115 protein-coding genes, 1 tRNA gene and 1 pseudogene (2 of these 117 cut by a window edge) are annotated in these 113607 nt (G+C 70.2%); 84 read left to right on the top strand and 33 right to left on the bottom strand.

Going from position 1 to position 113607, the window contains the following annotated elements:
- Positions 1-460: the 5' portion of an ATPase BagA gene (bagA, locus tag D4739_RS07165; protein WP_476638908.1), read on the bottom strand. It extends 632 nt beyond the left edge of the window; 460 of the gene's 1092 nt are visible here — the first part of the coding sequence; its start codon is at positions 458-460; its stop codon lies off the left edge, out of view.
- 10 nt (positions 461-470) lie between these two features.
- Between bagA and D4739_RS07170 the strand changes: the two genes are divergently transcribed.
- From D4739_RS07170 to D4739_RS07200, 7 genes are all read left to right on the top strand, one after another.
- Positions 471-926: a carboxymuconolactone decarboxylase family protein gene (locus D4739_RS07170; protein WP_120061776.1), complete on the top strand. Its 456-nt coding sequence runs from the start codon at positions 471-473 to the stop codon at positions 924-926.
- Positions 927-955: 29 nt separating this feature from the next.
- On the top strand, positions 956-1111 hold the full coding sequence (locus D4739_RS07175) for a Sp36 family protein (RefSeq protein ID WP_120059925.1): 156 nt from the start codon (positions 956-958) through the stop codon (positions 1109-1111).
- A gap of 3 nt (positions 1112-1114) precedes the next feature.
- Positions 1115-1579 carry a RidA family protein gene (locus D4739_RS07180; RefSeq protein ID WP_120059926.1) on the top strand — a complete coding sequence of 155 codons (465 nt, stop codon included), beginning with the start codon at positions 1115-1117 and terminating at the stop codon, positions 1577-1579.
- 14 nt (positions 1580-1593) lie between these two features.
- Entirely contained in the window at positions 1594-2478 is an 885-nt protein-coding gene (locus D4739_RS07185; protein WP_182920339.1) for an NUDIX hydrolase, read from the top strand.
- Positions 2475-3251, top strand: a complete 777-nt coding sequence (locus D4739_RS07190) for an MBL fold metallo-hydrolase (RefSeq protein WP_338016262.1) — start codon at positions 2475-2477, stop codon at positions 3249-3251. The genes D4739_RS07185 and D4739_RS07190 overlap by 4 nt, the downstream gene beginning before the upstream one ends.
- Positions 3252-3344: 93 nt before the next feature.
- On the top strand, positions 3345-4547 hold the full coding sequence (nhaA, locus tag D4739_RS07195) for a Na+/H+ antiporter NhaA (RefSeq protein ID WP_238473553.1): 1203 nt from the start codon (positions 3345-3347) through the stop codon (positions 4545-4547).
- A 43-nt stretch (positions 4548-4590) separates the two neighbouring features.
- On the top strand, positions 4591-5013 hold the full coding sequence (locus D4739_RS07200) for a phage holin family protein (protein WP_120059927.1): 423 nt from the start codon (positions 4591-4593) through the stop codon (positions 5011-5013).
- 261 nt (positions 5014-5274) lie between these two features.
- Here the strand turns inward: D4739_RS07200 and D4739_RS07205 are convergent, their stop codons facing one another.
- Genes D4739_RS07205 through nth form a run of 4 tightly spaced genes read right to left on the bottom strand, consistent with a single transcriptional unit; the run spans position 5275 to position 8598 of the window.
- A complete protein-coding gene (locus D4739_RS07205) occupies positions 5275-6450 on the bottom strand; it encodes a MarP family serine protease (RefSeq protein ID WP_120059928.1) in 1176 nt (391 codons plus the stop codon).
- Positions 6447-7202, bottom strand: a complete 756-nt coding sequence (locus D4739_RS07210; RefSeq protein WP_238473554.1) for an NUDIX hydrolase — start codon at positions 7200-7202, stop codon at positions 6447-6449. The genes D4739_RS07205 and D4739_RS07210 overlap by 4 nt, the downstream gene beginning before the upstream one ends.
- Positions 7202-7909 carry a TlpA disulfide reductase family protein gene (locus D4739_RS07215; RefSeq protein WP_120059929.1) on the bottom strand — a complete coding sequence of 236 codons (708 nt, stop codon included), beginning with the start codon at positions 7907-7909 and terminating at the stop codon, positions 7202-7204. Before D4739_RS07215 ends, D4739_RS07210 begins: the two co-directional genes overlap by 1 nt.
- Complete coding sequence (nth, locus tag D4739_RS07220) at positions 7906-8598, bottom strand: endonuclease III (protein WP_120059930.1); 693 nt, start codon at positions 8596-8598, stop codon at positions 7906-7908. The genes D4739_RS07215 and nth overlap by 4 nt, the downstream gene beginning before the upstream one ends.
- Before the next feature lie 137 nt (positions 8599-8735).
- Here nth and D4739_RS07225 point away from each other — a divergent pair, with 137 nt between their 5' ends.
- From D4739_RS07225 to D4739_RS07235, 4 genes are all read left to right on the top strand, one after another.
- Entirely contained in the window at positions 8736-9413 is a 678-nt protein-coding gene (locus tag D4739_RS07225; protein ID WP_120059931.1) for a Crp/Fnr family transcriptional regulator, read from the top strand.
- A gap of 119 nt (positions 9414-9532) precedes the next feature.
- Positions 9533-10033 carry a SigE family RNA polymerase sigma factor gene (locus D4739_RS07230; protein WP_120059932.1) on the top strand — a complete coding sequence of 167 codons (501 nt, stop codon included), beginning with the start codon at positions 9533-9535 and terminating at the stop codon, positions 10031-10033.
- Positions 10033-10803, top strand: a complete 771-nt coding sequence (locus tag D4739_RS16845) for a hypothetical protein (RefSeq protein ID WP_182920340.1) — start codon at positions 10033-10035, stop codon at positions 10801-10803. The genes D4739_RS07230 and D4739_RS16845 overlap by 1 nt, the downstream gene beginning before the upstream one ends.
- Positions 10800-11465 (top strand): hypothetical protein, encoded by a 666-nt coding sequence (locus tag D4739_RS07235; RefSeq protein WP_182920341.1) that lies wholly within the window; start codon positions 10800-10802, stop codon positions 11463-11465. Before D4739_RS16845 ends, D4739_RS07235 begins: the two co-directional genes overlap by 4 nt.
- 20 nt (positions 11466-11485) lie before the next feature.
- On the opposite strand, the gene D4739_RS07240 is transcribed toward D4739_RS07235, so the two are convergent.
- Together D4739_RS07240 and D4739_RS07245 are read right to left on the bottom strand one after the other, a co-directional pair.
- Positions 11486-12223: a hypothetical protein gene (locus D4739_RS07240; protein WP_120059934.1), complete on the bottom strand. Its 738-nt coding sequence runs from the start codon at positions 12221-12223 to the stop codon at positions 11486-11488.
- Complete coding sequence (locus tag D4739_RS07245; protein ID WP_120059935.1) at positions 12220-12429, bottom strand: hypothetical protein; 210 nt, start codon at positions 12427-12429, stop codon at positions 12220-12222. The genes D4739_RS07240 and D4739_RS07245 overlap by 4 nt, the downstream gene beginning before the upstream one ends.
- A 249-nt stretch (positions 12430-12678) precedes the next feature.
- Between D4739_RS07245 and D4739_RS07250 the strand changes: the two genes are divergently transcribed.
- Both D4739_RS07250 and D4739_RS07255 read left to right on the top strand, forming a co-directional pair.
- Positions 12679-13959: an acyl-CoA dehydrogenase family protein gene (locus D4739_RS07250; protein WP_238473555.1), complete on the top strand. Its 1281-nt coding sequence runs from the start codon at positions 12679-12681 to the stop codon at positions 13957-13959.
- Positions 13956-15170, top strand: a complete 1215-nt coding sequence (locus tag D4739_RS07255) for an acyl-CoA dehydrogenase family protein (protein ID WP_120059937.1) — start codon at positions 13956-13958, stop codon at positions 15168-15170. Before D4739_RS07250 ends, D4739_RS07255 begins: the two co-directional genes overlap by 4 nt.
- Before the next feature lie 149 nt (positions 15171-15319).
- On the opposite strand, the gene acs is transcribed toward D4739_RS07255, so the two are convergent.
- The 8 genes from acs to D4739_RS07295 all read right to left on the bottom strand — a co-directional run bounded on the left by acs (position 15320) and on the right by D4739_RS07295 (position 24369).
- Positions 15320-17305, bottom strand: coding sequence for an acetate--CoA ligase (acs, locus tag D4739_RS07260; protein ID WP_120061780.1), 1986 nt, complete (start codon positions 17303-17305; stop codon positions 15320-15322).
- 144 nt (positions 17306-17449) lie between these two features.
- A complete protein-coding gene (locus D4739_RS07265) occupies positions 17450-19081 on the bottom strand; it encodes a solute symporter family protein (protein WP_120059938.1) in 1632 nt (543 codons plus the stop codon).
- Between the two features lies 1 nt (position 19082).
- Entirely contained in the window at positions 19083-19427 is a 345-nt protein-coding gene (locus D4739_RS07270; protein WP_120059939.1) for a DUF485 domain-containing protein, read from the bottom strand.
- Between the two features lie 162 nt (positions 19428-19589).
- On the bottom strand, positions 19590-21125 hold the full coding sequence (locus D4739_RS07275; RefSeq protein WP_120059940.1) for a sodium/solute symporter: 1536 nt from the start codon (positions 21123-21125) through the stop codon (positions 19590-19592).
- Positions 21122-21553, bottom strand: a complete 432-nt coding sequence (locus tag D4739_RS07280; protein ID WP_120059941.1) for a DUF485 domain-containing protein — start codon at positions 21551-21553, stop codon at positions 21122-21124. Before D4739_RS07280 ends, D4739_RS07275 begins: the two co-directional genes overlap by 4 nt.
- Positions 21550-22272 (bottom strand): LytR/AlgR family response regulator transcription factor, encoded by a 723-nt coding sequence (locus D4739_RS07285; protein ID WP_238473556.1) that lies wholly within the window; start codon positions 22270-22272, stop codon positions 21550-21552. The genes D4739_RS07280 and D4739_RS07285 overlap by 4 nt, the downstream gene beginning before the upstream one ends.
- Before the next feature lie 28 nt (positions 22273-22300).
- The gene (locus D4739_RS07290) at positions 22301-23458 is read right to left on the bottom strand and encodes a sensor histidine kinase (RefSeq protein ID WP_120059943.1); all 1158 of its coding nucleotides are present in this window, start codon (positions 23456-23458) and stop codon (positions 22301-22303) included.
- Between the two features lie 98 nt (positions 23459-23556).
- Positions 23557-24369 carry a class I SAM-dependent methyltransferase gene (locus D4739_RS07295; RefSeq protein WP_120059944.1) on the bottom strand — a complete coding sequence of 271 codons (813 nt, stop codon included), beginning with the start codon at positions 24367-24369 and terminating at the stop codon, positions 23557-23559.
- A gap of 28 nt (positions 24370-24397) precedes the next feature.
- On the opposite strand from D4739_RS07295, the gene D4739_RS07300 reads away from it, so the two are divergent.
- Positions 24398-25120 (top strand): Fic family protein, encoded by a 723-nt coding sequence (locus D4739_RS07300; RefSeq protein ID WP_120061781.1) that lies wholly within the window; start codon positions 24398-24400, stop codon positions 25118-25120.
- 290 nt (positions 25121-25410) lie between these two features.
- Here the strand turns inward: D4739_RS07300 and D4739_RS07305 are convergent, their stop codons facing one another.
- Entirely contained in the window at positions 25411-26217 is an 807-nt protein-coding gene (locus tag D4739_RS07305; protein WP_120059945.1) for an HAD family hydrolase, read from the bottom strand.
- A gap of 213 nt (positions 26218-26430) precedes the next feature.
- On the opposite strand from D4739_RS07305, the gene ssd reads away from it, so the two are divergent.
- From ssd to D4739_RS07340, 7 genes are all read left to right on the top strand, one after another.
- On the top strand, positions 26431-27489 hold the full coding sequence (gene ssd / locus D4739_RS07310; RefSeq protein WP_238473557.1) for a septum site-determining protein Ssd: 1059 nt from the start codon (positions 26431-26433) through the stop codon (positions 27487-27489).
- Positions 27489-28670 (top strand): TadA family conjugal transfer-associated ATPase, encoded by a 1182-nt coding sequence (locus tag D4739_RS07315; protein WP_120061783.1) that lies wholly within the window; start codon positions 27489-27491, stop codon positions 28668-28670. Before ssd ends, D4739_RS07315 begins: the two co-directional genes overlap by 1 nt.
- A complete protein-coding gene (locus D4739_RS07320) occupies positions 28667-29485 on the top strand; it encodes a type II secretion system F family protein (protein ID WP_120059946.1) in 819 nt (272 codons plus the stop codon). The genes D4739_RS07315 and D4739_RS07320 overlap by 4 nt, the downstream gene beginning before the upstream one ends.
- Positions 29485-30210 carry a type II secretion system F family protein gene (locus tag D4739_RS07325; RefSeq protein WP_120059947.1) on the top strand — a complete coding sequence of 242 codons (726 nt, stop codon included), beginning with the start codon at positions 29485-29487 and terminating at the stop codon, positions 30208-30210. The genes D4739_RS07320 and D4739_RS07325 overlap by 1 nt, the downstream gene beginning before the upstream one ends.
- A 136-nt stretch (positions 30211-30346) precedes the next feature.
- Positions 30347-30517 carry a DUF4244 domain-containing protein gene (locus tag D4739_RS07330; RefSeq protein WP_120059948.1) on the top strand — a complete coding sequence of 57 codons (171 nt, stop codon included), beginning with the start codon at positions 30347-30349 and terminating at the stop codon, positions 30515-30517.
- 22 nt (positions 30518-30539) lie between these two features.
- The gene (locus D4739_RS07335; RefSeq protein WP_238473558.1) at positions 30540-30908 is read left to right on the top strand and encodes a TadE family type IV pilus minor pilin; all 369 of its coding nucleotides are present in this window, start codon (positions 30540-30542) and stop codon (positions 30906-30908) included.
- Positions 30905-31306 carry an Rv3654c family TadE-like protein gene (locus D4739_RS07340; protein ID WP_120059950.1) on the top strand — a complete coding sequence of 134 codons (402 nt, stop codon included), beginning with the start codon at positions 30905-30907 and terminating at the stop codon, positions 31304-31306. Before D4739_RS07335 ends, D4739_RS07340 begins: the two co-directional genes overlap by 4 nt.
- Positions 31307-31316: 10 nt before the next feature.
- Here the strand turns inward: D4739_RS07340 and D4739_RS07345 are convergent, their stop codons facing one another.
- A complete protein-coding gene (locus D4739_RS07345) occupies positions 31317-33653 on the bottom strand; it encodes a DEAD/DEAH box helicase (RefSeq protein ID WP_238473559.1) in 2337 nt (778 codons plus the stop codon).
- A 66-nt stretch (positions 33654-33719) separates the two neighbouring features.
- Here D4739_RS07345 and D4739_RS07350 point away from each other — a divergent pair, with 66 nt between their 5' ends.
- The 13 genes from D4739_RS07350 (at position 33720) to D4739_RS07410 (ending at position 48963) form a co-directional block, all read left to right on the top strand.
- Complete coding sequence (locus D4739_RS07350) at positions 33720-34064, top strand: STAS domain-containing protein (protein WP_120059951.1); 345 nt, start codon at positions 33720-33722, stop codon at positions 34062-34064.
- A 131-nt stretch (positions 34065-34195) separates the two neighbouring features.
- Positions 34196-36610: a sodium-translocating pyrophosphatase gene (locus D4739_RS07355; protein ID WP_120059952.1), complete on the top strand. Its 2415-nt coding sequence runs from the start codon at positions 34196-34198 to the stop codon at positions 36608-36610.
- A gap of 90 nt (positions 36611-36700) precedes the next feature.
- A complete protein-coding gene (locus D4739_RS07360; protein WP_238473560.1) occupies positions 36701-38203 on the top strand; it encodes a DUF7059 domain-containing protein in 1503 nt (500 codons plus the stop codon).
- A 139-nt stretch (positions 38204-38342) separates the two neighbouring features.
- Positions 38343-41096, top strand: a complete 2754-nt coding sequence (topA, locus tag D4739_RS07365; protein WP_120059954.1) for a type I DNA topoisomerase — start codon at positions 38343-38345, stop codon at positions 41094-41096.
- Between the two features lie 8 nt (positions 41097-41104).
- Complete coding sequence (locus D4739_RS07370) at positions 41105-41464, top strand: hypothetical protein (RefSeq protein ID WP_120059955.1); 360 nt, start codon at positions 41105-41107, stop codon at positions 41462-41464.
- 67 nt (positions 41465-41531) lie between these two features.
- Positions 41532-42179, top strand: a complete 648-nt coding sequence (tmk, locus tag D4739_RS07375) for a dTMP kinase (RefSeq protein WP_120059956.1) — start codon at positions 41532-41534, stop codon at positions 42177-42179.
- Positions 42176-43324 (top strand): DNA polymerase III subunit delta', encoded by a 1149-nt coding sequence (locus D4739_RS07380; protein WP_120059957.1) that lies wholly within the window; start codon positions 42176-42178, stop codon positions 43322-43324. Before tmk ends, D4739_RS07380 begins: the two co-directional genes overlap by 4 nt.
- On the top strand, positions 43321-44889 hold the full coding sequence (locus D4739_RS07385; RefSeq protein WP_238473561.1) for an alpha/beta hydrolase: 1569 nt from the start codon (positions 43321-43323) through the stop codon (positions 44887-44889). The genes D4739_RS07380 and D4739_RS07385 overlap by 4 nt, the downstream gene beginning before the upstream one ends.
- An 85-nt stretch (positions 44890-44974) precedes the next feature.
- On the top strand, positions 44975-45385 hold the full coding sequence (locus D4739_RS07390) for a TOBE domain-containing protein (RefSeq protein WP_120059958.1): 411 nt from the start codon (positions 44975-44977) through the stop codon (positions 45383-45385).
- Positions 45385-46155, top strand: a complete 771-nt coding sequence (modA, locus tag D4739_RS07395) for a molybdate ABC transporter substrate-binding protein (RefSeq protein ID WP_120059959.1) — start codon at positions 45385-45387, stop codon at positions 46153-46155. The genes D4739_RS07390 and modA overlap by 1 nt, the downstream gene beginning before the upstream one ends.
- A 40-nt stretch (positions 46156-46195) precedes the next feature.
- Positions 46196-46987, top strand: a complete 792-nt coding sequence (locus D4739_RS07400; RefSeq protein ID WP_238473562.1) for an ABC transporter permease — start codon at positions 46196-46198, stop codon at positions 46985-46987.
- Positions 46984-48030 (top strand): sulfate/molybdate ABC transporter ATP-binding protein, encoded by a 1047-nt coding sequence (locus D4739_RS07405; RefSeq protein ID WP_120059961.1) that lies wholly within the window; start codon positions 46984-46986, stop codon positions 48028-48030. Before D4739_RS07400 ends, D4739_RS07405 begins: the two co-directional genes overlap by 4 nt.
- Positions 48031-48147: 117 nt before the next feature.
- Complete coding sequence (locus D4739_RS07410) at positions 48148-48963, top strand: alpha/beta fold hydrolase (RefSeq protein ID WP_182920342.1); 816 nt, start codon at positions 48148-48150, stop codon at positions 48961-48963.
- An 86-nt stretch (positions 48964-49049) separates the two neighbouring features.
- On the opposite strand, the gene D4739_RS07415 is transcribed toward D4739_RS07410, so the two are convergent.
- A tRNA-Thr gene (locus D4739_RS07415) sits at positions 49050-49125 on the bottom strand.
- A 105-nt stretch (positions 49126-49230) separates the two neighbouring features.
- Between D4739_RS07415 and D4739_RS07420 the strand changes: the two genes are divergently transcribed.
- Positions 49231-49893, top strand: a complete 663-nt coding sequence (locus D4739_RS07420; RefSeq protein WP_147384842.1) for a hypothetical protein — start codon at positions 49231-49233, stop codon at positions 49891-49893.
- 6 nt (positions 49894-49899) lie between these two features.
- Here D4739_RS07420 and D4739_RS07425 read toward each other — a convergent pair whose 3' ends face one another.
- Positions 49900-50556 (bottom strand): hypothetical protein, encoded by a 657-nt coding sequence (locus tag D4739_RS07425; RefSeq protein ID WP_147384844.1) that lies wholly within the window; start codon positions 50554-50556, stop codon positions 49900-49902.
- Positions 50557-50692: 136 nt separating this feature from the next.
- Between D4739_RS07425 and D4739_RS07430 the strand changes: the two genes are divergently transcribed.
- The 6 genes from D4739_RS07430 to D4739_RS07460 all read left to right on the top strand — a co-directional run bounded on the left by D4739_RS07430 (position 50693) and on the right by D4739_RS07460 (position 59399).
- Positions 50693-51778: a thiamine ABC transporter substrate-binding protein gene (locus tag D4739_RS07430; protein WP_120059965.1), complete on the top strand. Its 1086-nt coding sequence runs from the start codon at positions 50693-50695 to the stop codon at positions 51776-51778.
- A gap of 23 nt (positions 51779-51801) precedes the next feature.
- Positions 51802-53439, top strand: coding sequence for an ABC transporter permease (locus tag D4739_RS07435; RefSeq protein ID WP_120059966.1), 1638 nt, complete (start codon positions 51802-51804; stop codon positions 53437-53439).
- 1 nt (position 53440) lies between these two features.
- Positions 53441-54478: an ABC transporter ATP-binding protein gene (locus D4739_RS07440; protein WP_120059967.1), complete on the top strand. Its 1038-nt coding sequence runs from the start codon at positions 53441-53443 to the stop codon at positions 54476-54478.
- Positions 54479-54508: 30 nt separating this feature from the next.
- Entirely contained in the window at positions 54509-55564 is a 1056-nt protein-coding gene (locus tag D4739_RS07445; protein ID WP_238473563.1) for a phosphatase PAP2 family protein, read from the top strand.
- 485 nt (positions 55565-56049) lie between these two features.
- Positions 56050-57357, top strand: a complete 1308-nt coding sequence (locus D4739_RS07455; RefSeq protein WP_182920343.1) for a C40 family peptidase — start codon at positions 56050-56052, stop codon at positions 57355-57357.
- Between the two features lie 77 nt (positions 57358-57434).
- Positions 57435-59399 (top strand): acyl-CoA dehydrogenase family protein, encoded by a 1965-nt coding sequence (locus tag D4739_RS07460; protein ID WP_120059970.1) that lies wholly within the window; start codon positions 57435-57437, stop codon positions 59397-59399.
- A 10-nt stretch (positions 59400-59409) separates the two neighbouring features.
- On the opposite strand, the gene D4739_RS07465 is transcribed toward D4739_RS07460, so the two are convergent.
- Both D4739_RS07465 and D4739_RS07470 read right to left on the bottom strand, forming a co-directional pair.
- Positions 59410-60246 (bottom strand): sterol desaturase family protein, encoded by an 837-nt coding sequence (locus D4739_RS07465; protein ID WP_120059971.1) that lies wholly within the window; start codon positions 60244-60246, stop codon positions 59410-59412.
- A 2-nt stretch (positions 60247-60248) separates the two neighbouring features.
- Positions 60249-60971 (bottom strand): FadR/GntR family transcriptional regulator, encoded by a 723-nt coding sequence (locus D4739_RS07470; protein WP_120059972.1) that lies wholly within the window; start codon positions 60969-60971, stop codon positions 60249-60251.
- A 99-nt stretch (positions 60972-61070) separates the two neighbouring features.
- On the opposite strand from D4739_RS07470, the gene D4739_RS07475 reads away from it, so the two are divergent.
- Positions 61071-61745, top strand: coding sequence for an SDR family oxidoreductase (locus D4739_RS07475; protein WP_120059973.1), 675 nt, complete (start codon positions 61071-61073; stop codon positions 61743-61745).
- A 113-nt stretch (positions 61746-61858) separates the two neighbouring features.
- Here D4739_RS07475 and D4739_RS07480 read toward each other — a convergent pair whose 3' ends face one another.
- On the bottom strand, positions 61859-62347 hold the full coding sequence (locus tag D4739_RS07480; protein WP_120061787.1) for an inorganic diphosphatase: 489 nt from the start codon (positions 62345-62347) through the stop codon (positions 61859-61861).
- A 162-nt stretch (positions 62348-62509) separates the two neighbouring features.
- On the opposite strand from D4739_RS07480, the gene dacB reads away from it, so the two are divergent.
- From dacB to D4739_RS07540, 12 genes and pseudogenes are all read left to right on the top strand, one after another.
- Complete coding sequence (gene dacB, locus D4739_RS07485) at positions 62510-63958, top strand: D-alanyl-D-alanine carboxypeptidase/D-alanyl-D-alanine endopeptidase (protein WP_147384846.1); 1449 nt, start codon at positions 62510-62512, stop codon at positions 63956-63958.
- Between the two features lie 98 nt (positions 63959-64056).
- Entirely contained in the window at positions 64057-64671 is a 615-nt protein-coding gene (locus D4739_RS07490; protein WP_120059975.1) for a hypothetical protein, read from the top strand.
- Positions 64672-64776: 105 nt separating this feature from the next.
- The gene (locus D4739_RS07495; RefSeq protein ID WP_338016265.1) at positions 64777-65862 is read left to right on the top strand and encodes a zinc-dependent metalloprotease; all 1086 of its coding nucleotides are present in this window, start codon (positions 64777-64779) and stop codon (positions 65860-65862) included.
- A gap of 1 nt (position 65863) precedes the next feature.
- Positions 65864-66928: a tRNA lysidine(34) synthetase TilS gene (gene tilS / locus D4739_RS07500; protein ID WP_120059976.1), complete on the top strand. Its 1065-nt coding sequence runs from the start codon at positions 65864-65866 to the stop codon at positions 66926-66928.
- 110 nt (positions 66929-67038) lie between these two features.
- Positions 67039-67590, top strand: a complete 552-nt coding sequence (gene hpt, locus D4739_RS07505; RefSeq protein ID WP_120059977.1) for a hypoxanthine phosphoribosyltransferase — start codon at positions 67039-67041, stop codon at positions 67588-67590.
- Between the two features lie 151 nt (positions 67591-67741).
- Positions 67742-69899 (top strand): annotated as a pseudogene (gene ftsH / locus D4739_RS07510) (ATP-dependent zinc metalloprotease FtsH); the annotation flags it as partial.
- The gene (folE, locus tag D4739_RS07515; protein ID WP_476638911.1) at positions 69796-70371 is read left to right on the top strand and encodes a GTP cyclohydrolase I FolE; all 576 of its coding nucleotides are present in this window, start codon (positions 69796-69798) and stop codon (positions 70369-70371) included. The pseudogene ftsH and the gene folE, both read left to right, overlap by 104 nt.
- A 12-nt stretch (positions 70372-70383) precedes the next feature.
- A complete protein-coding gene (gene folP / locus D4739_RS07520) occupies positions 70384-71262 on the top strand; it encodes a dihydropteroate synthase (RefSeq protein ID WP_120059979.1) in 879 nt (292 codons plus the stop codon).
- Positions 71259-71639 carry a dihydroneopterin aldolase gene (gene folB, locus D4739_RS07525; RefSeq protein ID WP_120059980.1) on the top strand — a complete coding sequence of 127 codons (381 nt, stop codon included), beginning with the start codon at positions 71259-71261 and terminating at the stop codon, positions 71637-71639. Before folP ends, folB begins: the two co-directional genes overlap by 4 nt.
- On the top strand, positions 71636-72205 hold the full coding sequence (gene folK, locus D4739_RS07530; RefSeq protein WP_120059981.1) for a 2-amino-4-hydroxy-6-hydroxymethyldihydropteridine diphosphokinase: 570 nt from the start codon (positions 71636-71638) through the stop codon (positions 72203-72205). Before folB ends, folK begins: the two co-directional genes overlap by 4 nt.
- Positions 72202-72723: a DUF3180 domain-containing protein gene (locus D4739_RS07535; protein ID WP_238473565.1), complete on the top strand. Its 522-nt coding sequence runs from the start codon at positions 72202-72204 to the stop codon at positions 72721-72723. Before folK ends, D4739_RS07535 begins: the two co-directional genes overlap by 4 nt.
- A 3-nt stretch (positions 72724-72726) precedes the next feature.
- A complete protein-coding gene (locus tag D4739_RS07540) occupies positions 72727-73314 on the top strand; it encodes a hypothetical protein (RefSeq protein ID WP_120059982.1) in 588 nt (195 codons plus the stop codon).
- Between the two features lie 21 nt (positions 73315-73335).
- Here the strand turns inward: D4739_RS07540 and ispD are convergent, their stop codons facing one another.
- The gene (gene ispD, locus D4739_RS07545; protein WP_120059983.1) at positions 73336-74070 is read right to left on the bottom strand and encodes a 2-C-methyl-D-erythritol 4-phosphate cytidylyltransferase; all 735 of its coding nucleotides are present in this window, start codon (positions 74068-74070) and stop codon (positions 73336-73338) included.
- 180 nt (positions 74071-74250) lie between these two features.
- Here ispD and D4739_RS07550 point away from each other — a divergent pair, with 180 nt between their 5' ends.
- From D4739_RS07550 to D4739_RS07585, 8 genes are all read left to right on the top strand, one after another.
- The gene (locus D4739_RS07550) at positions 74251-75192 is read left to right on the top strand and encodes a Rossmann-like and DUF2520 domain-containing protein (RefSeq protein ID WP_120059984.1); all 942 of its coding nucleotides are present in this window, start codon (positions 74251-74253) and stop codon (positions 75190-75192) included.
- Positions 75192-76103, top strand: coding sequence for a pantoate--beta-alanine ligase (gene panC / locus D4739_RS07555; protein ID WP_120061791.1), 912 nt, complete (start codon positions 75192-75194; stop codon positions 76101-76103). The genes D4739_RS07550 and panC overlap by 1 nt, the downstream gene beginning before the upstream one ends.
- Positions 76103-76522: an aspartate 1-decarboxylase gene (panD, locus tag D4739_RS07560; RefSeq protein WP_120059985.1), complete on the top strand. Its 420-nt coding sequence runs from the start codon at positions 76103-76105 to the stop codon at positions 76520-76522. The genes panC and panD overlap by 1 nt, the downstream gene beginning before the upstream one ends.
- A 9-nt stretch (positions 76523-76531) precedes the next feature.
- Positions 76532-78226 carry an L-aspartate oxidase gene (locus D4739_RS07565; RefSeq protein WP_120059986.1) on the top strand — a complete coding sequence of 565 codons (1695 nt, stop codon included), beginning with the start codon at positions 76532-76534 and terminating at the stop codon, positions 78224-78226.
- Positions 78226-79155: a carboxylating nicotinate-nucleotide diphosphorylase gene (gene nadC / locus D4739_RS07570; protein ID WP_120059987.1), complete on the top strand. Its 930-nt coding sequence runs from the start codon at positions 78226-78228 to the stop codon at positions 79153-79155. The genes D4739_RS07565 and nadC overlap by 1 nt, the downstream gene beginning before the upstream one ends.
- A 2-nt stretch (positions 79156-79157) precedes the next feature.
- On the top strand, positions 79158-79946 hold the full coding sequence (locus D4739_RS07575; RefSeq protein WP_120059988.1) for a type III pantothenate kinase: 789 nt from the start codon (positions 79158-79160) through the stop codon (positions 79944-79946).
- A gap of 124 nt (positions 79947-80070) precedes the next feature.
- Positions 80071-80388 (top strand): histone-like nucleoid-structuring protein Lsr2, encoded by a 318-nt coding sequence (locus D4739_RS07580; RefSeq protein ID WP_120059989.1) that lies wholly within the window; start codon positions 80071-80073, stop codon positions 80386-80388.
- Between the two features lie 209 nt (positions 80389-80597).
- A complete protein-coding gene (locus D4739_RS07585) occupies positions 80598-83132 on the top strand; it encodes an ATP-dependent Clp protease ATP-binding subunit (RefSeq protein WP_120059990.1) in 2535 nt (844 codons plus the stop codon).
- A 156-nt stretch (positions 83133-83288) separates the two neighbouring features.
- On the opposite strand, the gene D4739_RS07590 is transcribed toward D4739_RS07585, so the two are convergent.
- The gene (locus D4739_RS07590; RefSeq protein ID WP_120059991.1) at positions 83289-84155 is read right to left on the bottom strand and encodes an HhH-GPD family protein; all 867 of its coding nucleotides are present in this window, start codon (positions 84153-84155) and stop codon (positions 83289-83291) included.
- A gap of 88 nt (positions 84156-84243) precedes the next feature.
- Here D4739_RS07590 and D4739_RS07595 point away from each other — a divergent pair, with 88 nt between their 5' ends.
- Together D4739_RS07595 and D4739_RS07600 are read left to right on the top strand one after the other, a co-directional pair.
- Entirely contained in the window at positions 84244-85026 is a 783-nt protein-coding gene (locus tag D4739_RS07595; protein WP_147384847.1) for a hypothetical protein, read from the top strand.
- A gap of 63 nt (positions 85027-85089) precedes the next feature.
- A complete protein-coding gene (locus D4739_RS07600; RefSeq protein ID WP_120059993.1) occupies positions 85090-86214 on the top strand; it encodes a glycosyltransferase family 2 protein in 1125 nt (374 codons plus the stop codon).
- Positions 86215-86262: 48 nt separating this feature from the next.
- Here D4739_RS07600 and disA read toward each other — a convergent pair whose 3' ends face one another.
- The 5 genes from disA to D4739_RS07625 all read right to left on the bottom strand — a co-directional run bounded on the left by disA (position 86263) and on the right by D4739_RS07625 (position 91227).
- Entirely contained in the window at positions 86263-87348 is a 1086-nt protein-coding gene (gene disA / locus D4739_RS07605) for a DNA integrity scanning diadenylate cyclase DisA (RefSeq protein ID WP_120059994.1), read from the bottom strand.
- A gap of 104 nt (positions 87349-87452) precedes the next feature.
- Positions 87453-88889: a DNA repair protein RadA gene (radA, locus tag D4739_RS07610; RefSeq protein WP_120059995.1), complete on the bottom strand. Its 1437-nt coding sequence runs from the start codon at positions 88887-88889 to the stop codon at positions 87453-87455.
- A 113-nt stretch (positions 88890-89002) separates the two neighbouring features.
- A complete protein-coding gene (locus D4739_RS07615) occupies positions 89003-89752 on the bottom strand; it encodes a class I SAM-dependent methyltransferase (protein ID WP_120059996.1) in 750 nt (249 codons plus the stop codon).
- A 3-nt stretch (positions 89753-89755) separates the two neighbouring features.
- The gene (locus D4739_RS07620; protein ID WP_120059997.1) at positions 89756-90394 is read right to left on the bottom strand and encodes a VOC family protein; all 639 of its coding nucleotides are present in this window, start codon (positions 90392-90394) and stop codon (positions 89756-89758) included.
- Between the two features lie 71 nt (positions 90395-90465).
- On the bottom strand, positions 90466-91227 hold the full coding sequence (locus D4739_RS07625) for a DUF3109 family protein (RefSeq protein WP_120059998.1): 762 nt from the start codon (positions 91225-91227) through the stop codon (positions 90466-90468).
- A gap of 37 nt (positions 91228-91264) precedes the next feature.
- On the opposite strand from D4739_RS07625, the gene D4739_RS07630 reads away from it, so the two are divergent.
- The 10 genes from D4739_RS07630 (at position 91265) to D4739_RS07675 (ending at position 99326) form a co-directional block, all read left to right on the top strand.
- Positions 91265-92203 carry a Ppx/GppA family phosphatase gene (locus tag D4739_RS07630; RefSeq protein ID WP_120059999.1) on the top strand — a complete coding sequence of 313 codons (939 nt, stop codon included), beginning with the start codon at positions 91265-91267 and terminating at the stop codon, positions 92201-92203.
- On the top strand, positions 92203-93006 hold the full coding sequence (locus D4739_RS07635) for a sugar phosphate isomerase/epimerase family protein (protein WP_120060000.1): 804 nt from the start codon (positions 92203-92205) through the stop codon (positions 93004-93006). Before D4739_RS07630 ends, D4739_RS07635 begins: the two co-directional genes overlap by 1 nt.
- 97 nt (positions 93007-93103) lie before the next feature.
- Positions 93104-93862 carry an ABC transporter ATP-binding protein gene (locus D4739_RS07640; RefSeq protein ID WP_120060001.1) on the top strand — a complete coding sequence of 253 codons (759 nt, stop codon included), beginning with the start codon at positions 93104-93106 and terminating at the stop codon, positions 93860-93862.
- Complete coding sequence (locus tag D4739_RS07645; protein ID WP_120060002.1) at positions 93859-94596, top strand: ABC transporter permease; 738 nt, start codon at positions 93859-93861, stop codon at positions 94594-94596. The genes D4739_RS07640 and D4739_RS07645 overlap by 4 nt, the downstream gene beginning before the upstream one ends.
- Before the next feature lie 54 nt (positions 94597-94650).
- Positions 94651-95583, top strand: coding sequence for a proline dehydrogenase family protein (locus tag D4739_RS07650; protein ID WP_220699253.1), 933 nt, complete (start codon positions 94651-94653; stop codon positions 95581-95583).
- Positions 95584-95625: 42 nt separating this feature from the next.
- A complete protein-coding gene (gene proC / locus D4739_RS07655; protein ID WP_120061793.1) occupies positions 95626-96432 on the top strand; it encodes a pyrroline-5-carboxylate reductase in 807 nt (268 codons plus the stop codon).
- Between the two features lie 177 nt (positions 96433-96609).
- Positions 96610-96816, top strand: coding sequence for a helix-turn-helix domain-containing protein (locus tag D4739_RS07660; RefSeq protein ID WP_120060003.1), 207 nt, complete (start codon positions 96610-96612; stop codon positions 96814-96816).
- Between the two features lie 105 nt (positions 96817-96921).
- Positions 96922-97023 carry a 30S ribosomal protein bS22 gene (locus D4739_RS07665; RefSeq protein ID WP_017933175.1) on the top strand — a complete coding sequence of 34 codons (102 nt, stop codon included), beginning with the start codon at positions 96922-96924 and terminating at the stop codon, positions 97021-97023.
- A gap of 13 nt (positions 97024-97036) precedes the next feature.
- Positions 97037-98080, top strand: coding sequence for an NAD-dependent epimerase/dehydratase family protein (locus tag D4739_RS07670; RefSeq protein WP_120060004.1), 1044 nt, complete (start codon positions 97037-97039; stop codon positions 98078-98080).
- Positions 98073-99326, top strand: a complete 1254-nt coding sequence (locus tag D4739_RS07675) for a lysophospholipid acyltransferase family protein (protein WP_120060005.1) — start codon at positions 98073-98075, stop codon at positions 99324-99326. Before D4739_RS07670 ends, D4739_RS07675 begins: the two co-directional genes overlap by 8 nt.
- 147 nt (positions 99327-99473) lie before the next feature.
- Here D4739_RS07675 and D4739_RS07680 read toward each other — a convergent pair whose 3' ends face one another.
- The 3 genes from D4739_RS07680 to D4739_RS07690 all read right to left on the bottom strand — a co-directional run bounded on the left by D4739_RS07680 (position 99474) and on the right by D4739_RS07690 (position 102586).
- Positions 99474-100589 carry a DUF5667 domain-containing protein gene (locus D4739_RS07680; RefSeq protein ID WP_120060006.1) on the bottom strand — a complete coding sequence of 372 codons (1116 nt, stop codon included), beginning with the start codon at positions 100587-100589 and terminating at the stop codon, positions 99474-99476.
- 91 nt (positions 100590-100680) lie between these two features.
- The gene (locus D4739_RS17145) at positions 100681-101586 is read right to left on the bottom strand and encodes a sigma-70 family RNA polymerase sigma factor (protein WP_120060007.1); all 906 of its coding nucleotides are present in this window, start codon (positions 101584-101586) and stop codon (positions 100681-100683) included.
- A 106-nt stretch (positions 101587-101692) separates the two neighbouring features.
- Entirely contained in the window at positions 101693-102586 is an 894-nt protein-coding gene (locus D4739_RS07690; protein ID WP_120060008.1) for an HAD family hydrolase, read from the bottom strand.
- A gap of 28 nt (positions 102587-102614) precedes the next feature.
- Here D4739_RS07690 and D4739_RS07695 point away from each other — a divergent pair, with 28 nt between their 5' ends.
- The 6 genes from D4739_RS07695 to hemB all read left to right on the top strand — a co-directional run bounded on the left by D4739_RS07695 (position 102615) and on the right by hemB (position 108944).
- On the top strand, positions 102615-102890 hold the full coding sequence (locus D4739_RS07695; protein WP_338016267.1) for a glutaredoxin family protein: 276 nt from the start codon (positions 102615-102617) through the stop codon (positions 102888-102890).
- Between the two features lie 200 nt (positions 102891-103090).
- Positions 103091-103792, top strand: coding sequence for a redox-sensing transcriptional repressor Rex (locus tag D4739_RS07700; RefSeq protein ID WP_238473566.1), 702 nt, complete (start codon positions 103091-103093; stop codon positions 103790-103792).
- Positions 103789-105129 carry a glutamyl-tRNA reductase gene (locus D4739_RS07705; protein ID WP_120060011.1) on the top strand — a complete coding sequence of 447 codons (1341 nt, stop codon included), beginning with the start codon at positions 103789-103791 and terminating at the stop codon, positions 105127-105129. The genes D4739_RS07700 and D4739_RS07705 overlap by 4 nt, the downstream gene beginning before the upstream one ends.
- Positions 105126-106094, top strand: a complete 969-nt coding sequence (gene hemC / locus D4739_RS07710) for a hydroxymethylbilane synthase (RefSeq protein WP_238473567.1) — start codon at positions 105126-105128, stop codon at positions 106092-106094. The genes D4739_RS07705 and hemC overlap by 4 nt, the downstream gene beginning before the upstream one ends.
- Positions 106091-107806, top strand: coding sequence for a bifunctional uroporphyrinogen-III C-methyltransferase/uroporphyrinogen-III synthase (locus D4739_RS07715; protein ID WP_120060012.1), 1716 nt, complete (start codon positions 106091-106093; stop codon positions 107804-107806). Before hemC ends, D4739_RS07715 begins: the two co-directional genes overlap by 4 nt.
- 142 nt (positions 107807-107948) lie before the next feature.
- Positions 107949-108944, top strand: coding sequence for a porphobilinogen synthase (gene hemB / locus D4739_RS07720; RefSeq protein ID WP_120060013.1), 996 nt, complete (start codon positions 107949-107951; stop codon positions 108942-108944).
- Between the two features lie 109 nt (positions 108945-109053).
- Here the strand turns inward: hemB and D4739_RS07725 are convergent, their stop codons facing one another.
- A complete protein-coding gene (locus D4739_RS07725; protein ID WP_182920345.1) occupies positions 109054-110301 on the bottom strand; it encodes a lytic transglycosylase domain-containing protein in 1248 nt (415 codons plus the stop codon).
- Between the two features lie 221 nt (positions 110302-110522).
- Here D4739_RS07725 and hemL point away from each other — a divergent pair, with 221 nt between their 5' ends.
- The 4 genes in view from hemL to D4739_RS07745 are tightly spaced (each overlapping or abutting the next) and all read left to right on the top strand, a layout consistent with a single transcriptional unit that may run on beyond the window.
- Complete coding sequence (gene hemL / locus D4739_RS07730) at positions 110523-111863, top strand: glutamate-1-semialdehyde 2,1-aminomutase (RefSeq protein WP_120060015.1); 1341 nt, start codon at positions 110523-110525, stop codon at positions 111861-111863.
- Positions 111860-112555 (top strand): histidine phosphatase family protein, encoded by a 696-nt coding sequence (locus D4739_RS07735; protein ID WP_120060016.1) that lies wholly within the window; start codon positions 111860-111862, stop codon positions 112553-112555. Before hemL ends, D4739_RS07735 begins: the two co-directional genes overlap by 4 nt.
- Entirely contained in the window at positions 112552-113145 is a 594-nt protein-coding gene (locus tag D4739_RS07740) for a TlpA disulfide reductase family protein (protein ID WP_120060017.1), read from the top strand. The genes D4739_RS07735 and D4739_RS07740 overlap by 4 nt, the downstream gene beginning before the upstream one ends.
- Positions 113138-113607, top strand: partial view of a cytochrome c biogenesis CcdA family protein gene (locus tag D4739_RS07745; protein ID WP_120061795.1) — the 5' portion only. Its footprint extends 313 nt past the window's final position; the window shows 470 of its 783 coding nt (coding positions 1-470); its start codon is at positions 113138-113140; the stop codon falls past the right edge of the window. Before D4739_RS07740 ends, D4739_RS07745 begins: the two co-directional genes overlap by 8 nt.

Genomic DNA, 113607 nt, shown 5'->3' on the forward strand with positions numbered 1-113607 from the left:
GGACGTCGCGGACGCCCGGCGCGATCGTGGTCGCGAACTCGATGACGCCGAAGCGGTCGAGTGCCTTCCCGGCGCGTCCGAGCTTGTAGTACATCGAGAGGTACTCGAGGAAGGCCGACTCTGCGTCGATGTGCAGCGCGTAGACCTCGCCGGGCTGCTGGCCGCCCTCGGTGAAGAGCCCGGTCGCGATGCGACGCTCCTCGTAGGGGAGCGGGGGGACGTCGAAGAGCTGGGCGATGCCCTGGCGCCCCTCGACCTCGCAGAGCAGCACTCGCTTGCCGGTGCTGGCCAGTGCCAGGGCCAGGGCGGCGGCCACGGTCGACTTGCCGGTGCCACCCTTGCCGGTCACGACGTGCAGGCGCGTCTTCGGCCAGTCGGAGCTGCTCACGGAGGTGAGGCTATCTGGCCGGGCCCGGGCGCGGCGACGAATGTGACCGGCCGCGCAGGCGTGAGCGCGCAATGATGTGCAGATGGACCCGCTCTTTCTCGACAAGGCATCCCCGGACATCTACGGGCACCTGATGGACGCCGCGCGGGCGGCTGGCGCCGCTGCGGCCGCCGCCGGTCTCGACCGCCGTCTCGTGGAGCTCGTCAGCCTTCGCGTCTCGCAGCTCAACGGTTGCTCCTATTGCCTCGACGTGCACACCGCCCGGGCGCTCAAGGCGGGCGAGACGCCCCAGCGCCTCGGCGTACTTCCCGCCTGGGCGGAGGCCGGCCTCTACACCGAGATCGAGCGGGCCGCGCTGGAGCTGGCCGAGGCGATCACCGTGCTGCCCCACCCCGAGGAGCGGCTCGACCTCGAGTTCCGCGTCCGTGAGGTCCTCAGCGACGCGGAGTACGCCGCGGTGGCGTGGCTGGCGATCAGCATGAACGCGTTCAACCGGATTTCGATCACCAGCCGCCACCCGGTGACGCCCCGGAAGTGACGTGGTGCGGGACTGGGTAACCTCGACCCATGACCAAGTGGGAATACCAGGTTGCGCCCGTCCTCAACCATGTCGCCGGCCAGATCCTCAACAACTTCGGCCAGGACGGCTGGGAGCTCGTGACGATCACGGACAACGGCTCCGGCAACCTTGTCGGCTACTTCAAGCGCCCCCTGGAGGGCTGAGGCGTGAGCACCCCCGAGGAGCGCCTGGCCGAGCTCGGGCTGACGGTGCCCACGGTGGTGCCGCCCCTCGCGGCGTACGTCCCCGCGGTGCGCACCGGCAACCTCGTCTTCACCGCCGGCCAGCTGCCGATGCGTGACGGCGCGCTGCTGGCGACCGGCAAGGTCGGCGCGTCCGTCACCGCGGAGGAGGCCAAGGAGTGCGCGCAGCAGTGCGCGCTCAACGCCATCGCCGCGGTGAAGGCCGAGATCGGCGACCTCTCCCGCGTACGCCGTGTGGTCAAGGTCGTCGGCTTCGTCGCCTCGACGCCGGAGTTCACCGGCCAGCCCGGTGTCATCAACGGCGCCTCCGAGCTGCTCGGCGCGGTCTTCGGTGACGCGGGCATCCACGCGCGCTCTGCCGTGGGCGTGCCGGTGCTGCCGCTGGATGCCCCCGTCGAGGTGGAGATCCTCGTCGAGATCGCGGACTGACGCGGCTCCGCACGATGGATCCCGCTCGCACGCTCCCGCCGCACCTCGCCGAGGCTGCGCGGGCCCATGCGAGTGGTGAGCGCACGCCGACCGAGCCGCGGCTCGCCTCGACCGTGGTGCTGCTGCGATCTGGTGACGGCAAGGCGGGTGGGCTCGCGGCCTACCTGCTGCACCGACACCTCGGCATGGAGTTCGCCGCGGACATGTACGTCTTCCCCGGCGGTGGTGTCGACCCGCGCGATGCTGGGCTCGACCCGGAGCTGTGGGCAGGGCCTCCGGTCGCGGAGTGGGCTGCCCGTCTGGGATGTCGCGAGGAGCAGGCGACCGAGCTCATCTGCGCTGCCGTCCGCGAGACCTTCGAGGAGTCGGGGGTGCTTCTGGCCGGCACGGCCTCGACTGTTGTCGACGACACGACCGGCGACGAGTGGGAGGCCGACCGGGCAGCGCTGGAGTCCCGCTCGCTGTCGTTGACCGAGCTGCTCACCCGGCGGGGGTTGGTCCTGCGCACGGATCTGCTTGCTGCACTGAGCTGCTGGGTCACGCCGACCTTCGAGTCGCGCCGCTATCGCACCTGGTTCTTCGTCGCCGAGTTGCCGACAGGCCAGGCCACCCGCGATGTCTCGACGGAGTCGGATCGCGTTGCCTGGTTGACGATCCGCGCTTGTCTCACTGCCGTGATGGCGGGCGAGATCCTGATGCTGCCACCGACCTCCGCCAGCCTGGCCGAGCTCTTCTCTGCGCGGACGACGGCAGAGGCGCTGGCGATCGCCGACGCGACGCCCTGGGAGGTCATCGAGCCGACCTTCGATCTCGAGAGCGAGACGCTGGTCATCCCCGACCGCTTCGTCGAGCTCGGACGGAAGGTGCTCGCACAGCTCGGCGGAGGTGGCGACGCGTGAGCTGGAGCGGCGGCAACTTCGGCGCACGGGGCACCTGCGTGCTCGCGCCCAACGCCAACATGATGACGCTCGACGGCACCAACACCTGGGTGCTGCGCGAGCCCGACGGCCGACGCTCGGTCGTGGTCGACCCGGGTCCCGACATCGAGAGCCACCTCGACGCGATTGCCGCGGAGGCGGGTGACGTGGCGGCCGTGCTGCTCACGCACCACCACCTCGACCACTCCGAGGCGGCCCGGTCGTTCGCGCAGCGCGTCGGGTGCGGCGTACGTGCTCTGGACCCGGCCTACCGGCTCGGCAGTGAGGGACTCGGAGCCGGCGACGTCGTCGCGGTCGACGGACTTGAGGTGCACGTGATCGCGACGCCCGGCCACACCGCGGACTCGTTGTCGTTCCTGGTCCCGGCGGACGGATCGGTGCTCACCGGCGACACGGTGCTCGGCCGCGGCACGACGGTCGTGGCGCACCCGGACGGGCAGCTGGGCGCCTACCTGGATTCGCTCGATCGCCTGCACGCACTGGCTTCCGAGCACGAGATCCGGGAGATCTGGCCCGGTCACGGCCCCGTCATCACCGACGCGCTCGGGGCGCTCGACTTCTACATCGCCCACCGCCGCGACCGGCTCGCCCAGGTTGAGAAGGCGCTCGTCGACCTCGGAGCCGACGCGAGCCCGCGAGCAGTCGTCGAGCGGGTGTACGCCGATGTCGACCCGATCCTGTGGGGCGCCGCCGAGCTGAGCGTCCGCGCGCAGCTGGCCCATCTGGCGCGCTGATCACCGGTAGGATGGCCGACGGAGTGCCGGGAAGTCTGGTCGGCCCGCAGCGCGAGCAGCGGTCATCATTCAGCGACCGACCCCAGGAGACCTGTGGCCTTCCCCCAGATCCGACGCCTCCGCTTCCTTCCAGACCCGACCTCGAGCGACGGCACGTTCGTCTCCGACATCCTGCGCAAGGAGACCGTCGGCGGCGCGATCGCGCTGCTGGCTGCCGCCGTGGCCGTGGTCTGGGCCAACACGTTCGACCACTCCTACGAGACGTTGCGCCACTTCGACATCGGCCCGCTCAACGTCGAGCAGTGGGCGGCCGACGGTGCCCTGACGCTCTTCTTCTTCGTGGCTGGCCTCGAGCTCAAGCGCGAGTTCGTGATCGGGTCGCTGTCGCGGGTGGCTGACGCGATCGTTCCCGTCGTCGCAGCGGCATGCGGTGTCGCGGTGCCGGCGCTGATCTACCTGGCGATCAACCTGGCGCACCCCGAGGGACACCCGGTCGGCTGGGCCATCCCGAGTGCCACTGACATCGCGTTTGCCCTTGCTGTGCTGGCGGTTGTGGGCTCCGCCCTGCCGCCGCAGCTGCGCGCGTTCCTGCTGACGCTCGCCGTGGTCGACGACCTGATCGTCATCGTGATCATCGCGGCCTTCTACTCCGGCACCCTGTCCTTCGCCCCGCTCGGGTTCGCCGTGCTCTGCCTGATCGCATGGACGCTGCTGCAGCGCTTCCGGATCAACCTGTGGTGGCTCGCGGTGCCGATCGCGATCGCCGCCTGGTGGTTCACCCACGAGAGTGGCATCCACGCCACCATCGCGGGCGTCGCGCTCGGCCTGCTCACCCGCGTACGCCGCGACGAGGGGGAGGACGCGAGCCCCGCCGAGAGCCTCGAGCACCGGCTTGTCCCGCTGAGCTCGGGCGTCGCCGTACCCTTCTTCGCGCTCATGTCCGCAGGTGTCGTGATCACCGGTGGCACCGACCTGTTGCGGGACCCGGTCGTGATCGGCGTGCTGCTCGGCCTCGTGATCGGCAAGCCGCTCGGGGTCTTCGGTGGCTCGTGGCTGCTGTGCCGGCTGACCCGCGCGGAGATCGACGACGACGTGCTGTGGCGCGACGTACTCGGTGTGGCGATCCTGGCCGGGGTCGGGTTCACCGTCTCCCTCCTCGTCTCCGACCTGTCCTTCGCGGGTGCGGAGCGGGATGCGGCGAAGGCAGCCGTGCTTGTTGCCTCCGTGATCGCCGCGGTCGTCGCTGCTGTGGTGCTCAGGCGGCGCAACCAGATCCGCCGCGCTGCCGTTGTGTAGAGTCGCGAACCGACCCGCCGGACCACGCACAGGAGCACTTTTCATGGCCCAGAACCAGGTGGCTCAGGATCAGATGAAGCAGATGAGCGAAGAGCCGACCATCGGCAAGCTCGTCGTCGACGCTCAGCGCGACATCTCCAAGCTGATCTCCGCAGAGATCCAGCTGGCGAAGACCGAGCTCAAGGTCAGCGTGAAGGCCGGCGGCATCGGCATCGCGCTCTTCGCCGTGGCCGGCTTCATCGGCCTGCTGTCGATCATCATCTTCTCGGTCGCGCTCGGCTTCCTGATCCACTGGAACGGCTCCGGCCTCGACCTGCACTGGGCATTCCTGATCGTGTTCGGCGTCTACGTCCTGGTCGCCGCCCTGCTTGCGTTCGTCGGCTTCCTCAGCGTGAAGAAGGTCAAGGGTCCCGAGCGTGCGCTCGCCCAGGCCAAGCAGAACAAGAAGGCCTTCAAGCACTCCTGACCGTCGACACGGCGCAAGGTTGGCGTCGACACGGCGCAAGGTTGGCGTCTTGCCGCCTGCGCGCCGGGCAATCGGGCCGCAATCCCCGGCCCCGGTCTTCTGGGCCCGCTGTCCTGGCCCGATCGGGGCCAACGTTGACGGTGCCGACGATCTGGGACCGGGTGTCGCCAACGGGCTCTGCCATCGCGCCGACATTGCGCCGTGTCGACGCCGACATTGCGCCGTGTCGACCTCGAAGTCGCGCCGTGTCGACGGACCAGGTCAGCTGGCGCAGGCGCCGGTGTCGACCTCGTCGGTCGCGGCGATGCCGGCATCGCGGGCACCCGCAACGGCCGCGGCCGTCAGGGCGTAGCCGGTGTCGGCGTCACTGACGGAGGCCGCGAAGATCACGCCGGCCACGTTGCCGGAGGTGTCGACCAGCGGGCCGCCGGAGTTGCCCGGGCGGATCAGGCCGCGCAGCGAGTAGACGCTGCGCAGGACCGAGCCGTTGCCGTAGATGTCGGGGGAGCGCAGGCGCTGCTGCTGGCGCACGCGGGCCGCCTGCGCGTTGTAGGGGCCGTCCTGGGGGTAGCCCAGCAGCGCGACCTTGGCGTTGGTCTCGGCGCCGGGTGCGAAGTGCAGCGGCTCGATGCCGAGGTCCTGGATCGCGAGGACGGCGATGTCGAGGTCGCTGTTGTAGTAGACGACGCGGGCGTCGATGGTCTTGTCGCCGATCAGGATCTGCGGGTCGTCGACACCGGCAACGACGTGGGCATTGGTCATCAGCCGGTCACCGCGGATCAGGAACGCGGTGCCCTCGACGCCACGGCCGCACGAGTTGTTGCCGTGCACCTTGAAGACCGCGCGGCGTGCGCGCTCGATGTCGGGGTCTCGGAGGATCCCGCGCGCCGGCGGGTCGACGGCGACGATCTGCTCGGGTGCGAAGGGCTCGAGGTAGCGCGGGAAGAAGGTCGTGCCGACGACGTCGTTGAAGGCCTGGAGGCCCTGGTAAGCCTGGTCGGGAAGTACGTCGTCGACGGTGGCGAGCACCTTGGAGTCACGCACGATCGGCGTGACCGGGCCGAGCCGTGAACCGGAGATCGCGACACCGAGCGCCCAGGCGACCAGCAGCACCGCGGCCATGCTCAGGACGGCACCGCCGGCGGCATCCACCGCGCGCACCGGCTGCCACTTGATCCGGGCACGCATGCGGGCGCCGCTGTACTGCATCAGCGCCTGCCCGACCGTCGCGCAGAGGATCACGATGAACAGCGCGCCGAGGGAGACCCACAGCGACGGCTCGACGTTGCCCAGGGCGCGGGGAGCCACCCAGATGCCGAGCAGGCCGCCGACCAGCAGGCCGACCGTCGCGAATGCACCGGTGATGAACCCCTGCCAGTAGCCGGACAGCGCGTAGGCGCCGAGGAGCAGCAGCAGGATCCAGTCGAGCAGGTTCATCGGCCGGGGCCCTCCTGGAACTCGGTGTTGGGCACGGGGTACGCCGGGATGGGCCGTCCCTCGTTGCCGCGTCCGACGATCATCCACTCTTCGACCGGATGTGTGCGGTCCGTGTCCCACGGGCGTGTCCAGCCGACATGGTCGAAGAGCCGCGAGATCAGGCCCGCGGTGAAGCCCCAGAGGACACCTCCGCCGATCTCGTCCGGGAGGAGGAAGCCGGGGCTCGCGAAGCCGATCGGGTGCACCATCGTCACCCGGTGCTCGGGATCGAGCAGGGTCGACAGCGGCACTCGGAGGATCGCGTGGACCTCGTTGGGGTCCACGACGCTCACCGGAGATTCGGTGGTCCACCAGCCGAGGACGGTGGTGACGGCGAAGTTGCTCGGCGGGAGCCACAGCTCCGGGAGCGCTCCGAAGACCTGGACTCCGGCGGGGTCGAGCCCGGTCTCCTCCTGCGCCTCGCGCAGGGCCGCTGCGACCGGGCCGGAGTCCTCGGGATCGAGGCTGCCGCCCGGGAAGGAGATCTGGCCGGGGTGCGACCGCATGTTGTGCGAGCGCTCGGTGAGCAGGATGTCGGGCCCGTCCGGTCCCTCGCCGAAGAGCATGAGCACCGCAGCCTCGCGTGGCGTGGGCCCGTCACTGGGCGGCGCGAAGCGGGAGAGGTCGTCGGCACGGATCGTGTCCGAGCCTGCGATGAGCGGGGACAGCCACTCGGGCAGGCCCTCGGTCTCGAACTGGACCATCTCGCTCATCAGCTGGCCTTCTTCGCGGTCGCCTTCGCGGCGGACTTCACTGTCGACTTCGCAGGCGCGACCGGGCCGAGTGCGTCCTCGCCGAGGTGCTGGGCAGCGAGGTCCTCGAGCTGCTTCAGCGAGGTGATCTCCATGGCCTTGGTGACGGCGGTGCCGCCGTTGTCATCGCTCCACACCGTCAGCCGGCCCTCGGCGTCGAGGAACGCGATCGTCGGCATGTAGACCACGCGCAGGCCCGCCCCGGCGACGGCCGTCTCCGTATCGGCAACGAGCGGGAAGGTGACCCCGCTCTTCTGCGCCAGCTCGAGGGCGGCGTCGGGGTGGACGTCGTTGGTGTCGATGCCGAGTACGCCGACGCGGCCGGCGTACTTCTCCGCGAAGCGCTGGTAGATCGGGAGCTCGCGGCGGCACGGGCCGCACCAGCTCGCCCAGAAGGTGATCACCAGCGGGCCGCGGAGGCCGGCGAGCGACACGTCCTCGCCTCCGCCGAGGCAGGGGAGGACGACGTCCGGGAGGCCGCCCTTGACCGCGTCTTCGGAGGAGGGTGCGCACGGCTCGATGCCGGCCTTGTCCCGGAGCGCCCGCAGGGCTGGTGTGTCGACGTCGATGTGTGCAGCGCCCGGTGCGCCGATCTCGCTGGTCGGGCCACAGGCAGCGAGGAGGGCCAGGCTGAGGACGCCGAGGAGGACAGTCATGAGCCGCGTCATGCGCGGCCCTCGGTGCGGACCAGCTTCGCTGCCTCGGCGGGATCAGTCGGGCCCTCGCCGAAGGCCGGGCACCAGTGCGCGACCGGGCAGGCACCGCACGCGGGCTTGCGGGCATGGCAGATGCGCCGGCCGTGCCAGATCACGTGGTGGGACAGCATCGTCCAGTCGCGCTTGGGGAAGAGCTCCGCGATCGCGAACTCGACCTTCACCGGATCGGTCTCGTCGGTCCAGCCGAAGCGGCGCACCAGCCGGCCGAAGTGCGTGTCGACGGTGATGCCGCCGATGCCGAACGCGTTGCCGAGCACCACGTTGGCGGTCTTGCGGCCCACCCCGGGCAGCGTGACGAGGTCGTCGAGGCGCGGCGGCACCTCGCCGTCGTACCTCTCGATGAGAGCGGCGCTCAGCTTGAGCAGGCTCTCGGTCTTGGCGCGGAAGAAGCCGAGCGGGCCGAGGATCTGCTCGAGCTTGTCGCGGTCCGCCTGGGCCATCGCCTGCGGATCCGGGTACGCCGCGAAGAGGGTCGGCCGGACCGCGTTGACCCTCTTGTCGGTGGTCTGGGCCGAGAGGACGGTGACCACGAGAAGCTCAAAGGGGTTGGCGAAGTCCAGCTCGCACTTGGCGTCGGGGTAGGTCGCGGCGAGCACGCGATCGACCTTCCGCGCGCGGCGTACGAGGGAGGTGTCGGGCACGTCGACAGCCTACGTGCGGGCACCGAGTGTCGGGCCGATGGCGAGCCGCGCTGGCCATCTGATGTGATGTTTGGCAATGATGTGACCTCCGGCACGGCTAGGATGCCCGCGAGGCTCGGCTGACATATGGAGGAATTGTGGACACGGACGTGCTGCGTCAGGCACCGCTCTTCAGCGCCCTGGACGACGAAGCTGCGTCGGCCCTGCGTGCTTCGATGGCGGAGTCCCGCCTGCGCCGCGGTGAGGTGCTGTTCCACGAGGGCGACTCCGGCGACAAGCTGTACATCGTTCTCGACGGCAAGGTGAAGCTCGGTCGCACGTCGTCCGATGGCCGCGAGAACCTGCTCGCCATCCTCGGCCCCGGTCAGATGTTCGGTGAGCTGTCGCTCTTCGACCCGGGCCCGCGCTCGGCGACCGTCACGACCGTCACCGACGCATCGTTCGCCTCGCTGTCGCACGAGGACCTGCTGCGCTGGCTCGAGGGCCGCCCGCTGGTCGCCTACGGTCTGCTCTCGCAGCTCGCGACCCGCCTGCGCAAGGCCAACGACGTCGTGGCCGACCTCGTCTTCTCCGACGTGCCCGGCCGTGTCGCCAAGGCGCTGCTCGACCTCGCCGACCGCTTCGGCCGCACCGCCGACGACGGCGTCCACGTGCACCACGACCTCACGCAGGAGGAGCTCGCCCAGCTGGTCGGCGCCTCCCGCGAGACGGTCAACAAGGCGCTCGCCGACTTCGCGTCGCGTGGCTGGATCCGCCTCGAGCCCCGCTCCGTCGTCATCATGGACATCGAGCGTCTCTCGCGCCGCGCGCGCTGATCTTGCTTGGCTGACGGCCGTCGACCCCCTGCCGGGTCGGCGGCCGTTTGCGATTTCTTTTCGCGGACTGACCCCCGAGGCGGGCACGCGGTGCGTCTACATGGGGGAGAGGGGGTCCGATGACCGGTCATGAGGGCGGCGAGGGTGCATTCAACGCGTTCGTGCAGGCACGTAGCGCGGCGCTCGGCCGCACGGCGTACCTGTTGACCGGAGACCACCACCTCGCCGAGGACCTGCTGCAGACGGCGCTCCTCCAGGCTGCCCGCCACTGGGGACGGATCCACACCGCCCCCGAGGCCTACGTTCGCCGGATCCTCTACACGCAGAACATCTCCTGGTGGCGTCGACGGAAGTACGCCGAAGTCGGGTTGGGGATGCACGACATCTCCGTTGCGGTGGCTGAGCCAGAGCTGCGGATGACTCTCGAGCAGGCGTTGAGCCTGCTCACCGCGAAGCAGCGGACCGCTCTGGTGCTGCGCTACTTCGAGGACCTGACCGAGGTGCAGGCGGCCGCCGAGCTGGGCGTGAGCCCGGGCACCGTGAAGTCGACGACCCGCCAGGCCCTTGCGCGGCTTCGGGTCCTCGCGCCGGAGCTCGCCGACCTGATCGGAGTGAACTGATGACCGAACGGCTTCGTGAAGAAATGCTGCGGGTCGGCGACACGGCTCCGCCGATCCATGTGCCCGGTGACCTGTGGGCCCTCGGTCGTCGGGCACGCCGTCGGGATCGGCTGGTGTCCGGTGTCGTCGCGCTGTCGGTGATCGGACTGATCCTCGCGGTCTCGATGCTTGGGTGGCTGGGGCTCGGTGGGCGTGGGGACGTGGCGCCCGTGTCGCCTGCTGGTGACGAGGGTGCCGTGCCGTCCACGCTGTACGGCGTCCCGGAGCGGCTCACGTCCAACGAGGAAGCCGGGACGGTCTGGAAGTCCAACGTGGCTGAGGCGGATCTTGCGATTGGTCGGGGGTCCGTGGCTTTTGCCGCCGGCGGCAGCCCATTGCCGGTGGTGGTGACCGCGGCCGACGGGCGCTATCACCCGCTTGTTCTTCCGGGCTGGATCGGCAGCACCATCGCTGGAGCGATGATGAATCCAGCCGTTCCGCTCGCGCTTTCTCCGGATGGTCGCCAGCTTGCCTACGCGTGGGTCGAGTTCTCGGGGCGGCGGTGGAGGGCTCGGGCATCCGCGTGCTCGACCTGGAGCGTGGCCACCTGCGGAGCATCGCGCTCGAGGGTGCGGCCGCACGATCGCTTGGCTGGTCGCCGGACAGTCGGTGGCTGGTGTGGAGCGGCCAGCAGCCGCAGAACTGGACGAAGTCGAGCATCGGCGGACGCAACAAGTCTGCTGGTGGGCGCATTGCGCCGAATGCGACTGTCAGCGAGCCGATTCCGGTGAGGAACGAGTCGAACCAGTCGGTCTCCATCGGATCCTCCGGCGAGGCCATCGTGTTTGGCCAGAGCGGTCGGCTCGAGGCCATCGCGCCGAACGGAATGGCGACGGTCGTCACCGACCTGCAGGGCCGCAGCCCCACTGGCACGGGTGTCGTCAGCCCGCGTGGCACACAGGTGGCACTGGGCACGTTCGAGCAGGGGAGCAGCGCTTCCTTCCTGCGTCCGCCTCGGCCCGGAGTCGTTCCTGAGGTCACGGAGCGGGAGCTCGCCAAGGATCTCGACCTCTACCCGGGCGGAGCCGCGGTGCAGCCGCTCGGTTGGCTCGATGACCAGTTGGTGCTCGTCGAGGTGACCCCTGCCAACAATGACGACCCGTCATACGGACGGCGACACCTCGTCGTGATGACTGCCCCGAACGTCCCGGAGGAGGACTGGACCTACCGTGTCATGACGCGCTTCGCCGACGATGCAGGGCAAACGTCGTCGGTCTCTGTCGCGGTCGACCTGATGACCCTCGAGCACCCGACCGCCGACTTCCCTCCGCCCGATTGGCCGTGGAGCGACGAGCGCAAGGCCCTCGTCATCGGTCTCTCCGTCGCCGGGCTTCTCGGATGCCTGCTGCTCGCGCGGCGCGTGCGGCGCCGGCGGCGCGGCGTACTTCGCTGACGATCTGAAGGCGCTTGCAGTCAGCTGAACACGGCGAGGACGTCGTCAGGTACGCCGTCGAGGTCGCGCGCGACGTCGACGAGTGCGTCGCGGGTGTCGCTGTCGAAGTGCTCGATGGCACGGCGGATCCCGTCCCACTGACCAACGCGGGCGGCGGTGGTGACGACACCCGCGAGCCGGTCGGGCGGGAGCATGGTGAGGATCGCGGCGATGCGGCGTGGGTCTTCGATGACCAGTCCGGTGCGCACCAGCGCCTCGTCGCTCAGCACCGGGATCACGCGAGCGATCTGGTCGTCGTCGAGGACGCCGACGAAGTCCGCCATGGCGATGTACTCGCCGCGCTCGCCGAGGATCTTGCCCGCGTCGACCAGCAGCTGCGTCGGCAGCTTCTCGAGGATTGCCGTGACCCGGCGGGGGTCCAGGTGCGGAGCGAGGTCAGCCAGGTAGGTCACCGGGACGCGGCGGGCCATGTCGATGGCCTTGTCGGTGCCGAGTACGCCGGCCACGCGGGCGGCGAGGGACGGCGGGAACGCCTTCACCGCGATCTTCGAGGAGACCGAGCCGGGGACCATGCTGTTGGCCTTCGCGATCGCCTCCAGGACGTTGCGGTCGGCGTCGAAGAGCCGGTCGGTGACCTGGTCGCGCAGCGACCGCAGCGTCTCCAGGTCGTGGTGCGCGATGAATGCCAGGTGCGCCTCGCTCACGCGGAGCAGCGCAGCCAGGCGGGCGATCTCGGCACGTGTCTCGAGCTTGCTCACAGGCCAAAAACCTTCCGCACGGGACCACGCAGGGGACGCGGGATGTGGTCGAGCGCGCCGAGGAGCGATGCCTCGAGCTCCTTGCCCTGGGTCTCGCGGGCGCTGCGGATCAGGTCCGCGAGCTGCTGCAGCTCCTCGGGGGGCAGGTCGAGTCCTGCCGGTGGTTCAGCGCGCAGCTGCTTCTGCAGGGCCTCGCGTCCGCTCATCGTTCCTCCTGGGACATGACGTCACAGAAAGAACGTCGGGTTGCCGCGGTGGTTACGCCTCCAGGGTGGAGGCGCTCCTCACAGGCGGCACTCTCCCGCGAGGAGAGAGGGCGGTGGTCGCAATTACTACGCTTGCGTAGTAATCTCCCGAGCGGCACCAGATCAATGTCGACTCCGGGAGGCTTCATGCAGGAAAGATTCGCGATCCGTCGCGCACACGGGCTGGCATCGACTGAACGACCGGATCCGATGGGGCGCGCGATTGCCGCGCTGACCGCGGTTGCCGGAGCCTCCGCCCTGGACCGCCTCCATCTCCGGAAGCCGACCGAGCGCGCGCTGTTCCTGGGCACCCGGGCCGGCTTCCAGGCCATCGGAGCAACGACGAGCCAGGCAGCCCGGCTGCGGCCCCGCCGTGCGTCGTCCGGCCAGGGGAAGCCCGGTGGCAAGAGCGGGCTCTTCGACCTCACGCCGACGACTGACGAGCAGCTCCTGGTGGACGCCGCGACGGAGGTTGCTGACGGGTTCTTCCGCACCGACGCCGCCGCGTCCGACCGTGCGCGCAAGGCGACGGACCTGGCTCTGAAGAGTGCGGCAGCCGTCACGGGCGCCGTGACCCTTCGTGCCGGCCAGCCCGCCGACGTACGCACTCCGATGGCGGCAACCCTCGTGACCGAGGCCCTGGCCCGGGGCGACATGGGCCTTGCCGTCGCCGCGCTGGCCACGCCGGCCGTTGCCACGGCCGTCGCGCGCTGGGGCACCGTGGGGCAACAGCGCCTCCACCTCGGGCGCCTGACAGGTCACGAGCCCGTCGCCGCTGCGCTGGTGATTGCCGAGCCGCGCCCGTTGTTCGATGCCACGGAGCTGCAGACGACGGCAACCCGGCAGGGCAAGCGGTTCGTCCTCGACGGCGAGAAGTGCGGAGTGGTGCGCGGCGCCGAGGTGGAGGTCTTCCTCGTCGCGGCGATGCTGGACGGCGCACCCCGACTCTTCCTCGTCGACGCCGACACCGATGGTGTCGAGACGATCGACGACCCACTGATGGGCCTGCGGGCTGCGGCCACGTCGCGCTTGGTCCTGAACGGGGTCGCCGTCGACGGGACCGCTCTGCTGGGCAGCGCCGAGGACTACCTCGAGTGCCTGACCCTCTCCCGGCTGGCCTGGTGCGCGCTCGCCGTGGGCACCGGACGGGCCGCGCTCGACCACTCGATCGAGTTCGCGAACGCCGAGCGTGACGGCGGTGAGCCGCTGAGTCACCACCAGGGCTATGCGTTCCTCGTGTCGAGGATGGCGATGGAGCTCGAGGGGATGCGCCTGGTCACCTACAAGGCTGCCTCGCGAGCGACCGCTGGCCTCAGCTTCACACGCGAGGTCGGACTCGCCCGTCGGCTCTGCGTCGAGGCAGGCATGACGATCGGCAGCGATGCCGTCCAGTTGCTCGGAGACAGTGCGCTCACCGGCGACTACCCCGTCGAGCGATGGTTCCGCGACCTGCGGGCCGTCGGTGCCATGGAAGGTGCGGTGCTGGTGTGATCAGACTCGAGGCTCCCCGGAAGTTCGACCCGCTGGTCAACCAGGCGCACCAGGTCGCGATGAACCTGTTGCGGCCGATCTCGCGGAAGTACGACCTCCGCGAGCACGACTACCCCGTCGAGCTGGACATGCTCGCGTCGATGATCGACGGCCTGACCAGCTCCGGCCAGGGGGAAGGTGCCGGTGCTGCCGGCGTACGCCGCGGAGGCGACGACCGCGACAAGGACGTCAACAAGAACGGCTCCAACATGTCCTCCGCGCTGTCGGTCATGGAGATGTGCTGGGGCGACGCGGGTCTGATGCTGACCATGCCGCGGCAGGGTCTCGGCAACTCGGCCATTGCCTCGGTCGCCACCGACGAGCAGCTGGAGAAGTTCCGCGGCGCCTGGGCGGCCATGGCGATCACCGAGCCGGACACCGGCTCGGACACCGCGAGCATCCGCACGACCGCCACGCTCGACGGTGACTCCTACGTCATCAACGGGCAGAAGATCTTCGTGACCTGTGGCGATCGGGCCGACGTCGTGGTCGTCTGGGCGACCCTGGACCGCGCGCTCGGGCGTGCCGCGATCAAGTCGTTCGTGGTCCCGAAGGACTCGCCCGGTCTGACCCTGATCCGGCTCGAGAAGAAGCTCGGTGTCCGCGTCTCCGACACCGCCGTCCTGCAGTTCGACGACGTGCGGGTTCCGGCGGAGAACCTGCTGGGATCCCCGGAGGTCAACGTCGAGCAGGGCTTCGCCGGCGTGATGGCCACGTTCGACAACACCCGCCCACTCGTCGGCGCGATGTCGTGCGGTATCGCCCGGGCCGCGCTTGAATACACCCGCGATCTGCTGGCCGAGCAGGGGATCGTGGTCGACTACGTGAAGTCGCCGTGGTCCCAGCACGCGGCTGCGGCGACCCTGCTCCGGCTCGAAGCGGACTACGAGGCGTCGTACCTGCTCGTGCTCGAGTCGGCCTGGATGGCCGACAACCGTCGTCCCAACTCGCTCGAGGCCTCGATGGCCAAGGCGAAGGCCGGCACGACGGTCACCGAGACCACGCAGAAGTGTGTCGAGCTCTGCACCAGCCTTGGCTACTCCGAGACGGAGCTGCTCGAGAAGTGGGCGCGCGACTCGAAGATCTTCGACATCTTCGAGGGCACCCAGCAGATCCAGCAGCTGATCATGGCGCGTCGACTGCTGGGCAAGACCTCGTCCGAGCTTCGCTGATCGTCGACACGGCGCAACTTCGACGCCGACACGGCGCGACTTCCGGCGTTCCGCCGAAGTTGCGCCGTGTCGACACCAAGGTCGAGCCGCGTCGGCGTCAACATCGCGACGTGTCGACTCCAAGGTTGCGCCGTGTCGACGTGTTTGGGTCAGTCCTCGGTGGAGGTCTTCGCTCCGGCGGCGATCAGGTCCATGACATTGCTGTCGGCGAGCGTCGTCGTGTCGCCGACGACGCGGTTCTCGGCGACGTCCTTGAGCAGGCGGCGCATGATCTTGCCCGACCGGGTCTTCGGGAGCTCGGGCACGAGCATGATCGAGCGCGGCTTGGCGATCGCGCCGATCTCCTTGGCGACGTGGTTGCGCAGCTCGGCGACCAGCTCCTCGCCCTGCGTTGCCTCAGCGAGCGCGCCCTCGCGGAGGATCACGTAGGCCACGATCGCCTGGCCGGTGGTCTCGTCCGCGGCACCGACGACCGCAGCCTCAGCGACACGGGGGTGCGACACGAGGGCCGACTCGATCTCGGTGGTGGAGAGGCGGTGGCCGGAGATGTTCATGACGTCGTCGACGCGGCCGAGCAGCCAGATGGCGCCGTCCTCGTCCTTCTTGGCACCGTCGCCCGCGAAGTAGTAGCCCTGTTCCTTGAACCGCGACCAGTAGGTGTCGACGAAGCGCTCGTCGTCGCCCATGAGCGTGCGCAGCATCGAGGGCCACGGCTCGGTGAGCACGAGGTAGCCGCCAGATCCGTTGGGCACCGGGACTCCGGCCTCGTCGACGACATCGGCACCGACGCCCGGGAGGGCGGTCATGGCGGAGCCGGGCTTGCCAGCGGTGACGCCGGGGAGCGGGCTGATCATCATCATGCCGGTCTCGGTCTGCCACCAGGTGTCGACGATCGGGCAGCGGTCGCCGCCGATGACGTCGCGGTACCACATGTAGGCCTCGGGGTTGATCGGCTCACCGACCGATCCGAGCAGCCGCAGGCTCGAGAGATCGAAACCGTCCGGGATGGAGCGGCCCCACTTCATGAAGGTCCGGATCGCGGTCGGCGCGGTGTAGAAGAGCGTCACCTTGTACTTCTCGATGATCTCCCACCAGCGACCCTTGTGCGGGCTGTCCGGCGTGCCCTCGTAGAGCACCTGCGTCACGCCATTGGCCAGCGGGCCGTAGACGATGTAGGAGTGCCCGGTGATCCAGCCGACGTCGGCGGTGCACCAGTAGACGTCGGTCTCCGGCTTGAGGTCGAAGACCGCGTGGTGCGTGTACGCCGTGCCGACGAGGTAGCCGCCGGTGGTGTGCAGGATCCCCTTGGGCTTGCCCGTGGTGCCGGAGGAGTACATGACGAAGAGCGGGTGTTCGGCGTCGAACGCCTTCGCCTCGTGGATCTCGGAGGACTCGTCCACGACTTCGTGCCACCACACGTCGATGTCGCCGTTCCAAGCGACATCCTGGCCCGTGCGACGTACGACGAGGACGTTCTCGACGATCGCGGTGTTGTCGTTGTCGATCTTGACCAGTGCCTCGTCGACAGCCGGCTTGAGCGCCGAGGGGGCGCCGCGGCGGTAGCCACCGTCGGCGGTGATGACGAGCTTGGCGTTGCAGTCGGCGATGCGCGAGGCGAGGGCATCTGCGGAGAAGCCGCCGAAGACGACCGTGTGGGTGGCGCCGACGCGGGCGCAGGCCAGCATCGCGATGACGGCCTCGGGGATCATCGGCAGGTAGATCGCGACCCGGTCGCCGGGCTCGATGCCGAGCTCCTCGAGCGCGTTGGCCGCGCGGGAGACCTCGTCCTTGAGCTGGGCGTAGGTGATGTCGCGGGTGTCGCCGGGCTCGCCGACGAAGTGCAGCGCGACCTGGTCACCGCGGCCGGCCTCGACGTGGCGGTCGACGCAGTTGTGGGCGATGTTGAGCTTGCCGCCGACGAACCACTTCGCGAATGGGGCGTTGGACCAGTCCAGCACCTGGGTGAACGGCTCGGCCCAGTCGAGGCGGCCGGCCTGCTCGGCCCAGAACGCCAGGCGGTCGGCGTCGGCTGCGGCGTACGCGTCAGCCTTGACGTTCGCAGCCGCAGCAAGCTCGGCCGGCGGCTCGAAGCTCCGGGTCTCGGTCGACAGGTTGGACAGGGTTTCCTCGGACATCGTCGCTCCCGCGGTCATCGTCACTACTTTCCGGCCATTCATCAGCCTAGGGGGTGCTCGTGGTGGGGGTCACACCTGCTCGGGGTGCCCACGATGGAGAGCCGGGGGCTGCGACCACGTTGCGATCGCAGCCCCCGGTCCGGGTCAGTGCTGGACTGCGCTCTCGGCGCCGGCGCCGGTCAGAGCGCGGACCTCGAGCTCGGTGTAGCGCTCCAGGGCATCCGGCTCCTTCGACGTCACGCTGCCGAGCCAGCCGAGGAAGAAGCCCAGCGGGATCGAGACGATGCCGGGGTTCTCCAGGGGGAACCAGGAGATGTCGATGCTCGTCGGGAGCAGGGACAGGTTCTTGCCCGTTGCGTCAACGCCCTTGCCGGAGACGACCGGCGAGAAGACCACCAGTCCCACCGCGGAGATCAGGCCGCCGTAGATGCTCCACACCGCGCCGCGGGTGTTGAAGCGCCGCCAGAACATGTTGTAGATGATCGCCGGCAGGTTGGCGCTCGCCGCGATGGCGAAGGCCAGGGCCACGAGGAACGCGATGTTCAGCTTCTGGGCCGGGATGGCCAGCAGGATCGCGACCATGCCGATGCCCGCCGCGGCGTACCTGCTGACGCGCAGCTCCTCCTTCTCCGTCGCCTGACCCTTGCGCCAGACCGAGTTGTAGAGGTCATGCGCGACCGAGACGCTGGAGGTCAGCGTCAGGCCGGCAACCACCGCGAGGATCGTCGCAAAGGCGACCGCCGCGATGAGGGCCAGCAGGATCGCGCCACCGGTCGAGCCGGCGCCACCGCCGACCTCCTCGGCCAGCAGCGGGGAGGCGAGGTTGCCGCCCGAGGCGACGACCTTCTGCATGGCGTCACCCTTCAGCAGGGCCGCGGCGCCGAAGCCGAGGACCAGCGTGAACAGGTAGAAGGTGCCGATCAGGCCGATCGCCCAGAGCACCGACTTGCGGGCGTCCCGCGCGGTCGGCGTCGTGTAGAAGCGGACCAGGATGTGCGGGAGGCCGGCAGTGCCGAGGACGAGCGCGATGCCGAGCGACAGGAAGTCGATCTTGGACAGCGTGCTGCCGCCGTACTTCAGGCCGGGGTCGAGGAAGGCGCCGCCCTTGCCGCTGTTCTGCGCGGCGGTGCCGAGGAGCTCGGAGAGGTTGAAGCTGAACTGCGCGAGCACGAGCACGACGATCAGCGCGGAGCCGGTCATCAGCAGCACGGCCTTGACGATCTGGACCCAAGTGGTGCCCTTCATGCCGCCGACGGTGACGTAGAAGATCATCAGCGCGCCGACCCCGACGATGGTCAGGTTCTTCACCGCGCCCGAGTCGACGCCGAGGAGCAGCGTCACGAGGGCGCCGGCGCCGACCATCTGGGCGAGCAGGTAGAAGATCGAGACGACGACGGTCGAGGTCGCTGCGGCGGTGCGCACGGGACGCTGCTTCATCCGGTAGGCCAGCTGGTCGGCCATCGTGTAGCGGCCGGAGTTGCGGAGCACCTCGGCCACCAGCAGCAGCGCGACGAGCCAGGCGACGAGGAACCCGATCGAGTAGAGGAAGCCGTCGTAGCCGTAGAGCGCGATGGCTCCGGAGATGCCGAGGAACGACGCGGCCGACATGTAGTCGCCGCCGATCGCAAGGCCGTTCTGGAAACCGGAGAAGTTGCGTCCTCCGGCGTAGTGGTCGGCGGCACCGGATGAGGTGCGGCTGGCGCGGATGGTGATGCCGATTGTCAGTGCGACGACGGACAGGAAGAGGCCGGTCGTCAGGAGCTGGTTGCCGTCCATGTCAGCGACGTCCTTCCTCGTAGCGCGCGTTCAGCTCGCGGGCGAGCGGGTCGAGCTTGGCGTTGGAGTAGCGGGCGTAGATCCAGGCCAGCCCGAACGTGGTCAGGAACTGGAGGAGGCCGAAGACGAGTGCGACGTTGATGTTGCCGACGACCTTGGTCGACATGAAGTCGCCGCCCCAGTTCGAGAGGACGACGTAGAGCAGGTACCAGGCGAGGAAGGCGATGGTCGCCGGGAAGACGAATCCGCGGTAGCGACGACGGAGCTCGGTGAACTCCGGCGCCTCGTGGAGGCGGTCGTAGACCGGGTCGTGCCGTTCCGCCTGGTCGTGGAGGGTTGTGCTCATGACGGGCCTTTCGCGAGCAGGAGTGTGACTGCCGTCACTGTTGCTTCGTCGGCTGCCGGGACGGGAGAGGTGCGAGCGAACCGTGCGCCCGACGGGGACCGTCGTGCGCCGAGCGGTCGGAAATCGCCGACGAACGGTCAGCCGGCGACCGCTCCCCGGGGGTCAGCCGCGGTCGAGCTCGACAGCTTCGGGTGTGTGCAGCCGGACCATGAACCGCCGCACGTGTGAAGGCACCGTGGCCGACGTCGCCCGGGAGACGGCGACCATCGTCAGGCAGGCCGCCGGGACGCTCCAGGCAGCCGGCTGGCCGAGCAGGGCGTCGACCCAGCCGCCGTACGCCGGGTCGGCCAGGGTCCACACGACGCTGGTCGCCGAGCCGACCCCGCCGACCAGCAGGCCTGCGATGGCGCCGGCCGGAGTCAGCCCGCGCCACCAGATGCCGAGCAGCAGCAGGGGCGCGAAGGTGGAGGCGGAGACCGCGAAGGCGAGGCCCACCACGCGGGCCACGGGCACGTCGGGAGCGAGCAGGGCAGCGCTCGCCGGGACCACGACGGCAACCACAGCGCCCAGCCGGAACGCCGTGACCTGGCGCCGGTCCGGGGTGCTGTGCAACCGCTCCGGAAGCCGGCTTGCGAGGCGGCCGGTGACGTCCTGGCTCAGCACTCCGGCCACCGCGATCGACAGTCCCGACGACGTCGAGAGGAAGGCCGCGAAGGCGCCAGCGGTCACCAGGCCGGTGAGCAGGTCACCGCCGAGCCCGGGCAGCATCAGCGAGGGCAGCTCGAGGACGAGGGTGTCTCCGGTGCCGCCGTGGGACAGGGCGTCGCCGTAGACGCGTCCCAGCGCGGCGTACACGGGCGGGAGGACGTAGAAGAGCCCGAGCAGGCCGAGCACGATGAGCGTCGTACGCCGAGCGGCGCGGCCGTCGGGGTTCGTGTAGAACCGCACGACGACGTGGGGCAGGCCCATCGTGCCGAGGAAGGTGGCGATGATCAGCGACCAGGTCGTGTAGAGGCCGACCGTGCCGCCGTCGGCGATCGGCAGGGACCAGTTGCCGGTCGACTCGGACGCAGGGCCGGGGCGTCCGTCGCTCCACCACACGGCGACGAGAACCGCGGCGGGGAGCAGCAGGGCGGTGAGCTTGAGCCAGTACTGGAACGCCTGGACGAACGTGATCGAGCGCATGCCGCCCGAGCCGACGTTGACCAGGACGACGGCTGCGACCACGACGGGTCCCACCCACGACGGGGCGCCGGTGGTCGCGGCGAGCGTCACGCCCGCACCCTGGAACTGCGGCAGCAGGTAGAGCCACCCGATGCCGACCACCATCACGGAGCAGAGGCCGCGCACGCGGCGCGACCCGGTGCGGGCCTCGGCGAAGTCCGGCAGCGTGTAGGCCCCGGAGCGGCGCAGGGGCGCGGCGACGAGCACCAGCAGCACGAGGTAGCCGGCGGTCCAGCCGACGGGGTACCAGAGCATCTCCGCACCGAACACGAGCACGAGCCCGGCGACGCCGAGGAACGACGCGGCCGAGAGGTACTCGCCGCCGATGGCGCTGGCGTTCAGTGCCGGCCGGACCGTCCTGGACGCCACGTAGAAGTCGCTGGTGGTGCGCGCGAAGCGCAGCCCCCACGTGCCGATCGCCAGCGTGGCAAGGGTGACCAGGGCGACCGCGACGATGCCGAACGCCGAGTTCACGACTCGTTCGCCCCACTGACCAGCGCCGCGAAGTCCCGCTCGTTGCGCTCTGCCCGACGCACGTAGACCACGCCGAGCGTCAGCAGGAACGGGTGCACCAGGACCCCGAGCACCAGCCACGGCAGGGGTACGCCGAGCACCCCGACGTCGGCGAGGCCGGGCCAGAGGTGGAAGACCAGCGGGAGGCTGCCGAGAGTGCCGAAGAGCACCACGAGCACGAGGATCGCGAGGCGCGCCTGCTCGCGCAGCAACGAGGCCAGGTAGATCTCGCCGACCGGTGTCGCTGCGTCGATCTCGCGCGTGCGGGCGATCGGTGGCCGACCGGCGACGCGGCGCGGGCCGGTGACCCGGACGCGCTGGGGTGGCGCGGGGTGTGCCGGCGGGCCAGTGTGGCCGGGGTGGCCGGGCTCGTCGCCGGTGCTGCTCACGGGCGGTTCCGCCGGGTGAGCAGGTCGCGGAGCTGGCGGGTGTGGCGGCGGCTCACCTGGAGCGGGACGCCGTCGACCAGGACCGTGCAGCGGCCCTCGTCCATGCGGACCTCGGAGACGTGGGCCAGGTTGACCAGCAGCGAGCGGTGGATCCGCACGAAGCCGGCCGGGCCCCACTGCTCCTCGAGCGCGGCGAGCGGCGTGCGGACCAGGTGGCTGTCGCGCCCGCGGTCGGGGCCGGTGTGCAGCCGGGCGTAGTCGCCCTGCGCCTCGACGTAGCGGACGTCCGCCCGCCGCACGAACCGGGTGACGCCGCCGCGCTCCACGGGGATCTGGTCATCGGTGTCGGGCCCGGGGCGTACGCCGCCCTCGACCAGGCGGCGTACGGCCTCGGCGAGACGCTCTTCGCGGACCGGCTTGAGGACGTAGTCGACCGCGCGGAGGTCGAAGGCGTTGATGGCGTGCTCCTCGTGGGCGGTCACGAAGACGATCGGCGGGGGCTCCTTGAACCGTGAGAGCACCTGCGCGAGGTCGAGCCCGGTCAGGCCGGGCATCTGGATGTCGAGGAACACCGCGTCGATGCCGCCCTCGTGGAGGATGCGCAACGCCTCGGTGGCGGAGTCGGTCGTGCGGACGCCGTCGACCCGGGGGTCGCGCTCGAGCAGCCACGCCAGCTCATCGAGAGCCGGGCGCTCATCGTCGACGACAAGAACCTTCACCGCGCCACCCCTTTCAATCCGCGCACTTTCATCCGGGCACCTTCATCTGCGCCTGCACGCCGGGAGCGAACTTGGGCACGCGGACGATCACCTTCGTGCCAGCCCCCGGGGCGGTCTCCACCACGAGCCCGTAGTCGTCACCGAACGTCGAGCGCAGGCGCGCGTCGACGTTGCCGAGGCCGACGGCATCGAGGTCGGTGTCGCCAGCCAGGGCGCGGCGGACGCGCTCGGGGTCCTCGCCGGCACCGTTGTCCTCGACCTCGATCACGCATTCCTGGTCGAGGTCGCGGGCCACGATGCTGACCAGGCCGGGGCCACTGCCGTCCGCACGCGCCTCGAGCCCGTGCTGCACGGCGTTCTCGACGAGGGGCTGCAGGCACAGGAACGGCACGGCCACGGGGAGGACCTCGGGTGCGATCCGGAGCGTGACCTGCAGGCCGTCGCCGAAGCGGGCCTGTTCGAGCAGGAGGTAGCGCTCCACGGAACGGAGCTCCTCCGCCAGCGTCGTGTAGTCACCGTGCCGCCGGAACGAGTAACGGGTGAAGTCCGCGAACTCGAGCAGCAGCTCCCGTGCCCGGTCGGGATCGGTGCGGACGAAGCTCGCGATCGCGTTGAGCGAGTTGTAGACGAAGTGCGGGCTGATCTGGGCGCGCAGTGCCCGCAGCTCGGCCTCGGCCAGCCGGGTGCGCGACGTCGTGAGCTCCGCCAGGTCGAGCTGGCCGGAGACCCAGCTGCTCACCTCCTCCGTGGCGCGGACGAGAGCCGCGGAGGCGTGGTCGGCGAAGACCTGGAGCGTGCCGACGATGCGGTCGTCGACCACCAGCGGGCTCACGATCGCGTGGCGGACCGGGCAGCCCGGGCGCGTGCACGCGAGCTCGGACCGGTCGGCCACCCCGGTCATGCCCTGCTCGACCGCGCTCGCAGCGAGTGCTCCGGCCTGGTCGTGGTGGTGGTCACCCGCGCCGTCCCAGGCCAGCACGCTGGTGGTGTCGGTGAGGGCGAGCGCGGGGACTCCGAGCAGGGCGCGCAGGTGCCGCGCGCTGCGTTGGGCGCTCGCTGCCGTCAGCCCCTCCCGCAGCGACGGCGCGGCGAGCCCTGCGGTGTGCAGGGTGTGGAACGTCGCCCGGTCTGCCTCCCCGCCGAGGCGGGTACGCCGGGTGCGTCGGCCTCGCTGCCACCACGTCACGGCGCCAGCCTAGGGCGCTGTGGCGCCCGTCACTCGAGTTGAGTGCGCGGACAGGTGGCGAGGACAGCCACCTGCGCACTCGATTCGCGGGTGAGCTGTCAGCGGAAGTCGATCAGCAGGTCGCCGTCGTCGTGCCCATCGGCGGGTCCGTCACCGGGTCCGTCGGCGGGCTGCTCGTCGGTGGAGGCCGGGTCGGTTTCCTCGCCCTCGGCACCTTCCCGGGTCGGGACCGACCAGGGGTTCTCGACGACGGAGCTCCTGAAGCAGTGGGCGATCGACGGCAGCTGCATGCCGTCGCGGCCGCGTCCGTAGTCGGCGTACAGGGCGCGGACCTCGGCGAGCACCCGCTCCTGGGCGTGCGGGTCCAGGCTCGCGACGGCGGGCTCGGCGAGGGTGATGTCGCAGAGGTCGGGCTCGTCGACCGTGGACCAGTGCCGGAACTGCGCGTCCTCGACGAAGCCGAACTGCACCGACCGGACGAGCGACTCGGGCACCTCGACGGGTGCGGTGCCACGGTTGAGCAGCCGGCTGAACTTGCGCACCCACGGGATCTTCACGTCGTGCGTCTCGATGACGAGCGCGAGGTGGCCACCGGGTCGGAGCACGCGGGCGAACTCCGCGAGCGCCACGTCCTCGTCGTACAGGCTGAAGCGGCGGCAGACGACGACGTCGACCGACGAGTCGAGGTTGGGGAGGCGCTCGGCCGTGGCCGTCGACGTCCGCACCCCGGGGAGACGCTCGTTCAGCTTCTCGATCGCGTCCGCGGACGGGTCCGTCGCATGTACGTCGTGGCCCAGGGCCACCAGCTGCGCGGTCAGGCCACCGGCGCCGGCGCCGATCTCCAGCACGGACTTCTGGTCCGGGCCGACCAGCCACTCGACCGCCACTGCGGGATACGTCGTCTCGTCCATCACGGCGAGGCTACTAGTGTTCCCCTCCGTGACCGTGGATCCGCTCGCCAGTCTCAACACCCTCGAGGGTGTGCCGTCGGCCTTTGCCTCGTCGCGTGACGGTGTCGACGCGCTCCTGCGCGACCGCGGACTGCGCAAGACCGCGCCCGAGCGCACGGTGGAGTCGCTGCTCCGTGGCGCCTGGGCGTCGGCCGTGCTCGAGGGCTCCCGCTCGACGATGGACGAGGTGCGTGCCGGCACGGGTGACGAGATCGCACAGGCGTCGGTCCGCGTCTCGACCGAGCTGCTCTCGCTGGTGCCCACCTTGAAGCGGGCCCCGCTGCAGGCGTTCGCGCGACTCCACGCGCTGGCTGCTGCCGGGTCGTTGTCGGCAGCGGAGCTCGGGCGTCCGCGTTCGGCCGAGGCTGCTGCCGGGTTGCAACAGCTCGCCGGCACGCTGCTCGCTCCCACGACCGCTCCCGCGATGCTGGTCGCGGCGATCGTGCATGCCGACCTGGCGACCTCTGCGCCGTTCGCCTCGCACAACGGGATCGTGGCTCGCGCGGCCGAGAGGCTCGTGCTCGTGGCGCGCGGCGTCGACGAGAAGTCGCTGCTGGTGCCCGAGGAGGGACACCGGTTCTTCCGCGACGAGTACGAGTCCAACCTGCGCGCCTACGCCAACGCTCCGGGTGTCTCGGGTGTCCACGCCTGGCTGCTCTACGCCGCCGAGGCCTACTCCAAGGGCGCTGAGGCGTCTCCCGTTCGCCGCTGACCTCGCCCGGACATGCGAGCGGCACCGGTCTCGTTGAGGTGCCGGTGCCGCCGCTGACACGTGATCCACAATGGTTACCAAGCGTGCATTGTCAATTGCTGCCTCGGACCCAGTGTCCGATGGATCAGCGCCCTGTTAAGAAGGGTGAGTCGCCGCGTGGGTGCCACGTTCACGTGCGGTCTGGAGTTGTGACTCCATGTGTACGCCGCATTCCGGCGCAACTCAAGGCTTGACCTTCCGGGCGGGGAGGCGCATGCTTCCGACCCCGTTTCCCGGGGCCGTGCGCGCGCTCAGACGGCGTGGTTGCGGCGGCGGTAGCTGACCACGATGGCGCCACCGACGGCGACAACTCCGCCCACTGCCAGGGCCGCCAGGGTCGGCTTCGTGGCCGGCAGCTTCATCCGGCTCTGCAGGGCGACGGGCTTGGTGAAGACCAGCACGGGCCAGCCCTCCTTGGCCGCCAGCTTGCGCAGGTCCTTGTCCGGGTTGACCGCGTAGGCGTGGCCGACGGCCTTCAGCATCGGCGCGTCGGTGATCGAGTCGCTGTAGGCGTAGCAGTGGTCGAGGTCGTAGCCGCGCTGCTCAGCGAGCTCGCGGACCGCCGACGCCTTGTTCTCGGCGTACGCGTAGTAGTCGATCTCGCCGGTGTACTTGCCGTCGGCAACCGCCAGCTGGGTGGCGACGACGTGGTCGGCGCCGAGCATCGCACCGATCGGCTCGACGACCTCCGTGCCCGACGTCGACACGATGATCACGTCGCGTCCGGCGAGGTGGTGCTCCTCGATCAGGGAGACGGCCTCGTCGTAGACCATCGGGTCGACGATGTTGTGCAGGGTGTCCGCGACGATCTCCTTGACGGTGGCGACCGGCCAACCCGTCACGAGCTCGGACATGAAGGAGCGCAGCTTCTCCATCTGGTCGTGGTCCGCGCCGCCGACCAGGTAGACGAACTGGGCGTAGGCACCACGGAGCATCACACGGCGCGAGATCAGACCGCCGGCCTGGAACTGGCGGTTGAAGGCGAGCGCACTCGACTTGGCGATGATCGTCTTGTCGAGGTCGAAGAAGGCGGCCGTGCGGCGCACCGGGGAGGACATGTTTCCGAGTCTAGGGTCGCGTTCCTCGCTGTGTGGACATTTGTCCAGTCACCTCGCGTTGTTCACCTGATCGACCGATAACCGGGCTTGCCTGCGGCCGAGGCGATCCGGAGTTCTGGCCACTATCCGTGCACAGGCTGGTGCCTGGGCACGCAATCCACCGTCGGTACGCCGCGCGGCCCACGCCGGCGCCAGCCGGATCAGGCTCGTGCCATGGACGCTTCGATGACCCCGACACCTCCGTTGCCGGCCCTGATCGTCACCCGTGACGAGCGGTTGCTCGACGAGCTGCTCCGGCTCGCGGCCGCCGCCGGGGCTGTCCCTGAAGTCGCGTCCGACGCGGGAGGGTCGCTCCGGTCGTGGAGGGTCGCGCCTCTGGTCCTCGTCGGCACCGATCTCGCGCCCGACCTGGTCAGGCTCGGTCCGCCACCCCGCGCCGGGGTGCATCTGGTCGGGTGGGCCGGCATCGCTGACGAGGCGTTCCGGCACGCGGTGGCGCTCGGAGCCGAGCAGGTCAGTGAGCTGCCGGGGTCGGATGCCTGGCTCCTGGAGCTGCTGGCCGAGTCCGTCGACGGACCGACCGCGCCGGCGCTCACGGTCGGAGTGCTCGGGGGCTCCGGCGGCGCGGGGGCGACGACGTTCGCCTGCGCGCTCGGGCTGGTGGCGGCTGCGTCCGGTCCTGCCTGCCTCCTCGACACCGATCCCTGCGGGCCCGGGGTCGACCGCGTGCTTGGCTTCGACCGCCTGGACGGCGCGCGCTGGGAGGCGCTCGAGCAGACCACGGGGCGGGTGGGTGCCCGCTCGTTGCGGGAGACGTTGCCCCGCCGACACGGTCTCGGGGTCCTCACCTGGGCGGCCGGGCCACGGTCCGCCCCGCAACCCTTCGCCGTGCGGGAGGCGCTCGCGGCGGCGGGGCGTGGCCACCCCACGGTTGTCGTCGACCTGGCCAGGTCCGGTCCCGTGACCGAGGACGCCGTGGGCCGGCTCGGACATGTCCTGGTGGTCGTCCGCCCGACGCTGCCCGGTCTTGCGGCGGCGTCGCGACAGGTCGCGACACTTCGTGACTCCACATCCGTCGGGCTCGTGGTCCGGGGTGACCGCGTCGACGACCGGGCAGTGAGCCGGGTTGTGCGCGCGCCGGTCATCGCCACCATGCCGGATCAGCGCGGCCTCGACGAAGCGATCGATCTCGGACGGGGCCCGCTGTGGACCCGCCGCAGCATGCTGTCGCGCACGGCGACGTCGGTGCTCCGCGACCTGCGGACGGCGTGATGGACGGCGTCGCCGGTGGCGAGCAGAGCGGCCGGGGCCAGGTGCCGCTGGACCTTCTCGACGAGGTGCGGGGGCGGCTGGCCCACTCGGGCACCTCCGGTTCGCCGCACGAGGTCGCTGTCGCCCTCCGCGCTGCTGGCCGACCGGTCGGAGACGCGATGGTGCTGGCGGTCCATGAGGCGCTCCGTGCCGAGTCGGTCGGGGCCGGTCCCCTCGAGGCGGTCATCGCGTTGCCCGGCGTCACCGATGTCCTGGTCAACGGCCCCGCCGAGGTCTGGTTCGACCGGGGCGCCGGGCTCGAGCGGGCCGAGGTCCGTTTCGCCGATGAGGCCGCAGTGCGACGGCTTGCGCAGCGGTTGGCGGCGGGAGGTGGCAGGCGGCTCGACGACGCCGCGCCTTGTGTCGACGTCCGGCTTCCCGACGGGATCCGCTGCCATGCGGTGCTCGCTCCGATCGCGCGGCCCGGCACCGTGATCTCGCTCCGTGTGCCGCATCGGCTCGGCCTCACGCTCGACGACCTCGCAGATCGCGACACCCTTGCCCCCGGTGCACTACGGCTCGTTCGCCGGTTGCTCGCTGCCCGGGTGGCGTTCCTGATCAGCGGCGGCACCGGGTCCGGCAAGACGACCCTGCTGGGCGCGATGCTGGCCGCCGCCCCCTCGTCGGAGCGGCTCGTCATCGTCGAGGACGCCGCCGAGCTGGCGCCCGCTCACCCTCATCTGGTGAGCCTCGAGGCACGTCCGGCCAACATCGAAGGAGTCGGCGAGGTCCCACTCCGCGCGCTCGTCCGTCAGGCCCTGCGCATGCGTCCTGACCGACTCGTCGTCGGAGAGGTGCGTGGCGGCGAAGTCGTTGATCTGCTTGCAGCCCTCAACACCGGACACGAGGGCGGCTGCGGCACCCTGCACGCCAACTCGGCCGCGGATGTCCCGGCGCGCGTCGAGGCACTCGCTCTCGCCGCCGGTCTGGACCGAGCGGCCGTCCACAGCCAGTTCGCCTCCGCGATCGGAGCAGTGCTCCACCTCGTGCGGGACGGGCCGGTCCGACGGCTCGCAGAGATCGGGGTCCCGGTCCGCGATGTCGGCGGACTGGTGCGGGTTGAGCAGGCTGTGCGGTTCGCCGCCGATGGGTCCGCGCAGGCCGGCCCTGGTGCGGACCTCCTCGCGGAGCGCCTCGGATGACGGTCCACGTGGCAGCTGTGCTCGCGGCGGGCCTGGCCGGCAGTGCGGCAGCCCTCGCCATCGCTCCCCGTGGCACGGGCGCTCCGCTTCTCGGCGCCGATGAGCGACTCTGGCTGGCGCGTGGCTGGCCCGCTCTCCTCGTCGTGCTGCTGGCCGGAGGGTGGTGGCTCTCGCGATCGACTGATCCGGGCTTGCCGCTGCGGCTGGTGGGACCGGGCGCCGTCCTGGTCGCCGCGAGCGGCGGCGTGCTGGCCCTGCGCCAGGCGGGTGTCCGGAGGTCGGCGCGGCACGACACGGCCGCGCGGGTGCTGGAGGCGTGTGACGAGATCGCCGGGGAGCTGTCGGCAGGTGTCGCGCCCGGTCAGGCGCTCGAGCGCGCGGCTGTGCGCTGGCCCGCTCTCTCCCCCGTGGCCTCCGCGCAGCGGTTCGGCGGGTCGGTGCCCCATGCGCTGCGAGCGCTCTCCGGCCGGCCGGGGGCTGGCGATCTCGCGCTCATTGCTGCTGCGTGGCAGCTCACGGAGCGGTCGGGTGGCGGTCTTGCCGAAGCCCTGGCATCCGTCGCCGAGGGGCTGCGCCAGCAGCAGCGCACTCGGCGTGTGGTTGCGGCCGAGCTGTCGTCAGCGCGGGCCACGGCGCGCCTGATCGCTGTGCTGCCCGCGTTGACGCTGGCCACCGGATCCGGGGTCGGGAGTCCGCTCGGATTCCTGTTCGGGACGCCGGCCGGGCTGCTCTGCCTCGCCGGCGGACTCTGCCTCGGGTTCCTCGGACTGGGGTGGATCGAGCGCATCGCCGCTGCCCTGGAGCAGGAGACGTGATGGACGTGTGGGCCGCGATCGCGGTGGCCAGCGCGACAGGCGGCGCGGCGCTCCTGGTGCGGCCGCGGTTGCGGATCCCCGCGGCTGCGCCCGCTGTGGTTGGCGTGCGGACGCCCGACAGCGGTCTGCTGCGGCGCGGGCGAGCGCTGTGGGCGGCCCTCGCCGGCTGCGCTGGCTGGCTGTTCCTGCCCGGCGCCCTGGGTGGCCTGGCGGCGATCGTCCTGGCCTACGCCGTGTGGACAGTGGCCGCGCGTGCCGAGCCACCCGGCGCCCGTCGTCGGCGTGAGGAGGTCCGGCGGGGACTTCCGCATGTCACGCGCCTCCTCGCGATTGCGCTGGCCGGGGGCCAGGCGGTGCCCGCCGCGCTCGCGCAGGTTGCTGCCGCACTGCCCGGTCCGGCTTCCGAGGACCTGGCAGCCGCCCGCTCGCGCCTGGCCATCGGCGTGCCTTCCCAGCGGGTGTGGGCGGAGCTGTCGTCGGTGCCCGGCCTCGAGGCGCTCGGTCGGGTGTTCGCGCGCGCCGAGGTCAGCGGTGCGCAGGTTGCCGACGTGGTCTCCCGCCTGGCCGATGAGCTGGCCGCGGAGGCGCGGGCCGGTGTGGAGGACCGGGCCCGCTCGGTCGGCATCAAGGCAGCGGTGCCGCTCGGTCTGTGCCTGTTGCCGGCGTTCCTGTTGCTCGGGATCGTGCCGGTCGTTGCCGCAGCCGTCACCGCGCTGCGTTGGTAGGCGTCCGGTTTCTCTCCACAGCGCACGGCCCTGGGCAGTCGTGCACAGCCGGGTCCCGGATGACTCCGCCGCACGCCCGATCCGCCGAGGCTGGACGTGTGGTCGCGAGAGGCGCGACCCGAGCGAAGGAGACGTCATGGAGCGCACGCGGGACGAGCAGGGCATCACCACAGCGGAGTACGCCGTGGGCACGGCAGCAGGCGCGGGGCTGGCCGGGCTGCTCTATCAGCTGCTGACGGGCGGCTTCGGCGACGAGTTGCTGCGCACGCTGTTCGAGCACGTGCTCGGGCTGCTGGGCATCGGCTGACGAGTCGGTCATGAGGCCGGTCATGAGGAGGGATGAGCGCGGCGCGGTCACCGCCGAGATCGCTCTCGCGCTCCCTGTGCTCGCAGCCGTCCTGCTGGCGATGGTGTGGTTGCTGACCCTCGGGCTGGCCCAGATGCGGGTCACCGATGCTGCGCGCGAGGCGGCGCGCGCAGCGGCGCGGGGCGACGGGACCGCCCGTGCCGAGCAGCTGGCGCGCACGGCTGCGCCGGGAGCGCGGGTCGAGGTGGTCACCGAAGGCGGCGTGGTCAAGGTCCGGGTGAGCACCGTCCAGCGCCCACCCGGCGGGCTCCTCGGCCATCTGGGTGAGGCCACGTTGAGCGCCGAGGCGGAGGGCCTGGTCGAAGGCGTGAGCGGGGGTGCCGACCCATGACGGGGACCAGGTCCCGACGCGACGATGACGGAGCGGCCAGTGTCCTGGTGGTCGCGCTCACCGGACTCCTGGTCCTGATCGGCATGGCGTCCGCGTTCCTGGTCGCCACCGTCGCGGCGCACCGCCGGGTGCAGTCAGCTGCCGACCTGGCTGCGTTGGCCGGTGCCACGACCGCTCAGCCCGGCCGTGCGGTGAGCTCGCTTCCCGGGGACGTGATCGCCGGAGATCCGTGTGAGGCGGCCGCCCGGATCGCGGCCGGCAACGGTGCGCGGCTCACGAGCTGTCGGGTCCTGGCATCCGACGTCCTGGTGACGACCGTGCTCGACGGCCCGCGCTTCCTCGGCCAGAGCTGGCAGCTGAGGGGACAGGCCCGCGCCGGTCCGGGTGGTTCGGGGTGACGGAGGTGATTCAGGCCGAGAGCAGCAGGTCGAGCAGCAGGATCGCGCCGGCCTTGTCGAGCGGGTTGTTCTGGTTGCCGCACTTGGGTGACTGCACGCACGACGGGCAGCCCTCACTGCAGGCGCAGCCCTGGATCGCGTCGCGGGTCGCGGTGAGCCACTCCCGGGCGACGGCGTAACCCCGCTCCGCGAAACCTGCACCTCCCGGGTGGCCGTCATGGACGAAGACGGTCAGCTGGCCGGTGTCCGGATGGAGCGCGGTCGAGACGCCGCCGATGTCCCAGCGGTCGCAGGTCGCGAAGAGTGGCAGGAGACCGATGGAGGCGTGCTCCGCAGCGTGGGCAGCACCGGGCAGGTCGCCCTGCTCCAGCGGGGAGTCCTGCCAGACGTGGGCCGGGACGGTCCACCAGACGGCTGTCGTCGGCAGGGTGCGTCGGGGGAGATCGAGCGGCTCCTCGCCGATGACCTCTCCGGAGGGTTGCCGGCGGCGGAGATAGGAGACGACCTGGTGCGACACCTCGACGTCGCCGAAGGCGAGCCGACAGTCGCCCCAGGCCTCGTGGGCGCGTTCGCCGACGATGCGGATGTCGGTCACCTCGCGGGCAGAGGTCGACCAGTCGGGATCGGCCCGTTCCAGGAAGGCGACGTTGCTCTCCAGGTCGAGCTGCTCGACCAGCCAGGTCTCGCCGCGGTGAACGTAGATCGCTCCCGGGTGGGCGGTGCCGTGGACAGAGCCGGCGTCGACCGTGCCGATGACGCGACCGCTGGAGCTCTCCACGAGCTGCACCGGCGACCCGCCTGCGGAGCGGATGTCGGCGAGGTCGGAGGCGCGGCGGTGGTCGGTCCAGAACCACGCGGCTGCGCGCCGACGGAGCAGACCACCGGCGGTCAGCGCGTCGACCGCTGCGCGGGCGGTCGGTCCGAAGAGTGGCAGGTCTGCCTCGGTGAGCGGCTGCTCCTCGGCGGCCGCGCACAGGTGCGGGCCGAGGACATAGGGGTTCGACGGATCGAAGACGCTCGCCTCGACAGGGCGGCCGAGAAGCGCGGCGGGGTGCTGGACGAGGTAGGTGTCGAGGGGGTCGTCGCGCGCCACCAGGATGGCGAGCGCATCGCCGCCGCCCCTCCCCGCGCGTCCGACCTGCTGCCACAACGCTGCCCGGGTCCCGGGGAACCCGGCCAGCAGGACGGCATCCAGACCGCTCACGTCGATGCCGAGCTCGAGTGCGTTGGTTGCCGCCAACCCGAGGAGCTCGCCACTGCGCAACGCCGCCTCGATCTCGCGGCGCTCCTCCGGCAGGTAGCCACCCCGGTATGCGGCCACCCTCGACGGCAGCGACGGATCAACCTCCGCGAGCAGCCCTGCCGCGGTCATCGCCACCTGCTCGGCTCCACGGCGGGAGCGGATGAAGGCCAGCGTGCGCACTCCTTCGGCGACGAGGTCGGCGAGCAGGTCTGCTGTCTCGGAGCTCGCGGCTCGCCGGACGGGGGCGCCGTTCTCCCCGGCGTACGACGTGAAGGGGGGCTCCCACAACGCCAGCGAGACCTGCCCGCGAGGGGACGCGTCGTCGGTGACCGCGGTCGCGGGCAGCCCGATCAGGCGCTCTGCCAAGGCCTCTGGATCAGCCACGGTTGCGCTGGCCAGCACGAAGGTCGGCGAGGCGCCGTAGATCGCGCAGATGCGCCGCAACCGCCGCAGGACGTGCGCGACGTGTGCACCGAAGACGCCGCGGTAGTGGTGGCACTCGTCGATGACGACGTAGTCCAGGCCGCGCAGGAAGCGGCCCCACCGCGCGTGCGCGGGGAGCAGCGAGCGGTGGAGCATGTCGGGGTTGGTGAGGAGGTACTCGCCGCGGTCGCGTGCCCAGTCCCGCTGCTCACGTGTGCTGTCGCCGTCGTGGGTGGTCGCCCAGACGCCGGTGCCGAGGTCGAGGATCGCGGAGAGCTGGTCCTGAGCGAGTGCCTTGGTGGGGGCGAGGTAGAGCGCAGTCGCTCCCCGCTCGCCGCGCGAGCCACGTCCGTTGAGGATCGCCGACAGCGCGGGCAGCTGGTAGGCGAGGGACTTGCCCGAGGCGGTGCCGGTCGCCAGCACCACGTGCCTCCCCGAGTACGCCGCGTCGGCAGCCGCGACTTGATGGGCCCACGGCAGCACGACCCCACGTCGCACCAGGGCGGCCTGGACATCGGGGTGGACCCAGTCGGGCCACGCCGTGGTCCGGGCGATGCGGGGCGGCAGCACCTCGAGGTGGGCCAGCCGGTCAGCCCGCGCCGGGGTCGCCAGCCGGTCGACAAGTGCCGCGATGCCGCCGCCGCCTCCCGGCGGAGGTGTCGGGCTGCTCGTCGAGGTCACTGCACCAGTGTCCCAAGCACCACTGACAGGCTGATGCGGGAGGCCCGATCGTGGTTTGATGGGTCCGTGGATCTCAGCCTGCGCACCAGCGAACTCGACGGTGTCACCGTCGTCGCGGTTGAGGGCGAGATCGACGTCTACACGGCGCCGCGTCTCCGCGACCGGATCACCGAGCTGGTCGGAGAAGGCGCCTACCAGCTCGTCGTGGATCTCGAGGGGGTCGACTTCCTCGACTCGACCGGTCTCGGCGTCCTTGTCGGCGGCCTGAAGAAGGTCCGTGCGCATGGCGGTTCGCTCCAGCTGGTGTGCACCCAGGAGCGTCTGCTGAAGATCTTCCGCATCACCGGTCTCGCCAAGGTCTTCGCCATCCACGGCGACACCGAAGCAGCCGTCGCCTCGCTCGTCAGCTGACCAGCAAGCAAGCCCTGCTCTCCAGGGCTCCCACGCGGTTCGCCCCTGTCGCGACGGCGATTTCCGTGCGTATTGTGGCCAGCACTGTGTAACGCAGATCACATGAGCCCCTCACATCCCGAGGTGAACGCATGGCCACATCAGCAGCGGTCGATCTGACTGGATCCGACCTCAACCTCGTTCTCGTCGTCGGTGCTGTTGCGCTCGGCGCACTCGTGATGGCGGCCGTCTTCCGACGACAGGTGCTGGCCGCTCCCGAGGGCACGCCGGGCATGCAGGAGATCGCGCGCGCGGTGCAGGAGGGAGCGGATGCCTACCTGCGACGGCAGTTCCGCACCCTTGCGGCATTCGCCGTCGTCGCGTTCTTCCTGCTCCTGGCGCTGCCGGCCGACGACCTCGGCGTACGTCTCGGGCGCTCGGCGTTCTTCCTCGTCGGGGCTGGCTTCTCCGCCACGATCGGCTACCTCGGCATGTGGCTGGCGGTCCGCTCCAACGTCCGCGTGGCCGCGGCCGCCGACGCACCTGACGGCGCGGGCCGCGAGCCGGCGATGAACATCGCGTTCCGCACGGGTGCGTTCGTCGGCATGGCAACTGTCGGCCTGGGCCTGCTGGGCGCGAGCGTCGTCGTCCTCCTGTACGCCGGCCAGGCGCCCCACGTCCTCGAGGGCTTCGGCTTCGGTGCCGCACTGCTCGCGATGTTCATGCGCGTCGGCGGTGGCATCTTCACCAAGGCCGCCGACGTCGGTGCCGACCTGGTCGGCAAGGTCGAGCAGAACATCCCCGAGGACGACCCCCGCAACGCGGCAACGATCGCCGACAACGTGGGCGACAACGTCGGCGACTGCGCCGGCATGGCCGCCGACCTCTTCGAGTCGTACGCCGTGACGCTGGTCGCCGCGCTGATCCTCGGCTCCGCGGCGTTCGGAGTGAAGGGGCTGGTGTTTCCGCTCCTGGTGCCCGCCATCGGCGCGCTCACCGCGGTCGTCGGCATCTACCTCTGCCGCCCGCGCGCCGGGGAGAACGGCCTCAAGACGATCAACCGCGCCTTCTACCTCTCCGCGGGTCTCGGCGGCGTCGCCTGCACGGTGCTCGCGTTCGTCTACCTGCCCACGACCTTCGCCGGCCTCGGTCCGGCGGCCAGCGTGGTCAGCGACCTCGACAAGCTCACGGGCACGGGCGACCTCCCGACCATCAACCCGGCCCTCGTCGCCGCGTCCGCGGTGCTCATCGGCATCGTGCTCGCGGCCGTGATCCTCGCGCTGACCGGCCACTACACCGGCACCGAGCACGCCCCGGTGCAGGAGGTCGCGCGGACCTCGATCACCGGCGCAGCGACTGTGATCCTGTCCGGCCTGAGCGTCGGTTTCGAGTCGGCGGTCTACACGACGATGGTGATCGGGGCCGCGGTCTTCGGTGCCTTCGCCCTCGGCTCGGGGTCGCTCTCCATCGCCCTCTTTGCGGTGGCGCTGACCGGCTGCGGCCTGCTCACCACCGTCGGCGTGATCGTTGCGATGGACACCTTCGGCCCGGTCTCCGACAACGCCCAGGGCATCGCGGAGATGTCCGGGGAGGTCCATGAGAGTGGCGCCCAGGTCCTGACCGAGCTCGACGCCGTCGGCAACACCACGAAGGCGATCACCAAGGGCATCGCGATCGCGACCGCAGTGCTCGCAGCCAGCGCGCTCTTCGGTTCCTACGTCGGCTCGGTGATCGAGGAGCTCAAGGACGTCCAGGGCGCCTACCAGCTGACCTTCAACGTGTTCAGCCCGGACGTCCTCGTCGGTCTCCTCATCGGCGTGAGCGTCGTCTTCCTCTTTGCCGGCCTCGCGATCAACGCCGTCGGCCGTGCAGCCGGTGCGGTCGTCATGGAGGTGCGCCGCCAGTTCCGCGAGATCCCCGGGATCATGGAGGGCACGGGTCGTCCCGAGTACGGCAAGGTCGTCGACATCGTCACGCGTGACTCGCTGCGCGAGCTCGCGACCCCGGGCATCCTCGCAGTGCTCGCTCCCGTAGCGGTCGGCTTCGGCCTCGGAGTTGGCCCACTGGCCGGCTTCCTGGCTGGTGCGATCGGCGCGGGCACGCTCATGGCGGTCTTCCTGGCCAACGCGGGCGGCGCGTGGGACAACGCCAAGAAGCTGGTCGAGGACGGCCACTACGGCGGCAAGGGCTCCTCGGCACACGAGGCGACGATCATCGGCGACACCGTCGGCGACCCGTTCAAGGACACCGCGGGCCCGGCCATCAACCCGTTGATCAAGGTGATGAACCTGGTCTCGCTGCTCATCGTCGGCGCGGTCGTGTCGATGACCCTCGGCGACGACGCCAACCGCCCGCTGTCGCTCGTGATCGCAGGCGTGGCGCTGGCGATCATCGTCGGCGCGGTCGCCGCGTCCAAGCGGCGCACGAGTGTGATCACCGACGAGCCGCCCGCTGCCGGTCCGCTGCATCCGCGATCGGGTGACGCCGAGGCGCACGCGACCCCCGGTGCCCACGAGCCGCCGAAGTCGCGCCGCGGCATGGTGCGTTCCCGCCCCGGCCCGGAGTAGCTTTCGATGGTCCCCAACGACAGGACCCTTTCCCGCACGATTGGGGTCCTCCCGTTGGGGACTATCGGGGGAGTCGGGGAGGATGTGCCTGTGACCGACGCTGCCGACTCCTTCATCGCTGCCCTGCGCGACGCGCTCTCCGACGCCGACTACACGTACGACGGGGTCGCGGAGTTGCTCGGCCCGACGGCTCACCAGGCTCTGTCGCGCAACGAGACGGTGCCCGGCCTGCGGCGTACTCGCGGCGGCAGCCCGCTGGAGACCCTCACTCGGCTCTTCCTGCTGCAGTCGACCGTGTCGGTGGCGGAAGCCGAGAAGGCGCTGCCCGGTCTGGTCGACCGGCTCTGTGTCGAGGGCGTCCTCGAGCGCAGCCTGAGCGAGGTCGCGGCGCGGCTCGACGTGCGGCCCTACGCCGACGACGACCACGACTCCTGGGTGATCAGCGACCTGACGCCCGGCCTCGACGGCACGCCCAACAAGGTCGGTGCCAACCACGTCCTCGGCATCTCCAGTGCCTCGACCTCCCTCGCGCAGCTCACGCTGCGCCACGACGTCGGCTCTGCCCTCGACCTCGGCACCGGTTGCGGCGTCCAGGCGCTGCACCTCGCCACCCACGCGGACCGCGTTGTGGCCACCGACGTCAACCGGCGCGCGCTCTGGATCGCCGAGCTCAACGCGCGTCTCAACGAGTCGCCCAACGTCGAGGTCCGCGACGGCTCCTTCTTCGAGCCGGTGCGCGGCGAGACGTTCGACCTGATCGCCACCAACCCGCCGTTCGTGATCTCGCCGGCGACCGGCGAGCGCCTCGTCTATCGCGACTCCGGCCTGCCCGGCGACCGCGTGGTCGAGGACATCGTCCGGGCAGCGCCGACGTTCCTCAACGAGGGTGGCTGGTGCCAGATCCTGGCCAACTGGGTGATCGCCGAGGGCACGCCCTGGGACGAGCGCCTGGCCGGCTGGCTCGACGGGACCTGCGACGCGTTCGTCGTCCAGCGCGAGGTACTCGACCCCGCGTCGTACGTCGAGCTGTGGCTCAAGGACGCCGGTCTGCAGAACACCGCCGACTACGTCTACCGCTACGACACCTGGCTCGGCTGGTTCGAGAAGCAGGGCATCGAGGCGGTCGGCTTCGGCTGGATCAACCTCCGCAAGCGTCCGGAGTCCGCAATCAGTCACGGGGGCGAGGCGACCTACCGCCTCGAGGAGTGGCCGTACGACGTCGAGCAGCCCATCGCCCCCGCGATCGCCTCCTGGGGTGCCGCGGTGGACGTGCTCGCCGGCCTGACCGATGACGAGGCGCTGCTCGCTGCGCACCTGGTTGCCCGCGAGGATCTCCAGCAGGAGACCGTCGGAGCACCCGGCGCTGAGGACCCGCACACGGTGGTGCTGCGCCAGCAGCGCGGCTTCCGCCGAGCCCGCAAGGCGGACACGGTCGAGGCGGCTCTGGTCGGTGCCTGCGACGGCGAGCTGTCCGTCGGCCAGATCATCGACGCGCTCGCGCAGCTGCTGGACGCCGACGCTGGTGCCACCCGCGATGCCTACCTGGGTGCGGTCCGCGAGCTCATCGCCGAAGGCTTCCTCGAGCTCGCCTGACGCTCCAGCGGATGGGCATCACAGACGAACGGCACTGGAATCCGACGAAAGGCGCGCTACTGTGAGCCGCCGTGGGCGCCCTCGAGTCGCGCTGGGCGCCACAGGTCGCGCAGGAAGTCGCGCAGGAAGCAGAGCGTTCGTGGCACACAAGCTGGTCATCGTCGAGTCGCCCGCCAAGGCCCGCACCATCGCTGGCTACCTCGGCAACGGGTACGTCGTCGAGTCCTCCATCGGCCACATTCGTGACCTTCCGAACAACGCCGCGGACACCCCGGCCAAGATCAAGGACAAGCCCTGGGGTCGTCTCGCGATCGACGTCGACAACGACTTCACTCCTTACTACGTGGTGCCGCGCGACAAGAAGAGCCACATCACCAAGCTGAAGAGCTTGCTGAAGGATGCCGACGCTCTCTACCTCGCCACCGATGAGGACCGCGAGGGTGAGGCCATTGCCTGGCACCTCCTCGAGGAGCTCAAGCCGAAGAAGGACGTCCCGGTCCACCGGATGGTCTTCCACGAGATCACCAAGCCGGCGATCCTGGCCGCGGTCGAGAACCCGCGCCACATCAACCAGGACCTGGTCGAGGCCCAGGAGACCCGGCGTCTCCTCGACCGCCTCTACGGCTACGAGGTCAGCCCCGTCCTGTGGCGCAAGGTCATGAGCGGACTCTCCGCCGGCCGCGTGCAGTCGGTCGCGACCCGCCTCGTGGTTGACCGCGAGAAGGAGCGCATGGCGTTCCGTGCCGCGTCCTACTGGGACCTCGAGGGCACGTTCGACGCGGGTTCCTCGCACGACCAGCGGATGTTCCCGGCCAAGCTGCACTCGATCGACGGCGCCCGCGTGGCCCGCGGTTCCGACTTCGGTCAGGACGGCCAGCTCAAGACCGCGGGTGTGGCCCACCTCGACCGCCGCGCCGCCGAGGCGCTGGTCGACGGCCTCCGGGACACGTCGTACGTCGTGCGGTCGGTGGAGTCCAAGCCCTACAAGCGTTCGCCGTACGCGCCCTTCCGCACGACGACGCTGCAGCAGGAGGCCAGCCGCAAGCTCGGCATGTCTGCTTCGGTGACGATGAGCGTGGCCCAGCGCCTCTACGAGGCCGGCCACATCACCTACATGCGCACCGACTCCACCACGCTGTCCGACTCCGCGATCGGCGCTGCCCGGGACCAGGTGCGCGAGCTGTACGGCGCCGAGTACCTCCCCGACAAGCCCCGCGTCTACGCGAGCAAGGTCAAGAACGCGCAGGAGGCCCACGAGGCGATCCGCCCCGCCGGCTCCAGCTTCCGCACCCCCGCGCAGACCGGCCTGACCGGCGAGCAGTTCCGGCTCTACGAGCTGATCTGGATGCGCACCGTCGCCTCCCAGATGAAGGACGCCGTCGGCAACACGGTCTCGGTCCGCATCGGCGGCGCCGCGAGCACCGGCGAGGACGTCCTGTTCTCCGCGTCCGGCCGCACGATCACCTTCCACGGCTTCCTCAAGGCGTACGTCGAGGGCACCGACTCCGATGCCACGGCCAAGGACGACGCCGAGACGCGCCTTCCCAACCTCACCCAGGGCGACGGCGTGAGCGCGGCCAGCCTGGCTGCCGCGGGCCACGAGACGAAGCCGCCGGCGCGCTTCACCGAAGCCACGCTGATCAAGGAGCTGGAAGACCGCGAGATCGGCCGTCCGTCGACGTATGCCAGCATCATCGGCACGATCCTCAACCGTGGCTACGTCTACAAGAAGGGCACCGCCCTGGTGCCTGCGTGGATCGCGTTCTCGGTGATCCGGCTGCTGCAGGAGCACTTCGAGCGGCTGGTGGACTACGAGTTCACCGCCAACATGGAAGACGTCCTCGACGACATCGCCGGTGGCCGCAAGGACAAGGTCACCGAGCTGCGCGAGTTCTACTTCGGCTCCGACAAGCTGGCCGGACTGCTGCCGCTGGTCACCGGCCTGGGCGACATCGACGCCAAGGAGCTGGCCACGTTCCCGATCGGCGACCCTGCCGACGGCATCGCGCTCCGCGTCGGCAAGTACGGCCCCTACCTCGAGGGCCCCGGCGACGGAACCGACCCGGATGGCACCCCGGCGACGAAGCGGGCCAACGTGCCTGACGACCTGCCGCCCGACGAGTTGAACTCCGCCAAGGCCCGCGAGCTGCTCGCGAACCCGGCCGGCGAGGAGATCGACCTCGGCACCCACCCCGACTCCGGGCTGCAGGTGGTCGCCAAGAACGGCCGCTTCGGTCCGTATGTCACCGAGGTGCTCCCGGAGGACGCCAAGAAGTCCGCCAAGCCGCGCACCGGCTCGCTCTTCAAGTCGATGTCCCTCGACACCGTCACCCTCGACGACGCGATCAAGCTGCTCAGCCTGCCGCGGGTCGTCGGTGAGGATGCCGAAGGCGTCGAGATCACCGCGCAGAACGGTCGCTACGGCCCGTACCTCAAGAAGGGCACCGACTCGCGGTCGCTGACCACCGAGGACCAGCTGCTCTCGATCACGCTCGACGAGGCGCTCGCGATCTACGCCCAGCCCAAGCTGCGTGGCCGGGCTGCTGCTGCCGCTCCGCTCAAGGAGCTCGGGCCGGATCCTGTGTCGGGCCAGCCGATTGTGGTGCGCTCGGGTCGCTTCGGTGACTACGTGACCGACGGCGAGTACAACGCGACGCTCCGCAAGGACGACACGATCGAGGAGCTCACTCTCGAGCGTGCCGCCGAGCTGCTGGCCGAGCGCCGGGCCAAGGGCCCCGCCAAGAAGGCTGCGAAGAAGACGACGAAGAAGGCTGCGGCCAAGAAGGCACCCGCGAAGAAGGCGACGGCGAAGAAGGCCACCGCCAAGAAAGCCACCGCCAAGAAGGCCGCTGCCAAGAAGACGACCACGAAGGCCGCTGCCAAGAAGGCTTGAGAGTTGCCATGACGCCGGCGCCCGGAGCAGAAGGTACGACGTCGCGCTGGCGCCGCGTCGTACTCCGTGGCGTGCTGGTCCTCCTCGGGCTGGCCGGCGGCTTCTGGGCGGGGGTGGCGATGATGGGAGACCTCCCTCCAGCCGTCGCTCGGCGGGTCGACCTGCTCCCGCCGCCGTGGCAGTGGGGACCCGTCTACGGGCTGGTGGCCGTGAGCTGGTTCGCTGCCTTCGCCGTGATGCTCTTCTCCCGGCGGGGACGGATGGTCGCACTCGGTTGGTGGCTCGGCGTCCCGGTGATCCCGGTGATCGCCCTCGTCTACAACTGGCTCACCTGGGGCCAGTTCGGGACCACGCCGACGATCCCGTGAGCCGCGCCTGTGGACAAACCGCTGCCTGACGTGGCGGTCGTCGGTGGCACCTCGTAGGTTTCAGGGCATGGAGTCGGGCCCCCGTTATGCAGCCACTGGCCTCTTCGTCTGCTTCGAGGGCGGTGAGGGCGGCGGCAAGTCGACCCAGTCGCGCCTGCTGCGCGACTGGTTGACCGCCGAGGGCCACACCGTGCTGCTCACCTTCGAGCCGGGCGACACCGCCGTCGGGCGCGAGGTCCGGCGCATCGTGCTGTCCCCCGAGACCGGCGAGCTGAGCCACCGCACCGAGGTGCTGCTCTACGCAGCCGACAAGGCCGAGCACGTCGACACCGTCGTGATGCCGGCACTTGATCGCGGCGAGGTGGTCATCACCGATCGCTACGTCGACTCCGCGCTGGCCTACCAGGGGGCCGGGCGTGTGCTCGATCCCGCCGACGTGGCCCGGGTCAACCGCTGGGCGACCGGAGACCTTCGCCCGCACCTGACCGTCGTGCTCGACCTGGCGCCGGCTGCCGGCCTGGGCCGCTTTGAGGAGCGCGACCGCATCGAGGCCGAGTCGGTGGAGTTCCACGAGCGGGTCCGGGCGGCGTTCCTCGCGCTGGCGGTCGACGACCCCGACCACTACCTCGTGCTGGACGCCAGGCAACCGATCGACGAGATCGCCGCCTTGATCCGGGCCCGGGTCGCCCCGTTGCTCACGCAGGCGGTGCGATGACGATCTGGGACACGCTCGTCGGTCAGAAGCCGGTGATCGAGGCGCTCTCACGTGCCGCCAACGGCCAGGGCATGAGCCATGCCTGGCTCTTCACCGGCCCGCCCGGCTCCGGGCGTTCCAACGCGGCGATCGCGTTCGCCGGTGCCCTGCAGTGCCCCGAGGGCGGGTGCGGGGTCTGCCACGAGTGCCACACCGTGCTCGCCGGCTCGCACGCCGACGTCGCCGTCATCCGCACCGAGAAGCTGTCGATCGGCGTCGACGAGGTGCGTGACCTGGTGCGCCGCTCGGCGCTCGCGCCCGTCGGTCGACGCTGGCAGGTGCTCATCGTCGAGGACGCCGACCGGCTGACCGAGCAGGCGTGCAACGCGCTGCTGAAGGCGATCGAGGAGCCCACCCCGCGCACTGTCTGGATGCTCTGCGCGCCGACGGTCGAGGACGTCCTGACGACGATCCGCTCGCGGTGCCGGTTGGTCACGCTGACCACCCCTGCGCCGGCTGACGTGGCCGCGTTCCTCAGCCGCACGATGGAGATCCCGCCAACGCTCGCCGAATACGCCGCCCGCCACAGCCAGGGCCACATCGGCCGCGCGCGTGCCCTGGCGCGTGACGAGTCGACCCGCAACCGTCGTCGCGAGGTCGTTGCCATCCCGACCCGGCTCACCTCGCTCGGCGCCTGCATGCACGCCGCGACCCAGCTGGTCGAGGCCGCCAAGGCGGAGGCCGAGCAGATCACCGGCGAGCTCGACCAGCGCGAGAAGGTCGACCTCGACGCGGCCTACGGAGTCGTCGAGCGCGGGCGTCGTCCCCGTGACTACGGACCGGCGCTCGCAGCCCTGGAGAAGGGGCAGAAGACCCGCGCCAAGCGGCGCATCCTCGATGTCGTCGACCGGGCGTTGATGGACCTGGTGTCGGTCTACCGGGACTCGATCGCGCTCGGCACCGGATCCGGTGCCGCGCTGGTCAACGAGGAGCTGCGCCCAGACCTCGAGCGACTGGTCCGGGTCTCGAGCCCCGAGGCCGATCTCAAGCGGATCGATGCGATCTTCACCGCTCGTGAGCAGATGCTCGAGTTCAACGTTCCGGCGCTCCTTGCGCTGGAGTCGATGATGGTGGCCTTGAGGTTGCCCGAGGGGAGTCGTTCGTGAAGCGTGTCGTGCTGGCGGTGATCATCGTCCTGGTGCTGCTCATCCCGCTGGTCGTGCTGGGTGCGTCCTTGGTGGTCCGGGAGGTCGGCTCGAGCCGCTCAGGTTCGCTCGGCGACTCGGCGGCTCCGGTCCCGTCCCGCTCGGAGGATCCGGGTGCGCGGGCGACCGCGGACCCCGCGCTCAGGTCCTTCTACGACCAGGAGCTCACCTGGACGGCATGCGGCTCGGGCAACGAGTGCTCCTTCCTGACCGTGCCGCTCGACTACGCCGATCCCGCGGGCGAGACGATCAAGATCAAGGTCCTGCGCAATCCGGCTGACGTCGCCTCCGGGCGGATCGGCAACCTGCTGGTCAACCCTGGCGGCCCGGGCGCGCCCGGGACCGACTACGCAAAGGGCGACGACACCTTCGGCCAGGTGGTCTACGACAGCTACGACATCATCGGGTTCGATCCGCGTGGCACCGGTGAGAGCGCTCCGGTCGACTGCCTGACCGACAGCCAGCTCGACTCGTTCGTCGCCTCGGATCCCGATCCCGATACCGCGGTGGAGCAGGCCGAGTTCGTCGACTGGGCCGAGCGGTTCGGCGCAGGGTGCGCGAAGCGGTCGGGCGAGCTGGCCCGCCACGTCTCGACACACGAGGCCGCCCGTGACATGGACGTCCTGCGCGCGGTGCTCGGTGACGACAAGCTCGACTACCTCGGCGCCTCCTACGGCACGAAGCTCGGTGCCACCTACGCCGATCTGTTCCCGCAGAAGGTCGGCCGCCTGGTTCTCGACGGGGCGGTCGACCCACGCCTCTCCGCCCGGGACAGCTCGCTGCAGCAGGCTCACGGCTTCCAGGTCGCGATCGAGGCCTACGTCGACAACTGCGTCGAGGAGGGTGACTGCTACCTCGGCAACACGCGGGCCAAGGCGCTGGCGCGGATCACCGGATTCCTCGACCAGGTCGATGCGGAGCCCATCAAGGTGGGCAGCCGCGAGCTCCAGGTCGGCAACGCCTTCTACGGCATCATCCTGCCGCTCTACAACCGTGACTACTGGGCCTACCTCGACGACGCGCTCGAGGCGGGGCTGACGGGTGACGGGTCGCTGCTCCTCCAGTTCGCCGACCTCTACACCTCGCGCGACAGCGACGGCGGCTACTCCGACAACAGCGCCGAGGCGATCTACGCGATCAACTGCAGCGATGACCCGAGCTCGATCCCGGCCGCCGACGTTCCTGCGCAGTTCGCCGACTTCCAGGAGCAGTCGCCGACGTTCGGGCGGGTCTTCGCCTGGGGTCTCGTGGGCTGTCTCGGTCTCGGCAAGGACGTCAAGCGGGCCGACTGGCACCTCGACGCCAAGGGCGCCGCGCCGATCGTGGTCATCGGCACCACGCGCGACCCGGCGACGCCCCTGCGGTGGGCGCAGGCGCTGGCCTCCCAGCTCGAGTCGGGCGTGTTGATCACGCGCGACGGCGACGGACACACCGGCTACCAGATGGGCAACCGGTGCGTGGACGACGCGGTGGAGAAGTACCTCGTCGACGGGGTCGCGCCGACGAAGGACCTCACCTGCAGCTGAGGTCAGGGCGTGGGTGATCAAGTGATCCGCAAAATCTCTCAGGATCCGCACAAACGACCGTAGATTCGTGCGATACGGTCCATTCATGCCGCACCTGCGAATCAAGGATGCTGCCGCCCACCTCGGCGTCAGTGACGACACGGTCCGCCGCTGGATCGACCGCGGCCTGCTCGCGGCCACCACGGACGAGTCGGGGCGCAAGGTGGTCGACGGCTACGAGGTCGCGATGGTCGCGCGCGAGCACGCCGTCGTGCCTTCCGTGCCCGGCGCTCCCAGCTCGGCCCGAAACCGGTTCGTGGGGCTGGTCACCGACATCGAGATGGACCGGGTGATGGCCCAGGTCGAGCTCCAGTGCGGACCCTTCCGGGTGGTCTCGCTGATGAGCAGCGAGGCCGTGCGCGACCTCGGCCTCGAGCGCGGTTCGACGGCAGTCGCCGTCATCAAGTCCACCAATGTCGTCGTCGAGACGCGTGACCTCCAGGAGTTCTCCCGCTGATGAAGAAGAAGCTCGCAGGGACCCGTGTCGTGGGCGCGCTCGCGCTCCTGGCTGCCCCGCTGACCGCCTGCGCCTCGGCGGACCGCGACTCGGGGGACATCACCCTCGTCGTGTACGCCGCGTCGTCGCTGAAGACGACCTTCGAGCAGCTCGGCGAGCAGTTCGAGGCGGACCACCCGGGCGTGGACGTCGAGTTCAACTTCGCCGGCTCCTCGGACCTGGTCTCGCAGATCCAGCAGGGGGCTCCGGTCGACATCTTCGCGTCGGCCGACATCGCCAACATGGACAAGCTCGCCGCCCAGGACCAGCTCGGCGGGCAGGCACAGGTCTTCGCCACCAACACCCTCGAGATCGCGGTCCCGCCGGCCAACCCAGCCCAGATCGGCGCTCTCGCGGATCTCGCGAAGGAGGGCGTCCAGCTGGTCGTCTGCGCGCCGGAGGTGCCCTGCGGCTCCGCTGCGCGCAAGGTTGAGTCGGCAGCCGGTCTCGACTGGAAGCCGGTCAGCGAGGAGCAGTCGGTCGCCGACGTGCTCAACAAGGTCACGACGGGCGAGGCCGATGCGGGCCTGGTCTACGTGACGGACGTGAAGTCGGCCGGCGCCGCGGTGCAGGGCATCGAGTTCCCGCTCGCCTCGGAGGCGGTCAACGCCTATCCGGTGGCTCCGGTCAAGGGCGGCGAGCAGTCCGATCTCGCCCGCCAGTTCATCCAGCTCGTCCTCGGCTCCGAGGGCCAGGCGGTCCTCGCGGCCGCGGGCTTCGGCAAGCCCTGATCGAGATCTGATGGCCCGAAGCCGACGGCCCCGGAAGCCGGTGACCCTGCGCGAATCCGCCGTCGGTCTCCCGCGCTGGGCGCTGGTCCCCGCCGGAGCGGGAGCACTCTTCGTGGTGCTCCCGCTCGCGGCGCTGGTCAGCCGGGTCGACTGGACCCGGTTCGGCAGCCTGATCACCAGCGACGCCTCGCTGGCCGCTCTCGAGCTGAGCCTGCGGACCTCCGCCGCGAGCACCCTGCTCTGCCTGGTCTTCGGCATGCCGATGGCGCTCGTGCTGGCGCGGTCACGGTTCGTCGGGCAGGACCTGCTGCGCTCCGTCGTACTCCTGCCGCTCGTGCTCCCTCCCGTCGTCGGCGGCATCGCGCTGCTCTACACGTTCGGCCGTCGCGGCCTGCTCGGCCACGCCCTCGAGGTCGCCGGGGTGCAGATCGCCTTCTCGACCATTGCGGTCGTGCTGGCCCAGACCTTCGTGGCGCTGCCGTTCCTCGTGGTGAGCCTGGAGGGTGCGCTCCGCTCCGCGGGCCACCGGTACGACGTCGTCGCGGCCTCCCTGGGCGCCGGGCCGACCACGGTGCTGTTCCGGGTCACGCTGCCGCTGGTCCTGCCCGGGCTGCTCTCGGGTGCTGTCCTCGCGTTCGCGCGGGCGCTCGGTGAGTTCGGCGCCACGATCACCTTCGCGGGCAGCCTCCAGGGCGTGACCCGCACGCTCCCGCTCGAGATCTATCTCCAGCGCGAGGCCGATGCCGACGCTGCCGTCGCCCTGTCGGTCGTGCTCATGGTGGTGGCCGTCGTCGTGATCGCCTTTGCGCGCCGCGGCAAGGGGGTCCTGTGACCCTCCGCGTGGTGGCCGAGGTCCCCGAGCGGGACGTGTCGGTCGAGCTCGAGATCGCCGACGGCGAGACGGTCGCCCTGCTCGGCGGCAACGGCGCGGGCAAGTCGACGGTCCTCGGCGTGATCGCCGGCCAGCTCCGGGCCAGGGGCGCCCGCGTGACGCTGGGTGACCGGGTGCTGACCGGACGCGGGACGTGGGTGCCGCCCCATGCGCGCGATGTCGCGCTGCTCGCCCAGGAAGCCCTGCTCTTCCCGCACCTGACGGTTGGCGCCAACGTTGCGTTCGGCCCGCGCAGCCGTGGCGCAGGACGGCGGCGCGCACGGGCATCTGCTGAGGAGTGGCTCGCTCGCGTCGGTGTACCTGAGCTGGCGTCGCGGCGCCCGGCCGAGCTCTCGGGGGGCCAGGCCCAGCGGGTCGCGGTGGCCCGCGCGCTGGCGGCTGACCCGCAGGTGCTGCTGCTCGACGAGCCGATGGCGGCGCTGGACGTCAACGTCACCCCCGCGCTGCGGCACCTGCTGCGCGAGGTGCTGCAGGACCGCACGACGGTCATCGCCACCCACGACGTGCTCGACGCGCTCCTGCTGGCCGACCGCGTCGTCGTCCTCGACGGAGGGCGCGTCGTGGAGGAGGGGCCGACGGCCGAGGTCCTGGCGCGCCCGCGCAGTGCGTTCGCCGCGCAGATCGCCGGGCTCAACCTGCTCGCGGGCAGGTGGGACGGCGAGGCGCTGGTCGCCGATGGTGCTCGCGTGGAGGGCCGCGTCGAGGGAGGTGAGCGCACGCCCGTGGTGGTCGGTGACGAGGTGGTGGCCGTGTTCCGGCCTTCAGCCGTCTCGGTCTACCTCGCCGCGCCGACGGGCTCGCCCCGCAACGCCTTCCCGGTGGTCGTCACCGCCCTCGAGCCCTTCGGCGACCAGGTGCGCGTGCGCGGCGGAGGCATGTCCGCGCTGATCACGCCGCACGCCGCCGCCGAGCTCGCGCTGGCGCCCGGCGGGCAGGTGACCTTCATCGTCAAGGCCTCCGAGGTCGACCTCTACCTCCGCTGACGCACGGATCCGTGCTGACGCACGGATCCGGCGTTTCCGCGATGTGACGATCATGACGGTGCGTTACAGGCATGTGTCGTGACACTGTGTTGCAGTAATCCGTCGAGAGGAACTGCTGTGCTGTCGTACGAGGTGCATGGAACGGGCGAGCCTCTGGTGCTGGTGCACGGCATCACCCACCGCCGCCAGGCGTGGTACCCGGTGCTCGAGCACCTGACGCCCCACCGTCAGGTCATCCTGATCGATCTCCCCGGCCATGGTGAGTCCCCGGACCTGGTCACCAACGGCCGATCGATCCCCGAGACCCTCGGCACCGAGGTGCGCCAGACGATCGAGTCCCTCGGCCTGAGGAACCCGCACATCGCCGGCAACTCGCTCGGCGGTCGTGTCGCGCTCGACGCCGCCGCGGAAGGCTGGGTCGCGAGCGCGACCTGCCTGTCACCGGCTGGCTTCTGGATGAACGACCTCGACTTCGCCTACACGCGCATGCTGTTCCGCGTCGTGACCCGCGCCGCGCGCATTGCCGGACCGCGCCGCGCGGAGACCATCACGCGCACGGCGATCGGTCGCGCGCTCTTCTTCAGCTGGATCACCGCGCACCCGGCACGGCTCGCGCCCGAAGCCTGCGCTGGCGACGCCAAGGCGATGCTGCGTGCGCTCCCCGCGATGAAGGCGATCGTGGCCGAGGCCACCCGCTTCGAGGCGAAGATCGCCCCCGAGATCCCCGTGACCATCGCCTGGGCCTCACGCGACATCGTCCTCCCGCCCTACCACGCACGCCTCGCCCGCAGGGTGCTTCCGCGCGCCACCCACGTCAAGCTCAAGGGCGTCGGCCACGTGCCGATGTCGGACAACCCCGAGCTGGTCGCCAAGGTGCTGCTCGAGGGCAGCGGCGGCATCGCGCTCGGCGGCACCAGCAGGCTTTCCGCCTGACCGGCAGTGCCTGACCGGCACCACCTGGCACGGTCCACAACGACAGAACCCCGCTCCTCGATCACGAGGGGCGGGGTCCTGTCCTTTGGGGCCGCCTAACGGATTCGAACCGTTGACCTGCTCATTACGAGTGAGCTGCTCTACCAGCTGAGCTAAGGCGGCAATCGCTGCCCGAAGGCAACTCGCGGAAGTATACGGATCTGCTGCCCGCCATGCGAAACCGAGGTCAGCGGTAACGGATGGCTGTCCTTGTTCGTTGGTCAACCCGTGCGCTCACCCCGACTGATGACCCCGGTTCTCGCCTGTCTCCTCCTCGCCGGTTGCGGGGGTGGCTCGGAGAAGCCGGAGATCGTCAACCCGAAGGCGCCGGACCTCACCGAGACGGCGTACCTCGAGCTGTCCACCGGCCTGTACGCCGACAGCGACCCCGGCGCGGGCGGCGGCGATCCCGTCCTCTCCCAGAAGGCGACCGACTGCTTCGCCAAGGGGCTGCTCGACGAGTTCAAGCTCAAGGGACTGGTCGATCTCCACGTGCTCACGCCGGGTGGTCGCTACATCGGGCGGCCGATGGCCATCCCCGCGGCCGAGGGCGAGCGGTGGATCGACCGCCTCGCAACGTGCACGGACCTCCACGACTACGTGTTCGACACCGTGAAGATCGGCGCGACCGCACTCCACCCGGACGTGGTCGGGGCGAGCAGCGAGGCGACCTGGGAGAAGGCGCGCGCCTGCACCCACGAGAAGGTCTCCGAGAAGGCGATCCGTGACGCGCTGCTGCAGCAGCTGACCGCCAAGCCGGTCGAGGGCTCGGACACGACGTCGTTCGACGCCTGCCTCGCGATCGCCTACCGCCCGGTCGTGGAGCCGTCCCCCTCGAGCCAGCCCGGTGCGCGCCAGTCCGAGGGCGTGCCGACCAACCCCGCAGGCTGATCCGGCTCAGTCGTCCTCGTCGGGCAGGTGCGGGTCCGCGAGGAAGTACTGCGCAACGCGGCCGTCGTCCTGACGTTCGTGGTGGCGGATCGGCTCCGGCATCATCCGGCCTTCCGCCATGTCCCAGAAGCGGTCGACGCGCAGGGCGACGCGGCGCGCGACCTTGCCCGGCAATCCCTGGTGGGGGACGTAGGGGTGCGGGCGCGTCGGCGCCTTGAGCTCTGCGTGACACAGCTCCTCGCCCCAGTCCGGGTCGCCCTCGTGGTGCTGCTCGGCGAGGTCGTTGACCAGCGCCTGCTCCAGCTCCCAGGTGGCCTCGAACTCACGGCGTACGTCGGACCACAGCGAGTCCCACGTCCGCCGGATCGCGTACGTCGATCCGTAGAGCTTTGCCTTCACCTGCGCCATGGCGTACTCGAAGCGTCGCGCCTGTCGGATGAACTCACGTGCCCGCTCGGCCCCGTCGGGGAGCCGGTGCCGGGCTGCGGGCACGACCACCGCGAGGACGGCACCGTGGTGCCGGCTACTGCTCGCCAGGAACGTGTCCGTGACCGGGCGCTGAACGCGCGGGTCGTCGTGGGAAGGGCGTGTTGCGGCAGCTCGCTCAAGTCGATCCGCCAGTACGTCGTGGGTTGCTCGTGCCCCGGGTACGAGGGTGTCCACCGGTCTCATCTCCTCGGCGCGTCCGAGTGCGCGTCCTCTCGTCCAGTGTCCGTCGGTCGTGGCGACACCACAACCTTGACCGAACCCCCGCCTGCCACGAGTAGCCTGTGCCGACATCTGTATTGAAGGAGCCGTTATGCCCGCACGACTCAGCCCCCTGCGCACTGTGATCGCCTCGGCCGCCCTGGCCGCGGTCACGCTGAGCAGCTGCAGCCTTGCCGGCAAGGAAGAAGCCGCGAAGTCGTCGCCCTCCTCGGCCGGGACCACCGCGGTCCCCGGCTCGACGGTGGTGCTGGTGACGCACGGCGACTTCGCCCTCCCCGCCGAGCTCCTGAAGAAGTTCGAGACCGACAGCGGTCTCAAGCTTGAGGTCCGCAAGATCGACGACGGCCTTCCCAACCAGCTCGCGCTGACAGCGGACCACCCGCTCGGCGACGCGGCGTTCGGCGTGGACAACGGCGCCGCGCCCCTCGCGCTCGCCGAGGGAGTCTTCGCCGACTACCAGGCCGAGCTGCCCGCCGGGGCTTCGGACTTCCTGCTCAAGGGTTCCGACGACAAGGACCGGCTGACTCCCGTCGACCACGGCGCGGTCTGCGTCAACATCGACAAGACGTGGTTCGACAAGAAGAAGGTCGAGCCGCCGGCCACGCTCGAGGACCTCACGCTCCCGGCGTACAAGAACCTCACCGTGCTCCCCGGTGCCACCGGCTCCACGACCGGCCTGCTCTTCCTGCTGGCCACCATGGACCAGTACGGCGACGACTGGCAGGACTACTGGACGCGCCTGGTCGGCAACGGCGCGGACATCACCAAGAGCTGGAGCGACGCCTACTACGGCGGCTTCAGCGGCGGCGAGGGTGATCGCCCGATCGTCGTCTCCTACGACACGTCGCCGGCCTTCACGATCAACAAGGCCGGCGAGACCACGACTGCTGCGCTGCTCGACACCTGCATCCAGCAGGTCGAGTACGCCGGTGTGCTGGAGAACGCGAAGAACCCCGCCGGCGCCCGCGAGCTCGTGGACTTCCTGGTCAGCCCCGAGGTGCAGGCTGCGCTGCCCGACAACATGTACATGTTCCCGGTCGCCACGGGCACCCCGCTGCCGGAGGCCTGGGCCACCCACGCGCACGAGCCGAGCCGCGTCTACTCCTTCGACGCCGACGACCTCGAGGAGCACCGCACCGAGTGGCTGACCGAGTGGCGGGGCATCATCACCCGCTGATGGACCAGTGACGTGATGCGTTGATGCGCGTTCCCCGACTCGCGGGGCTGGCCGGCCTCGCGGCCGGCCCGCTGCTGGTGCTGGGCGTCTTCTTCCTGCTGCCGGTCGGCGGGATGCTGGCGCTCGGCTTCTGGCCGGACGGCGCGTTCGACCCCGGTGGTGCGCTCGCAGTGCTTGGCCACGAGCGCACGCTGCGGGTGCTCTGGTTCACGGTCTGGTCGGCCTCGGTCGCCACGCTGATCACGGTGGTGCTCGGAGTGGGGGCAGCGCATGTGACCTACCGGCTGCGCTTTCCCGGACGACGGCTGCTCCGCCTGCTGCTGGTCGTGCCGTTCGTGCTCCCGACGGTCGTGGTCGGCCTGGCCTTCGACAACCTCCTGCGGGACCACGGCCCGCTGGGCTGGCTCGGTCTCTCGGGGACCCCGGCTGCGATCATCGCCGCCCTCGTCTTCTTCAACCTCGCGGTCGTCGTGCGCACGGTCGGCCCGGCCTGGGAGTCACTCGACCCGCGTCCGGCCGAGGCCGCCGCTGCGCTCGGGGCGGGGCCGTTCCGCGTGCTTCGCGACGTCACTCTTCCCGCGCTGCGCGGCTCGATCGTGTCGGCTGCCTCGGTGGTGTTCCTCTTCTGCGCAACGGCGTTCGGCCTGGTGCTGATCCTCGGCGGCCTCCGCTACGCCACCGTCGAGACCGAGATCTACCTGCTGACGAAGGAGCTCTTCGACCTCCGCAGCGCGGCCGCCCTCTCCCTGCTGCAGCTCGTCGTGGTGACCGTCCTCCTCCTGCTGGCGCACCGGGCGCGCTCACGCGGTGGCCCCGTGGAGCGGCGGCACAACCTGCTGCGACGGCCCGGGCACGGCGACGTACCCGCCCTGGCGCTGGTGCTGCCCGCGGTCGTCCTGGTCGTCCTTCCGGTCGGCGCGCTCGTCGCCGGAGCACTCCGCGTCGACGGCCGGTGGTCGCTGGACAACTTCCGCGCCCTCGCCACCCTGGGGGAGGGCGGCACCCTCACCGTCCCGGTCACCTCTGCTCTGCGTACGTCGGTCTCGACGGCGCTCGACGCGACCTGGATCTCGGTGGGGCTCGGCGTGATGGTCGCGCTGCTCGTCACCCGGCGCTCGCACAGCGTCGCCGAGCGCCGGCTGCGCGGTGTGCTCGACGGCCTGTTCATGCTGCCGCTCGGGGTCTCCGCGGTGACGCTCGGCTTCGGTTTCCTGATCACCCTCGACCAGCCGCCGCTGGACCTGCGCACGTGGCCACTCCTGGTCCCGATCGCACAGGCCCTCGTCGCGCTGCCCCTCGTCGTACGCATGATCGTGCCGGTGCTCGCCGGCATCGACGACCGCCAGCGCCAGGCGGCGGCCTCACTCGGTGCGGGGCCGCTCCGGGTGCTCGCGACGATCGACCTGGCCGTGATGTGGAAGCCACTGCTCGCCGCAGCTGGCTTCGCGTTCGCGGTGTCTCTCGGGGAGTTCGGCGCGACGTCGTTCCTCGTCCGCGAGGACGCGCCGACGCTGCCGGTCGTGGTCTACCGGCTCCTGGGACATCCGGGGGAGCACAACTACGGCATGGCCCTCGCCGCATCGCTGATCCTGGCGGGCTTCACCGCGCTCGTCCTGCTGATCGTCGAGCGGCTGCGCGTGCCGGGCGTGGGAGGGTTCTGACGTGCTCGAGCTGTCCGATGTCTCCGTGCGGTACGCCGGAGTCCCCGCCCTCGCGGACGTCTCGCTGTCCCTGGTTGCGGGGGAGGTGCTCGCCGTCCTCGGGCCGTCGGGCTGCGGCAAGTCCACGCTCCTCCGGGCGATCGCGGGTCTCGAGCCGCTGACCTCGGGTGCTGTCCGCTGGGACGGGCACGACCTGGCTGGGGTGCCCACACATCGCCGTGGCTTCGCACTCCTCTTCCAGGACGGCCAGCTCTTCGCCCACCGGTCGGTCGGCGCGAACGTCGCCTATCCGCTGCGCCTGCGTCGCCAGCCGCGGGCCGCCGTCGCGGCGCGGGTCGAGGAGCTGCTCGCCCTCGTCGGCCTCTCCGGGTACGCCGACCGGTCGCCTGCCACGCTCTCAGGCGGCGAGCGGCAGCGGGTCGCGCTGGCCCGGGCGCTGGCCACGTCGCCCCGGCTGCTGCTCCTCGACGAGCCGCTCTCGGCCCTCGACCAGGTGCTGCGCGAACGCCTCGCCGGAGACCTGCGCTCGATCCTGCGCGCGGCGGGGACGACGGCGTTGCTGGTCACCCACGACCACGAGGAGGCGTTCTCGGTCGCCGACCGCATGGCGCTGTTGCGTGCCGGACGCCTGATCCAGCACGGCACGCTCGATGAGGTCTGGGCGCACCCAGCCGATGCCGAGGCGGCGGCCTTCCTCGGCTACGCGACCGTCCTGCGCGGGGATGCCGCGCGGTTCCTCCTCGAGTCGAGTGCGCAGGTGGCTGCATCCGCCACATCGCCGCGCACTCGACTCGCGGGTCAGGAGATCGCTGTCGCGCTGCGGCGCTCCGCGCTCCGGGTCGATGCGACCGGCCCCCTGGAGGGGCGGGTGATCGAGGCGCGACTCACGCCTGAGCTGAGCCGGCTGATGGTGGACGTCGCGGGACTCGGCGTACTCCCCGCGGTGGCAGGAGGCAGCCGGGCCGAGGCGCCGGTCCCGGGGGAGTGGGTGCGGATAGTGATCGATCCGTCACGGCTCGCCGTGGTTCCGGTGGCCTGATCCCTTGCTCCTCTCCCTAGACTGACGTCCGTGCATCGCCGGTCCTTCGTCCTTCTCATCGGCGTCGCAGGACTGATGGGCGCGCTGGCGCTGATCACCGCCGCGGCGCTCGACAAGCGGCTCGTCGACCCCGAGGGCTTCCTCGGTCCGTCGTGGGCCCGGCTCCCGATGCTGGTCTTCGGTGCATTGCTGCTCGACATGGTTCCCCGCATGCTCTGGCAGTCGAGGCTGCACCCGAAGCTGATGTGGCCGATCGTGCGCGAGCGGTGGGTCTCCCACTGGAACCGCGAGCGCATCGTGCTCGTCGTCATGGGCCTGGTCTGCTTCTACATCACCTATGTGAGCTACCGGAACCTCAAGTCATTCCTGCCCGAGGCCATGGGCCTCGAGGTCGACTACGACCGGGCTCTGCACCAGATGGACCAGGCGATCTTCTTCGGCCATGAGCCGGCGATCCTCCTGCACTCGCTGCTCGGGACCGGGATCGTCGCCCACTTCCTGTCCTACATCTACCTGTGGTTCCTGCCGCTGGTGCCGCTCGGCCTGACCGCGTGGCTGATCTGGTCACGCAACATCAGCTTCGGCTACTGGTTCGTGACCTCGCAGGTGCTGGCGTGGACCCTGGGCACCGCGTCGTACTACATGTTGCCGACCACGGGTCCCGGCTTCGAGTACTACTGGCTGTACACCGACCTCGATGACACGCCCACCTCCCAGCTCATGGACTCGCTCTACAACGGGCGCGAGGCAGTGAACTGGGGTTGGGCCAACATCGATGCTGTCCAGTCAGTGGCAGGCTTCGCCAGCCTGCACTGCGCGATCACCCTGCTCGTCGCCCTGATGGCGCAGTACACGATCAAGGCCCGCTGGGCGCACTGGGTCCTGTGGGTCAACTTCGGCGTGACCGTCGTGGCCACCCTCTACTTCGGCTGGCACTACGTCGCCGACGACATCGCGGGCATCGCCATCGCGCTGATCTCGTTCTACCTGGGTGGCCTGGCGTCCGGACAGAAGTTCGACCGTCACGGCTTCGGGTCGCACCCGACCACCACCACGTCGTACGTCCCCGTCGACGACGACGACTGACCCACCCCTCCCGTCGACACGGCGCAAGGTGGGCGTCGACACGGCGCAAGGTGGGGGAAGTACGCCGACTCGCGGGCCGCAATCGACGGTTCCGGCCATCCGGGCCGCGTCCGTTGAGATCTGACGGGCCATCCTCGTCGGTTCCGGCGATCCCGGCCCCAGCTGTGGGCGTGCCCCACCGCGCCCGCGCGCAGCCGCGCCCGCGTCGCCCTTGCGCCCAGCCGCGCGCGGGCAAGGTCCGGCGATTTGAGCGGTCCGCCTGAATGACACGCGTGTAGTTCGGGAATTACATGGATGTAATAGTCAAGTCGACACGCCGCAAGATTCAAAAAAACCCGAAAGAACTGTTTCTTTTGTGACTCGTGAGCACTAGCGTGCTCTGCGTGCCTGGTGTGACGGGGAAGTCGCTCCGGGCCGGCCCCGGCGGTGGGGAAGCCGCCGGGGCCCACAGTCCCGATCGACGGGACGCGACGAGGGGAAGAGTTGTGGGCAGGATCAATTCGGGCCGGACGGCGGCCATCGCGGCGCTGGTCGCCCTGGCGATCGGTGGGGCGACCCTGCCCGCCATGGCTGACCCGGACGACGCCCCTTCGCAGGAGCAGGTCGACGCAGCTCGCCGGGCCGTTGACGCCAAGGCGCACTCGGTCGAAGGCATCCAGGCGGCCCTCGCGGCGGCGAACGACCGGGTCGAAGCCGCGCAGACGGACGCCGCGATTGCTGGTGAGGCCTACAACGGCGCCGTGTGGCACCTCGAGACCGCTCAGGCCGCCGCGACGAAGGCCGAGGCCGAGTCCGCGAAGGCCGAGCAGAAGCTCTCCGGCCACAAGGTCGCTTACACCGACCTGATCGCCAACACCTACGAGGAGCAGCCGCAGCTTCACGCGCTGAGCGCCCTCACCACGCAGGCCGGCGTCCAGGACGTCATCGACGCGGCCAGCACGACGTACCAGCTCTCGACCGCGATGGATGACATCCAGGTCGGGTACAAGAAGGCCGCCGCTGCAGCCGACAAGGCGAGCGACCGCGCCGAGGCAGCCCGTGCCGAGGCCGCGGCTCGCGCCACGGAAGCCAAGGCGGCACACGACCGAGCCCAGTCCGCGGCCGACTACGCCGCTGCCGAGGCGAGCCGGGTCGACCAGCAGCGCACCAGGATGGTCGCCGAGCTGGCCCAGCTCCAGAACATCTCCGTCGACCTTGCCTCACGTCGCCAGGCGGCGATCGAGGAGGCACGCCGCGAGGCCGCCGCAGCTGCTGCTGCCAAGGCGGCCCAGGCTGCTCAGGCAGCAGCCGACAAGGCCGCTGCTGCCGCTGCCGCCGAGGCCGCGAAGAAGGCAGCCCAGCAGGCCGAGCAGGCGGACCAGAACGATGAGCCTTCGGCCCCTGCCCCCGAGCCGGCTCCGTCGCAGCCCGACCCGACCCCGCCCGCCCCGGGTGGTGGAGCGCAAGCGGCCATCGCCTACGCGAAGGCGCAGCTCGGTGAGCCGTACCTGTGGGCTGCGGACGGCCCCGACAGCTGGGACTGCTCCGGCCTGACGATGAAGGCCTGGGGCGCCGGCGGCAAGTACCTCCCGCACTACTCGGTCGCGCAGTACGACCAGTCGACGCCGATCTCGCTGTCCCAGATCGCTCCGGGCGACCTGCTCTTCTGGAGCAGCAACGGCCGGGCGTCGGGGATCCACCACGTCGCGCTCTACATGGGCGGCGGGCAGTACATCCACGCGCCGCGCGCCGGGAAGAACGTCGAGATCAAGTCGCTCTCGTACTGGTACCCGACGATGGCCGCTCGACCCTGATCCTCGGCCTTGGCGGCTGACCGCGACTGACCGCTGCTGGGCCGTGCGGCGACGGGCGCATGGCTAGGGTGGCGCACATGGCACCCGATGAGAACGGCTACGTGCAGCCCGTCGTCAACGTCCCCGCCCTCACCCGTCTCCTCGACGGCGAGCACGCCATCGTCCGGGACCGGGTGCGTGGCGCGCTCATCGAGCACTCCGGACTGTTGGCCGAGGCCGACGAGCTCTCGAAGGACGCCTATCGCGACCGCGTGCTCGAGGTCGTCCGTGCCACGGCGGAGGACGGGCTCACGTCGTACCACGTGCCGAAGGAGTACGGCGGCTCCGGCGACTTCGGTGCGGCCGTCGCCGCGTTCGAGACGACTGCGTTCGGCGACCTCTCGGCCCTCGTGAAGACGGGCGTGCAGTTCGGTCTCTTCGGCGGCGCGATCCTCAACCTGGGCACGCAGCCGCACCATGACGCCTGGCTGGCCGACATGGCGGCCGCCCGCCTGCTCGGCTGCTTCGCGATGACCGAGACCGGTCACGGCTCCAACGTCCAGGAGCTCGGAACCACGGCGACGTACGACGCGACGACGCAGGAGTTCATCATCTCGACGCCCGATGACTCGGCGCGCAAGGACTACATCGGCAACGCGGCCCGGCACGCCGAGCTGGCGACGGTCTTCGCGCAGCTCATCGTCACCAGCCCCGATGGTCAGCCACAGAACCACGGCGTGCACTGCCTCGTCGTGCCGATCCGGGCAAAGGGCAAGGTGCTGCCCGGCGTACGCATCGAGGACTGTGGCCCGAAGATGGGCCTCAACGGCGTCGACAACGGGCGTATCTGGTTCGACGACGTGCGAGTGCCGCGCACCAACCTGCTCAACCGGTTCGCCGACGTGTCCGAGGACGGCGTCTACTCGAGCGAGATCGAGAACCCCAACCGGCGCTTCTTCACGATGCTCGGCACCCTCGTCATGGGCCGGGTCTGCGTCGGCGGCGCCGGGATCAGCGCCAGCAAGGTCGCGCTGACGATCGCGACCCGCTACGCGACGAAGCGACGCCAGTTCTCCACCAGCGAGGGCGAGCCCGAGCAGTTGCTCCTCGACTACGGCATGCACCAGCGCCGACTCTTCCCGCTGCTCGCGCGGACCTATGCACTCCACTTCGCGCAGGACTCACTGCGCCAGCGCTTCGACGACGTCTTCTCCGGGCGTGCCGACGACGAGCGCACGCGCCGGGGGCTGGAGTCACGCGCGGCCGGCATCAAGGCGCTCGGCACCTGGCACGCGACCCGCACGATCCAGGAGTGCCGCGAAGCGTGTGGCGGCGCGGGCTATCTGGCCGCCAACCGCTTCACTGCGCTCAAGGCCGACACCGATGTCTTCACCACCTTCGAGGGCGACAACCACGTCCTCCTGCAGCTGGTGGCCAAGGGCCTGCTGACCGACTACTCGAGCGAGTTCTCGGACATGGACCAGTTCGAGCTGGTGAAGTTCGTCGCCGGCATGGCGGTCGAGCAGGTCGTCGAGCGCACCATGGCGCACAAGCTGCTCGAACGGCTCAAGGACGTCCTGCCCGGGGGCGATGACTCCTGGGACCAGGAAGCCGGCCTGCTCTCCCCGGCGTACCAGCTCTCGATGCTGCGCTTCCGCGAGGAGCACATGCTCGCGGGAGTTGCGAAGCGGCTCAAGCGCGGCATCGACAGCGGCATGCCGTCGGGCGAGGTCTTCTCGCGCGTGCAGGACCACGTGATCGCGGTGGCCAACGCCCACGTCGAGCGGCTCATCCTGGATGCCTTCGTCGGCCGGTTCGCGGCGATGCCGCAGGGCGACAACCGCGTCGCGCTCGGCCTGCTCTGCGACCTCTTCGCGCTCACCACGATCGAGGCCGACCGGGCCTGGTTCATGGAGCACAACCGGCTCACGACCAACCGCAGCAAGGCGATCAGCCGTGAGATCAACGACCTGTGCCGCAAGCTGCGGCCGATCGCGGTCGACCTGGTCGACGCGTTCGGGATCCCGGAGGAGCTGCTGCGCTCCGAGGCGCTCCTCCGTTGACGTGTCGACCTCAGGCGGGGTCGGCCTCGGGTGACCAGCCGGGGCCCTTCGTGGCGTAGCGCCACTTGTCGCCCCAGCCCGCTGCGCGGCGTACGTCGTGGGCGATCGCCGCGAACTCGTGGGTCGCGACCCGCACGGGGTTGTAGGTGCCGATGTTGGTGGTGAGGCCGTACTTGACCCGCTCGCCCTCTGGCTCGAAGGTGCCGAAGAGGCGGTCCCAGACGATCAGGATGCCGGCGTAGTTGCGGTCGAGGTACTGCGACTGCGAGCCGTGGTGGACGCGGTGGTGGGAGGGCGTGTTCATCACGAGCTCCACCGGCTTCCACAGGCGATCGACCCGCTCGGTGTGGATGAAGAACTGGTAGAGCAGGTTCCACGACTGCGCCAGCAGGATCATCCAGGGGCTGAATCCCAGCAGGGCAAGGGGAATCCAGTACGGCAGCGAGCTGAACGGGGTCCATGGCTGACGCAGCGCGGTCGACAGGTTGTAGAACTCGCTGGAGTGGTGGACCACGTGCGACGCCCAGAGCACCCGGACCGTGTGGTGCGTGCGGTGGTACCAGTAGTAGATGAAGTCGTCGGCGAAGAAGAGCACGATCCAGGTCAGCGGGTTGTCGGCCGGCAGGTGCCACGGCGCCAGGAGGAACGCCCCGGCGTACGCCGCGACGACGACGAGCTTCCAGCCCAGGTTGACGATCACGTTGCCCAGGCCCATCGCGATCGAGGTCCGCGAGTCTTTCGCGGAGTAGCCGAGCTCGTCCTCGTCGGGCAGGAAGTAGTACGACGCGGCCTCGAGCGCGAGGCAGATGACGAAGACCGGGATGGCACTCCGGATGAGGTCGAACATGGTCAGTCCTTCGGGGCGGTGGAGTCGACGATGCGGCTCAACAGGTCGTGGGCGAGGGCCCGGGCGCGCTCGGGATCGCGGGCGGCGATCGCGGCGGCGAGCTCCTGGTGGGCGGTCGGGTCGACGAGCTCGGCGTCCAGGCCGAGCGAGGCGACCACGTCGATCCCGAGGTCGAGGAAGGCGGCCACCAGGGTGTTGAGCCCCAGGCGGTAGGCGAGGTTGTCGGACCCGTCGACGACCGCGGTCCAGAAGGCCAGGTCGCCCTCGAACCCGTCGTACGCCGCGCCGGCGGCCTCGACAGCGGCCAGCTGCGCCGAGGTGGCGCGGGTGGCGCAGAGTGCTGCCGCGTCGGAGCCGATCGAGCGTCGCATGGTGAGGATGTCGTTGAGCACACGGGCGGCGGGGATGCTGCCGGTGGAGGCCAGCAGTGACAGGACGTCGAGGCCCGCGTGCTGGCGCCAGTCGAGCGCCCGGGTCTTGCCGCCCTGGCTGATCCGGACGAGCCCAGCCTGCTGCAGGCGCTTGAGGGCTTCGCGGATCGCGTGCCGGTTGACCTGGAAGGTCTCGGCGAGCTCGCGCTCGGACGGGAGGGCCTCGTCGGCACCGATCGACCCGGACAGGATCGCGTCGACGAGTCGTCCGAAGACGAGGTCGGAGACGGCCTCGCGCAGGATCGGGGCGCCGTCGAGCCTGCCGGTGAAGCTGCCGGAGCTGGTGCTGGTCATGGGTCGAGTGTGCGGCCCGATCGCTTCACTGGTCAACTGGTTGGACCAGTTGTCTGCGTCACTCCCGATCACTGCGGTTGGCGACCCTAGGATGACGCCATGAGTGCACCCGTCTACCTCGTCCTCGGCGCTGGCCCCGGGCTCGGTCTCGCCACCGCCCGCCGCTTCGCCACCGCCGGATACACCGCGGTCCTTGCCGGGCGCACTGCCGAGGAGACCGAGCCGCTCGCGCAGACCCTGCGTGATGAGGGCTTCGCCGCGGACGCGATCGGCGTCGACCTGCTGAGCGAGGAGTCGGTCCGCTCCGCGGTGCACGGCGTGGTCGAGAAGCAGGGCCGTGTGGATGTCCTCCACTTCAACCCGAGCGCGTGGCGCGAGAAGAGCCCGCTCGAGCTCACCGTCGCCGAGCTGCTCGAGGACGTCACGCTCGGCACGGGCGCGCTGCTTCCCGCGCTCCAGGCCGCTGCGCCTGCGATGGGCGAGGGCGCGCGCGTGCTGGTCACGGGCAGCGCTGCCGCGGACACGCCGTACGCCGGCGCCGCGTCGCTCGGCGTACAGAAGGCGGCCGTGCGCAATCTCGTCCGGAGCATCGACGCGACGATGAAGGACCGTGGCGTTCGGGCGGTCGCGATGCAGATCAACGGCGCGCTGAAGAAGGAAGGGACGTTCGGTCCCGAGGCGATCGCCGACGCACTCTTCGCTGCCGCTACCCGCTCCGACGAGGGCTGGACGACCGACGTCCCCTACCCGCGGGCCCGCGTCGTCGCCATCTGAGCCCTGACAAACAAGTAACGCGCTGTTCGTGCCACTCCCGCCGCCCTTGACGGGGGCGGAAGTGCACAGAACAGCGCGTTACACGTCGTGGGATCAAAGCCCCACGACGAAGATCAGTGACCGGCGGCCTTGGCGCGCTCGATCGACCGGAGGATCTCCTTCTCGGCCTCTTCGCGACCGACCCAGTCAGCACCCTCGACCGACTTGCCCGGCTCGAGGTCCTTGTAGACCTCGAAGAAGTGCTTGATCTCGAGCAGGTCGAACTCGGACACGTCGCCGATGTCCTGCAGGTGCGCCATGCGCGGGTCGTGCGACGGGACGCAGAGCAGCTTGTCGTCGCCGCCGGCCTCATCGGTCATGCGGAACATGCCGATCGCGCGGCACGGGATGTGGCAACCCGGGAAGGTCGGGACATCCAGGATGACCAGCGCGTCCAGCGGGTCGCCGTCCTCGCCGAGGGTGTCCACGACGTAGCCGTAGTCCTCCGGGTAGGCCGTGGAGGTGAACAGCATCCGGTCGAGGTAGATCTTTCCGGTCTCGTGGTCGACCTCATACTTGTTCCGCGAACCCTTGGGGATCTCGACGAGAACCTCGAACTCCAGCACTGTTCCTCCACGTGGTGCGCGGGTCGACGCTTGTCGCCGACCGGCAAGTAGGAATGATGGCCCGGTGGTCTGCACGCCTCTGAATGGGGCGGCGGTCGCCGGGGTCGCTACATCTTGGCCCACAATGGCCCCTCATGCGCACTCGAAAGGACCGTTCTCGTGCCCCGAGATGACTCAGATCACTCGCGTCGCCTGTCCCGCACTGGGGCGTGGGGTCCGGTCCTGCTCGTTCTCGTCGTGCTCTTGGGCGCCTTCGGCTCCTTCCAGTACGACGTCCCGCGCCGCCTCGGATGGGGCGAGCGCGCGGGTGCTCCCGAGGCCATCGCACCTCCTGCGGGCCTCGACCTGCCGTCCTTCGCAGCCCCTTCGCCTGTCGCAGATCCACTGGTCCCCACGACCGCCGATCCCGCGGCGATCAAGGCCGTGCTGTCGCCCGTCCTGCGTGACCGCCACCTCGGACGTCACGTCGTGGCCGCAGTCGCGGACGCCACCGGTCGCATCATCTTCCGCGGCGGCACGGCTGGCGGGAGCCCGGCGGCGACGCCGGCCTCCACGATCAAGCTGGTGACGGCGGTCGCCGCGCTCGAGGAGATGGGGCCGGACCACACCTTCCGCACGAAGGTGGTCAGCGGAGCCCCGGGCCAGCTCGTCCTGGTCGGTGGCGGCGACCCCTACCTGGCCGCGAAGCCGGTCGCTCCTGACGACCACACGCCCGCGCCGGCCGACCTCCGGACACTGGCGGCGAGCACGGCGGCCGCGCTGAGGACCGCGGGCACGACGACGGTCTCCCTCGGCTACGACGACAGCCTGTTCACGGGTCCGAGGCTGCACCCGAGCTGGCCGGCGAGCAACACGGCCGAGGGCGTCGTTGCGCCGATCACGGCCCTGTGGGCTGACCAGGGTGCGCAGCCCGACGGCACCGGTGTCGTCGAGGACCCGTCGCTGCGGGCCGCCCAGGTCTTCGCGCAGGCGCTCAAGCGCTCGGGTATCCGGGTGACCGGCGCCCCGCGGCGTACCCAGGCCCCTGCGGGCGCCACCGAGGTCGCCGGGGTGGACAGTGCCCGGCTCGACGAGATCGTGGCCAACGTGATCGCGATCAGCGACAACGACGGCGCCGAGGTGCTGGCCCACCACGTCGGCATCGCAGAAGGTTTCGGCGGGTCCTACAAGGGCGGCGTCCAGGGTGTCGGTGCGGTGATCAGCCGCCTCGGTCACCCGTTCCAACCCGGCGACGTGGTGCTCGACGGCAGCGGGCTGTCGCACGACAACCGGCTCACCGCCGACACCCTCCTGGGCATGCTCGCGCTCGGCGCCGACCCGGCACGCCCCGAGCTGCGCACCGTGGTGACCGCTCTTCCGGTCGCCGGCTTCACCGGGTCGTTGGCCGAGCGCTACGAGAAGGGTCCGGTCGGCGGGCGCGGTCGGGTCGCGGCGAAGACCGGCACCCTCTTGGGCGTCCACAGCCTGGCAGGGGTGGCCACCCCCCAGGACGGCGCCACGTTGTTCTTCGTGTTCCTGGCAGACGAGGTTCCGCTCGAGGACACGCTTGCCGCGCGCGATGCCCTCGACGTCCTGTCCTCGACCCTCGGTGCCTGCATCTGCTCGTGACGCCGTCCCCGCGTGCAGGTTGCGCAAGTGCGGGACGGAGGGCGCCTGCGATCCGTACGATCAGCGGGTCAAGGACCACAATTCGGGGGGAATCACTCATGAACATGTTCAGCAAGCTCGGCGTCGTCGCCGGCACACTCGTCCTCAGTGCCGCCGGCATCGCGCCCGCCCAGGCCCAGCGCTGGACGCACACCGACCCGGCAGGTGATGTCACCTCAGCCACGGAGTGCAGTGCCGAGGGTGACAGCTGCACCGAGACCGTCGCCGCTGCGCAGACCGTGCCTGACGTGGTCCACTTCGTCGCCGACCACCGTGCGCGCCGCGTCAACGTGTGGGCCCGCTACCGCGACCTGACGGCTTCCGGCACCCGTCTCCACCAGGTCCGCTACGTCACCAACGAGGGCATCCGCCGTCACCTGACGCTCGCGACCTACAACGGGCGCGTCATCGTGCGCGAGCTCAGCCGCGACAGCGATGGCCGCAAGGTCGCCTGCACCGGCATCCGCCACAGCATCGACTACACGGCCAACACGGTCTCGATCAGCGTGCCGCGCGCGTGCATGAGCGCTCCGCGCAACGTGCGGGTCGGGTTCGGCTCCTACGCGTTCCGCAACATCGAGGACCCGACCACCGGCGGCTGGTACGACGACGCGCTCGCCACTGGCCCCACGCCGGGCGACCTGGTCCTCGGCCCGGTTCTTCGCCGCGGCTGACGCCAGGCGCACGGCACAGGGCTCCATGCCCACAGAAACATCACACAGCGAACGGCGGTCCCGTCCCGGGGCCGCCGTTCCCTGCTCCCGCGTACTCTTCGCCGCATGAGCAAGCACTCCGCCGACGAGCCCGCCGACGCGCCCGCCAGCGACTCGGGCGGTGCCAGCTCGGCCTCCTCCATGGTCGACTGGGAGTACGCCGTCCGGCTGGGCACCCGCTTTGCCGGCGAGGGCCCGGTGGTCACGCGGTCCGAGGCGGATGACGCTGTCGCACAGCTGCGCGCGGGGGCCGAGCGGTCCACCGGCCTGGTCCGTGACTTCACCGGACTGACTGCTGAGGCGCGCACGGCCCCGATCCTGGTCGTCGACCGGGGCGGCTGGATCCAGGCCAATGCCGAGAGCTTCGCCGTGCTCCTCGAGCCGATCATGGAGAAGGTCGCCGGCACGAAGGCGCCGAGCCGTACCGCGCGCATGGTCGGGGGTCGCATCGCTGGCACCGAGCTCGGCGTACTGCTCGGATTCATGGGCTCGCGCGTGCTCGGCCAGTTCGACCCGTTCACGGGTGACGGTCGCCTGCTGCTGGTCGCGCCCAACGTCGTACACATCGAGCGTGAGCTCAAGGTCGATCCCTCCGACTTCCGGCTGTGGGTGTGCCTCCACGAGGAGACGCACCGGGTCCAGTTCACCGCAGTGCCGTGGATGCGCGACCACATCAGGTCGCAGGTCGACGCGCTCTCGGCGACGTTCGAGCCCCAGCGCATGCTCGGCGACACCCTGAAGGGCGTCTCCCGGGCGGTGCGCGGGGAGGGTGGCAGCCTCATGGAGCTGATGAGCACCCCGGACCAGCGCGAGATCATCGACCGGGTCACCGGCGTGATGTCGCTCCTCGAAGGTCACGCGGACGTCGTCATGGACGGTGTCGGTCCCGAGGTGATCCCGAGCGTGGAGGCGATCCGGGCGAAGTTCAGCGAGCGTCGCGCCGGAGTCGGCGTACTCGACCGCGTGCTGCGCCGCCTGATGGGCCTCGACGCCAAGATGGCGCAGTACCGCGACGGCGCCTCCTTCGTGCGGCACGTCGTCGACAAGGTCGGCATGGAGGGCTTCAATGCCGTCTGGAACTCCGCGGAGGAGCTGCCCAGCAAGGCGGAGATCCACGATCCCGCAGCCTGGGTGGCCCGGGTCCACGGCTGAGATGGGCCTCCACCCCGCGGTCGCTGCGTGCCGCCTCGCAGTCCGCCGAGAGGTCACCAATGGCGCGCCGAGAGGTCAGAAATGGCGCGCCGAAGCGTCAGAACTGGCGCCGCGGACTGTCCTGGTCGCCTGCTCCGGGGGCGCGGACTCGCTCGCGCTGCTGGCGGCGACGGTGTTCGAGACCCGTCGCACCGCGACCAGCGTGATCGGTGCGGTCGTCGACCACGGACTCCAGGACGGATCGGTGGACCACACCGCCCGCGTCGTCGCCCAGATGGCTGCTCTGGGCGTCGATGAGACCGCCTCGATCCGGGTCGACGTCGACGCATCCGCCGGCGGCATCGAGGCGGGCGCCCGCGAAGCGAGGTACGCCGCACTCGGCAAGCTCGCCACGCACTTCGGCGCTGCTCTCGTGCTGCTCGGCCACACTCGCGACGACCAGGCGGAGACGGTGCTGCTCGGACTGGCCCGGGGAAGCGGCGGGCGCTCGATCGCGGGCATGCGCCGGTCGTTCTCCGAGGATGGCGTCCACTTCGTGCGGCCGATGCTCGAGCTGTCGCGGGAGCAGACCGAGGCCGCCTGTCGTGCCGAGGACATCGAGTTCTGGATCGACCCGCACAACGCCGATCCACGTTTCCTTCGCGCCCGCGTCCGGCACGACGTCCTTCCGGTGCTGGAGCGCGAGCTCGGACCCGGAGTCGCGGCGACACTCGCCCGCACGGCCGAGCAGCTGAGGCCGGACATGGAGTTCCTCGATGACTTCGCGGAGGACGTCTTCGACCTCGCGCGCGGACGCGACGCGTCGTGGACCCATGGCCTCGGAGTGCGCGTGAGGTGCGACGCGGTGGAGGGCCACGGCCCCGCGATCACGGGTCGGGTGGCCCGTCTTGCCGCGCTCGAGGCCGGGTGTCCGCCCGCGGAGCTCTTCGCGGTCCACATCGACGCGGTTGCGGAGCTGATGGTCGGGTCCGGCCGCGGTCGGCAGATCCAGCTGCCCGGCCACGTCACTGCCCACAGGGATGGCGCCGACCTCGCGTTCCGGCGTACCGGCTCGTCCGCGGGATGAACTTCGCGCGCGATTCGGGCACATGTTGTGCCGTGCACGCCACGACAGGTGCCCGTTTCACCGGCCGACCGGTGAAACCGCCCGGGCCGGGTGCCCGTAGGCTGCACCCCATGGATGCTTCCCACGTCGAGAGCGATCTGGTCAACGTCCTCTTCACCGAGGAACAGATCCAGGCGAAGCTGGCCGAGATGGCCCGAAAGATCGAGGCCGACTACGAGGGCGAGGACCTTCTCGTCGTCGGCGTCCTCAAGGGCGCGGTCATGGTCATGGCCGACCTCTCGCGGGCCCTGAACCGCCACGTCGAGATGGACTGGATGGCGGTGAGCTCCTACGGCTCCGGCACCAAGTCCAGCGGCGTCGTGCGGATCATGAAGGACCTCGACGCCGACATCTCCGGACGCAACGTGCTGATCGTGGACGAGATCATCGACACCGGTCTGACGCTGAGCTGGCTGGTCACCAACCTGACCAGCCGCCGTCCCAAGAGCGTCGAGATCGCCACTCTCCTGCGCAAGCCGGACGCGCTGGCGATGCCGGTCGACGTGAAGTACGTCGGGTGGGACATCCCCAACGAGTTCGTGGTCGGCTACGGCCTCGACTACCAGGAGAAGTACCGCAACCTGCGCGACATCGGCACGCTCGCGCCGCACGTCTACTCCTGACCTTGCAGAACCGGCCCCGCAAACTGATGGTGACGAACGCCTGTTCACCGCCTGTCGGGGCCTTGCCGCTGACGTGTACCGTCGGACTACTCCGAGGCCACGCTGTCGGATTCCGTGAGGGAGTCCGCACGCTCGACGTCGAAAGAAGCCTGTGAAGCGCATACTCAAGGGCCCCTGGGTCTGGATCGTCCTCGCTGTCGTCGGCGTGGTGCTCGCCCTGCAGTACCTCGCCCCCAACGGCGGGTACGACGAGGTGAAGACCTCCCAGATGAGCGACTTCATCACGTCTGGTGAGGTCAAGGAGATCACCTTCATCGACGGCGACCAGGAGATCCGCGCGACCCTCGATGACGACGTCAAGCGCTCCGGCGGCAAGCGCGTCGTCACTCACTGGGTCGACGGCCAGCAGAACGACCTGATCATCAAGGTCCAGGAGCAGGTCAACGCGGAGAAGATCGAGGACTACAACTCCGAGAACCCGCAGCCGTCGGTCATCGGCAGCCTGCTTCTCTCGCTGATCCCGTTCATCATCATCATCTTGATCTTCGTCTTCCTGATGAACAACATGCAGGGTGGCGGCGGCCGCGTCATGCAGTTCGCCAAGTCCAAGGCGAAGCTGATCTCCAAGGACATGCCGAAGACGACGTTCGCGGACGTCGCCGGCTGCGAGGAGGCCATCGAGGAGCTCGGCGAGATCAAGGAGTTCCTCCAGGAGCCCGCCAAGTTCCAGGCCGTCGGCGCGAAGATCCCCAAGGGCGTCCTGCTCTACGGCCCTCCCGGCACGGGCAAGACCCTGCTCGCGCGTGCTGTCGCGGGCGAGGCCGGCGTCCCGTTCTACTCGATCTCCGGCTCCGACTTCGTCGAGATGTTCGTGGGTGTCGGCGCGAGCCGCGTCCGCGACCTCTTCGAGCAGGCCAAGGAGAATGCTCCCGCCATCGTCTTCATCGACGAGATCGACGCGGTCGGTCGCCACCGTGGCGCCGGCATGGGCGGCGGTCACGACGAGCGTGAGCAGACCCTCAACCAGCTCCTCGTCGAGATGGACGGCTTCGACGTGCGCGGCGGAGTCATCCTGATCGCGGCGACCAACCGCCCCGACGTCCTCGACCCGGCGCTGCTGCGCCCGGGCCGCTTCGACCGCCAGATCCAGGTCGACGCTCCCGACCTCAACGGTCGCCACCAGATCCTCAAGGTGCACAGCCGCGGCAAGCCGATGGCTCCCGACGTGGACCTGATCAGCATCGCGCGTCGTACTCCGGGGTTCACGGGTGCCGACCTGGCCAACGTGCTCAACGAGGCCGCGCTGCTCACCGCTCGCCAGAACGGCAAGCTGATCGACGACGAGACCCTCGACGAGGCGATCGACCGCGTGATCGCCGGCCCGCAGCGCCGCACCCGCCTGATGAGCGAGAAGGAGAAGCTCATCACGGCGTACCACGAGGGCGGCCACGCCCTCGTCGCCGCAGCGCTGCCCGGCAGCGACCCGGTCCACAAGATCACGATCCTGCCGCGCGGTCGCGCGCTGGGTTACACGATGGTGCTGCCCGACACCGACAAGTACTCCCAGACCCGCAGCGAGATGCTCGACAAGCTCGCCTACATGCTGGGTGGCCGCGCCGCGGAGGAGATGGTCTTCCACGACCCGACCACCGGCGCCGGCAACGACATCGAGAAGGCCACCAGCCTGGCCCGCGCGATGGTGACGCAGTACGGCATGACCGAGCGCCTCGGCGCGATCAAGCTGGGCGAGGGCAACGGCGAGCCGTTCCTCGGCCGCGACATCGGCCACACCCGCAACTACTCCGAGGACGTCGCCGCGATCGTCGACGAGGAGACCAAGAAGCTCCTCACCGGCGCGCACCAGGAGGCCTTCGACATCCTCGAGGAGAACCGCGACGTCCTCGACGCGCTGGTCATCGCCCTCATGGAGAAGGAGACCCTCGACAAGGCCGAGGTCGCGGAGGTCTTCGTGCCGCTGCGCCGTCGTCCTGTGCGTCCCGCGTGGACGGGCTCCGACACCCGCGTCCCGTCGACCATCCCGCCGGTTGCCTGGGCTGCCCCGTCGGGCACCCCGACCGCAGGTGTGGACGGTGGCATCGACCAGGAGACCCAGGCTGTCGTCACCGAGGACGAAGGCCCCGGCACCCCGGACCCGGAGGAAGCGTGACCGACCCGATCGCGCACGAGATCCGCGACCCCTCCGACGTGCCCGCCTACGACCACGCACGGGCCGAGGCGGCAGTCCGCGAGCTCCTGTTCGCGATCGGCGAGGACCCCGACCGGGAGGGCCTGCGCGAGACCCCCGCTCGAGTTGCACGTGCCTATGCCGAGATGACGGCGGGCCTGCGACAGGCGCCCGCCGAGGTGCTCACCACCACCTTCGACCTCGGTCACGACGAGATGGTGCTGGTGCGCGACATCGAGCTGTGGTCCATGTGCGAGCACCACCTGGTGCCGTTCACGGGCGTCGCCCACGTCGGCTACATCCCGGCCGAGTCCGGCAAGATCACCGGCCTGTCCAAGCTGGCCCGGCTCGTCGACGTCTACGCCCGCCGACCCCAGGTGCAGGAGCGGCTGACCACGCAGGTCGCCGACGCGTTGATGGAGATCCTCGAGGCCCGCGGCGTCATCGTGGTGATCGAGGCCGAGCACCTCTGCATGACGATGCGCGGCGTCCGCAAGGCCGGCGCCCGCACCATCACCTCGGCGATCCGCGGCAGCATGCACAACGCCGCAACTCGCAACGAGGCCATGAGCCTGATCATGCACGGCACGCGCTAGGCACGCCGACGCATGTCTCGTCCAGTCGGCGGAGCCCCGTCGGGCCCGTCCCGGTACGTCGAGGGGTTGCCGCAGCCCGGCCGCACGCTGGTCATGGGGGTCGTCAACGTGACCCCGGACTCGTTCAGCGACGGCGGCAAGTACGTCGATCCCGCGGCCGCCGTGGCGCACGGGCTGCAGTTGGCCGCTGAAGGAGCCGACGTCGTCGACGTGGGCGGCGAGTCCACCCGTCCCGGTGCCACCCGCCCCTCGGTGGACGAGGAGCTCGCTCGCGTCGTACCCGTTGTCGAGGGACTCGCCGCAGCCGGCATCCCGGTCAGCGTGGACACGATGCGTGCGCAGGTCGCCGAGGCGGCCGTCGCTGCCGGAGCAGCCCTGGTCAACGACGTCTCCGGTGGGCTGGCCGACGACGCGATGCTGAGCACCCTGGCGCGCCTCGACGTGCCCTGTGTGCTGATGCACTGGCGCGGGCACAGCATCGAGATGCAGCAGCACACGGACTACGGCAACGTCGTCGACGACGTGCTCGAGGCGCTTCGCGAGCGGGTGCACCAGGCGGCTCGGGCGGGCATCACCCACAGCATCGCGATCGACCCCGGCATCGGCTTCGCCAAGACGACCGAGCAGAACTGGGCGCTCCTTCGTGAGCTCGAGCGGTTCCACGATCTCGGGCACCCGCTGCTCGTGGCCACCAGCCGCAAGCGGTTCCTCGGCGTACTCCTCGAGGAGGGTGGCGTCGACCGACCGCCGGCCGGTCGCGACGACGCGACGACCGCAACCACCACCCTTGCCGCGGCCCGGGGCGCCTGGTGCGTGCGCGTGCACGCCGTGCGCGCGAGTGCCGATGCAGTGCGGGTCGCCGCCCGCTGGACGACAGGAGACCCCTCATGAGCTCATCCCTCGACCGACTGCAGATCCGGGGCATCGAATGCTTCGGGCACCACGGCGTCTTCGACTTCGAGCGACGCGAGGGCCAGATCTTCGTGATCGACCTCGAGCTCGGCATCGACACCCGCCCGGCTGCGGCCTCCGACGACCTTGCGGATACGGTCGACTACGGCGCACTCACGCTTGCTGTGAAGCAAGCGGTCGAGTCTGACCCGGTGGACCTGATCGAGACGCTTTCACAGCGGATCGCCAGCGTTTGCCTCTTGGCGGCTGCTGTTGAATGGGTCACAGTGACAGTGCACAAGCCTGATGCGCCGATCGACGCGACGTACTCGGACGTCGCGCTCACCATCACCAGGAAGAGGAGCCAGGTCCCGTGACCGAAACCCCCAACCCCTACATCATCGACGCAGACACGCTCACCGGCGAGATGCACCCGATCCGGCGTGCTGTGATCGCCCTGGGGTCCAACCTCGGCGACCGGCTGGCTGCGTTGCAGGGGGCTGTCGCCACCCTCGCGGACACCCCCGACGTGTGGGTGACCGCTGTGTCGCCCGTCTACGAGACCGAGCCCGTGGATGCCCCGGAGGGCTCCGAGGCGTTCCTGAACGCGATCGTGCTGGCCGACACCACCCTGCCGGCGCACACACTCCTCGACCGCGCCCTCGCCATCGAGGACGCCTATGACCGCCAGCGCCCGGCCACGCACAACGCGCCCCGCACGCTCGACGTCGACCTGATCGTCCTCGGCGACCGGCTCTCCCACGAGGACCGGCTCCGCCTTCCCCACCCCCGCGCTGCCGAGCGGGCGTTCGTCCTGCAGCCGTGGTTCGACATCGAGGCTGACGCCCAGATCCCCGGTGTCGGCACGGTCAAGGAGCTGCTCGAGGCCACCGACCGCAGCGGCATCGCCCTGCGCGAGGACCTGGTTCTCGAGGTCGAGTGAACCACCAGCGCCGACCTGGTGGCCCGCACCGGCCGTCCGGGCGGCCACGACCCGATCACGGGTCGATCCGTCCGACCGGGGCTGCGGCTCCGGTCGGTGCCGGCTGCCTCGGCCTGCTCGGCGGGTGGGCGATCCGCCCGCTCTCCCTCCAGCTCGGATGGACCACGCCTGAGGTCAGCTGGCTCCAGGTCCTGGTCCTGGTGTTCGTGGCCGGCGTCATCGCGATCACGGCGTGGGTCACCTGGCGCGAGCTCCAGGTCCGTGGCCAGTGGCTCGAGCCGCACCGCGCGGTCAACCGGCTGCTGATGGCCAAGTCCTGCATCGTCGTGGGCGCGTTGCTGGCCGGCGGGTACGCCGGGTATGCGGTCAGCTGGCTCGGCATCGACGCTGAGCTCGCCGACCAACGCATGGCCCGAGCGGCCTCCGCGGCACTGGTGGGGCTGGTGATCACTGGTGTGGCGATCTGGCTCGAGCGCGCGTGTCGCGTCCGTAACGACGACGATGCCGACCTAGCCTGAGGCATGGCTACTCCTGCTTACCGCCGCCGTCAGCGCAGCACCCGCCTCACCGTGGCGGTCGCCCTGCTCGCCGTCTCCGTGCTGCTGGTCGCTGCCGCGATCGCGAGCGGGAGCTTCGTGCCCGTCGCCGCCGCCGCAGTCGTCGGTGTCGTCCTGGGTGCCGCGGCCACGAAGATCACGCACTCCGAGCTCGCGCAGTCGCGCATCGACGCCGCGGCCGACCGTGCCCGTCAGGCCCAGGACTACGCCCGCATCACCGCGGAGCGAGCCGAGGAGAACGCCGCCTTCGCTGCCTCGATGACCGAGCAGATCAACAACCGCCAGCGCCTGATCGGCGAGCTCGAGGAGCACCTCGCTGGTGCCCAGCTCAAGGTCGCCGAGACCACGCTGAGGCTCGGCCAGGAGGCCCGTCGTGCCGACCAGGCCGAGGCTCGCCAGGCCAGCGACGCCGCCCGTCTCGACGAGGCCGAGCAGCGCGCGGCCGAGGCCATCGTGCTCGCCGCCGAGCTCGAGCAGGAGCTGACCGACCTCAAGGCCGAGCTGCACGCCTGGCAGGACGCGACCACTGCGCCGAAGCGCGCCTCCGCCTGATCTCCACGTTTCCGTCGGCGCTCAGGGGCTGGTGAGCAGCCGTTCGGCGATCTCCAGGTCGAGCGGGCCGGTGACCTTCAGGTTGCGCTCCTCGCCCAGCACGACCATCACGGGCACGTCCGGCAGGTAGCGCTGCACGACCGAGCAGTCGTCAGTCGCGACGAAGTCCGGATCGGCCAGCGCCGCGTCGTACGCCGCGCGAAGGGTCGCGAGCCGGAACCCCTGCGGGGTCTGTGCCCGCCACAGCGACGAGCGCGGCGGCACGTCCACGACACGGCCGGCTGCGTTCGTGCGGAAGACGGTGTCACTGGACGGCACCGCGACCCCGACGGCTGCGGAGGCCTTCAGGGCCCCGAGGCAGCGGTCGATGATCGCGGCGCTGACCAGCGGACGCGCAGCGTCGTGGATCAGGACGTCGCCGGCGATGGCAGCGGTGGACAGCCAGGAGAGCGCGCGCACCGTCGAGTCCGATCGCTCCCGGCCACCTTCGATCACGTCGAGCACCCGCGGATAGCCGTCCGTCACGACGCGCGCGGCGTCGGTGTAGCCGGGAGCCATCACGACGAGCACGCCGGAGATCCCCGCGTGGTCGTGGAGCGCTGCCAGGGAGTGCTCGAGGATGGTGCGGCCGCGCAGCTCGGCGAACTGCTTGGGCATGCCCAGTCCGGCGCGGGCGCCGATGCCGCCTGCGAGCAGGACTGCGGTGGCGTGCGGGATGGTGTGCGCGCCCGGCAGCGGCGGGAGGGCGGAATCCATGGCCCGCAGTCTGCCAGCACCGTGATGCAGCACACGGGAGGAACGCATTCCGCCGCGTGACGCCCCGGCGTACCCTCGTTGGTGCAAGGACCGTCAAGCACACGTCTGGTACCCACACCGGCTTCCGCCCCTCACCGGGCCGAGGTGGTCGGAGGGACTGGAACGAAAGGCTCACCGGAAATGAACGCACCTCTTCGGATTGGTGTTGTCGGCGCTGGTCGCGTCGGTGCCGTTCTGGCCACCGCGCTTCGCGCCGCGGGTCACGAGATCGTGGCTGTCGCTGGCGAATCAGCCGCATCCCGCACCCGCGCGGAGACGCTTCTCCCGGGTGTCCCCGTCCTCAAGCCCACGGCCGTTGCCCGGGCTGCCGACGTGCTGCTGCTCACCGTCCCCGATGACATGCTGCCCAACGTCGTCGAGATGCTCTCGGCGAGCGGCGCGATCCGCGCCGGTCAGTACGTCGTCCACTCCAGCGGTCGCCACGGCCTGGCGGTGCTCGCGCCCGCGGCTGCCGTCGGTGCCCGCGCGATCGCGCTGCACCCGGCGATGACCTTCACCGGCACCGATGTCGACCTGCCGCGCCTGGCCGGCTGCGTCTTCGGCGTCACCGCCGAGGAGTCGGAGCGCGAGCTCGCCGAGCACCTCGTCGCCGACCTCGGCGGCCGCGCGATGTGGGTGGCCGAGGACAAGCGCACGCTGTATCACGCGGGTCTCGCCCACGGCGCCAACCACCTGGTCACCCTCGTCTCCCAGGCGATGGAGATGCTCGCCGCGGCCGGCATCGACACCGCCGCAGGCCACACCGGCGGCATCGACCCCGCCGACACCCTGCGCCCCCTGCTCGAGGCTGCGCTCTCCAACGCCCTTGCCTACGGCGACGCCGCGCTGACCGGACCCATCGTCCGTGGCGACGTCGAGACCGTCCGCGCTCACCTCGCCGATCTGGCGGAGTCCACGCCGCAGAACCTCCCGTCGTACGTCGCGATGGCGCGCGCCACGATGACCCGCGCCCTTGCCGACGGCCGGCTGCTGCCGCTGCGGGCCGCGAAGATCGGCCGCCTGCTCGACGAGGCGGTGCCCACGGGCACCACCGAGACCACCGACAAGTGGGGCTGGGTCTGATGGCTCCCCACCACGAGCCGGTCCTGGCGAGCACCCGCACGGAGCTCGCGGCCCTGCTCGCCGACGCCCGCCGCGACGACAGGCAGATCGGTTTCGTGCCCACGATGGGGGCGCTCCACGAGGGCCACGCCTCGCTCATGAGGGTCGCTCGCAAGCACGTCGGTGACGGTCCGGTCGTCGTCTCGATCTTCGTCAACCCGATGCAGTTCGGGTCCGGGGAGGACCTCGACCGCTACCCGCGCACGCTCGATGCCGACCTGGTGATCTGTGGCGAGGAGGGTGTCGACGTCGTCTTCGCCCCCAGCGTCGAGGAGATGTATCCCCACGGTGTCCCCGCCTCCGACCGCGAGCCCGACGGTGTGACGGTCGTCCCGGCGCCGGCACTGGCCGACATCCTCGAGGGCGAGGTCCGCCCGGGCCACTTCCGCGGCGTACTCACCGTGGTGGCGAAGCTCTTCGGCCTGGTTCGCCCCGACGTGGCGGTGTTCGGGCAGAAGGACTACCAGCAGCTCGCGCTGATCCGCCGCATGGCCGAGGACCTCTGCATGGGCGTCGAGGTGATCGGCGCGGAGACCCGCCGCGATCCCGACGGCCTGGCGATGTCAAGCCGCAACCGCTACCTGAGCCCCGAGGAGCGCGAGCACGCGCTGTCGCTCTCGCGGGCACTGCGCCGCGCGCAGGCGACCGGGTTCGAGGGCGCCGACCACGCACTGGCGGCCGCTCGGGCCGAGCTGCGCGAGGCACATGGCGTAGATCTCGACTACCTCGTCATCACGGCAGCCGATCTCGGCCGTCTACCTGATGAAGTCCTCCCCGGCACCGAGGGCCGGATCCTCATCGCAGCACGAGTCGGATCGACCCGGCTGATCGACAACCTGCCCATCACACTGGGAAACAAGGGAGACAACTGATGTTCCGCACGATGATGAAGAGCAAGATCCACCGGGCCACCGTGACCCAGGCGGACCTGCACTACGTCGGTTCGGTGACCGTCGACGAGGACCTCCTCGACGCGGCCGACCTGCTCGCTGGCGAGCTGGTCCACATCGTCGACGTCACGAACGGAGCGCGGATCGAGACCTACACGATCGCGGGCGAGCGTGGCTCGGGTGTCCTCGGCATCAACGGTGCTGCGGCCCGCCTGGTGCACCCCGGCGACGTCGTCATCCTGATCGGCTACGGCGTGATGGCGACGGAGGAGGCCAAGGAGTTCAAGCCCAGCGTGGTCTTCGTCGACGCCGACAACAAGATCATGGCGACGGGCTTCGACCCGGCCGAGGCGATCGAGGGCTCCGGACTCGTCCGGGGCGACATCACCGCCGGACGCTAGTCTGCGCGAATGCAGCAGAACGAGTACGCCGGGTTGCCCGGTCGCCTGAGCGCGCCCGCCCCCGGCTGGACCACGCGCTCGGACGTGGTCGTGATCGGCTCCGGCATCGCCGGCCTGACTGCGGCCCTTCGGATCCGTGCGGAGGCCCCGGACCTGCACGTCCTCGTGGTCACCAAGACCGTCCTCAACGCGGGTTCGACCCAGTGGGCGCAGGGCGGCATCGCTGCCGCGCTCGGCCCGGGTGACACCCCGCTCGAGCACGAGGTCGACACCCTGGTCGCCGGCGCGGGCGCCTGCGACCTCGAGGCCGTCCGCATCCTCGTCACCGAGGGCCCCGACGCCGTCCGCGAGCTGATCGACCTCGGCACCAACTTCGACCACCACGACGGGGTCCTCTCCCTGACCCGCGAGGGTGGCCACCACCGCGACCGCATCGCCCACGCAGGCGGCGACGCGACCGGCGCCGAGATCCAGCGCTCGCTGATCGCCGCGGTCGAGCAGGACCCGCAGATCGAGGTGATCCAGCATGCCCTGGCTGTCGACCTGCTCCTCGCTGTGGACGGGGGCCGCTCACAGATCGCGGGTGTCACGCTCCACGTCCTCGGGGAGGGCCAGCTCGACGGCGTGGGCGCGGTGCACTGCCGCGCGGTCATCCTCGCTTCCGGCGGGCTCGGCCAGGTCTTCGCCCAGACCACCAACCCAGCCGTGTCGACCGGCGACGGCATGGCCCTGGCGCTGCGCGCCGGAGCGGTGCTGCGCGACATGGAGTTCGTGCAGTTCCACCCGACCGTGATGTACCTCGGCCCCGACGCCCGCGGCCAGCAGCCGCTCATCTCCGAGGCCGTCCGCGGTGAGGGCGCCTTCCTCGTCGACTGGGACGGCAACCGCTTCATGCAGGGCGCGCACGAGCTCGCGGACCTCGCGCCGCGCGATGTCGTTGCCAAGGCGATCACCCGGCGCATGCACGAGACCTCGAAGCCGCACATGTGGCTCGACGCCCGTCACCTCGGAGCCGACTTCTGGGAGAAGCGGTTCCCCACGATCCTCGCGACCTGCCGCAGCCACGGCGTCGACCCGGTCACCGCGCTGATCCCGGTCTCTCCGGCCTGCCACTACGCCAGCGGTGGCGTGGCGACCGACCTGTTCGGCCGCTCCAACATCCCCGGCCTGTACGCGACCGGCGAGGTCGCGTGCTCCGGCGTACACGGCGCGAACCGGCTCGCCTCCAACTCCCTGCTCGAGGGCCTCGTCTTCTCGCGCCGCATCGCGACGGTCCTGCCGGGCGAGCTGCGTGACTGGGCCGAGCCGGTCGTCGACCAGCGGCCCACGGGCATCGTCGGAGAGGTCGTCCGGCGCAAGGTCCAGAAGCAGATGACCAAGCGTGTCGGCGTCCTGCGGTCGGCGGAGGGCATGTCCCACGCGACCATCAAGCTGCGTGGGCTGGTCCACAAGAAGGCCGAGCTGATCGGATCCGACACCTGGGAGGCGACCAACCTCCTGATGATCTCGAGCGCGCTCACCCAGGCTGCGCTGCTGCGCGAGGAGACCCGCGGATCCCACTGGCGCGAGGACTTCCCGGAGCGTTCCGACGCGCGCATGGCCGGCCACTTCGACACCGTCCTGGTCGGCGACCGGCTGCTCACCACCTTCACCCCGTCCCCGGCCACCGATGACGTGGTCGTGTCCGCAGGAGGCACTGCCTGATGCCCGGCCCCACCACGAAGTACGTCGAGGGCATCGTCGCGCTGCCCTACTACGACCTCCCCGCCTCGCTCGCGACCGAGCTCGTCGACGCCGGCCTTCACCCCAAGCAGGTCTACGCCGACGTCGTCGCCGCCATCACCGAGGACCTCCCCGGTGACGACGTGACCAGCTGGGCGACCATCCCGGCCAGTGACACCGCGGTGGCGGACTTCGTCGCACGCCAGGACGGCGTGGTCTGCGGCCTCGCGATCGCGGAGCTCGTCTTCCGCTACGTCCTCGGCAACGACGTGTCCGTCGTCCGGCACGCCGGGGACGGCGCGCACGTGAAGCGCGGGGACGTCCTGATGACGGTCACCGGTGGCACCGCGCTGCTGCTGACCGCCGAGCGCACGGCGCTCAACTACGCCTGCCACGTCTCCGGTGTCGCCACCGCGACCGCGGCCTGGGTCTCCGTGCTGTCGGGGACGTCGGCGCGCGTCCGCGACACCCGCAAGACCATCCCGCACTTCCGCTCCCTCGAGAAGTACGCCGTGCGCTGCGGCGGCGGCGTCAACCACCGGCGTGACCTGTCCGACCAGGCCCTCGTCAAGGACAACCACGTGCTGGCCGCGGGCGGCGTCGTACCTGCCTATGAGCTGATCAAGGCCCGCTACCCGGACGTTCCGGTCCAGGTCGAGGTGACGACTCTCGAGCAGCTCAAGGAGCTGCTCGAGATCGGTGTCGACCAGATCCTGCTCGACAACATGACGAACGAGCAGATGGCTGAGGCGGTGGCGATCACCGATGGTCGCGCGAAGCTCGAGGCATCCGGTGGGTTGACGCTGGAGCGTGCTGCCGAGGTCGCCGCCACCGGCGTCGACTTCATCGCGGTCGGTGCGCTCACGCACTCAGCGAAGGTCATGGACATCGCGATGGACCTGCGGGCCTGATCATGGCGCTCACCTCCACCCTGCTCGCCGCGGACATCGGCAACTCGATGACCGACCTCGCGCTCGTCGTCGACGGCGAGGTGACCGCTCACTGGCGCGTTTCCACCGACGAACGCCGCACGGCGGACGAGTGGGCAGTGCTGGTGCGAGGTCTGCTTCGCGACTCCGACGATGCGGATGCGCTGAGCGGGATCGCGGTCTGTTCGACCGTCCCCGCAGTGCTGCACGAATGGCGGGAGATGCTGCTGACGCACTTCGCCGACGTGAAGAGCGTCGTGGTCGAGCCCGGCATCCGCACCGGTGTCCCGGTGCTGATGGACAACCCGCGCGAGGTGGGGGCCGACCGGATCCTCAACGCGCTGGCTGCTGCGCACCGCTACGAGGGCCCGACCATCGTCGTCGACTTCGGCACCGCCACGACCTACGACGTGGTGACCGCCGCCGGCCAGTACGTCGGGGGAGCCATTGCGCCCGGCATCGAGATCTCGCTGGAGGCACTCGGCCGCCGCGGTGCGCAGCTGCGCAAGGTGGAGCTGCTCCGCCCGCGGTCGGTGATCGCCAAGAACACCGTCGAGGCGCTCCAGTCGGGCATGCTCTTCGGCTTCGCGGCGCAGGTCGAGGGCCTGGTCGCGCGGATGATCCGCGAGCTCGGGGTCGATCCCTCGTCGGTCAACGTGGTTGCCACCGGATATCTCGCTCCGCTGGTCTACGACGAGGTCGCGTGCTTCACCGACCACCGGCCGTGGCTGACCATCGAGGGCCTGATCGAGGTCTACCGCCGCAACTCCTGACGGTTTATCGCGGGTTTTCCTGATATCCCGATAATGCGGATCGCTAATTCCGGCTGTTGTTTTGTGAATTCGTTCGCTAATGTCGCGACGTCTTTTCTTTTCGCGATTGTCTGGAGTGGAATTCATGGCGCAGAAGGTCAGCATCATCCTGGTCGACGACATCGACGGCGGCGACGCCGACGAGACCGTCACCTTCGCCCTCGACGGCACCGGCTACGAGATCGACCTGTCCGCGGCCAACGCCGCGAAGCTGCGCGAGGCCATCGCGCCGTACGTCGGCCACGCGCGGAAGCTGACCGGCCGCAAGCCGGCCGCCAAGAAGTCGTCGGGGACCTCCACCAAGGAGGTCCGTGAGTGGGCCCGCGCCAACGGCTGGCCCTCGCTCGGCGACCGTGGACGCGTCCCCGCCGACGTCCAGCAGGCGTACGACGCCGCCAACTGACCCGTCGACACGGCGCAAGTTCGGCGTCGACACGGCGCAAGGTTGAGGTCGAGACGGCGCTTCTTGCGCGTGTTCGCTGACAGCGATCGGTATCGACGCCAATCCGGGAACACGTAGGGTGGAGTCGGACGTTGGTCCCAGCGTCTACCTCGTTATCCCGCACCCAGCGGGTGGGCGATGGTGGACCCGATGACGAGGAGCGATGAGCGATGTTCGAGCGGTTCACTGACCGAGCCCGACGAGTGGTGGTGCTGGCCCAGGAAGAGGCCCGCATGCTCTCGCACAACTACATCGGCACCGAGCACATCCTGCTCGGCCTGATCCACGAGGGCGAAGGCGTTGCCGCCAAGGCACTCGAGTCGCTGGACATCTCGCTGGAGGCCGTCCGCGCGCAGGTCGAGGAGATCATCGGCCAGGGCCAGCAGGCTCCGTCCGGTCACATTCCCTTCACGCCGCGTGCCAAGAAGGTGCTCGAGCTGTCCCTGCGCGAGGCGCTGCAGCTCGGTCACTCCTACATCGGCACGGAGCACATCCTGCTCGGCCTGATCCGTGAGGGTGAGGGCGTCGCTGCCCAGGTGCTGCAGAAGCTCGGCGCCGACCTCAACCGTGTGCGCCAGCAGGTCATCCAGCTGCTCTCCGGCTTCCAGGGCAAGGAGGGCGGCGCGTCCGCCAGCGGCGCCCCGAGCCAGAGCGGTGACGCCCCGTCGTCGTCCCTGGTCCTCGACCAGTTCGGCCGCAACCTGACCCAGGCTGCGCGCGAGGGCAAGCTCGACCCGATCATCGGCCGTGAGGTGCAGATCGAGCGGGTCATGCAGATCCTGTCGCGTCGCACGAAGAACAACCCGGTCCTGATCGGTGAGCCGGGCGTCGGCAAGACGTCCATCGTCGAAGGTCTGGCCCAGAACATCGTCAAGGGCAACGTCCCCGAGACGCTGCGTGACAAGCACATCTACACGCTCGACCTGGGTGCGCTCGTCGCAGGTTCGCGCTACCGCGGTGACTTCGAGGAGCGCCTGAAGAAGGTGCTCAAGGAGATCCGCACCCGCGGCGACATCGTGCTCTTCATCGACGAGATCCACACGCTGGTCGGTGCCGGTGCTGCCGAGGGCGCGATCGACGCGGCCTCCATCCTCAAGCCGATGCTGGCCCGCGGGGAGCTCCAGACCATCGGCGCGACCACTCTCGAGGAGTACCGCAAGTACCTCGAGAAGGACGCCGCGCTCGAGCGCCGCTTCCAGCCGATCCAGGTCCCCGAGCCGTCGATCGCGGAGACGATCGAGATGCTCAAGGGCCTGCGTGACCGCTACGAGGCACACCACCGCGTGACCATCACCGACGAGGCGCTGGTCTCCGCCGCCACGCTGGCCGACCGCTACATCTCCGACCGGTTCCTGCCGGACAAGGCGATCGACCTCATCGACGAGGCGGGCTCGCGCCTGCGCATCCGTCGCATGACCGCGCCGCCGGACCTGCGTGAGTTCGACGACAAGATCGCCGACGTCCGCCAGCGCAAGGAAGGCGCCATCGACGGCCAGGACTTCGAGGCGGCTGCGGCCCTCCGTGACGAGGAGAAGCAGCTCATCCTCAAGAAGTCGGAGCGCGAGAAGCAGTGGCGTGCCGGTGACATGGACGTCGTCGCGGAGGTCGACGAGGAGCTCATTGCCGAGGTCCTCGCGGTCGCCACGGGCATCCCGATCGTCAAGCTGTCCGAGGAGGAGTCGACCCGGCTGCTCAAGATGGAGGACGAGCTGCACAAGCGCGTCATCGGTCAGGAAGAGGCCGTCAAGGCTCTCTCCCGCGCCATCCGTCGTACTCGTGCCGGCCTGAAGGACCCCAAGCGTCCCGGCGGCTCGTTCATCTTCGCCGGCCCGTCCGGTGTTGGTAAGACGTGGCTGTCCAAGACGCTTGCCGAGTTCCTCTTCGGCGACGAGGACGCGCTGATCCAGCTCGACATGTCGGAGTTCTCCGAGAAGCACACCGTCTCGCGGCTCTTCGGCTCGCCTCCGGGCTACGTCGGTTACGAAGAGGGTGGTCAGCTCACCGAGAAGGTGCGCCGCAAGCCGTTCTCCGTCGTGCTCTTCGACGAGGTCGAGAAGGCACACCCGGACATCTTCAACTCGCTGCTGCAGATCCTCGAGGAAGGTCGCCTGACCGACTCGCAGGGCCGCGTCGTCGACTTCAAGAACACCGTGATCATCATGACCACGAACCTCGGCACCCGCGACATCTCCAAGAGCGTCAACCTCGGCTTCAACCAGTCGGGTGACGTCGCGGGCTCCTACGAGCGCATGAAGAACAAGGTGTCGGACGAGCTCAAGCAGCACTTCCGCCCGGAGTTCCTCAACCGCGTCGACGAGATCGTGGTCTTCCCGCCGCTGACCAAGGACCAGATCATCGCGATGGTCGACAACATGATCGCCTCGGTCGAGCTCCGCATGAAGGACCGCGACATGTCCCTCGAGCTGACCCAGGCGGCCAAGGACCTGCTCGCGACCCGCGGTTTCGACCCGGTGCTCGGTGCGCGTCCGCTGCGTCGCACGGTCCAGCGCGAGATCGAGGACGTGCTGGCCGAGAAGATGCTGTTCGGCGAGATCGGCCCCGGCCAGATCGTGCTGGTCGGCGTCGAGGGTGAGGGTCCGTCCGCGACCTTCACCTTCCACGGCCAGAAGGTCTCGACCATCCCGGACGTCCCGCCGCTGGAGACGACCGCTGACGGCAGTGCCGAGGCTGCAGAGTCCGAGTGACCTGAAGCGTCGACACGGCGCGACTTCGACATCGACACGGCGCAAGATTCAGTTCTTGCGCCGTGTCGATGTGTTTCCGGACAACTTCGGGCCGTCTCGAGGTCGAAGTCGCGCCGTGTCGACCTCGAAGTAGCGCCGTGTCGACGGGGTGGTGGGTCAGGGGAGGGCGTAGAAGCCCGGCTCCGGCTCGGTGAGCAGTCCGTCGGCGAGCAGTGATGCGAGGGCACGCTCGCGCTGGTCCTCGATGGCCCAGACGACGTCGAGGCGGTGCCGGGCCACGGCACCTTCTGCGTCGCGTACGACGGCCAGTAGGCGCCCGCGGCACTGGCGGTCGGTGCCGGCATAGGTCTGCACCTTGCGTGCCGGCCCCTCGTACGCCGGCCGGCCCGCGCCCTGCCACGCGCACAGATCGACGACGGGGCAGCGGCCGCAGGAGGGCTCGGAAGCGGTGCACACGAGCGCTCCGAGCTCCATCGTTGCGATCGACCAGGCTGCCGCGGTCTCCTCGTCGGGCGGGAGGACGGAGGCGGCAAGGTCGCGCTCCGCCCGGTTGACCGATGGCGCCGGGAACTCGACCCCGGAGAGCGTGCGGCCCAGCACCCGCCGGACGTTGGTGTCGAGGACGACCTGTCGCCGGCCGAACGCGAAGGTGGCGATCGCGGCTGCGGTGTAGTCGCCGACACCCGGCAGCGCCAGCAACTCGGCGTACGTCGAGGGGACCTGGCCGCCGTGCTCGTCCCGGATCACGGTGGCTGCAGCATGCAGTCGGAGCGCGCGGCGCGGGTAGCCCAGGCGTCCCCACGCGCGAACGGCCTCCCCCGCCGCGTCGTCGGCGAGGGCACCAGGCGTTGGCCAGCGCTCGAGCCATGCCTCGTGGACGGGCAGGACGCGCACGACCGGGGTCTGCTGCAGCATGAACTCGGACACCATGACCGACCACGCGCTGACGTGGTCCCCCCGCCACGGGAGATCGCGGCGATGTTCGTCGTACCAGTCGAGGACCGGTGCCCACAGCTCACTCATGACCCGCAGACCTTAACTGTTGAAGCGGATCCGGGGGTGGCCAGCGTGCCTGACCGATCCGGGCCGTCCGGCTGGTTACGGTTGCGCCATGAGCAGCCTGACCCAGCCCCGGGGACCCTTGCCGGCCCGCGTGTACTGGACCCGGCGACTGATCCTGGTGGCTGTGGCGCTGCTCCTGTTCGTCACGATCGCACGCGTCCTTGGTGGCGGCAGCGATGGCAAGGGCACCGGTGACCCGAAGGCGCAGCTGGCCGACGCCGGCGTCAGGACGTCGACGACCGCCGCAGCAGGGGATGCGACGACAGGTGCCGCTGCCCCCACGAGCACGACCTCGGGCAAGCCCGGTCGCAAGGCTCCGCTCGCCAGCCCATCCGGTCCGTGCGAGCCGGCCGACGTCAAGGTGACGCCGGTGATCGAGCGTGCCGCGGGCGGCCAGACGGTCCCGCTCAAGCTTGCGCTGAGCAGCAGCATCGCCGCCTGCACGTTCACCGTCTCGGCAAAGACCATCGTCCTCAAGATCGTGTCCGGCAAGGACAACATCTGGAGCAGCCAGCAGTGCCCGAGCAGCATCCGGCAGACCGACGTGGTCGTGCGCTCCGCGGTCCCGGCCGAGGTCGTCGTCCACTGGGACGCCCGTCGCTCCGACGAGGACTGCTCGCGCTCGGCCGGCTGGGCCGAGCTCGGCTACTACCACGCGATCGCGGCGACGCTCGGTGGCGAGCCGACGGACACCCAGTTCCAGCTGACCCGTCCGCCGGCCGTCGTCGTGACGGTCACGCCGAAGCCCAAGGCCACGACGGCCAGCCCCTCGGCGTCGGCCTCGGCAGCCAGCCAGTCGCCCGCCCGCCAGTCGCCGGTCAGCGCGCGCTGACCCAGCGGCCCACTCGGGTAGCCTCCGCTTCATGATCGACGCTTGCCGCAAGGCCTGGGCCCCATGCTGCTGAAACGCTCTGCGCGGCCGTGGAAGGACGCCGATCCGCTGATCAGCGTCGTCGTGCCGATGTACAACGTCGCGGAGTACGTCGCGGACAGCCTCGACAGCATCCTGCGCCAGCCGGTCAGCCAGTTCCAGGTCATCGTCGTCGACGACGCCTCGACGGACGGCTCCCGCGAGATCGTCGAGCGGTACGCCGCGGAGCACGGCCGCATCCAGCTGGTCTGCCTGCCCGAGCGCAGTGGCGTCAGCACCGCCCGCAACGTGGCGATGCCGCTCTGCACCGCGCCGTACGTCACGTTCGTCGACCCCGACGACGAGCTGCCGGCCGACGCCTGGTCGGCGATGCTGAAGACGTTGAAGAAGACCGGCTCCGACTTCGTGGTCGGCAAGGCCGAGCGGGTCAGCACCGAACGCCGCTACGTCACTCCGCTGATGCAGCGCAACCACGCCGAGCGGCGGCTCGGGATCACGATCGAGGACGCGCCGCTGATGCTGGCCGACGTCTTCGTGTGGAACAAGATCTTCACGCGCGAGTTCTGGGAGCGCGCGGCCATCCACTTCCCGGAGCGCACCCGCTACCAGGACCAGGTGGCCCTCACGCAGGCTTTCCTCGCGGCGAAGAAGTTCGACGTGATCACCGAAATCGTCTACGAGTGGCGCTTCCGTCACGACCTGAGCTCGGCGACGCAGCGACGCATCGAGATCACCAACATCCGCGAGCGGCGCCAGACCAAGTTCATGACGCTGGAGATGGTGCGAGAGCACGGCTCCGCCGAGATCATGGAGGTGCTGCTCCGCGAGATCCTCCCGATCGACATGTGGGAGCACTACCGCGCGGTGCGCCTCGGTGATGACGAGTACTGGCACGTCCTGCGCGACATGCAGATCCAGATCTGGAACGACGAGTCCGTGCCGTTCGAGCTGACCACCGTGCCCGTGCAGCAGCGGTTGATGGGCGTCCTCGTGGCACAGGACCGGCGCGACGACCTGCTCACGCTGATCGACTACCTCGACGCGCTCCCGGGTGGGCTGCAGTTCGAGGAGGTCGACGGCGAGCGTCAGGCCGTGCTGCCGTTCCGCGACGACGCGCGCATCCCGCGGGCGGCGTACGTCGTCGGCTGAGGTCCGACCGCGGGCGCGGTCAGGCGGGTGACCCTGCGGGTCCCTCAGTCAGACGTAGCGCTCGAGGATGCTGGACTCGGCCAGCCGGGAGAGCCCCTCGCGGACGCTGCGTGCGCGCAGCTCGCCAACGCCCTCGACGGCCTGCAAGTCATCGATGCTGGCCGCGAGGAGCTTCTGCAGCGTGCCGAAGTGCTCGATGAGCCGCTCGACCACGGCAGCGGGAAGACGCGGGACCTTGGCCAGCAGGCGGAAGCCGCGCGGGGTGACCGCTCCGTCGAGGTGCTCGCTCGTGCCGAGGCCGAGCGCGCGCGCCACGGAGGCGGGGTCGACCAGGTCGGTGGCGTCGAGGTGCTCGAGTCGGAGCAGCAGCTCCTCGGGGCTCTTGGCCTTGCGGCCGCCCGGGAGGTAGTCGCGGATGACCAGCTCGCGCTCCATGTCGACGCCGGTGATCAGCTCCTCGAGCTGCAGGGTCAGCAGGCGGCCGTCGGTGCCGAGCTCGAGCACGTAGTCCTCGATCTCGCGCGCGATCCGCGTGACCATCTCGAGGCGCTGGGCGACGACCGCGACGTCGCGGACGGTGACCAGGTCCTCGATCTCCAGCGCTGACAGGGTCGACGAGACTTCGTCGAGGCGCATCTTGTATCGCTCGAGCGTGGCCAGGGCCTGGTTGGCGCGGGTCAGGATGCGGCCGGAGTCCTCGAGGACGTGCCTGGTCTCGCCGACGTACGCCGCGATGATCTGCATCGACTGGGACACCGAGATCACCGGGAAACCGGTCTGCCGGGCAACACGGTCCGCCGTGCGGTGGCGGGTGCCGGTCTCGTCCGAGGGGATGGTGTGGTCGGGCATGAGGTGGACCGCGGCACGGTGGATGCGGGTCAGCTCGGCGTCGATGATGATCGCGCCGTCCATCTTCGCCAGCTCGCGCAGGCCGGTGGCCGTGAAGGGCACGTCGAGCTGGAATCCGCCGGTGGAGATCGACTCGACGGTGCGGTCGTAGCCGATGACGATCAGGGCACCCGTGCGGCCGCGGAGGATGCGCTCGAGGGCGTCGCGCAAGGGCGTGCCGGGGGCGATGGAGGCGAGTGTGGCGCGGAGGCGCAGCACCTCGTCGGAGCGCTCGATGGCGGCCACTAGCAGATGTCCCGTCGATGAAGTGTGGAAACACCACGGAGTCTAGGGGATGGGGGCTGTGGGTGACCTGTGGATTCCGTTGACCCGGTCGCGGGCTCCGGCATTCAGTCGGACGAGGCCTCGGCCAGTCGGGGCGCCTCGTGCACCACGCGACCACGCAGGTCGAGCAGGCGCATGACCGCGGCGATGTCGGGAACGTCCATCACCTTCATGCCGTCGACCATGCGCACCCGACCGGGTGTGCTGGCGGCACCGCGATCGGCGGGCACCAGTGCGTACTTGAAGCCGAGTCGGGCTGCCTCCGCAAGACGCTGGGGCAGATCGCGAACCCGCCGCAGCTCGCCGGCCAGGCCGAGCTCGCCGATCGCGATCGTGGCCATGGGTGCCGGCCGGGAGTAGTGGGCCGAGGCCAGGCTGATCGCGATGGCCAGGTCGCTCGCGGGCTCCTGGAGCTTGGCGCCGCCGATCGTCGAGCAGAAGACGTCGTGGTTGTGCAGCCGGAGGCCGCCGTGCTGGGCGAGGACGGCCAGCACCATGGCCACGCGCGAGGAGTCCAGCCCGGAGGTCGTGCGCCGCGGCTTGTCGCTCGGGCTGACGGTGACCAGCGACTGCACCTCGGCGAGCAGCGGGCGTCGGCCCTCCATCGTGACCGCGACACACGTGCCGGCGACTTGCTGGGCGTGGTGCTCCACGAAGAGCCCGGTCGGGTCGGAGACCGCCGTGATGCCGTCGCTGCCGAGGTCGAAGCAGCCGACCTCGTCGACCGGGCCGAACCGGTTCTTCATCGCGCGGAGCATGCGGAAGCGGCTGTTGCGGTCGCCCTCGAAGTGCAGCACCACGTCCACGACGTGCTCGAGCACGCGGGGACCGGCGATCGAGCCGTCCTTGGTGACGTGACCGACCAGGACGGTGGTGATGTTGCGGGTCTTGGCCACCCGGACCAGCGCCGCTGCGACCTCCTTGACCTGGGTGACGCCACCGGGGACGCCGTCGACGTCCGCCGCGCCGATGGTCTGCACCGAGTCGATGACGAGCAGCTCGGGACGCACTGCCTCGATGTGGCCGAGCAGTGCGCTGAGGTCGGTCTCGGCGGCGAGGTAGAGCTCGTCGACGACCGCGTTGGTGCGGTCCGCACGCAGGCGCACCTGTGCCGCGGACTCCTCGCCGGTGACGTAGAGCGTGCGCCGGCCGGTGCGCGCGGTCTGGGCGGCGACCTCGAGCAGCAGGGTGCTCTTGCCGACGCCGGGCTCGCCGGCGAGCAGGATCGCCGCTCCGGGAACCAGGCCGCCGCCGAGCACGCGGTCGAGCTCGGGCACGCCGCTCACCCGGGCGGTCGACTCCTCGATCGCCACCTGCCCGATCGGCACGGCCGGCGTGGTCACCGGGCCGGCCGAGACACGTGAGGTCGGGGCACCCACCTCGACCACGGATCCCCAGGCCTGGCACTCGCCGCAGCGGCCGACCCACTTGGCTGTGGTCCAGCCACACTCGGCGCAGCGGTGCTCGGGCCGGGGGGTCTTGGGCCTGCTGGTGGTTGCCATGTTCGAAAGCGTATTCGAAGCTGCCGACAATCGCCGGGAGGCTGTGCACAACTCCCAACGAAGCGCCGTCTCGAAGCCAACAAAGCGCCGCGTCAACGGGGAAGGGGGGCGGGTCAGAACTGCCGGGTCCAGAGGTTGACCGCGTAGTCGACCTCGAGCCCGCCGACGCCGCCGGTCCGATCGACCGGCCAGGCGGCGAGGACCTCGTCAGCCACCTCGCGGGTGAACTCGATCCGCACGACCGCCTCGAGGTCTGCGCGCGAATCGAAGCGCCACATGATGTCGACCGGGGTGCGGGTCCAGCCATGCGTCGACCAGAACTTCTCCACTGCATCGGGATCGACCATCGGGTAGCCACGCCGGAACCAGCCACCGAACGTCGAGCGGCGCGCGTCGTTGTCGATGACGAAGGCGGTGCCGCCGCGGCGTACGACGCGGTCCAGCTCGGCCAGGCCCGGCTCGCAACCCGGCCCGAAGAAGTAGGCCCATCGCGCCTGGACGACGTCGACCGACGCGTCGGGCAGCGGGATCCGCTGGGCGGTGCCGGCCAGCAGGGTGACGTTGCCCAGCCGGCGTACTCGCCGCGCAGCGACGGTCAGCAGGTCGGCGTGCGGCTCGACACCGATCACCCGGGCGGCAGCGTCGGGCGCGGAGGCCCACTGCGGCAGGTGGAACCCCGTGCCGCAGCCGAGGTCGAGAAGGGTCCGTCCGGCCCACCCCCGTGGACCGAGGATCGACCGCATCGCCGACTCGATCGCGTGCTCCGGATCGGCGGCGCGGTTCTCGAGCTCGTACGTCGAGGTGTGGTGCCAGATGTTCGGGGACGGGATCGCCCCCGGTGCAGCACCGGTCCGGCCAGACACGGATCAGATCCGGACGAGGCCGTCCGGCGTGTGGAACTGGATCGCGACGATGCCGGGGGTGCCGTGCGGGGCGACCCACTCGACCTTGACGTCCTCGAGCGGGTGGTCCTCGGGCTCGCCGAGCCACTCGCTGACCCGGTGCGGGTCGCCGGCGATCTCCAGGCAGGCAAGGGAGAACGCGTCGGTGCCGCCAGCGCTCGGGTGGTCCTCCTGCGGCGAGAGCCACTGGATGAAGAACGGCAGCTGCGGGTCGGCCATGAGACCGCTGACGCCGATCTGCTTCCAGATCAGCTCGTGGCCGTCGGGGCGGTGGCGGTAGCCGTCGACCGCGGGGCGGCCGAGGCGGGTCTCGATGGAGGGCAGGTCGGAGACGCCGACGCACCAGCCGAGCCAGCCGCCGCCGAGGGCGGAGCGGGCGCGGACGGCCTGGCCGAACGCTGCCTTGTCCGATGCCGGGTGGTCCAGGACCTCGACGACTTCGAAGTACATGTCGTCGCTCAAGGGCAGGATCATGTTGCGGGTGCCGAAGCGCGGGTGCACACCACCGTCCTGGAACGTGGTGCCCAGCAGCGTGCTGAGTCGCTCCGCGGTGGCCTTGAGGCCGTCCGGTCCTGCGGCGTACGAAACGTGGTCGAGGCGCATGCGGGCATTCTGACCCCGAGCCCCTCCGGGAGTGAAAACCGGGGTCGATGTCTCTTGACGTCGAGAAAAGATCAGTGGGGGTCAGCAGGGTGCAGCGCGAGCGCCGATCGCGAGCGCACGTGGGCCTCCGCGTGCTCGACGAGGGCTGCGTAGCCCGCCGCTCCCATCAGCTCGGTCAGCTCGGGGGCGTTGGTGACGTAGACCGGCTCGACGGCGACGTGTGCCTCGGTGTTGCCCGAGCAGTACCAGTCGAGGTCGTGCCCGCCGGCGCCCCAGCCGCGGCGGTCGTACTCGAGGATGCCGACCTCGGTGTACGTCGAGCCGTCCATGCGCTCGACCTCGCGATAGGTACGACGGATGGGCAGCTGCCAGCACACGTCGGGCTTCGTCTCGATGTAGGAGCGGTCCTGCGCGACGGCGAGGTTGTGGAGCGCGCACCCGGCACCACCGGCGAAGCCTGGCCGGTTCGAGAACACGCATGCGGACTGCCCGTCGACCACGTGGGCCTTCGTCTTGCGCTCGCCGTCCTCGTCCTTCTCGACCCAGTCCTTGGTCTTCACGTCGCGACCGGGGTGGAACTGCCAGAGCTCTGGCGTCAGCTGCTCGACGTTGGCCTTGACCCGCGACTCGTCGTCCTTGTCGGCGAAGTGCGCTCCGAGCGTGCAGCACCCGACGTCGGGGGAGTGCTTGTAGATCCCGGCGCACCCGCTGCCGAAGATGCACGTCCAGCTGGACGTCAGCCAGGTCAGGTCGCAGCGGAAGACCTGGTCGGGATCGGCGGGGTCGGTGAACTCGACGTACGCACGCGGGAAATCAAGGGGGACCTCAGGCACCGGGAAAGGGTACGCGGAGTGGCGGTAGCGTGGGCACATGCGTCTGGGCGTTCTCGACATCGGTTCCAACACCGGTCATCTCCTCGTGGTCGACGCGCACGGTGGCGCGGCGCCGCTGCCGGCCTCCTCCCACAAGGAGCCGCTCCGCCTCGCCGAGCACCTCGACGAGGGTGGAGCGGTGACCCAGGAGGGCATCGACGCGCTCACCTCGTTCTGTGCCTCTGCGCTCGAGGTCGCCGAGGACAAGGGCTGCGAGGAGATGCTCGCGTTCGCGACGTCGGCGGTCCGCGACGCGACCAACAGCGACGCCGTGCTCGCCCACGTCCACAAGGAGACCGGGGTCGACCTCGAGGTCCTTCCGGGTGAGGACGAGGCGCGCCTGACCTTCCTCGCCGTACGCCGCTGGTTCGGCTGGTCCGCCGGCCGACTGGCCGTGTTCGACATCGGAGGCGGCTCGCTCGAGATCGCCGGCGGCAAGGACGAGGCGCCCGACGTCGCCTGGTCGCTGCCGCTCGGCGCCGGCCGGCTGGCCCGCAACCACTTCACCGAAGGACCGATCGACGAGGCCGGCCTCAGGGACCTCCGTCGCAAGATCCGTGCCGACATCGCCAAGGACGCCGGCAAGCTCCTGCGCTACGGCGCCCCCGACCGCGCGGCCGCGACGTCGAAGACCTTCCGGTCCCTCGCGCGCATCTGCGGCGCAGCGCCCTCCGGGGACGGATCCCTCGTGCCCCGCGCGCTGCCGGCAGCCGAGCTCTCCGAGTGGATCCCGAAGCTGATCGGCATGAGCAACGACGAGCTCGCCCTGCTGCCCGGTGTCTCGTCCAGCCGCAGTCACCAGATCGTGGCGGGCGCGCTCGTCGCGGAGGCGGTCATGGACATCTTCGACCTGTCCAAGCTGGAGATCTGCCCGTGGGCGCTCCGCGAAGGCGTGATCCTCGAGCGCTTCGACCATCTGGGCTTCATCAACCGCTGATGTCCCCTCTGGTCGGACTCTCCACAGCCTCGGTCTATCCGGAGTCGACGGCCCATGCGTTCGCCTACGCTGCACGGCTCGGATATGACGCCGTCGAGGTCATGGTCGGCATCGATTCGCTGTCGCGGCAGACCAGCGCGCTCCAGCGTCTGCGCGACCACCACGGCGTACCCGTCTGCGCCGTCCACGCGCCCTGCCTCCTGGTGACGCAACGGGTCTGGGGCACCGAGCCGTGGGAGAAGCTCGAGCGCTCCGCGGAGCTGGCCCACGACCTGGGGGCTGATGTCGTGGTCGTGCACCCGCCGTTCCGCTGGCAGCGTGACTACGCGCGCGGGTTCGTCGAGGGCATCGCCGGCCTGGAGAAGCGCACGGGCATCGCCTTCGCCGTCGAGAACATGTTCCCGTGGCGGGCCTCCACGCGCCGCGGCATGGAGGTCTACCAGCCCGGCTGGGACCCGAGCCGCGAGCCCTACGCCAACACCACCGTCGACCTGTCCCATGCGGCGACGGCGCAGGTCGACTCACTCGAGCTGGTGCGCCGGCTCGGCGACCGCCTCCGGCACGTCCACCTGACCGATGGCATGGGCTCACCGAAGGACGAGCACCTCGTCCCCGGGCGCGGCAACCAGCCCGCGAAGGAGCTCCTGCGCCATCTCGCGGACACAGGTTTCTCCGGCCATGTCGTTGTCGAGATCAACACCCGCCGCTCCGGCAGCGCCAAGGCCCGCGACACCGATCTCGCCGAGTCGCTCGCCTTCGCCCGCGAGCACCTCGCGGACCAGGGCAACCGCCACATCCTCTGAACCTGCTTGTCGTCCTCGTCGACAGGGGAACTGGACGGGCATGCCCGTCGTCGGCCGGATCCTCGCTGCACTGCCTGCTGAGCAGTAGCGTCGAAGCATGGACGCACCCCACTCTGGCGCACCCCTCTCTGGCGCACCCGCCGAGCGGGCGGACGCCGTGCTGGCCAGCGGGCTCACCGTCGTACGTGGCAAGCGCGAGGTGCTGCACGCGCTCGACTTCACCATCCCGACGGGTGAGGTCGTCGGGCTGCTCGGCCCGTCCGGCTGCGGCAAGTCCACCCTCATGCGTGCGCTCGTCGGTGTGCAGGGAGGCGTGAGCGGCCGCCTCGAGGTCTTCGGTCAGCCGGCGGGCAGCCGCACGCTGCGGGACCGTGTCGGCTACGTGACGCAGGCCGCCAGCGTGTACGACGACCTGACCGTCACCGAGAACCTCCGCTTCTTCGCGCAGGTCCTCGGGGTCGGCAGGGACGGGGTGTCCCGAGCCATCGATGCCGTCGACCTCGGCGCCCAGGCGGGTGACGTCGTGTCCAGGCTGAGTGGCGGCCAGCGCTCGCGGGTCAGCCTTGCGGTCGCGCTGCTGGGCCACCCCGACCTGCTGGTCCTCGATGAGCCGACGGTCGGCCTGGACCCCGTGCTCCGCGAGGACCTCTGGTCGCTCTTCCACCGGATCGCCGACGCCGGAGCAGCGGTCTTCGTGTCCAGCCACGTGATGGACGAGGCGGAGCGTTGCGACCGGCTGATGCTGATGCGTGATGGTGCCTTCATCGCCGACGGCACGCCCGAGGCGATCCGTGAGCAGGCGGGCACGCAAGACATCGAGCAAGCCTTCCTGGCCATCGTGCGAGGTGCAGCATGAGCGGCCGGGTCGCGCTGGCGGTCGCGCTGCGGGTCCTCACGCAGCTGCGCCGCGACCACCGCACGCTGGCCATGCTGCTGGTCCTGCCCTGCCTGCTGATCAGCCTGCTCTGGTGGATGTTCGACGCGCTGCCCGGTTCGGCTTTCGACCGGTTCGGGCCGGCGCTGCTGGCGATCTTCCCGTTCATCGTGATGTTCCTGGTGACCAGCGTGACGACGCTGCGCGAACGCAGCAGCGGCACGCTCGAGCGGCTCCTGTCGATGCCTCTGGGCAAGCTCGACTTCCTGCTCGGCTACGCGCTCGCCTTCGGGCTGCTCGCCGCGATCCAGTCGGCGCTCGCCGTCGGCCTCAGCATCCTCGCGCTCGGCCTCGACGTGACCGGTCCGGTCTGGTTGCTCTGCCTCGTCGCCGTCACCGATGCCGTGCTGGGCACAGCCCTCGGCCTCTTCGTGAGCGCGTTCGCGCAGACCGAGTTCCAGGCAGTCCAGTTCATGCCCTTGATCGTGATCCCGCAGCTGCTGCTGTGTGGACTCTTCGTGCCGCGCGACCTGCTGCCCGGCGTACTCAGTGCTGTGTCCGACGTTCTCCCGCTCTCCTACGCCGTGGATGCGATGGCCCGGCTGAGGTGGGAGGCGGACACCACGCTGGTCTGGCGCGACCTCGCCGTTGTCGCGGGATTCGCCCTCGCAGGCCTCGGGCTCGGCGCAGCGACCCTCCGGCGCCGTACGCCGTGACCTGCTGCCCGTTGCGGTAGCCCGATTCTGGGGCGGCGGGCGTAATGTCGGGCCATGTCGCTGCTCCGCCAGCCGATGCTGCTGCTCGCGAAGAGCCAGGCCGTCAAGCGCCTGGTCACGACCGTGCCCGTGACCCGGGCCGTCGTCGCCCGCTACGTGCCCGGCGAGAACACCGAGGAAGCCGTCGAGACGGCCGCAGCGCTGATTGCTGAGGGGATGAACGTCAGCCTGGACTTCCTCGGCGAGGACACCCTCCAGGAGGCGCAGGCGGATGCGACCGTGGCGGAGTACCTCCGGCTGCTCCATGCGCTCGCCGGACGTGGCCTGACCGCCAGCGCCGAGGTCTCGGTCAAGCTGACCGCCATCGGCCTGCGGCTGCCCAACGGCGACAAGATCGCCCTCGAGAACGCACGCACCATCTGCCAGGCGGCGCGCGACGTGGGCACCGACGTCACCATCGACATGGAGGACCACACGGTGACCGACGCGACTCTCGACGTGCTCCACGAGCTGCGCCGCGAGTTCCCCGAGACCGGTGGCGTGCTGCAGGCCTATCTCCATCGCACCGAGCAGGACTGCCATGACCTCGCCGGCACCGGCTCGCGGATCCGGCTCTGCAAGGGCGCGTACGACGAGCCAGCCGACGTCGCCTGGCGCGACCGCCACGAGATCGACCTGTCCTACGTCCGCTGCCTCAAGGTGCTGCTCGCGGGTGACGGCTATCCGATGATCGCGTCGCACGACCCGCGCATGATCGCGATCGCCCAACGCATCGCCGATGACCACGGGCGCGGTCCCGGCGGGCACGAGTTCCAGATGCTCTACGGCATCCGGCCCGAGGAGCAGCGTCGTCTGGCTGCCGCCGGGGAGAGCGTCCGGGTCTACCTGCCCTACGGCCAGGAGTGGTGGGGGTACCTCACCAGACGACTCGCGGAACGCCCGGCCAACCTGTCATTCTTCGTGAGATCCCTGATGTCGCGCCGCTGAGCAGGCGGCGGCGAGAAGTCCCGAGAAGAAGTGGGTGTTGTGGTGGGTGACCGGACCGCCTTCATCGGCGTCGGAGTGATGGGCGAGGCGATCCTCGCCGGGCTCCTTCGCGCGGGCCGTGGTGCCGACGAGTTCGTCGTCGGAGTACGCCGGCCCGAGCGCGGCGCCGAGCTCGCCGAGAAGTACGGCGTCGAGGTGCTGGCCAACATCGAGGCCGCCGCGCTTGCCGACACCATCGTGCTGGGCATGAAGCCGCAGGACCTCGGTGGCGCGCTGGAGGAGTTCGCCTCGGTGCTGCGCCCCGGCCAGCTGCTGGTGTCACTCGCTGCCGGCCTGACGACCGCTTTCATCGAGAGCCGCGTTCCCGAAGGCGTCGCCGTCGTGCGTGTCATGCCCAACACCCCGGCCACCGTCGACGAGGGGATGCACGCGATCTCGGCGGGCTCGCACTGCGACGAGGCCCACCTGGCCGAGGCCGAGGCGTTGATGGCTGCCACCGGTCACGTCATCCGCATCGCCGAGAAGCTGCAGGATGCCGTGACTGCGGTCAGTGGCTCCGGCCCGGCATACGTCTTCTACGTCGTCGAGGCGATGATCGACGCCGGTGTCCTGCTCGGCCTGCCCCGGCCGATCGCGACCGAGCTGGCTGTTCAGACGCTCTACGGATCCGCGACGATGCTGCGCGAGACCCGCACGCACCCCACCGTGCTCCGCGAGCAGGTCACCTCTCCCGGTGGCACGACGGCGGCTGCCTTGCGCACGCTCGAGGACCACAAGGTGAAGGCGGCGTTCATCTCCGCGATGGAGGCCTGTCGCGACCGGGCCGAGCAGCTCGCCTCCGGCAAGTAGGGCTCCTCGGCGAGTAGCGCTCGGCGACCACTTTCAACGCGCCACGCCGGTCACCACAAGTATTTTTCCGTCCACTCTTCCCCACGGGTCACATCAGGCCCTATTGTCACGAACACGAGGCACGTGGGTCGCCAGTGGGGAAGCTGGAGCGTGTCGCAAAGAAAGCAGTGGTGTGCCATGGCAGGCAACACGTCCAGTGACATCTCGGAAGTTCGTTTTCTGACGATCGCCGAAGTGGCGACGATGATGCGCGTTTCGAAGATGACGGTCTACCGCATCGTCCACAGCGGCGAGCTCCCGGCCGTCCGCGTGGGCCGCTCCTTCCGGGTGACCGAGAAGGACGTCAACGAGTACATCAAGCGGTCGTTCTACGACGCAGGGTGAGATCAGGACGGACTCGGATTCGGCGGGACGTTCCCCGACCGATAGGCTGAGTGCGTCGCCCATGCTGTTCTGCCAGGGCTGACTGAAGCTCTGGAAAGGTTCACCGTGGGTTCTGTCATCAAGAAGCGCCGCAAGCGCATGGCCAAGAAGAAGCACCGCAAGCTGCTGAAGAAGACGCGCGTGGCGCGTCGCAAGCTCGGTAAGTGAGCGCACTGCTTCGATGACGCAGGCCGGCAAGGTCGTGCTCGTCACCGGGGTCTCTCGAGACCTCGGACGACGTTTCGCGCGCATCCTTGCCGATGACCCTGCCGTTGGTCGAGTGATCGGCGTCGATGTCGCCCCTCCTGTGGGTGACCTCGGCGCCGTTTCCTTTCTCAGGGCCGACCTGCGTGGGCCGGTGATCGCCAAGATCCTGGTCCGCGAGCGCGTCGACACCGTCGTGCACATGAGCGTCATCGCCACTCCCGGTTCGCTGGGCAGCCGTGGCTCGATGAAGGAGCTCAACGTCATCGGCACGATGCAGCTGCTCGGCGCCTGCCAGCGCGCTCCCGACGTACGCCGTGTCATCGTGAAGTCGACGACCACCGTCTACGGCGCGAGCCACCGCGATCCCGCGATGTTCACGGAGGATCGTGGACCGCAGCGGCTGCCGAAGTCGGGCTATGCCCGCGACGCGCAGGAGATCGAGGGCTACGTCCGCGGCTTCTCGCGACGTCGCCCTGACGTCACTGTCACGACGCTCCGGGCGGCCAACGTCCTCGGGCCCGAGGTCGACAGTCCGATCGCCCAGTACTTCCGCCTGCCGGTGATCCCCAACGTGCTCGGCTTCGACCCGCGTCTGCAGTTCCTGCACGAGCTGGACCTCGTGGGGGCGCTGCGCCATGCGGTCCACGCCGAGGTCCCCGGCACCTTCAACCTCGCCGGCGACGGCGTCCTGCTGCTGTCCCAGGCGATCCGTCGCCTGGGTCGCACCGGCCTTCCGGTTCCGGGGTTCGCGCTCTCTGCCGTCGGCTCGGCCATGCGGGGCGTGGGACTGGCTGAGTTCGCCCCCGAGTTGGTGCAGTTCCTGACCTACGGTCGCGGTGTGGACACCACCCGCCTGCGCAACGACCTCGGGTTCATCCCGCGTTTCACGAGCGCCGAGGCGTTCGACGACTTCGCGCATGGCATCGGTGCCGCGCCGGGCCCGCGCGGCATCGCTGCGCTCGAGCCCGTGCTTGCCGGTTTCGAGCGGTCCCTGACCCGAGGAGAGCTCGATGGGTGACGCGGACATCATCCCTATCGGGACGAGGGGTGCCGCGGGACGGGGCGCCGGCAAGAAGCCCTCGAAAGCCGCAAGGGACCTGCTGGGCAAGCCCAAGGGCGCCCCATCCCGAGGCACCCCTCCGAGCGTTACGGATGGAGCCGAGGCGTCGGTACCGCAGCGGGGGAGCGAAGCGGAGGAGCGAGGACAGCGACACCTCGGCGGGCCCAACAGCGGCGCGCAAGGCGCCGACGTACCCCAATCCGCCACGGACGGCCTGGACGGGCAGGAGGGCGAAGCCGCAGGCGAGCCGAGCCTGACCCTCGCGCCCGAGCCCGGTGCGCAGACCGGCAAGCACACCCCCAAGCACCGCGGCATCCCGATGTCCGACATCATCCACGCGGTGAACCACGCGGCGATGGAGGTCTTCGGCGACGACTGGGAGCGCAAGCTCGCCCACTTCATCGCCTTCACCCGCCGCCGGATCACCGGCGACTACACGATCGACGAATACGGCTTCGATGCCGAGATCACCGAGCGTTTCTTCCTGTCCGCCACCCGCCCGCTCGCGGAGAAGTGGTTCCGCATCGAGGTCCGCGGCATCGAGAACATCCCGAAGGAGGGTGGCGCACTCCTCGTGTCCAACCACTCCGGGACCGTGCCGGTCGACGCGATGATGACGATGTTCGAGGTGCACGAGCGCACCGGTCGCTACCTGCGCCCGCTCGGTGCTGACCTGGTCTTCCGGCTGCCCTTCATCGGCACGCTGGCCCGTCGTGGCGGTGTCACGCTGGCCTGTTCCGAGGACGCCGAGCGCATGCTGCGCGGTGGCGAGCTCGTCGCCGTGTGGCCCGAGGGCTTCAAGGGCATCGGCAAGCCGTTCTCCGAGCGCTACAAGCTGCAGCGCTTCGGTCGTGGCGGCTTCGTCAGCGCTGCCCTGCACACCGGCGTACCCATCATCCCGGTGTCCGTCGTCGGTGCCGAGGAGATCTACCCGCTGGTCGGCAACGTCCCCTCGCTGGCGCGGCTTCTCGGGGTGCCCTACATCCCGATCACGCCGTTCTTCCCGCTCCTCGGTCCGCTCGGCATGATCCCCCTGCCGTCGAAGTGGATCATCGAGTTCGGGGAGCCGATCCGCACCGACCACTACGACGCCTCCGCTGCCGAGGACCCGATGACGCTCTTCGACGTCACCGACCAGGTGCGCGAGACGATCCAGCAGACGCTCTACAAGCTGCTCATGCGGCGGCGGTCGGTCTTCTCCTAGCCGGATGGGCCCAGATGGCCGGGCCCGTTGATCTGAGCCCGAGTACGCCGCGCCGAGGGGTGCAGATGGCCGGGACCGGCGATCTTGGCCCTACGTCGAGCCGCCGGGACCGGCGACCAGGGCCGTCTCGGGGCGGTCAGTGAGAGGTCAGAGCAGGCCGTCGGTGCCCAGGAGGGGACCGAGCAGCGGGTTGAGCAGGTCGCCGAGGGGGTCATCGGACAGCGGGCTGTCGGTGCCGTGTGGGTCGAGCACGCCGCCGAGCGGGGCCTCGGAACCGCTCGTCGCTCCGCCGGTGGGGGCGGTGGACGCGGTCGCAGAGGTGCTGGGCGCAGGCTTGCCGCTCGCCAGGCTGCCGAGCGCGGGCAGCTGACCGAGCAGTGCGGCGATCGGGTCAGTGGCGCCGGCCTGGGCCGGGTCGTCGGACTTCGGGGCCAGCGCGGTGCGCGGGGAGACCGACGCCGAGTCGATGGCTGCGCCGGAGAGCAGGATCGCCGGGATGTCGAGCAGGCCACCGCAGTCGGGGCAGGCCTGCAGCGTGCGCTCATCGATGCTGAGCAGTGCGTTGACCGCCGCGTCGAAGTTGTCGGCGAACTCGGTCGGCACGAGCGCCTTCAGGCCGGCCAGGATGTCGAGGCTGTCGGCGGTGAAGTCACGCAGCTCGACGACGTGGGCGCTGTCGCCGGTCTCGGCGAACTCGCCGAGGGCGGTCTCCGCCGCCTGGCTGGCCTGTGCGACGAAGTCCTCGAGTGCGGTCGGGATGGCGGCCTGGCTCTCGACGCTGTCGCGGAGGGCGAGTGCCTGCGCCTCGTCGAGACGACCCTCGGCCAGACCCATGATCCGGTCGGCGCGGGCCTCGTCGTTGGCGCTCAGCGAGGTGCGTGCGCTCTCGAGGATGCGCTTGATCGGGTAGAGCGAGTCGCCGGGAAGCGCGTTCTGGGCGGCGAACGAGACGCCGGTGCTGCCGCCGAGGATGGCCAGCGTCGTTGCGGCAACCGCGATGCGGCGGTCGCGACGACGCGGGGAGGCCTCGCGCACCGGCAGGCTGAGTCGGGCATCGACGGGGACGAGAAGGGTGTCGGCGGCAGCCATCAGGCCCGCACGGAGCTCCTTCGCGTAGTCCATGTTGGGTGCCGGCGCGGGGACGGACTGCAGCAGGGCAACCAGGTCGAGCGGCTCGGAGAACGAGCGGGAATCGCCGCCCCGACCATCGATCAGGGACGCAAACTCCTCGGCGCGGCGGCGTGCCGGGCTCACGGGGCTCATGTCGTCGGTCCTGTCAGGTCAGTGGGGTGCGGGGGCATCCAGTTGTCAAACGACTCGAGGCGGCCGGAGGTTACGCCGTGTGACGGACGCTTCACTCGGAGTGCACCTCCTTCGGCATCAGCTTCGCGAGGTTGCGCACTCCGCGGAGCTGGAGCTGCTTGACGGCACCCTCGGTGCGACCGAGGACTTTGGCCGTGTCGGCGATGCTCATGCTCTGCAGGAACCGCATGATCAGGCACTCCTGCTGCTCCTTGGGGAGCTGCTTGAGGCAGGTCAGGAGCGTCTCGTTGGTGAGCTGTGCGAGCACCGCGGTCTCGGGGCCATCGGTGGCGTCGTCGTGCAGCCCCATGTCCTCGGTGGTGAGCTCGAGGCGGGTGCGGCCAGCCTTGAAGTGGTCGGTGCAGAGGTTGCGCGCGATGGTCATCAGCCAGGCGCCGAAGTCGCGGCCCTGCCACCGGAAGTTGTTCATGGAGCGCAGCGCGCGGAAGAAGGTCTCGCTGGCCAGGTCCTCGGCGAGCGCCTGCGACCGGGTCCGGTAGTAGATGAACCGGTAGACCGAGGGGTGGTAGTGGTCGAAGAGGAGCCCGAAGGCCTCCTTGTCGCCGGAGCGGGCCAGCTCGACCAGAGCGATCATCCGCTCCCGCGTGGCCTCGTCGGCCTCGGCGGACATCGCGTGCTCGGAGTCGTCGGGCTGCTCGCCGGGCGGCTGGTCACCGGGTGGCCGGTCACCGAGCGGACGGTCACTCGTCGAGACGGTGCCACTGCCCTCGGCGCGGTGGCGGCCCGGTGTGCCGACGATGACGGACGGCTCGGGAGCTGACTCGGCCAGCAGCCACGGCGCGGCAGCCGGACGACGGGAGGTGCGGGAAGTGGGCCGGACGAAGGGGTTTGCGGTGGGGCCAGCAGCGCAGAGCGCAGGCTCGAGCAGGAGTGCATCGAGCACGGCGGTGCGCAGGGCGTCGAGCCCTCGCAGCGCGGATGCCGTCGCCTCATGCATCGTTGAACCCCTCCCAAGGCCCCCCTCTCCCGAGGGCCATTCCCCACAGTAGGGGAAAGTGACTGTTTCTGTGAACGGTCTGGGAGAACTGTTGTCGTCGGCAGCCTCAGTGCGCGCGCGGGCGGTTGCGCAGGGCGACGCCCGCACTGGTGCCGCCGACCACCGCTCCAGCGATCGCGGCGCCGATCAGGCCGGCGCGCGCCACCTTGCGGCCGGTGCGGTAGTCGCGGATGCGCCAGTTGTTCTGCTGCGCGGCGTGGCGCAGCTTGCTGTCCGGGTTGACCGCGCACGCGTCGCCGACCAGCGACAGCATCGGCATGTCGTTGAAGGAGTCGGAGTACGCCGAGCAACGGCTCAGGTCGAGCCCCTCGCGCGCTGCGAGTGCCTTGATCGCCTCGGCCTTCGCCGGGCCGTGCAGCATCTCGCCGACGAGGCGACCTGTGTAGACGCCGTCCTCGTGCTCGGCGACGGTGCCCATCGCGCCGGTCAGCCCGAGGCGCCGCGCGATCTCCCGCGCGATCTCGATGGGGGCGGCCGTCACCAGCCACACGCGCTGGCCCTGGTCGAGGTGCATCTGCGCGAGCGCACGGGTGCCGGGCCAGATGCGGTGGGCCATCGCTTCCTCGAAGATCTCGCGGCCGAGCTCCTCGAGCTCGGTCACGGTGTGGCCGGCGATGAAGGAGAGCCCCTCGTTGCGGGCCTTGGCGATGTGCTCCGGGTCCTCGACGCCGACGATCCGGAAGTAGGCCTGCTTGTACGCCGCGCCGAGGATGTCGCGCGTCGTGAAGAACTTGCGCTTGTGGAGGCCCCGGGCCAGGTGGAAGATGCTCGCGCCCTGCATGACGGTGTTGTCCACGTCGAAGAACGCCGCGCTGGTCGGGTCGATCGGGACGTCCAGTGCGGACTCGACCTCGGCGATCGCCGCAGCTGCTTCGCCGGCGAGGACGGAGCGCTGCTGCAGGTCGAGGGGTCGGGCGGGGCGACGCTTCTCGGGGGTCACACCTGAAGCCTAGGGGGCCGTCCGGGCTGTGTCAGGATCGGTTCATGTCCTCGTCCTCCGCGCCGCGGGTCCCCGAGTAACCGTCTACATGCGCCCGGGTTGTCACCTCTGCACCGTGGCGCACGAGGTGGTGGCCCAGGTGTGTGAAGCGCTGGGGGAGAGTTTCGTGGAGATCGACATCGACACGGACCCGGCCCTGCTCGCGGCGTACTCCGATGAGATCCCGGTGACCCTGGTCGACGGGCGCCGGCACGACTTCTGGCGCGTCGACCCGGACCGGCTGCGGGCCGCGCTCACGAGCTGACCGCACCGGTGACCTCCGCGTTGACCGCCCCCGGCGTGGGTGAGACTTCTCACCTGTGCTAGCCGTGCCGGTTCCACCGCTCGGGCTCGGTTTGTTCTCGTGTTCACAAACTCCTACAGTGAACGGGCCGCGAGGACGATTCGGGCTGGCCCTGCCGCCCGGCGAAGAGCTGATTCACGTGGCTGTTGGAGACGAGAACATTGACCGCACGGACGCCCGCAGATGGTGCTCAGGCCGCGGGAAGGGACATCCCCGAGGCCACCGTTGCACGTCTCCCCGAGTACCTCCGTGCCCTCACGGCGCTGGCGGAGCGGGGCATCGGCACGTGCTCGAGCGATGAGCTCGCGGCCGCGGTCAACGTGAACAGCGCGAAGCTGCGCAAGGACCTCTCCTACCTGGGGTCCTACGGCACCCGCGGCGTCGGCTACGACGTCGACTACCTCAGCTACCAGATCGCCCGTGAGATCGGGCTGATGCAGGACTGGCCGGTCGTCATCGTCGGGATCGGCAACCTCGGTCATGCGCTGGCCAACTACGCCGGATTCGGTTCGCGTGGCTTCCGCGTCGTCGCGCTCCTCGACGCCGCGCCTGAGCTGGTCGACGAGACGGTCGGCGGGCTCGTCGTACGCCCCTTCGACGACCTCGAGGCCGTCGTCGCCGACGGACCGGTCGCGATCGGTGTCATCGCGACCCCTGCCGGCGCTGCGCAGGAGGTCGTCGACCGCCTGGTTGCAGCCGGCATCACCAGCATCCTCAACTTCGCCCCGACCACGCTCGCCGTCCCGGCCGGGGTCTCGGTGCGCAAGGTCGACCTGTCGATCGAGCTCCAGATCCTTGCCTTCCACGAGCAGCGCAAGGGCTCCCCCGTCGTCCAGCCGCTGGCCCGGGAGGCCTCGGCATGAGCGTTCTCGTCGTCGGCGTCTCGCACAAGACCGCCCCGGTCTCGGTGCTCGAGCGTCTTGCGCTGACCCCTGACGGCGTCGGCAAGCTGATCGCCGACGTCGCCGCGATCGAGCACGTCACCGAGGTGACGGCGCTCGCGACGTGCAACCGCATCGAGGTCTATGCGGAGGTCGACCGCTTCCACGGCAGCGTCGAAGAGGTCTCGCGGCTGCTCTGCGAGCGGTCCGGCATGGCCACCAGCGACATCACCAGCGACCTGCTCCCGCACCTCTACGTCCACTACGACGACGGCGCGGTCTCGCACCTCTTCCACGTCGCCGCAGGCCTCGACTCGATGGTCGTCGGCGAGGGCCAGATCCTTGGTCAGGCCCGCGACGCGCTCCGCACCGGCCAGGAGCTCGGCACCGTCGGCCCCGCGCTGAACTCGCTCTTCCAGCAGGCGCTGCGCGTCGGCAAGCGCTCCCACGCGGAGACCGACATCGACCGGGCCGCTCCCTCGATGGTCTCCGCGGCCCTCGACCGCGCGGTCGCTGCGGTCGGTCCGGTCACCGGAAGTCGTGTCCTCGTGATCGGCGCCGGCGCCATGGCCTCGCTCGCCGTCGCCACCGCCTCGCGCCGCGGTGCCGCGGACATCACGGTCGTCAACCGCACCGAGACCAACGCGGAGCGCCTCGCCGATGAGTACGCCGCGCGGTCGCTCCCGCTGAGCTCCCTCACGGACGCGCTCGGCAACGCCGACATCGTCATCTCCTGCACCGGAGCCACCGGCATCGTGGTCACCGCCGCCGAGCTGACCGCTGCCCGAGGTTCCTCCGAGCGTCCGGTCGCCGTGCTCGACCTGGCGCTGCCGCACGACGTCGACCCTGCCGTCGCCGAGCTGCCCGACGTCACGCTGATCGACCTGCGCGTCCTGGCGGACGAGCTGCGTGACTCCGACGCCGGCCGCGAGGTCCTCGGCGTACGCCAGATCGTGGGCCAGGAGATCTCGGCCTTCGTCTCCGCCCGCCGCCAGGCCAGCGTCACGCCCACCGTCGTCGCCCTGCGCACGATGGCCACCGGTGTGGTCGACACCGAGATCGAGCGGCTCTTCTCGCGCCTGCCGGATCTCGACGACGCGGCGCGCGCCGAGGTCCTCCACGCCGTACGCCGTGTGGCCGACAAGCTGCTCCACCAGCCCACCGTGCGTGTGAAGGAGCTGGCCAACTCCGACGGTGCGGTCTCCTACGCCGCCGCGCTGGCCGAGCTCTTCGCTCTCGACCCGGACGCGGTGGACGCGGTGACCCGTCCGGTCTCGCCGACGAGCCCGACCGACCTGGCGACGGAGCCCCAGCCGTGAGCGCCCACGAGCACCGCACGCTGCGTGTCGGCACCCGTCGCTCGCTGCTCGCCCGCACGCAGTCCGGCCAGGTGGCGGCGCTGATCGCCGAGCGCCTCGGCGTCGAGGTCGAGCTGGTCGAGGTGGTCACCGAGGGTGACACCAACCAGACCTCCGCCCTGGCCTCCCTCGGCGGCACCGGCGTCTTCGTCAGTGCGCTCCGCGACGCCCTGCTGCGCGGGGATGTCGACGTCGCCGTTCACTCGCTCAAGGACCTTCCGACCGGGTCGTTCGACGGCATCGCGCTGGCTGCGGTGCCGCCACGCGAGGACCCGCGCGACGCCCTGGTGGCCAGGGACGGACTGACCCTCGGCGAGCTCCCCGCGGGCAGTGTCGTCGCCACGGGTTCCCCGCGGCGCGTCGCCCAGCTCGCGGCGCTCGGTCTGGGGCTCGAGATCGTCGGCCTGCGCGGCAACATCGACACCCGTCTGGGCAAGGTCGCGAGCGGTGAGGTCGACGGCGTCATCCTGGCGCGTGCCGGCCTGGCCCGCATCGACCGGCTCGACGTGATCACCGAGACCCTCGACCCGATCCAGATGCTTCCGGCGCCCGGTCAGGGTGCGCTGGCGATCGAGTGCCGGGCCGCGGACGCCGTGCTGGTCTCGCAGCTGCGCGAGGCACTCGAGGACCCCTTCACCCGGGCCGCCGTCGACGCCGAGCGCGCGCTCCTGCGCACCCTGGAAGCCGGCTGCGCCGCTCCGGTGGGTGCGCTGGCCGAGGTCGCGGAGGCGGACGAGCCCGGCGACGGACACCAGGTGTGGCTCCGCGCCGTGGCGCTCGCGCCCGACGGTGGAGTGGAGATGCGGAGGTCAGCGAGCGGCCCGCTCGCCGACGCCGTGGCCGTGGGGGAACGGCTGGCACAGGACATGCTCGACGAGGGCGCCGCACGACTCATCGAAGAACCCGCGAGGAAGCAGCAGGCATGACGCGACGCAATTCCGAACAGGATCAGACCGGACGACCCCAGGGCCCCTGGTGGGTGTCATTCGTGGGCAGCGGCCCCGGCGACCCCGACCTGCTGACCGTTCGCGCAGCGGCGCTGCTCGCCGAGGCAGAGGTGGTCATCACCGAGGTGCCCGAGCACGCAGCCTTCGTGCGCTCGGTGCTCGGTCTCGCTCCGCTGGTCGAGAGCGACGACGACCTCGAGGCTCCTGTCGTGACGGTGGCGTCAGCAGGCGGGGAGCGAAGCGACCGACGCCCCGGCCCCGAGTTCGTCGATGGCGGCTTCGGTGACGACGGCCAGCCGCTCACGCATGCCAACCGCTCCAAGGTGGTCGTGAAGCAGGCGAAGCGCGGGCTCCGCGTCGTACGCCTGATGAACGGTGACCCGTTCCTCTACGCCTCCGGTCCCGAAGAGGCTGCTGCCTGCGCGAAGGCGGGCATCGGCTTCGAGCTGGTCCCGGGCGTCTCCTCGGTGACCGCCGTCCCGGCATACGCCGGCATCCCGCTCACCACGAAGAACAACCGCGAGCTCGCCGTCGTCACCTGTGGCGAGAAGATCGACTGGAGCCGCTACGCCGACGACCGCACCCTGGTGCTCCTGTCGGCTGTGGGCTCGATCGGCGAGATCGCCACCGCGCTGATCGCCGCCGGCCGCAACCCGTCGACGCCGGTCGCGATGACCCAGACCGGCACCACCGTCCAGCAGTGCACCGTCACCTCGACGCTCGAGCGCATCGCGGTCGACGCGCGCGCCGCGAAGATCCAGCCCCCGGCGATCACCGTCGTGGGTAACGTGGTGGACATGCGGGAGACGCTCTCCTGGTTCGAGACCAAGCCGCTCTTCGGATGGCGGGTTCTCGTGCCGCGCACCAAGGAGCAGGCCGGGTCGCTCTCTGCCCGGCTGCGCGGGTATGGCTCGGTGCCCGAGGAGGTGCCGACCATCTCGGTCGAGCCGCCGCGCAACCCGCTGCAGATGGACAAGGCCGTGCGTGGCCTGGTCGAGGGTCGCTACGAGTGGATCGCCTTCACCTCGGTCAACGCGGTCAAGGCCGTGCGCGAGAAGTTCGAGGAGTACGGCCTCGACGCCCGCGCCTTCTCCGGCCTGAAGATCGCCGCCGTCGGCGACAAGACGGCCGCCTCGCTGCTCGACTGGGGCCTGCGCGCCGATCTCGTGCCCGACGGTGAGCAGTCGGCGGCTGGCCTCCTCGACGTCTGGCCCGAGTACGACGCGCTGCTGGACCCGATCAACCGGGTCTTCCTGCCGCGCGCCGACATCGCCACCGAGAACCTCATCGCCGGCCTGATCGACCTGGGCTGGGAGTGCGACGACGTCACGGCGTACCGCACGGTGCGGGCTGCTCCGCCCGCGGCTCCCGTGCGCGATGCGATCAAGACCGGCAAGTTCGACGCGGTCGTCTTCACGTCGTCCTCGACCGTGCGCAACCTGGTCGGCATCGCCGGCAAGCCGCACCCGTCGACGATCATCGCCGTGATCGGCCCGGCCACCGCCAAGACCGCCGAGGAGCACGGCCTGCGCGTCGACGTGATGGCGTCGTCGCCGTCGGTCGAGGAGCTCGTCGACGCCCTCGCGGACTTCGGGGCCTCGCGTCGTGCCGCGCTCGTGGACGCCGGTCAGCCGGTCACCAAGCCGTCCGACCGCAAGCCGTCGACCCGCCGCAAGGCCACCTCGTCCTGACCCCCTCGCGCCCGTTTCACCGGCCAGCCGGTGAAACGGGCACATCGTGTGCCGTGCACCGCACAACAAGTGCCCGAATCGCGCGCGAAGTACGCCGCCGACGCCCCCGCCGCAACTGTGCAGGGTCTGGGAGGATGGCGCCATGATCGAACCGACTGGCCCGCTCGGCCCCGTCATCCGGCCGCGGCGCATGCGGCGCACTCCGGCACTCCGGCGCCTGGTTGCCGAGACCACGCTCGAGCCGCGCCAGCTCGTGCTGCCGGTCTTCGTCCGTGAAGGCCTGAGCGAGCCGCACCCGATCAGCTCGATGCCGGGCGTCGTGCAGCACACCCGCGCCAGCCTGCGGAAGGCGGCCGCCGAGGCAGCCGACCTCGGGCTCGGCGGGATCATGCTCTTCGGCATCCCTTCGTCGAAGGACGCCGACGGCTCCGGTGCGATTGATCCCGACGGCATCCTCAACGTCGCCATCGCCGACGTGAAGGCCGAGGTCGGCGACGCGCTCCCGGTCATGGCAGACCTCTGCCTCGACGAGTTCACCTCGCACGGTCACTGCGGCGTGCTCACCGACAGCGGCGCGGTCGACAACGACGCCACCCTCGCGGTGTACGCCGAGATGGCGCGCGTGCAGGCAGCCGCCGGTGTCGACATCGTCGGCCCCAGCGGCATGATGGACGGCCAGGTCGCGGTCATCCGCGATGCCCTCGACGCCAGCGGTGCAGACGACGTGGCGATCCTGGCGTACTCCGCGAAGTACGCCTCCGCCTTCTTCGGCCCCTTCCGGGAGGCGGTCGACTCCTCGCTCGAGGGCGACCGCCGCAGCTACCAGCAGGACCCGGCCAACGGGCTCGAAGGCGTGCGCGAGGCGATGCTCGACGTCGAGCAGGGCGCCGACATGGTCATGGTCAAACCCGCGCTCGCCTACCTCGACGTCGTGCGCGCCGTGCGGGAGGCAGTCGACGTCCCGGTCGCGGCGTACAACATCTCGGGGGAGTACTCGATGGTCGAGGCTGCCGCCGCGAACGGCTGGATCGACCGTGAGGCCGCGATCCTCGAGACGCTGCTCTCGATCCGCCGTGCGGGCGCCGACGTGGTCCTGACCTACTGGGCAGCCGAGGCCGCACGCCTGCTCCGCCGCTGATCCTGGCGTGGGGCGGCCGGATCCGTAACCCCACCCTCCCTGCGGCTCGAATGGCGAAGGGCCCCGATCCAGTGGATCGAGGCCCTTCGCGTAGTTCAGAGGTGTTGCGTCACTGTCCGGGGAAGCCGCTGCGGGTCATGCACGCGTCGTAGAACTTCTTGTAGTCGGCGACGAGCGGCGTCGTGAGGTCGGTCACCGTGGCCTCGGTGGTGCAGAGGGTCCGTGCGGCAGTGAGCGTGAGCGTCGTGACCGTGTCGGTGACGACCTTCGTGGTGTCCTCGACGACCTTGGTCACCGTGTCGGTGGTGCCCTTGATCGCGTCGGTGATGGCCTTGGAGCCGCCGGTCGTGCCGCCGGTCACGGGGTCGTCCGTGCCGCCGCCACCGCCCGTGCCGCCGCCACCGCCCGTGCCGCCGGTGCCATCGGTCGGAGGCGTGTAGACGCCGCCCGTGGAACCGCCACCGGGACCGGTGGTCTGGCCGCCGCCACCCGGGCCGGTCTTGCCGCCGCGACCGCCGCCGATGGGCGTGTAGCTGGTCGGCGGGCTGAAGGTGTAGGCCGAGGCGAGGTAGTTGGGGACGGCGGTGTAGTCGCCCTGGAGGTAGGCGTCGCGGATCTTGAGGACCAGGTCGACGTACTCCTGGGAGTGGTTGTAGCGGAAGACGGCGGTGCGTCGGCCGGTCTCGCCGCCGAGGTCGTCGTTGCCGGAGCAGAGGTAGACGGCGGCGGCGAGGGCTGCGTCGTCGATGTCTTGGGGGTTGCGCTTGCCGTCGCCGTCGGCGTCGACGCCGACGACGGACCAGGTGGAGGGGATGAACTGCATGGCGCCGACGGCGCGGTCCCAGACCTTGTCGCGGTCGTATTGCCCGGCGTCGGTGTCGCTGATGGCCTGGGTGTTGTGGGTGCCGTCGAGGGCGATGCCGTAGATGCCGGGGTGTGAGACGCCCTTGGTGTCGAGGGTGTTGCCGCCGTAGCGGCCGTGGTCGGACTCGACGCGGCCGATGGCGGCGATGAGGGCCCAGTCGATGTGGCAGGCCTTGTCGGCGGCGTTGATGACGGTCTCGGCGCGCTGGTAGGCGGCGAGGGCTGCGGTGGGGATGCCGTTGGTCGAGGAGGCGGCGACGATCTTGGCGCCGTCACCCTCGGCGATGCCCAGGCCGATGTTGCCCGGGATGGAGAAGCTGGCCGGGTCTTCGAGGGCCTCGATCGGCACCATCGAACCATCGGGCAGCCGGGAGCCGTCTGCGGACGTCGCGCCGCTCACGCCGGCCAGGTTGGCCGTCCAAGCGGTCGAGAGCAGAGCCAGCGGGACCAGTGCGGTCGCCTTCTGGAGCTTGCCGAAGCGCGGTGCTGACATCGTGATTGCTCTCCCAGTTCTTCGCGAACATCCATGCTGTCCCTCAACAGACGGACGCCCTCAGGTGCTGTGGCGAAGGTTACAACGCCAGAGAGGGAACGCGCGATGTGGTCAAGTATGACGCGCCTGTTACAGCAAATCTCGAAAACTTCTTGATCCGGCGGGCGCTCGCTCCCCGGGCCCGCCCGCGCGCGGGTTGTGCGGTCGGACAGAATGACCCGGTGACCAGCCCCTCCACACAGCTTTCCACCGCGCGCTCGGCCGAGCTCTTCGACCGCGCGCGCACCGTCACTCCCGGTGGCGTGAACTCTCCGGTGCGCGCCTTCAACGCGGTCGGCGGGACGCCGCGGTTCATCCGCTCCGCGCAGGGCGCCTGGCTCACTGACGTCGACGGCAACGCGTACGTCGACCTGATCTGCTCGTGGGGCCCGATGCTGCTCGGGCACGCCCATCCCGAGGTCCAGGCGGCCGTGCTCGAGGCGGTCACCCGCGGCACCTCCTACGGCACCCCGACCGTGCCGGAGGTCGAGCTCGCCGAGGAACTCGTCGCGCGCACGTCGGTCGAGAAGGTCCGCTTCGTCTCCTCGGGCACCGAGGCGACGATGTCGGCGATCCGGCTGGCCCGCGGCTTCACCGGTCGCGAGCTGATCATCAAGTTCTCCGGCTGCTACCACGGTCACGTCGACGCGCTGCTGGCCTCGGCCGGCTCGGGCCTCGCCACGCTGGCCGTCCCCGGCACCCCCGGCGTGCCGGAGTCGAGCGCCGGACTGACCATCGTGCTGCCCTACAACGACCGGGCCGCGGTCACGGCCGCCTTCGCAGAGTTCGGCGACCGGATCGCCTGCCTGATCACCGAGGCAGCGCCGGGCAACATGGGCGTCGTCCCGCCTGCTCCCGGCTTCAACGCCTTCCTCGCCGAGACCTGCAAGCAGAACGGCGCACTGTTCATCTCCGACGAGGTCATGACCGGCTTCCGTGCATCGAAGCTGGGCCAGTGGGGCCTCGACGGTGCCGTCGAGGGCTGGAAGCCCGACCTGGTCACCTTCGGCAAGGTCATGGGCGGCGGCTTCCCGGCAGCGGCGTTCGGTGGCCGTGCCGACGTGATGAGCCAGCTCTCCCCGGAGGGCCCGGTCTACCAGGCAGGCACCCTGAGCGGGAACCCGATCGCGACCACCGCCGGCCTTGCCACGCTGCGACTCGCGACCGACGACGTCTACTCCCACATCACCACCGCCGGCGAGACGATCAAGGCGGCGGCTGCCGAGGCGCTGACGAAGGCTGGCGTCCCGCACGTCATCCAGGCCAGCGGCACGATGTTCTCGGTGTTCTTCAAGGACACCGCAGTCACCAACTTCTCCGAGGCGAGCGAGCAGGACCTCCCGGCGTACACCGCGTTCTTCCACGCGATGCTCGACCGCGGCGTCTACCTGCCGCCCTCGGCGTACGAGGCGTGGTTCCTCTCCTCGGCCCACGACGACCGGGCGATCCAGCACGTGCTGGACGCCCTCCCGGCCGCGGCGGAAGCCGCCGCTGTTGCTGCGACCCAGGGAGCGAAGGCATGACCACGCCCGAGAAGAACCAGCCCGAGAAGACAACCGTCCACCTGATGCGGCACGGCGAGGTGCACAACCCCGAGGGCGTGCTCTACGGCCGCCGTCCGGGCTACTACCTCTCCGAGCGCGGCAAGCTGATGGCCGAGACCGTCGCCGACGCGATCAAGCACCGCGACATCACGCACCTGCGGGTCTCGCCGCTGGAGCGTGCTCAGGAGACCGCGGCACCGCTGGCCAAGGCCCGTGGCCTCGAGATCGTCACCGACGACCGCGTGATCGAGTCCGAGAACTGGTTCGAGGGCAAGCAGTTCGGCAAGGGCGACCACCCGCTCAAGGACCCGCGTTCCTGGCTGAAGCTCTACAACCCGCTGAAGCCGTCCTGGGGCGAGCCCTACAGCGTCATCTCCGCTCGGATGATGGCGGCGGTCGAGGACGCCCGCGAGGTCGCGCGTGGCCACGAGGCAGTCATCGTCTCCCACCAGCTGCCCATCTGGACGACGCGCATGTTCGTCGAGAAGCGGTCGATGCTGCACGACCCGCGCAAGCGCCAGTGCACCCTCTGCTCCCTGACGTCGCTGAACTTCACCGGCGACCAGCTGACCTCGGTGACCTACTCCGAGCCCGCCGGCCACCTGATCCCTGCGGGCGACAAGAACGCGCCGTTCTCGGCCGGAGACGCCCCGCAGGAGCACCGGCCTTGATCCACCGCCGTTGCCGGGGCGCTGTTGCCCTGGCCACCCTTGTCGCGCTCACCGCCCTGCTCACCCTCACCGGGTGCAGCGGGTTCGCAGACACCGGTGGCAAGGGCTACGTCTCCGGCAACGGACAGGTCACCGAGATCGCGGCAGCCGACCGCGCGGAGCCGGTGGAGATCTCCGGCACCACGCTGGACGGCGACGAGCTGGACCTCGCCGACTTCCGCGGTGCGGTGGTCGTGGTCAACCTCTGGGGGTCGTGGTGCGCAGAGTGCCGCGTGGAGGCGCCGGACCTGGTCGCGGTCGACGCGGCGTACGACGACAAGGCTGTGCAGTTCGTCGGCATCAACGTGCGCGAGCCGTCCCGCGACAACGCGCTGGCCTATGAGCGCACCTTCGACATCACCTACCCGTCCTTCGACGACCAGGGCGGTGCCACCCTGCTCGCGCTGCGTGGCACGGTGCCCCCGAATGCGATCCCGTCGACGCTGGTGCTGGACACCGAGGGTCGCATCGCGGCGCGCATCCTGGGGGAGCTGCCCAGCCAGGTCACGTTGAAGGACCTGATCGAGGGCGCCGGTGGTCCGCGTGTCTGACTTCTTCCGGGAGACGGTGTTCTCGGGCTCGCTCATCGTGGCGCTGCCGGTCGCTCTGCTGGCCGGCCTGATCTCGTTCTTCTCTCCGTGCTGCCTGCCGCTGCTGCCCGGCTACCTCTCCTATGCGACCGGGCTCTCCGGAGCCGACCTCGCCGAGGGCAACGGCGGCATCGCCCGTCGCGGCCGGCTTCTCCTCGGGTCCGTGCTCTTCGTCCTCGGTTTCGTTGCCGTCTTCGTGACCCTCGGCGCCACCGTCGGCGCGCTCGGCGAGATGGGCCTGACGCTGCTCGCCAACCGCGCCGCGATCACGTTCTGGCTCGGGTTCTTCGTGATCGCGATGGGCCTTCTCTTCGCCGGCCTGATCCCCGGCATGGGGTTCCTGAACCGGGACTGGCGGATCCACTCGATGCCCGCCGTCGGGCTCGCTGCCGCCCCGGTGATCGGCTTCCTCTTCGGGCTCGG

This window comes from Nocardioides cavernaquae (assembly GCF_003600895.1).
GTDB classification, from domain to species: domain Bacteria; phylum Actinomycetota; class Actinomycetes; order Propionibacteriales; family Nocardioidaceae; genus Nocardioides; species Nocardioides cavernaquae.

Coding starts and splice junctions, on each gene's coding strand:
- D4739_RS07170 (WP_120061776.1), top strand. CDS start 471: ATGGACCCGCTCTTTCTCGACAAGGCATCCCCGGACATCTACGGGCAC.
- D4739_RS07175 (WP_120059925.1), top strand. CDS start 956: ATGACCAAGTGGGAATACCAGGTTGCGCCCGTCCTCAACCATGTCGCC.
- D4739_RS07185 (WP_182920339.1), top strand. CDS start 1,594: ATGGATCCCGCTCGCACGCTCCCGCCGCACCTCGCCGAGGCTGCGCGG.
- D4739_RS07200 (WP_120059927.1), top strand. CDS start 4,591: ATGGCCCAGAACCAGGTGGCTCAGGATCAGATGAAGCAGATGAGCGAA.
- D4739_RS07205 (WP_120059928.1), bottom strand. CDS start 6,450: ATGAACCTGCTCGACTGGATCCTGCTGCTGCTCCTCGGCGCCTACGCG.
- D4739_RS07210 (WP_238473554.1), bottom strand. CDS start 7,202: ATGAGCGAGATGGTCCAGTTCGAGACCGAGGGCCTGCCCGAGTGGCTG.
- D4739_RS07215 (WP_120059929.1), bottom strand. CDS start 7,909: ATGACGCGGCTCATGACTGTCCTCCTCGGCGTCCTCAGCCTGGCCCTC.
- D4739_RS07230 (WP_120059932.1), top strand. CDS start 9,533: ATGACCGGTCATGAGGGCGGCGAGGGTGCATTCAACGCGTTCGTGCAG.
- D4739_RS16845 (WP_182920340.1), top strand. CDS start 10,033: ATGACCGAACGGCTTCGTGAAGAAATGCTGCGGGTCGGCGACACGGCT.
- D4739_RS07245 (WP_120059935.1), bottom strand. CDS start 12,429: ATGAGCGGACGCGAGGCCCTGCAGAAGCAGCTGCGCGCTGAACCACCG.
- D4739_RS07250 (WP_238473555.1), top strand. CDS start 12,679: ATGGGGCGCGCGATTGCCGCGCTGACCGCGGTTGCCGGAGCCTCCGCC.
- acs (WP_120061780.1), bottom strand. CDS start 17,305: ATGTCCGAGGAAACCCTGTCCAACCTGTCGACCGAGACCCGGAGCTTC.
- D4739_RS07265 (WP_120059938.1), bottom strand. CDS start 19,081: ATGGACGGCAACCAGCTCCTGACGACCGGCCTCTTCCTGTCCGTCGTC.
- D4739_RS07270 (WP_120059939.1), bottom strand. CDS start 19,427: ATGAGCACAACCCTCCACGACCAGGCGGAACGGCACGACCCGGTCTAC.
- D4739_RS07295 (WP_120059944.1), bottom strand. CDS start 24,369: ATGGACGAGACGACGTATCCCGCAGTGGCGGTCGAGTGGCTGGTCGGC.
- D4739_RS07305 (WP_120059945.1), bottom strand. CDS start 26,217: ATGTCCTCCCCGGTGCGCCGCACGGCCGCCTTCTTCGACCTCGACAAG.
- ssd (WP_238473557.1), top strand. CDS start 26,431: ATGGACGCTTCGATGACCCCGACACCTCCGTTGCCGGCCCTGATCGTC.
- D4739_RS07315 (WP_120061783.1), top strand. CDS start 27,489: ATGGACGGCGTCGCCGGTGGCGAGCAGAGCGGCCGGGGCCAGGTGCCG.
- D4739_RS07320 (WP_120059946.1), top strand. CDS start 28,667: ATGACGGTCCACGTGGCAGCTGTGCTCGCGGCGGGCCTGGCCGGCAGT.
- D4739_RS07325 (WP_120059947.1), top strand. CDS start 29,485: ATGGACGTGTGGGCCGCGATCGCGGTGGCCAGCGCGACAGGCGGCGCG.
- D4739_RS07330 (WP_120059948.1), top strand. CDS start 30,347: ATGGAGCGCACGCGGGACGAGCAGGGCATCACCACAGCGGAGTACGCC.
- D4739_RS07335 (WP_238473558.1), top strand. CDS start 30,540: ATGAGGAGGGATGAGCGCGGCGCGGTCACCGCCGAGATCGCTCTCGCG.
- D4739_RS07340 (WP_120059950.1), top strand. CDS start 30,905: ATGACGGGGACCAGGTCCCGACGCGACGATGACGGAGCGGCCAGTGTC.
- D4739_RS07355 (WP_120059952.1), top strand. CDS start 34,196: ATGGCCACATCAGCAGCGGTCGATCTGACTGGATCCGACCTCAACCTC.
- D4739_RS07370 (WP_120059955.1), top strand. CDS start 41,105: ATGACGCCGGCGCCCGGAGCAGAAGGTACGACGTCGCGCTGGCGCCGC.
- tmk (WP_120059956.1), top strand. CDS start 41,532: ATGGAGTCGGGCCCCCGTTATGCAGCCACTGGCCTCTTCGTCTGCTTC.
- D4739_RS07380 (WP_120059957.1), top strand. CDS start 42,176: ATGACGATCTGGGACACGCTCGTCGGTCAGAAGCCGGTGATCGAGGCG.
- D4739_RS07390 (WP_120059958.1), top strand. CDS start 44,975: ATGCCGCACCTGCGAATCAAGGATGCTGCCGCCCACCTCGGCGTCAGT.
- modA (WP_120059959.1), top strand. CDS start 45,385: ATGAAGAAGAAGCTCGCAGGGACCCGTGTCGTGGGCGCGCTCGCGCTC.
- D4739_RS07430 (WP_120059965.1), top strand. CDS start 50,693: ATGCCCGCACGACTCAGCCCCCTGCGCACTGTGATCGCCTCGGCCGCC.
- D4739_RS07435 (WP_120059966.1), top strand. CDS start 51,802: ATGCGCGTTCCCCGACTCGCGGGGCTGGCCGGCCTCGCGGCCGGCCCG.
- D4739_RS07460 (WP_120059970.1), top strand. CDS start 57,435: ATGGCACCCGATGAGAACGGCTACGTGCAGCCCGTCGTCAACGTCCCC.
- D4739_RS07465 (WP_120059971.1), bottom strand. CDS start 60,246: ATGTTCGACCTCATCCGGAGTGCCATCCCGGTCTTCGTCATCTGCCTC.
- D4739_RS07470 (WP_120059972.1), bottom strand. CDS start 60,971: ATGACCAGCACCAGCTCCGGCAGCTTCACCGGCAGGCTCGACGGCGCC.
- D4739_RS07475 (WP_120059973.1), top strand. CDS start 61,071: ATGAGTGCACCCGTCTACCTCGTCCTCGGCGCTGGCCCCGGGCTCGGT.
- D4739_RS07490 (WP_120059975.1), top strand. CDS start 64,057: ATGAACATGTTCAGCAAGCTCGGCGTCGTCGCCGGCACACTCGTCCTC.
- D4739_RS07495 (WP_338016265.1), top strand. CDS start 64,777: ATGAGCAAGCACTCCGCCGACGAGCCCGCCGACGCGCCCGCCAGCGAC.
- tilS (WP_120059976.1), top strand. CDS start 65,864: ATGGGCCTCCACCCCGCGGTCGCTGCGTGCCGCCTCGCAGTCCGCCGA.
- hpt (WP_120059977.1), top strand. CDS start 67,039: ATGGATGCTTCCCACGTCGAGAGCGATCTGGTCAACGTCCTCTTCACC.
- folP (WP_120059979.1), top strand. CDS start 70,384: ATGTCTCGTCCAGTCGGCGGAGCCCCGTCGGGCCCGTCCCGGTACGTC.
- folB (WP_120059980.1), top strand. CDS start 71,259: ATGAGCTCATCCCTCGACCGACTGCAGATCCGGGGCATCGAATGCTTC.
- D4739_RS07540 (WP_120059982.1), top strand. CDS start 72,727: ATGGCTACTCCTGCTTACCGCCGCCGTCAGCGCAGCACCCGCCTCACC.
- ispD (WP_120059983.1), bottom strand. CDS start 74,070: ATGGATTCCGCCCTCCCGCCGCTGCCGGGCGCGCACACCATCCCGCAC.
- D4739_RS07550 (WP_120059984.1), top strand. CDS start 74,251: ATGAACGCACCTCTTCGGATTGGTGTTGTCGGCGCTGGTCGCGTCGGT.
- panC (WP_120061791.1), top strand. CDS start 75,192: ATGGCTCCCCACCACGAGCCGGTCCTGGCGAGCACCCGCACGGAGCTC.
- panD (WP_120059985.1), top strand. CDS start 76,103: ATGTTCCGCACGATGATGAAGAGCAAGATCCACCGGGCCACCGTGACC.
- D4739_RS07565 (WP_120059986.1), top strand. CDS start 76,532: ATGCAGCAGAACGAGTACGCCGGGTTGCCCGGTCGCCTGAGCGCGCCC.
- nadC (WP_120059987.1), top strand. CDS start 78,226: ATGCCCGGCCCCACCACGAAGTACGTCGAGGGCATCGTCGCGCTGCCC.
- D4739_RS07575 (WP_120059988.1), top strand. CDS start 79,158: ATGGCGCTCACCTCCACCCTGCTCGCCGCGGACATCGGCAACTCGATG.
- D4739_RS07580 (WP_120059989.1), top strand. CDS start 80,071: ATGGCGCAGAAGGTCAGCATCATCCTGGTCGACGACATCGACGGCGGC.
- D4739_RS07585 (WP_120059990.1), top strand. CDS start 80,598: ATGTTCGAGCGGTTCACTGACCGAGCCCGACGAGTGGTGGTGCTGGCC.
- D4739_RS07590 (WP_120059991.1), bottom strand. CDS start 84,155: ATGAGTGAGCTGTGGGCACCGGTCCTCGACTGGTACGACGAACATCGC.
- D4739_RS07595 (WP_147384847.1), top strand. CDS start 84,244: ATGAGCAGCCTGACCCAGCCCCGGGGACCCTTGCCGGCCCGCGTGTAC.
- D4739_RS07600 (WP_120059993.1), top strand. CDS start 85,090: ATGCTGCTGAAACGCTCTGCGCGGCCGTGGAAGGACGCCGATCCGCTG.
- radA (WP_120059995.1), bottom strand. CDS start 88,889: ATGGCAACCACCAGCAGGCCCAAGACCCCCCGGCCCGAGCACCGCTGC.
- D4739_RS07620 (WP_120059997.1), bottom strand. CDS start 90,394: ATGCGCCTCGACCACGTTTCGTACGCCGCAGGACCGGACGGCCTCAAG.
- D4739_RS07630 (WP_120059999.1), top strand. CDS start 91,265: ATGCGTCTGGGCGTTCTCGACATCGGTTCCAACACCGGTCATCTCCTC.
- D4739_RS07635 (WP_120060000.1), top strand. CDS start 92,203: ATGTCCCCTCTGGTCGGACTCTCCACAGCCTCGGTCTATCCGGAGTCG.
- D4739_RS07640 (WP_120060001.1), top strand. CDS start 93,104: ATGGACGCACCCCACTCTGGCGCACCCCTCTCTGGCGCACCCGCCGAG.
- D4739_RS07645 (WP_120060002.1), top strand. CDS start 93,859: ATGAGCGGCCGGGTCGCGCTGGCGGTCGCGCTGCGGGTCCTCACGCAG.
- D4739_RS07650 (WP_220699253.1), top strand. CDS start 94,651: ATGTCGCTGCTCCGCCAGCCGATGCTGCTGCTCGCGAAGAGCCAGGCC.
- D4739_RS07660 (WP_120060003.1), top strand. CDS start 96,610: ATGGCAGGCAACACGTCCAGTGACATCTCGGAAGTTCGTTTTCTGACG.
- D4739_RS07670 (WP_120060004.1), top strand. CDS start 97,037: ATGACGCAGGCCGGCAAGGTCGTGCTCGTCACCGGGGTCTCTCGAGAC.
- D4739_RS07675 (WP_120060005.1), top strand. CDS start 98,073: ATGGGTGACGCGGACATCATCCCTATCGGGACGAGGGGTGCCGCGGGA.
- D4739_RS07680 (WP_120060006.1), bottom strand. CDS start 100,589: ATGAGCCCCGTGAGCCCGGCACGCCGCCGCGCCGAGGAGTTTGCGTCC.
- D4739_RS17145 (WP_120060007.1), bottom strand. CDS start 101,586: ATGCATGAGGCGACGGCATCCGCGCTGCGAGGGCTCGACGCCCTGCGC.
- D4739_RS07705 (WP_120060011.1), top strand. CDS start 103,789: ATGAGCGTTCTCGTCGTCGGCGTCTCGCACAAGACCGCCCCGGTCTCG.
- D4739_RS07715 (WP_120060012.1), top strand. CDS start 106,091: ATGACGCGACGCAATTCCGAACAGGATCAGACCGGACGACCCCAGGGC.
- hemB (WP_120060013.1), top strand. CDS start 107,949: ATGATCGAACCGACTGGCCCGCTCGGCCCCGTCATCCGGCCGCGGCGC.
- D4739_RS07725 (WP_182920345.1), bottom strand. CDS start 110,301: ATGTCAGCACCGCGCTTCGGCAAGCTCCAGAAGGCGACCGCACTGGTC.
- D4739_RS07735 (WP_120060016.1), top strand. CDS start 111,860: ATGACCACGCCCGAGAAGAACCAGCCCGAGAAGACAACCGTCCACCTG.